Genomic DNA, 113,286 nt, shown 5'->3' on the forward strand with positions numbered 1-113,286 from the left:
CTGGGCCACGCCGCCCTCCGCCAACGGGGAGGAGGTCGTGGCGAGCAGGAGCGCGGTCGGCTGGGCGGACGCTCGCTCCAGCACGTCCAGGACCGCCATCGCACCGAGCGTGACGACGTCCTCGTCGTACGCGGCGGCTGCGGTCCGGCCACCACGCCCGGACGGACGACACGTCGGAAGCGCCAGACCCGCGTCGACCAGCGCCATGCCGTCCGCGCCTGTCATACCCGACTCCTCGTGTCGCTCGGCACCAATCCTGCCAATTCAAACAAACGGTTGGCAAGCACGGCGGTCAGCGGTGGTAGTGGTACCCCTGCTGCGTTCGCCGAACTCGTGTGACCAGACCGGCGGCGTGGCAGCAGTAGGCCAGGCGCTGAGCATCGGCTCGGCTCATCCGACCCACCCGGGCCACGTCGAGGGTGGTGAACTCGGCCGGCAGCTCAGCCGGGAGCAGGTCGAGCAGATCGCGGGTCCCGGCGAAGTGGTGCGTCCCGATCACCCGGTCCAATCGGGTGTCGATCGTGCGGTACCCACCCCGCCCGCGTCGAGCCCGTGGATCGCGAGCGCGGACCTTCGTCACGTCCACCAGCACCGCATCAACCGTCAGATTCGGGTGGTCCAGCAGCGTCGGGATGCTGACCAGTTCCTCCAGCAGGCTCAGGATCGACCCCGAGCGCGGCGAGCGGCGCGTGCGGCCGTCGGGGAACTGCAGCCGGGTGGTGACCGCGATGGGGTGGACGATCAGCATCGGATGCTCACCCAGCAGGTGGTCGAGCTTGGTTCCCATTGCCGCGAAGGAGCCGGTCTGGACCTCGATGAGTTGCCGGACATCGCCGAGATCTCGCACCAGGTCGATGACGAAGGCGCCGAACGGAGCCTCCTCGACATCGCCCGGCTGGCGGTAGACCTCCTTCAGGGCCGCGTGCAGCGATCCCTCGTTGAGGGTTCCGATGTGCGGGCTGCCACCTGGGGCGGGGTCGACCGTCGAGCGTGCGATGTCACGACGCTACGTCGGGAACGGTTCGCGTCGACGCAGCCTTGGCAGGGCCAAGCCCGGTTGGTAAATTGTCCGTACATATCTTCGGACTGAGTCTGGTCGAGCGCGCCCGGGCTCTGCTCCCTCGAGGCGCACGCTCGCCACCGCGGCCTGTACCCAACGAGCTGAATCACCGGACAGGAGACCAGCCATGAAGATCGAGTCCTTCCGCACTCCCGGTCTGGGTGACCAGACCTACCTGATGATCCACGAGGGATCGGCCGTTCTCGTCGACCCGCAGCGTGACATCGACCGGTTCCTGGCCGTTGCCGAGGCCGCGGACGTCCAGGTCCGCTTCATCCTGGAGACCCACCTGCACAACGACTACATCTCCGGTGGCGTCGACGCCGCTCGCCGAACCGGGGCGGAGCTGGTCCTCCCGGCCGCTGCTGCGCCGGCCTACGACCACACCGCCGCCTACCACCTGGAGGATCTGGAGGGTCCCGGCTTCGGCATCCGGCCGATCCACACGCCGGGTCACACACCGGAGCACACCAGCTACGTCGTCCTCATCGATGATGCGCCGGTGGCGGTGTTCAGCGGCGGAAGCCTGCTGGTCGGGTCCGCCGGCCGACCCGACCTGCTCGGCATGGCCCGCGCTCGCTCGCTCGGCAAGCTCCAGCACCGCTCGGTCAACCGGCTGGCCGAACTGCCGGACGCGGTGGAGCTGCTACCCACGCACGGTGCCGGCTCGTTCTGCACCATCAGTGGCGCCGGCCAGTACACCTCGACGATCGGCGAGGAGAAGGTCAGCAACCCGGTGCTGCAGACGGAGAGCCCCGAGGCGTTGGCCGATCTGCTGCTCGCCCAGCCGATGCCCGTCCCGGCCTTCTACCGGTACATGGGTCCGTCCAACACCTTCGGCGTCCCCGAGCGGCGAACCGATGGCGTCCCCGCGATGACGGTCGCGGCCCTGCAGACCCTCCCCGCTGACACCGCCGTCGTGGACATCCGACCACGGGCTGAGCAGGCTGCCGGCTACCTCGAGGGATCCCTGACGGTGGAGCTGACCGACGACTTCGGCTCGTGGACCGCCTGGCTCACCGAACACCTCGCCGGTCACGACGCCCCCCTCGTCCTGGTCGCGCGGTCTGGGGACGAGGAGTCAGTCCGCGAGGCAGCCACGCAGCTGGCGCAGGTCGGCATGGACGACCTCCGCGGGGTCATCACCGACCTGACCGACGCCGCCCTGGCCACCTTCAGCCTGGTCGACGTCGACCAGGCCCGGGCACTGCTCGACGACGGCGCCCAGGTCCTCGACGTCCGCCAGCCCAATGAGCACGCCGACACGCCCCTCGGCGGAGCTGTGGAGCGCTTCCTGCCCGACTTGGCCGAGCACGGGACCCCAGCGGCCATCGACACCTCTGCCCCGGTCCTCATCGTGTGCGGCTCTGGCCGTCGAGCCTCCATCGCCGCGTCCCTGGTGGCGCGAGACGGCCACCGCCCCATCGTCCTCTCGGGTGCTGGTGCACCCGACCTCGAACCCGCCACCACGTCCTAGGAGCCCTGCCCGAGGAGCCCTGTCCGAGATGTCCCGGCAGCGCGGGCCTCAGTCGGAGGGTGTGACGACCTGACCGGCCAGTCCCGTCTGGTCCGGCCAAGCCGTGACCAAGGCCAGGCGTGAGGTCCGGAGCAGCGTCAGGCGCCACTCGATCGTCCGACCTGCGTGGCTGGTGAGGCGGTTGATGCGCATCACGGCCTCGTCAGCCTCCAGGCAGAGCACCTCGCGCGTGGCGGCGTCGGGCATGACGGCGCTCAGGCTCTCGAACCCGCCAGTCGGACGGACACCCGTGCGAGCCGCCAACTCGTCGTACAGCGACGTGTGCTCGAAGTCCGCGTCGAGCAGCGGACGGCCGATGTCAGGAGTGATCCAGGCGGTGTCCAGGGCCAACGGGTCGTCGTCCATCAGGCGGAGCCGTTCGAGGTGGACCAGAGGTGTCCCCGGCTCCAGGCCGAACCGTTCGGCGGCACGGGCGTCGGCTCGGAGGTCCAGCGCCAGAACGCGGCTGCGTTGCTCGTACCCGGCCTCCTCGACGGTCTGGAAGAGGTTGTAGAGGGCTCCCATGGGCTGGGCGATGCCTGACGGCGCGGTGACGACGCTGCCGCGGCCGCGCTCCCGCTCGATGACACCACGAGCCTTCAGGTGCCGGACGGCTTCGCGCACCGTGTGCCGGGAGGTGCCGTACCGCTCGACCAGCTCACGATCGGTCGGGAACCGCGTGGTGAACTCGCCGGCGTCGAGCCGTGCTTCGAGATCGGTGAGGACCTGTTGCCACAGGGGGATGTCGGCGCTGGCGTCCAGCGACACCCGGTCGTCCGTGGTCACGCGGTCGCTCATCCTCTCCACTCGTGGTCCCGCCAAGTATGTCGCACGGGCGCGCGCGGTCGGCTGCGATCCCCCGTACCCGGCAGGGCTGCGCCAGCAGGTGGCGACGCTGGCTCAGACAGCGACCGGCTCGGCCACCACGACGCGGTTGCGACCCTGGGATTTCGCCTCGTAGAGGCCCTCGTCGGTCCGCTTGAGCCAGCCCTCAGGCGTGTCGCGGTCGACCACACCGGCGATGCCGACGCTGATCGTCACGGGGAACCGGGCATCGGCGGTCTCGGCCTCGATGCGGGACCGCAGGCGCTCACCGACCACCGTGCCGCCCTCGGGACCGGTGGCGGGCATCAGGATCACGAACTCCTCCCCGCCGATGCGGAAGGCGGAGTCGGTGTCACGCACGCCCTCTCGCAGGACGGCCGCGACGTCTTGGATGACGGCGTCGCCGACGTCGTGGCCGGCGCTGTCGTTGATCCGCTTGAAGTGGTCGATGTCCAAGGCCAGGAGCGTCATCTGATCGTCGCGGCGGTCACGTCGCTCGATGGCCTCCGTCAGTGTGCTGGTCAGCAGCGACCGGTTCAGCAGCCCGGTCATGGGGTCCGTGACCGCCTGGTTCCGCAGCTCCTCCTCCTGCGTCATCAGCAACTTGACGAACGTCCCGGTGAAGAGGACGACCAGCATCAGGGTCGCCGCGAACCGCAGGGCGATGCTGGGGTCCAGGGTGGCCGTCGCGGTCGGGACAACAACACCGATCAGGGCCAGGTTGGCCAGCGCCGCCTGACGACAGGGAAGCATGAAGAAGAACGAGACCGCGGCCGGGAAGCACCACAAGATCCCGATCACGCCCTGGATGATCACCGACTGGTGGAGGAAGAAGATCAGGGCTGGCACGAGAATGACCAGCGTTGCGCCATGGTGGTACCGGTCGTGGCGGGTGATGGTCCAGGCGTTGAACGCCAGATGCGCGACGATGAGACCTGACCCGAGGCCGAGCAGGAGTCGGCCCTCGAGGAAGTTGTTGACGGTGAACGGCGTCAGGACCAGCAGGGCAACGAACGCCAGACCCTTGGCACTTCGCAGCAGCACCTGTGATTGCGCCTGCGGAGCCAACACCCGTGTGGCCGTCCCCGACCGACGTCGATCAGTCGCGACGCCAGCGCGGCGGCGGTCGTTATCTCCCTGTCGGCGCTCTCGGCGCAGCCCGACCAGGTGATGGAGCGGCATCATCGCAGTGATGATCGGCACGCGAGGCTGCCGCCTGAAGGGTCGAGCCCGACCAACCGGCCAGGATCGGGCCACGTCGTCGAGCGGCCCCGGGGCAGCGCTACTGTTCGTCCGTGCCGTCACCCCACGCCGTCGAAGCGGATCTGCCATCCGAGCGCCGCGTCGCCACCCTGCTCGGCACCCTCGTCGCACTGACGGTCGTCGGATCCAGTGCGGTCGCGGTTGCGATCCCGGTTGTCCGGGAGGAACTGGATCTGACGGTCAGCGACTCGGCGTGGATCTTCGCCGTGTTCCAGTTGACGTTCGCGGTGGCGACGGCCACGTTCGGCAGGGTGGCCGACCTGGTCGGGCTGCGCCGTCCCCTCGTCATCGGCATCACGATGATGACGATCGGCTCGATCATGGTCGGTGCCGCGCCAGGGTTCGGGGTGCTGCTGGCCGGGCGGGTGATCCAGGGCATCGGCGCCGGGGCCGTCCCCGTGCTCGCCAACGGCATCGTCGGAACTCGGTTCACCGGTGAGGCGCGAACGGCGATCTACGCCTCGATCACAGCCGTCGTCTCGGCGGTCAGCGGCTCCGGGCCTGTCATCGGTGGCGGGATGGAGGCCCTGCTGGGCTGGCGCTGGGTCTTCGCCGTTCCCGCGCTCGGCATCCTCCTGATCCCCTCGATCCTCCCTCTGGCCCCCAGCGACCGCGGACAGGGGAGCTTCGACGGGATCGGGGCCGCCACGTCGGCGCTGGGGATCACCGGGTTCCTCCTGCTGCTCCAAGCCCCCTCGGCTGGTGGGGTGGTGGGTGCCGTCGGTGCCCTGCTGCTGCTGACGATGGGGCCGGCGGCCGCGTGGTGGATCCGTCGTGAGCCCGAGGGGTTCATCCCACAGTCCGTCGTCGGGAACGCGGTCATCGCACGGTGTGCCGGCGTCGCCGCCCTCTGCCTGGCGGGGTACTTCGGTGCCCTCTTCGCAACACCGGTCATGATCGCCGATGCCTTCGGGTGGCAACCCCTGCAGATCGGCTTGGCGCTCCTGCCCGCGGCGGCGTTGGGGGCCATCGGCTCGCGGGTGGCGGGAGCGCTGACCGGCCGGTTCGGCCACTTCCGGGTCGCGGGGACGGCGGCAGCGATCTCCACCTCCACCATCCTGATCGCCTCGGCCGGCAACCACGTCCTCCCGCTCATCGTGTTGGGCCTTGCCGGCGGGTCGATCGGGTTCAGCGGTGCGCAGGTGGCCATGACGGATCGGGTGACCACGGCCGCGCCGGAGGGGACCCTCGGCGTCACGCTCGGCGTCTACAACATGCTCCAGTTCGCCGGGGGTGCGGCAGGATCGGCCCTCATCGGGGGCTTGAGTGATCTGGTGTCCCTGGAGGTGGCGCTCGCCTGCAGTGCCGTGCTGCCTGCGACCGGTGCGTGGCTGGCCGTCTCGGGCCATCGGGCTGGCGTCGCCACCCAGCGCGCTCTGGCGGAGGCCGGTTCGTAAGGCGCCCTCCCACCGTCGTCGCCCAGTAAGGCGGTCATCCAGGTCACCTCCAGCAGCGTCGCAGGTCGCTGGTACCGTCGGCTGATGGCAACCAGGACGACACTGGCGCCACAGGTCTGGAACGTCGTACTGGCTCGATTGGTGTCGAGTGCGGGGGCGGAGGCAGCGTTCTTCATCGGCCTGTGGGGCAAGGCCGCGTTCGTCTTCGACGGAACGCCCACCGAGCTCGCCGTCATGAGTGCCGTGATCGGCACCGGTGCGATCGTCGGCAGCCTCGTCGGCGGGGCGTTGGTCGACCGGTTCGACGCGCGGCGGATGGTCATCGTCACCGAGTTCGTCGTGGTCCCCTCCTCGCTCGCCCTGATCCTGGCCGACGACATGACATCGCTCATCGCGATCGGATTCGTGTCGTGGATGGCCGGGTCCGCGCTCGAGACCGCCATCACCTCGTTGCCGCCGGTCATGGTGGGCCCGGACCAGCTCGAGCAAGCGAACGCTCGGCTTGAGGGCGCGAACTGGCTGGCGCTCGTGATCGGGCCCGGTGTCGGCGCGCTCCTGGCTGGCGCCTTCTCGATCAACAGCGTCTTCATCCTCGACGCGCTCACGTCCCTTGCGGCCATCGCGATGGTGCTCCGCGTCCACCTGGACCCCCGACTCGCCGCGAGCGAGTCGTCCAGCGGATCGGGTCTGTCCGAGATCACCGAGGGCCTCCGGTACGCGTGGCGCACGCCGCCGGTGCGGCTGACGCTGTACCTGCAGTCCTTGGTCGGCGTGGCGTTCGGCGTGTTCATCGCCCCGGAGCCGCTCTTCTTCCGGGACGTGCTCGGCACCGGCGTGGAGGCGATCGGGTACGTCAACGTCGTGTTCGGCGTCGGCCTGTTCGCGGGCTCCGTGATCCTGGAGCGGAGCCACGGACGCTGGACCAGCTTCCGCGGCAACATCCTGCTGTCCTCGGCCGCCGGAGTCGGCGCGATGGTCTACACCGGCACCGCGTCGCTGGTGTGGGTTGTGGTGGGCGCCGTGCTGTGGTCGGTGCCGCTGGGGATGTCACTGCCCATGAGCCGGACCCTGGCCCAGCGAGGGAGCGCCCCGGCCTACGTCGGCCGGGTGATGGGTGCCTTCGGCATGGTGGCGGCTGGCGCCGGCATCGTCCCGGTGATCTTCGCGCCGGCGCTGGCCGCCGCCCTTGGGGTCCAGTTGGTACTGGTGCTCTCCGGCGCGGCGGCGGCTGTCTTCAGTCCGTTGGCCTGGCGTGCTGCTCGCCGGCTGGACGAGGACGGGGTGGGCGCGCCGCTCTCCCCACTCCCGGTCCAGTAGGGCCGGTCGACGTCTGGGTCCGCCGGCATGGCGGCCCGGTCGACGTTGGGTCCGCCAGGGTTCGCGACGAGGTCGGACGACGTCGTCAGAAGAGCGTGCGCTGGGCCACGACCGCTGCCTCTTCGAGCTCCAGCAGACGGCGCTTCAGCGCCGTGCCACCGTCCGCGCTGAACCCCACCAGCCTCCCATCCGCTCCCACGACCCGGTGGCAGGGGACCAGCAGCGGAACGGGATTGCGGCCCATCGCCGTGCCGACGGACTGGGCGGCGCCCGGCTGCCCGATCATCTCGGCGATCTCGCCGTAGGTGCGGGTCTGGCCTGGAGGGATGGCACGGGTCGCGCCGTACACCGCCTGCGCCGAGTCGGCCAGGCCGGAGAGGTCGAGGGGCACCTCCTGGAAGTCGGTCAGCCGCCCGTTGAGGTGCTCGGTCGCCCGGTCGATGACCTGGTCCACCCAGGCGGGCGTCTGCTCCGGCGTGACCTCCTCCATCTGGTTCTCGTGATCGGCGTGGACCCCGCGCCGGCCCGTCGTCAGCCGGCGGCGAGCTCGTTCGGCGTCGATGCTGGGGACGACGAACCGGGTGATCCGCTCGCCCTGCCAGGCGATGCCGCACCAGCCGAGTGGTGTGTCGAAGAGCCGATAGGAGGAGGTGGCCACTGTGGAACAGGCTACTGCCGGCCAGTCGGAGGCTTAGCGGTCTTCGGTCACCGCACTCTCCCCAGCCGCACCTGACGTCGCCGCACCCCCGGTCACGGCGCGCCAACAGGAGACTGCGACGGTTTGGAGCTCGGCGTCGGTCAGTGACGTCTCGCTGGCAGCCAGCCGGACGGCGGGGGCCAACCCGAGGTCGTAGAGGACCGTGTCGGGCAGCTCGACGAAGACGTCACGCAGTCCGGAGGTGGCCAACTCCATCACGAGCGGGTCCCCCTGGTCGGCGTGGACCCGCTCATCCGACTGCTGCCGGTACGGGGAGCTGTCGACCTGCACCAGGAAGCGAGCGACCGGCGGATGCTCAGCCAGGTGCCGGTACGCCCCCAACCACAACGCGGTGAAGCGCTCGCGCAGCCCGTCGGTGCCGGCCGCGGCTGCCACGGCTGCCTCACCCAGGTCTCGCTTGGCTTCCGCGTACGCGGCGAGCAGCAGCTCGTCCTTGCCGGTGTAGTAGGTGTACGCCGTCCCCGTGGCAACGCCCGCCGTCTTCGCGATGGCGTTCATGGAGGCGCCGTGGAATCCCCGGTCGGCCACCAGTGAGCGGACGGCCGACCGGATGGCTGCCGCACGGTCCGATGGACCGACCGCCATCAGCGGTCCGCGTCGAGGGCCGCGGCGACGTCGAGTGCGACGCCGGTCTCGCGCTCTGACACCTCCCACAGCGTCCGGATGGCGGCCCCGGACCCAGGACGGACCAGGGGCTTCCGGACAGGCGGCCCCGTCGTGACCCAGAGCGGTCCGTAGAAGCCGCCGCCGGGGACGTCGGGATCCGTGGCCGCACGCAGTTGCGAGAGGGCTCCGGTCTCGGCGTCCATCCCCGTCGCCTGGACCATGCGGTGGAAGACGTGACCCAACCGGTTGCCCGGGTTCTCGGCGACCGTGGTCGACTGCAGGTCGGAGTTGGTCAGGCCCGGGTGAGCGGCCAAGCTCGAGGTTTGCGCGCCGTGCCGCTCGAACTCGACCTGCAACCCCTCTGCGAAGTGTCGGTTGGCCAGCTTCGCCTGACCGTAGGCCCTCCAAGGCCCGTATGCGCCATCCCGCAGGTGCGGATTGTCCGGGTCGATCGGCTTCCCGGTGTGCTGTGCGGTGGAGGACACCGTGACCACCCGGCTTCCCGGAGTCGCGACCAGCGCCGCCAGGAGGCCGGCCGTCAGCGTCCAGTGGCCCAGGTGGTTGACCCCGAACTGCATCTCGTAGCCATCGGAGGTCTGGCGTTCGGGCATCGCCATCAGCCCGGCGTTGTTGATCAGCAGATCGATCGTCGGGTGTGCCGCGAGGATGGTGGTGGCCGCCTGCTTGACCGAGGCTTGGGACCCGAGGTCCAACTCCACGATCTCGGTTGAGGCCTCTGGTGTCGTGGCGAGGATCTCGTCCTGTGCCGCCCGTGCCTTGTCCTGGTTTCGGGCAGCCATCACGATGTGGGCGCCCTTGGCGGCCAGGGCCTTCGCGGTGGCCAGTCCGAGACCGCCGTTGGCTCCGGTGATCACAGCGGTTCGTCCGGTCTGGTCGGGGATGTCCGAGGTGGTCCACATGTCGCGCTCGTCCTGGTCTCTCGGGTACTGAATGATCGTTCATTCATCATACGCAGCCGTGCGCCTGTGGACAACTCGGCCGGCTGCGGCGGGGTGTCCCGTACGGTCATCGGATGGCTGTACTGCGAGGTGAGACCGGGCGGGACGCTGGCCGCCCGGGAAATCGCGGGCGCTCGAGGGGGGCCCGCGCAGGTCGCTCCCTGGCCGCGGTCATGGTGGGTCTGATGGTGACGGGTGGTGCGACGTCAGGGGCGCTGCCGGAGCTGGCCAGGGCCCTACCCGGAATCGTGCCGGAGGCTGCCTTGATCGAGGTGTGGGGCGCTGCCTCAGCGGGCGATGCTGGGCAGACCATCGACGCGGTCGCGGCGGCGGCGGGGGAGTTGGCGGAGGGCGGGATGGACGTGATCCGTGGCCTCGCCGCCGGAGCCCCGGATGGTGCCTCCTCCGGTGATGGTGTGGCGGAGCCGAATCCCGAACCGGGGTGCACCGTTACCCCGGTGGAACCCATCGACCTGCCGGCGCACGAGGATGTCGGCGGCCACACCATCCAGCGGCACGTCAACCAGTCAGACGAGGCGTTGGCCGCCCGGGCTGCCGATGAGTCTCTGCCCGTGGCATCCACCTTCCCGGACCTGGAGGTGGCGGAGCGAGCCGTGGGTTCAGCCCTGCTGTGCCTCGACCGCGAGCTCCGAACGTGGTTCTTCGATGCCTCCGAGCGTCGGCTGGTGTGCACGGTTGCGTTCGCGCTGCCAGTCGGGCGTGTGCTCTACCGAGGTGCTTCGCTGGCCGGCCCCTCGGACACCATCCGACTGGTGCTCGATCCGCCGTCGCGGGTACAGGTGCCGCTGCCCGCAGAGCTGCCCTTCCGCATCACGACTGCCTTCCCGATCGACGGCGACCACACGACTGGTTGTCACACGTAGGTCCCGGGTCGAGCGTGCGCATGTCCCCGCTCGGCGGACCGTCGGAGTCCACACGGTTGGTCTCGTGTTCTCATGCGCACCTGGCCAGGCTCTACGGTCGCGGGTGTGGAGACGTTGGTGGCGGTCGATCTGGGTCTGCGGACGGGGATCTGCGTGTGGCGGCGCGGCGGGCCTGGCTCGGCGTTCGTCGTGTCCTACCGGTCGACCCACGTCGGGTCGCGCAGGGCGCTGAAGTCGTTGGCTCGCGGCGTCATCGCGCAACACCCGATGGTGGTCGCCGTGGTGGTCGAGGGTGACCGGCAGATGGGGGAGATGTGGCATCGCACAGCCAACCGACAGGGGGCCCGGGCCCTTGACGTGAGTCCCGAGCGCTGGCGATCCGTCCTGTTCCAGCCTCGCGAGCGGCAGCCTGCCGCCACCGCCAAGGCGATTGCGGTGCAGCGCGCCGACGAGGTCATCCGCTGGTCCCGAACGATTGCGGGACGGGACGCCGCAGCCAACCCCACCGGACCACTCCGTCATGACACCGCGGACGCGGTGATGATCGGCTTGTGGGCATGTCTCGAGCTCGGGTGGCTGGAGCCTCGCGAGGTGCCCTTCCCCCTGCCCCGGACTGGCGGCTGACAACAGCCGTTGCCCCCTACGACACGCGGTGGAGCTCCGCCTCGAGGTGCAGCTGCAGCGGATGGCCGCCGGTCGCCATGAAGAACCGGTAGCTGAGCACGTCGCCCGCAAGGGTGAACTCACGTCGGACCGCCGCCACCTCCACCGCCGTCGGCGTCCCGGAGACGGAGAGCATCGTCAGCTCAAGAGACCCGTCTGCCCACCGGCCGGCGTGCACCTCGCTGATCCCGGTCGGCTGCGTCACGACCAACTCGACCTGACTGTCGGGCCCCACGGCCCGGAGGTACCCCATCTCGGCATGCAGCGGGCGACCGAGCTCGCCCCCGACGCTGAGGCGCGTCTTCTGGGTGTAGGCCAGGAACGGCTTGCCGACGTGTCCGAACTCCACCCGCTCCCAGTAGTCGAACGCATCGATCGTCGGGTAGTCGCCGTGCCCGTGGCCCTCCCACGCCCCCAGCAGCGGGGCCGAGGTGGCCAGGTCGGGATGCAGGTCGGGCGCCATGGCCCCACACCCTAGATCATCGACTCATCAACCAGGCGGTTGACAAACGTCTGACCGCCGGAGTAGGTTGTTGTCAACCGAACAGTTGACGATGAAGGGAGCCATCACGTGGCCGAAGCTGCGCTGGACCTGGCATTCGCCGCCCTGGCCGACCCCACTCGGCGCAAGATCGTGGAAATACTCGCCGACGGCGATGAAACGATCGGTGAGCTGGCCGAGCCCTTCGACATGTCGGTCCAGGCGATCTCCAAGCACGTGAAGGTCCTCGAGCGCTCGGGACTGGTCACGCGCGGCGCAACGCGGACCAGCCCGGCCCACCTCGACGCGGAGGTGTTCACCCTGATGACCAAGTGGATCGATCGGTATCAGCGCAGAGTCGAGGCCAGGTATCAGCGACTGGATGCCGTCCTCGCCGACCTCGATGACCGCTCCATCGCAGATGAGAGGGACCAATCGTGAGCACGACCAACTCCACTGCCATAGGCGACCCGGGTGAGCCCGTCGGGGTCTCGTCGTGAACTGGACGTTGGAGGTCATCCAGATCCCGGTCAGCGACGTCGACTCGGCGATCGCGTTCTACCGGGACCAGGTCGGCTTCATCCTGGACTTCGCAATGGGGGAGGGGGAGGGTCGCCTCGCACAGCTGACGCCGCCCGGTTCCGGCTGCTCGATCCAGGTCAGCCGACAGCAGTCCGGCTCTGCCCCCGGGACCGTCCACGGCATGCAACTCGTCGTGAGCGACCTCCGCGCGGCCCGCCGAGAGCTCATAGGCAGAGGGGTCGACGCCTCGCCGATCATGTTCTTCGGCATGGATGGTGTCCAGCGGACGGCCACGGACGATGACGACCTCAACAACAGCGGGTTCGTCAGCTTCACCGACCCTGACGGAGCCCGGTGGGCTGTTCAGCAGATCACGGATCGACCGTGACTCCTCGACCGCGTCGGCTGCGGCATCCCATGTCCTGATCGCAAGCTGACCACGCTTTCGATCGGCACCCATTCGACAGCAATCGAAGGCCTTCGCTACGGTGCGGGGCATGAGCAGCAGCCCACCGCCGACCACACCACTCCCTGCACGGCTGCGTCGCGAGCGGGTCCTCGCCTACGTGGACCAGCGCGAGTTCGCTCGGGTCACCGAGATGGCGGAGCAGTTCGAGGTCTCGACGGTCACCCTCCGCACGGACCTCGAGCACCTCTCTCGACGCGGCCTGCTGCGGCGGGTCCGTGGAGGAGCGGTGTCCCGCTCGGCCGGCCGGCCGGAGCCGGCCTTCGAGGAGGCACAGACAGCCAACGTCGCCCAGAAGAAGGCCATCGGTCGTCACACCGCAGGCATGATCGGGTCGGGCGAGACCGTCATCCTCGACGTCGGAACCACCACGACGGCGGTGGCTCACGCGATGGCCGATCGTGACGATCTGCGCGACGTGATGGTCTTCACCAACAGCCTGACGATCGCGATGGCACTCGAGTCGAGCGCCCCCCGAATCACCGTCGTCGTGACTGGTGGCACCCTCCGACCTCGCCAGCACTCCCTCGTGGACCCCTTGGCCGCCCTGGTGCTGGACCAGATCACGGCGAAGTGGGCGATCATCGGCTGCAATGGGATCGACATCGACGGCGGCGTCACGAACGCCAACCTCCCGGAGACCGACGTGAAGCGCCGGATGATCGGAGCGGCCACCCGTCGTGTCGTGTGTGCCGACTCGAGCAAGCTGGGTGGGGTTGCACTGGCGCGGATCTGCGGCGTGGGGGACATCGACGTGCTGGTCACCGATGGCCGGGCCGACCAGGCCGTCGTCACCGAACTCGAGGGCTCAGGCGTCGATGTCCACGTGGCCAACTAGCGCGACCGTAGGGAAAGAGCGCGTGCCGTTTGACAAGCGTTGGAAAGTGCCTTAGACATTCGCCTTCTACCGGACGCGGCACCGGGCTGCGCCCGCCCACGGAGGAACGACATGAGCCGATTGAAACTGCTGGCGATCATCGCCCTGCTCGCCCTTATCGCGGCGGCCTGCAGCACCGACGAAGCCGACGACTCCGGAGACGACGGGTCCGGTGACGACGCCACCGAAGAAGCTGCGGCCGAGGACGACACGGCGGACGAGGACGCCGACGCAGCTGACGATGACGGCGGCGAGGAGGTCGAGGAGGGGGACGACTCCGGTGACGAGGCATCAGGTGATGGTGTGGCGCTGCGCTGGCGGACCCGGCCCGACAACCAGGCTGAGATCGACGTCTACTCGGGCGTCAGCGAGGACATCGACTCGGCCTGGGACGCGGCCACGCTCGAGTACGAACCAGGGGGCAGCGAGGGGTCGAACTACCAGGACGTGCTGCGGACGGAGCTGGCCTCCGGCACCGCGCCCGATGTGTTCTGGATCCCCGGCACGGACGTCGCTGACTTCGCCCAGCGAGGACTGATCCTCAACCTCCGGGACCTGGCCAGCGGCAGTGACGCCTACGCCGGCGACGACGCCTACTACGAAGGCCCGATGGAGTTCCTGACGTATGACCCGGAGACCGCCGAGTCCAGCGAAGCGCTCTGGGGCCTGCCGCGAGACGTCTCCACCTTCGCCCTGTACCTCAACCTCGATCTCATCGACGAGGCCGGCGTGGACGACCCCCGTGAGCTGGCCGAGGCCGGCGAGTGGAACTGGGACACCTTCCGCGCGACCGCGGAGGCCATCAACGACCTGGGACCCGAGATCCAGGGCTTCGGGATGAACAACTGGTGGGCCAACCCCGGCTACTTCATCAACGCCGCTGGAGGGTCGTTCTTCACCGATGACCGGACCGCATGTGCCGTCGACTCCGAGGAGTCCATCCAGGGCCTCGAGTTCATGCAGCGCCTGTACGGTGACGAGCTCACGGTCCCCTACGGCGAGGACGCCGAGCCCCCGTACCTGGCCGGCAACGTCGGCATGTTCATGAACGGTCGATGGGCGACCCCCGGCACCCGTGCCAGCGCCTCCTTCGACTGGGACGTCGTCAAGCTGCCCGACGGTCCCGGCGGCCCGAGCAACTGGTTGTTCTGGGGCGCCTACGTCGTCAACGCCGAGACCGAGCACCCCGAGGAGGCCTTCGAGCTGGTGACCCGACTCACCAGCCCCGAGGTGCAGACGCAGGTTGCCGAGTTGGGTGCCAACATCCCCTCGCGGACCGACGACGAGGAGACCATCGACCAGTTCCTGACCTACACACCCCCGGAGAACAACCAGGCGTTCATCAACGGGTTGAGCGAAGACCCGACCGCCGAGGGCCCGTTGTGGGAGGGCAACTGGCCGGCCTTCGACACGGCACTCGCGCCTGAGATCGAGGCCGTGATCGCCGGCGACCGCTCGCTGGACGACTTCAGCGCCAACATCTGCGACACCCTGGACGCGACCTTCGAGTCGTGATCTCTCCGGCCGTCACCCCGCCCACATGCATGTGGCGGGGTGACGGCCGCCTCTCGTTCACCCGGCGACTCGGTAGATCGGGGCACGGCGCATGAGTAGCACACTCCACACTCCTGGGTCAGACCTGGACACCAACTCGGGAGCCTCGCAGCAGGGTCCCACCGGAACCAGCAGTTGGGTGGCCGTGCTGCTGGGGTGGCGCGTGCTGCACGCGGTCGCCGCCAGCGCTGGCGCGGTCTGGCTGTTCGGCTCGGACACACCGGAGGGCCGTCTGGCCGACGCCCTGGCCGTCGTCGCCATCGTCATCGCGGTGGCCGACGTGGCCGCCGCCGTCGCGATCCGTGCGCGTCGCCACCTGGGACGCTCGATCTCGCTGGTTCTGGACTACCTCACCTTCCTTGGTGCGGCCCTCGTCCTGCTGCAGATCACCGACACGTTCGTCGGCCTGGACGCCCTGGCCAGCAACTTCCCGGTCGGCGCCCCGATCGTGGTGGCGTCGATCGTCGTGCTCATCCTGACCGGCTCGGCCAGCCCCCGGACGCGCCGAGTCGGCCGGTGGGTGTCAATCGTCCTGGCCGGAGTCGCACTGGTCGTCGTGGGCCTGCTGCCCGGGCTGGCGACCTTCGCCTCGCGGGTCGCCCAACCCGTGCCCGGCCTGCTGCTCGTCCTCGCCATCGTGGTCGGGTTCATCACCTGGCGGACCTACCAACCAGACGTCGGCCGACTGCTCGGCGCCAACCGACAGAACGTCCGCACACTCGAGGGCCTGCTGTTCGCCTCCCCGAACGTGCTCGGCTTCCTGGCCTTCTTCGCGGGGCCGTTGCTGTTCTCCCTCTACGTCAGCTTGAACGAGTGGGACGCCTTCTCCGCTCCGGCCTTCATCGGTCTGGACAACTACGTCCGCATCCTCTCGCTCGACTTCGCGCTGGCCGACGGGGGGTCCATCCAGTACGCCGACGGATATCGCGAGGCCTTCCGGTTCGGCAGCGTCGGCATCGGCGCGCGTGACCCGCTGTTCTGGACCTCGATCCGCAACATCGTCGTCTTCGCGGTCCTGGCCATCCCGGCAGCCGTGATCCCGGCCCTCGCCCTGGCCCAGCTCCTCAACGTGCGGGCGCCCGGGATGAAGATCTTCAGAGCCGTCTTCTTCGTCCCCTCGATCGCCGGTGTCGTCGCGGTCGCGTTGATCTGGAAGCAGTTGTTCAACGCCACCGTCGGGTGGCTCAACTACCTCCTCGGGGAAGCCGCAAACCTCGTCAGCGTCCTCCCCGGCATCGAACTCGTGGCGCCGGAGCCACGGTGGTTGTCCGACGCCAGCGTGTCTCTGTTGTCGCTGGTCATCGTCTTCGCCTGGCAGTACATCGGCTTCAACACCGTGCTGTTCCTGGCCGGTCTGCAGGGATTGGACGGCACCGTCTACGAGGCAGCGACCCTCGACGGCGCCAACGCCTGGCAGAAGTTCCGCTACCTCACCTTGCCGGCACTCAGGCCCACCACGTTCTTCGTCGTCGCCTCCACCGGCATCCTGGCCCTGCAGCTCTTCGGTGAGGCCATCGTGTTGTTCCCGCCGATCGGCGCTGGTCCGCAGAACTCGACGCTGACGCCGGTCGTCTACCTCTACGACCAGGGCTTCCGGCAGTTCTCCCAGGGCTACGCCTCGGCGGTCGCGTGGGTGCTGTTCGCGCTGATCTTCGCGTTCACGTTCGTGCAGTTCCGACGCCAGCGCGACGAGGCCACGGAGGGGGGCGTCTGATGGCGGTTCAGAGTGGCAGCACCCGGCGCCGCATCCTGGGCCGCTTCGGGCTCTACGGCCTCCTGATCGTCATCGCGCTGATCATGCTGTTCCCGTTCCTGGTCGTGCTGGGGTCCTCCCTCAAGGCACGCGATGACATCTTCCGCTTCCCCCCGCGGCTGCTGCCCTACGAGCAGACGACGGTCGAGATCGAGGAGGAGCCAGCGCCGCTCTACGTCATCGACGGCGAGGAGCGAGCCCTGGTCGGAGAGATCGATGTCGGCATCTACGCCCCACCCGCCGACTTGGACGACACCGTTCGACGGAACAGCCGTGACGTCGACCCGACCGGTGGCTTCACCAACCCCGAGAGCGTCGTGGTCGACGGTGAGGAACTCGATCTCTTCGACGTCGAGGTGGACGGCCAGATCGTGGAGATGGTCGAGGTGGGCAGCACCGTCGAGGGGGTCTTCGCCCTGACCGACGACCCGGACGACACGGTGACGGCGGTCACGCGAACCGCTGAGGCGGTGGAGACGGTCGGGTTCCAGCCGCAGAACTTCAGTGAGGTCCTGAATCGTCAGAACCTGGGGCGCTCGCTGTCCAACACCGTGTTGGTCACGCTGCTCGTCGTCGGCGGCACGATCCTGACCTCGATCCTCGGCGGGTACGCCTTCGCGCGGATCAGCTTCCCCGGCCGGGACGCGCTGTTCCTGATCTACATCGGCTCGATCATGGTGCCGTTCGTGATCCTCATCGTGCCGCTGTACCAGGTCATGGTCACGCTGGGCTGGGTCGACTCGTTGGCATCGCTGGTGTTCCCCTTCCTCTTCAACGCCTACGGGACGTTCCTCATCCGGCAGTTCTTCGTCTCGATCCCGGTGGAGCTCGAGGAGGCGGCGATCGTCGACGGTGCCTCCCGCTGGACGGTGTTGTGGCGCATCTTCGTCCCGCTGTCGACCCCGGCCATCGCGACGCTCGCCACGTTCATGTTCCTGTACGCCTGGAACAGCTTCGTGTGGCCCTTCATCGTGATCAACGCCGGCAACACCGAGAACCACGTGCTGACGGTGTCGCTGCAGCAGCTCGGCGGGCGTGCCGCCGACGCGCCGAACCTCATCTTCGCCGCCGTCATGATCGCGATCGCCGTGCCCGTCACGGTGTTCGTGCTCGCCCAGCGCTACTTCACCGAGAACCTGGCGACCAGCGGCATCAAGTAGGTCGGGTGGCCGGTCAGCCGGATGACGGACCGACGCTTGACTTGCCAGATGAGTCTCGCGAGTGTTTGCAACATGACCACAGTCAGTCACCGCGGTCCTCGGTCGCTCGTCCTCGGATGTGCCGGGGTCCTGCTCCTCACCGGCCTGTTCCTCGTCATGATCGCGGGATCCGCGGAGGCGCAGGAGGAGGTCGAGGTGCGCATGCTGGACAACTCCTACGATCCGCTCTCGATCAGCGTCGCGCCGGGCGGGGACGTGGTCTTCGTCAATGAGGGGCGGGTCGACCACAACGTCCTGGCCGTGGACGGCTCCTTCGACTCGACGGCCGAGGACGGCCAGAACACCGCGCCGGGCGAGGCGTTCACGGTCACCGTCCCCGACGAGGACGGCGCCGTCGACTACTACTGCTCCCTGCACGCCACGCTGGACGAGTCGGGGGAGTGGCAGGGCATGGTCGGCACCCTGCTGGTCGGCAACGTCCAGCCGGAGGAGACCGGGGAGACCACGGGTGCCGGCGGTCGAGCGTCGACCTCACCGAGCGAGTGGACCGGCGACACCGTCCGGGTGCCCGAGGAGTTCCCGACCATCCAGTCAGGCGTGGACGCCGCGCTTCCCGGTGACCTGGTCCTGGTGGGACCTGGGATCTACCGCGAGGCCGTGTCCGTCACCACGCCGGGACTCACCATCCGAGGCACGGACCGCAACACGGTCATCCTCGACGGCGAGTTGACCCGCGAGAACGGATTCGTCGTCACCGCGGACGGCGTGGCCATCGAGAACATGACCGCTCGCGGGTACACCGTGAACGGCTTCTTCTGGAACGGCGTGGTGGGGTACCGCGGGTCCTACCTGACCGCGATCGACAACTGGGTGTACGGGATCTACGCCTTCGACTCGGTGGACGGTCTGTTCGAGCACTCCTATGGCTCGGGGTCCTATGACGCCGGGTTCTACATCGGCCAGTGCAACCCCTGCGATGCCGTCATCACCGACGTGGTCGCGGAGTACAACGGGCTCGGCTACAGCGGGACGAACGCCTCCGGCAACATCTGGATCGTGGACTCGGTCTGGCGGCACAACGTGGCGGGCATCGTGCCGAACACCCTGGACTCCGAGCTGCTCCCGCCCACCCGCGACGTGGTCGTGGCCGGCAACTACATCCACGACAGCGGCGAGGTGGGGCAGGCCCCCTCGAAGGTGGCGGAGTGGTCGGCCTACGGCAACGGCGTCGTCCTGGCCGGTGTCCGGAACACGCTCGTGCGCAACAACCTGATCGTGAACAGCCCGACGTCCGGCGTGCAGGTGGTGTCGAACATCGACGCGAGCTTCTGGCCATCGGGAGGCAACGAGGTTCGCGACAACGTCATCCGCGGATCCGGCCGGGCCGACATCACCTTCGGCGGGCCCGGAGAGGCTGGCTCGTGTGCGGCGGACAACGATGCCGACACGACCATCCCCTGGTCCGCTGGTCTCCTGCACAACTGCGACGGGATCAACCTGCCGTTGCCGTGGGGGCTGGCGACCTCCTCCGATGCGCTGGGCCGGATCGCCCAGGCGGTGCACGAGCAGAACCCGCAGCTGGAGCACGGCGAGGCCCCCGACCCGGACCTCGACTTCGAGCAACTTCCCGGCGGGGAGGAGGCCGAGGTGACGCCGGCGGTGAACGTCTTCGACTCGCTGGACTTCGACCCGGATGAGATCACGACCCCGGTGCTGGACGAGGGGCTCGAGTTGGACGAGCGACGGCCTGTTGTGTTCGGGGTGGCGGTCGACGGTGGGTTCTGGCCGGTGTGGATGGGCGCGCTGCTGTGGTGGGTGCCGCTGGCCGTCTGGGTGCTCGGTGGCGCGTGGATCATCTGGCGGGTCTGGCGCTCGGACCGCGGCGTCGTCGGGAAGATCGGCTGGTCGGTGGGTGCGGTGACCCTGCCGATGCTGGGTGTCGTGGGCTACGCGGTCGCCGGAAACCGCGCGGCGCCGCTGGGCCGCCGGCTCGCAGTCGGGCTGGGCGGGCTGGTTCTCTGGCTCGTCGTCGTCGTGGTCACGCTGCTGGTCGGAGGGGTCCTGTGAGCACGGATGAGCCCGGCTCACCGCATGGTGGGGAACCTGACCTTCGTGGTGGGGAACCTGACCTTCCTGGTGGGGAACCTCACGGTCCAGACCTGCAGCAGGGTCCCCCAGACCTGCAGCAGGGTTCCCCGCCGACGGGGGCCAGGCTGGATCGCAGAGCCGCCCTCCGCCGGGTCGGAGGTGGAGGCCTCTCCCTCTTGGGAGCTGGCATCGTCGCCGGGTCCGTCGGGACCCATGCGGCCGCCCACGCCACCGCTGGCTCCGACCAGGGCCCAGCCGATCTCTACGGCGGCACACACCCCGCCGGCCATCTGGGTGCCCAAGACCTGACCGTTCAGGGAGGCGACCGCGGCGGGGTCCTCTCCAGCGGCCTGCCGGTCGGCGATGCTGCTGGCCCGTACGCCGGCCCGTACGCCATGCCCGAGCGAATGCCGCCGGACGCCTTGGATGCGCTCACCGTCCCGCCACCTCCGACGACCGGCCCGGTCGACATCGAGATGGAGGTCGTCGAACGGCCCCACCAGATCTCCCGTTCCTTCACCCTCCCACAGGCCTGGACCTACAACGGAACCCTTCCCGGCCCCACCATCCGGGCCACCGAGGGCCAGACCGTCCGAGTGCACTTCACCAACCGGACCGCCCACGACCACAACCTGCACTTCCACGGCCGGCACGCACCCGTCATGGACGGCTGGGAACCGATTCCACCCGGCGGGGAGACCGTCTACGAGATCGAGGCCGGTCCCGCCGGCGTCCACCCCTACCACTGCCACACGATGCCCATCGACGCGCACATCGCGCGTGGCCTGTACGGGATGTTCATCGTCGACCCACGAGGGGGCCGGCCCGACGCGCACGAGGTCGCGCTGACGCTCGGCGGCTTTGACATCGATGGCAGCGGCCGGAACGATGTGTACGCCTACAACGGGATCGCCGGATTCTACGAGGCGCACCCGATCCGGATCCCCACCGGCGAGCCGGTCCGCGCCTATGTGATGAACTGCATCGAGTACGACCCGTTGGCCTCGTTCCACCTGCACGCCCAGACCTTCGACGTGTACCCGGCGGGGATGGGTGACGCGCCGGCGTGGCACACCGATGTGCTGAGCCTGGGCCAGATGGAGCGGGCGATGCTCGAGTTCTCCCTTCCTGAGGTCGGCCGGTACATGTTCCACCCGCACCAGCACTCGATCGCCCATCGCGGGGCCATGGGTTGGTTCGCAGCAGTCTGAAGGAACGAGTTGCGGCAACCCCAAGCCGGGTAGGCAGAGACCATGACGACACGATCCCGCAACCCCACCGGCGCCACTGATCCGATCGTTCCCGACCCGGGGGAGGAGCCCGCGCCGCCACCCGACCCGGGTGAGCCGACACCCGTGCCTGATCCGGGGAAGCCGACTCCCCTTCCTGATCCCGGCACGCCGACCCCCGTGCCCGATCCTGGGCGTCCGACCCCGCATCCCGGCAGACCCCAACCCACGCCGCCCGCGCCGGACCCGATCCCGGTTCCTGATCCGACACCCACGCCGGGCCAGCCGATCAGCTGATCTGTACCGCTCGCCGTCCCGTCAGAACGGCAGGCCGTAGGAGGCGGCCAGGAAGCCCATGAAGGGGACGGTGTCCTTGGCTCGGTCCAGCAGCAGGTCTATGAACCCCTCGGACGTGACCTCATCCTCGGTCAGCGGTCGCATGACGACGAAGGAGGTTCGACGGAGGTCCTCGATGCGCTCATGGTCGCTGTCGAAGCCCTGCGGCGAGGTCTTGAGCTTGTCGCCGCCGAGCTCCAACCCGGCCTCATCGAGGGTCTCGACGACCCGATCCCACTCCTCCGTCCGGTCCACGATCCGCTCTCTGATCGGCGTCAGCGCCTTGACCGGCGGAGAGTGGACGCCCCCGCCGAAGAAGCAGTTGCCGGGCTCCAGGTGCAGGTACAGACCGGGAGCGTGGACGGCGCCCTCCCCACCCGCGTGCCGGAAGTAGGCAGCCATCGACGTGCGGTACGGCGTCTTGTCGTCGGAGAACCGCACGTCCCGGTTGATCTGCATGACCGAGCCGCGTTGGATCCGGCCGACGGATACGAGGTGTGGTGAGACGTTCTGCTTCAGCGGCTCGGCCCAGTCGTCACAGAACGCATACAGCGGGTCGCGGACGAAGGTCTCGTACCGGTCCCGGTTCTCGTCCATCCACGCCTTGTGGTTGTTGATCTCGAGATCCATCAGGAAGTCGAAGGTCTCGGTGCTGAAGTACGCCATGGGGCCGGTGTTCCCCGCCTGTTGGCGCGGCACACGCCCGTAGCATCGATGAGCATGAGCAACGTGCTGGTGTCGAGCGGACGGACCGCCTCACTTCCCGGAGTCCGTGTGGTCCGGGTCCTTCCGGTGAAGGGGCGTCGGACCATCGGCCCGTGGTGCTTCGTGGACCAGATGCTGCCGCCCGAGGTCGAGGAACCGGATCCGATGGAGATCGGCCCGCACCCGCACATCGGGCTGCAGACCGTCACCTGGCTGTTCGAGGGGGAGGCCGTGCACGGCGACTCGCTGGGAACCGAGCAGACCATCCGTCCTGGCCAGCTGAACCTGATGACGGCCGGGCGGGGGATCGCCCACGCGGAGCTGGGCCTTGGCGCCGGGCTGCGTGGGGTGCAGATGTGGGTGGCCCAGCCGGAGGAGACCCGGCACGGCGCCCCAGCATTCGAGCACCACGCCGACCTGCCGGTCCTCGACCTGGCCGCCGGGCCGGCGACGGTCTTCGTCGGGACGCTCCGTGACGCCGATGATGCCAGCCAGACCTCGCCGGCCCGCCACGACACGCCGTCAGTTGGTGCCGAGCTGCGGCTCGGCACCGGGTCGGTGACGCTCCCCGCGGAAGACGGCTTCGAGTACGCCGTGGTACCGACCGATCACCCCGTCGAGGTGAACAGTGAGCTGGTCGCCGTCGGCGAACTCGGCTACATCGCCCCAGGCGATGACCACCTCCACCTGCAAAGCACTGGCGAGAACAACCGGATCATGCTCCTCGGCGGTGAGCCCATCGAGACGATCAGCATGTGGTGGAACTTCGTGGCCCGGAATCACGACGAGATCACTGAGGCGTTCGAGGCCTGGCAGGCCCACGACACCGACCGGTTCGGAACGGTCCCCAGCGACCTCGAGCGGATGGACGCGCCAACCCCGCCCTGGCTCCGCGGCTGATCAGGAGCGCTCGAGGAGCAGGACCGGGATCTGGCGGTCGGTCTTCTCGGCGTACTCCTTGTACGGGGCGAAGGCCCTGACGCAGCGGTCCCACCACTCGGCACGCTCCTCGCCGTCGATCTCGCGTGCCGTTGCGGTCCACTCCTCGGTCCCGTCCTGCACCTTCACCTCCGGGTTGGCCTTGAGGTTGCCGTACCAGGCCGGATCGTCGGGTGCGCCGCCCTTGCTGGCCACCGCCGCGTAGACCCCGTCGTGTTCGACCCGCATGACCGGGACCTTGCGCACCTTGCCGGTGCTGGCCCCGATCATCGTCATCAGGATGACCGGCAGGCCGCGGATGTTGACCGACTCCGTCGTGCCGGTCTCCATGATGGTTGCGACCTGGTCGCGTACCCACTCGGTGGGGCTGGGCTCGTACTCGCCGTCAAAGCTCATGGGCGGATCACAGCACCTCGTCGAGGCTCCCGCAAGGCGTTCACGCAACCGTGGCACTGGTGCTGTCGTTGGGATTGGCTCAAGATGGCGACGGATGACGATGGACTTCCGACGACTCACCGACGACGACCTGCCGCTCATGCACGAGTGGCTGAACGAGCCAGGTGTGGTGGCCTGGTGGGAGGGCGAGGACGTCAGTTGGGACGCCGTCGTCGCGGAGTACGGGGCCCCCACCAGCGCACCGGTCGAGCACTGGATTGCCGTTGCTGACGGGCAGGATGTCGGCTGGATCCAGTGCTACGCCATCGCCGAGCTGTTCGAGCACGAGGGGTACGACGCAGACGACCTGGCCGAGGCCCGCCACTGGCTGGAGCTGGGGATCCCGAACAGCGCCGCCGGCATCGACTATCTGATCGGCGCACCTGAGGCGCGGGGGAGGGGGCTCGGCAGTCAAATGATCGAGAGCTTCGTCGAGCAGATCGTGTTCGGCCAGCACCCGACCTGGGATCCGTGCTGCGCCTCTCCCTACGAGGCCAACGAACCGTCCTGGAAGGCGCTCGCGGCAGCCGGCTTCGAGCACCACGGCACGTTCGACGATGACGAGGGTCAGTGTCGACTGATGGCGAGGTGGCGCTGAGCAACCTCAGCGACTTTCTGGTCAAGATTCGACCGAATCCGCCGAAGAGGAGATTCCGAAGCGTAGTCGAATCAAGGAGCCGAACATGTCACGTGCCAAGACGATGGGCCTGGTGCTCATCCTGCTGATGGGGTTGCTCGGCGTCGGGCAGATCGCCGTTGCCGACGAGAACGTCGACGACCCTGAAGCACCCGAGTTGCCAGACGATGACGACGATGACGATGACGACGACGACGATGACAAGAACGACACCAACACCGACACCGGTGGTCCTCGTGTCGTGACCGACCGCGTGGCTGGCGAGACCCGGTTCGAGACCTCGGTCGCCATCAGCCAGTACGAGTTCCCCGGCGGTGCCTCCGAGGTGTACCTGGCCAACGCCGAGAGCTTCGCCGACGCCGTTGCTGCTGGCTCGCTGAAGAAGGGCCCCGTCCTGCTCGTGCCCAGCGAGGGCGAGATCCCGCAGGTTGTCCTCGATGAGATCGCTCGCCTGCACCCGCGCAAGGTCGTCGCGCTCGGCGGTGTCTTCGCCGTCAGCGACGACGTGCTGGAGCAGGCCGCCGAAGCGGCCGGCCAGCGCGGCAACGGTCGACCCGATCATGACGACGACGAGTCCGATCACGACGACGACTCCGATCACGACGACGAGTCCGATCACGACGACGAATCAGAGCACGACGGTGACGAGGGCGCTGGTGACGACGGTGATGACGGCCACCCGGGCGATGAGGGCGACGACGGTGATGAGGACGACGGTGACGAGGACGACGAGAGTGGCAGCGACGAAGAGACCGACGACGGTGGCGCGGCCGAGCAGCCCGGCGATGGCGAGGGCGAGGGGTAGGTAGCGAGGAGGAATGCACCTCACTCCTCATCCGATGCCCACCGGGGGCGGAGCGCGAACTGCGCTCGCCTCCGGCCCACCGACGCTCGCGCCGACCCCCTCAGATGATGCGGCGGGCGTCTTCCTCCGTTGGATCACCGACGACCGAGGGATGCAGGACACCGGCCAGCGCGCTCGCCGCTGCGGTGACCGCGGTCGGCGTACACCGGCTGAGCAGTCGAGTGGCGTCCAGCGCCCACAGCTCGGCACCGATGGATGTGCAGCGACGCTCCCATCGTCCCTGAGCATCGCTTGCGGCCTGCCCCAGCGAGTAGCCACAGGGCAGGAAGAGCACGACGTCCGGCGCTGCGCGCTCGATCTCCTGCCAGGTGATCCGGCGGGACATCGGGTCTGATGTGGCCAGGAGGTCTGTACCTCCGGCGACGTCGATCAGATCGGGTACCCAGTGGCCGGCGGCGTAGGGCGGGTCGCCCCAGTCCAGGGCCACCACACGACGACGTGGCACGTCGGCAAGCGCCACCCGAGTGGCGTCGAGGGCGGCGCGGGCCGTCGCGATCACCTCCTCCGCGGCGCCCGTGGCCCCGGTTGCTCGGCCAACCCGACGAAGATCGTCCCACAGGTCGTGCAGACGAACGGCGGTCAGCATCACCAGGTCCGTCCCGTCCGGCACGTCGCCACGGGCCACCTCACCGTTCACCGCACACACGTCGCAGACGTCCTGGCTGAGCACGACGTCCGGCCGCAGCCGGTGCAGCGCCGCCCGGTCGGTCCGGTACAGCGAGTCACCCGAGGCCACCGAGGCCGACACCGCCGCATCGATCTCCGCAGCGCTCGACGACCTCGAGAGGCTCGAGCTGGTCAGCACCGGACGGCCCGATGCGATGGCGTGGTCGCACTCGTGAGACACGCCGACCAGTCGGTCGGCCAGCCCGAGCGCGGCCACGATGTCCGTGCCCGATGGGATCAGGCTCGCGATCGTGCCACTGCTCGCCATACCCGGGCACCGTAGTCGATGGCTCGCTGGACGGCTGGCGCAACGCCGTCGAGCCCAGCATCGACACCACGCCGACCACGGGTCTGGCGATGCGCTCCCCACAGGTGGTCTAGCCTGCAATGGTCGACGTGCGACCCAACCGAAGGCGACACCATGGCCAAGAGCATCGGGATACTCACTGCTGGCGGCGACGCCCCCGGCCTCAACGCTGCCATTCGGGCCATCGGCAAAGCGGCGCTGCGGACCCACGGCATGCAGGTGGTCGGGTTCCTGGACGGCTTCCGGGGCCTGATGGACAAGCGTCACATCAGGCTGGACTCCGACGCACTGTCGGGCATCCTCACGCAGGGCGGGACCATTCTCGGAACCAGCCGCAGCAAACCGCACAAGATGCAGATCGGTGACCAGATCATCGACATGCGGGAAGCCATGGTCGAGAACACCCACCAGATGGGCGTCGAGGCCCTGATCTGCCTGGGCGGCGGTGGAACGCAGAAGAACGCCCTACGACTGGCCAAGCGAGGCATGAAGGTCATCACCCTGCCGAAGACCATCGACAACGACGTCTGGGGCACCGAGCGGACCTTCGGATTCGACACTGCGCTCAACATCGCAACCGAGGCGATCGACCGACTGCACTCAACAGCACACAGCCATCACCGCATCATCATCGTCGAGATCATGGGTCACAACACCGGATGGCTGGCCCTCGGCTCGGGCATCGCCGGCGGAGCAGACGTGGTCCTGCTCCCTGAGATCCCCTACGAGATCGACAAGATCGCCGAGAGCCTGACCCGCCGGAAGGCCAAGGGCAGCCGGTTCAGCATCGTCGCGGTCTCCGAGGGCGCCATCTCGGCGGACAAGGCCGAGGTGCTGAACACGCTGCGTGACGCGAAGGACAACTCGAAGGGGGAGGAGAAGGAGGCCGCTCGAGCCAAACTGGCCGACTTCGAGCACACCCGAGAGGGCCACACCGCCCGACTGGCCGCCGAGCTCGAGCAGCTGACCGGCATCGAGACCAGGACCACGATCCTCGGTCACGTCCAGCGTGGTGGGACACCGTCGCCGAAGGACCGACTCCTCGCGACCCGTCTCGGCGTCGAAGCGGCATTGGCGGCCGCCGAAGACGACTTCGGCATCATGATCGCCGACCGCGACCGCACCACGACTCGGGTGCCTCTCGAGGAGGTGGCCGGGAACCGTCGCTCGGTCCCGCTCGACCATCCCTGGATCCTGACGGGTCGCCAGTTGGGCATGGGCTTCGGCGACTGAGCCCTCCCGGCGGAGGTTGGCACGATCGGGACGGCATCTGGCACGCCAGCGTGTGGCTCCGGCCATGGGGTCCCCGAAGACTGCGGGTCAGCCCACTCCGACCCGACGATGGAGGTTCCGTCAATGTCCCAGCCCACCCCTGCGGCGTTCTTCGCCGCCCGACTGGCGAACGAGACCGACTGCGCGGACGTGCACCTCTGGATGAGACGGGATCCGGACTCTGTGGTGGTGCTCGACGTCCGCAGTCGCGAGGCCTTCGACGACGGACACGTCCCGGGTGCGGTCAGCCTGCCGCACCAGCAGATCACCGCCGAGGCGTTGGCTGCTCTTGGACGTGATGTGACCTTCGTCACGTACTGCTGGGGTCCGCACTGCAACGGTGCGACCAAGGGTGCTGCGGCCATCGCCGCCCTGGGGCGGCCGGTCAAGGAGATGCTGGGCGGGGTGTGGGGTTGGGGGCAGGAGGGCTACGACCTGGCCGTGTCGGAGGTTTCCCGTCGGTGAGCGCCGCCTCCGTCACCATCGGGATCCTGCTCTTCGACGGGTGTGACGTGATGGACGTCACCGGCCCGTATGAGGTGTTCCTGACCGCCGAGCGATTGGCTGGTCGCGAGGGCCGGGGCGGCCTGTTCGAGGTGAGGACGCTCTCAGCGGACGGCCAGGCTGTGGTGGGCTACGGCGGGCTCGGCCTGGTGCCCAGCCACGGGGACGTCCCCTCCGCCGACGATCTGGATGTCCTGGTGGTTCCTGGTCTGATCGATCTCGATGCGGCTCTGGCCGATCAGCCGTTCGTCGACGCGATCCGTGCGGCCTCGGCGGCGGCGGGTGTCACCGCGTCGGTGTGCACCGGCACGTTCCTGCTGTCAGCCGCGGGTGTGCTGGGTGACCTACCGGTCACGACCCACTGGGAGGACGCGGCCGATCTGGCAGCCCGGCGTGATGGCGGTGCGGTCAGGGACGACGTGCGCTGGGTCGACAGTGGCGCTGTCGTGACGTCCGGCGGGCTGTCCAGCGGGATCGCGATGGCCCTGCACCTGGTGAACCGCTTTGCGGATCGTGAGCTGGCGGAGGCAACCGCACGACAGCTCGACTACGTGTGGACGGAGTCGCGACCCTAGGAGTCCTCGACGGACCCCGAGGCGTCGGTCGCGCTCGCCTCAGGCCGCCCCGGCGTTCGAGCCCACACCCCCCAGACCGGATCCTTCCCTCGCGTCGGGCGCTGCGAGACCGTGATCTCACCGAATCCCCCGGCCCGCTGGATGTAGGCTGCCGCGATGCGCGGACGCTCGGACTCCGCGGCGTAGAGCCACCCGGCGATCGCCTTGGTGGGGAAGAGCCGGTTGGAGAAGGTGCAGCACCACAGCCCGCCGGGTACCAACACCCGACCGACATCACGGACCACCTCGACCGGTCGCGTGAGGTAGTCCACCGAGACCGTGCAGACCACCGCGTCGAAGCTGTGGTCATCGAACGGCAACACCGGATCGGCGTTCAGGTCGTGGACGACCACCTCGTCGGCCATGGGGTTGGCGGCCAGCTCCTCGTCGTTCATGCCGAGCACGGTCAGGTGATCGGGTGCCTGCCGGAGGTGACTCACCCATGAGCTGCACAGGTCCAGCACCCGGCCGTCCGCACCGAGTTGCTCGTACAACTCCCCGACCGCCTCGACCGCGCCGTCGTCGATGTGCTGCACCATGCGCGTCATCGCGTAGAAGTGCGAATCGGGCCGCTCGTCCTGCCGGGCGAAGAAGCCGGCCGGGAAGGGGTCGGGGTCGGGCGTCGCTGCCATGTCACGACGGTGCCCACTCCGGACGGCGGTGACCCGAGCTGACCCGTCAGCGCACGTCGCTGGTGGACGCGGCACAGTGGTTCGATGCCGGAGGAGACGTCTGCACCCACGCGGCCGACCGACCGCCAGCTGGTGCTGGCCAGCAAGCTCCGTGAGGAACGGACCAACCTCCGTCGGCTGGCCGAGACCCGCGGGTGGGTGGGCGGGTTCCGAGCCCCCCATCGCGACCTCGCCCTCGCCACCGACGACGGTGAGACACTCGCGGCATCGTGGCTGCCGGGACCGGCCGCCGACACCGCAGTCCTGCTGCTCCACGGCTTCGGTGCCCATCGAGCCAAACCGTCCTACGCGCTCCTGGCTGATCACCTGGCCAGCTCCGTCAACGTGCTGGCCATCGATCTTCGAGGCCACGGTGGCTCCACCGGTCGATCGACCCTTGGCGCCGAGGAGTGGCGGGACGTCGCAGCCGGCGCGAGGGCGCTGCGACGACGAGGTCAGCGGACGATCGTCGCGGTCGGGCTGTCGCTGGGCGCAACAGCGATCTGCCACGCCCTGGGGCGGCGCGTGGATCTCGATGGCGTGGTGCTGATCTCCGGCAGCGCGCGCCACTGGGATCTGACCCAGCCGGGCATGCGAGCCCTCCACGGCCTGTGGTCCTCGACCGTCAAACGGTGGGCCTGGGAACGGGTCGGCCGGTTCCGCATGGTGGCCCCGGATCAGATCACGCCATACCCCGATCCGGTCGAGTTGCTGGCCGGTGTGACCGCACCGACGATGGTCATCCACGGCGAGGACGACGAGTACTTCTCGATGGAGCACGCGGAGTTGCTCGTGAACGGGGTGGCTGGTCCTGCCGAGCTGTGGCGGGAGCCGGTCGGGTTCGGCCACGCGGAGGACGGCATCACCCCGGCGTTCGCGGCCCGGCTGACGCAGGCCATCACCAGGATGGCGACGACGGGGACCACGTGAGCGATCGTGTCCCTCGAGTCGGGTGAGCAGGATCCGACGGGACCACGCCGGATGGGTCAGCTGACGAGATCTGCGATGGCCTGCTCGATCGGGATTGGCCCACCGACGAGTTCGGCGATGTGGCCGGCCGTCCGGGGCTCGGTCAGCATCGCGGCGAGGACCAACGCGACGTCCTCGCGAGTCACCGCGCCCCGGTCGACGTGGCGGGCCAGCGACACGGTCCCCGTTGCGGGGTCGTCGGTCAGGCGGCCAGGCCGGACGATCGTCCACGCCAGATCACTGTCCATGACGGCTTCGTCCGCCCGGGCCTTGGCGCGGAGGTACACCTCGAAGACGTCGTCACCCTCCGGTGGGTCATCAGTGCCCATGGCACTGACCATCACGTACCGGTCGACACCGGCGCGCAGCGCGGCATCCCGCAGCTTGACCGCTGCCTCGTAGTCCACCGTCTCCTTGCGGGCGGCACCGCTGCCCGGGCCGGCCCCTGCGGCGAACACCACGGCATCGGCGCCTGCGATGGCCGTTGCGTACTCGTCGGCGTCGGCTGCCTCGAGGTCGAGGAGGACGCTCTCCGCCCCGACCTCCGACAGATCGGCCCGCTGGTCCTCCGATCTGATCAGACCACTGACCTGATGGCCTCGTCCACTCATGATGCGGCTCAGGTGCAGGGCGATCTGTCCGTGCCCTCCGGCGATGACGATGTGCATGCCCCCTACCTACCCTGACCTACGATGGGATCAACCCGCCGAGCGAGGAGCCACCACATGGATCTGCAGACCGCCATCGCCTGGGCCGAGGATCGGAAGCACGCCGTACTGATCACGCTCCGTCAGGACGGGCGGGCCCAGTCCAGCGACATCTACTACGTCGCTCAGGACGGTTCGATGCTGATCTCGGTCACCGACAGCCGCGCGAAGACGACGAACATGCGACGCGACGACCGTGTGGTGCTGCACCTCACCGAGCCGGAGACCTGGTCCTACGTGTCCTTCGACGGAACGGTCGAGCTGTCACCGGTGACCACCGATGTCGGCGACGACACCAACGACCGTCTGGTCGCCTACTACCGGGCCAGCGCCGCCAAGGAGCATCCGAACTGGGATGAGTACCGGCAGGCCATGGTCGATGAGGGACGCCTCCTGGTCACCTTCACGCCGACCTCTGCTGTCGGGCAGATCAACGGGTAGGGGAGGGGGCCAGCCGTCGCGGGGTCAGACCCGCGGTTTGCTCAGGGTGCCTCGGTCACGAAGGTGAGGAACCGCTCATTGAAGTCGTCCGCGTGATCGATGTGGGGACCGTGGCCGCCTCCGTCGTAGACGACCTCCTCGATCCAGCCCCCTGCCGCCGCGTACGCCTCCAGGACGTCTCGGGTCTGGCTGACCATCTCCTGCACCGGGAAGGCCTCTTCCCCGGGATAGCCGGGAACCACGCCGGCCAGGCCGAGCGCCGCGATGTCCCACCCCGACCCGTCGGCCACGACCAGATCGGCCGAACCGCGGTGCCACATGATCGGCGGCTTCGGATCGACGTCGACGATGCCGGAGGTGTCCAGATAGAGCGGGGAGAGAGCATTGAGGATTCCGGTCGTCCCCGGTGCGAACCCCGGCCAGTTGTCACTGGCGGTCGCATCCCCCGGGTATCCCTCGTCGCCCAGCAGCGATGCGAGCACCTCGTCCGCCAGTTCGAGCTCGCGCTCCTCGTCCATGCTGAACTCAGCCGACCAGTAGAACGCCCGCATGACGTTGCGGATCCCCAGCGGATGGTCGAGGCCGGTGTCTCCGGCTCTCAGCTGCGCCACCATGTCGGGGTTCCCGCCCCCACCACCGGTCCCGGCGGCGTCCGCCGTGATCAGGGTGCCATCACGGCGTGTTCCGGCGAAGCCGTAGGGCGAGACCGTTCCGATCAGGCTGAGCGACGCCACACGTTCCGGATGGTCGATGAGGGCCTGCATGATCGCGCCGCCACCCGTGGACCAGCCAGCCAGGTGGGCCGGCTCCGTCACCCCGAGTGCGTCGAGCAGCGCCATCGTGTCGTCGGACCAGTCGCGCAGGCCCCGGGTGGCGTCCAGTGCAACCTTCTCCGAACCGCCGAACCCACGCATGTCCGGCGCGATGAAGCGATGGCTGTCGGGGCAGGCGGCCATCTGGTCGTCCATGAACCGGCAGGTGGAGAGGTTCCCGTGCAGCAGGACGACAGGGACACCGTCCTCCGGTCCGGCGGCTGTGTACCGCATCTCGATGCGGTCGGTCTGGATGGTGTGTTCGGTCACGCCGGGGGGCAGGGGCATCGTCGTCTCCTCAGGTCGGACGCGCTGACCCTACTGTGCCGATCAGCTGACCGTCAGGGCCAACTTCCCGCGGACGTGGCCACCCTTGCTGGCCTCGAGGGCCGCGGCGGCCTCTGCCAGCGGATAGGTGTCCTGCACCTCGATGCGCACCGCACCCTCGTCCACCAGTCGGGACAGCGCCAGCAGATCATCGGCTTGCGGTCGGACGAAGCTGTACCGGCCGCCCGCCTCGGTGATCGCCTGCCCGTCCACGTTGGACACGCTGCGGGACGGGTCGGTGATCAGCTCGCGGGCGGTCTGAATGGCTTCGGTGGTCCCGACGTAGTCCACCGACGCGGTGATCCGACCCTCCGGTGCGGCCGAACGGACCCGATCGGCCAGGCCGTCGCCGTACGTCACCGGGATCGCACCCAGATCCCGCAGATACGCGTGGTTGGACTCCGAGGCTGTGCCGATCACCGTCGCGCCTCGGTGGACGGCGATCTGGACGGCGAAGGAGCCGACCCCGCCGGCGGCGGCGTGCACCAGGACGACGTCATCCGGTCCGACACCAGCCAGGCGCAGTGACTGCAGTGCGGTCAGACCGGCCAGCGGTAGTGCCGAGGCCGTGACGGCGTCGACCGACTCGGGCTTGCGGGCGAGGTGGCGCGGGTGGGCCGCGACCAGCTCGGCGTAGCTGCCATTGTCGGCCACGTGATCGTGGCGGACGTAGCCGATCACCTCATCGCCCTCGGCCCACTCCTGCACCGCAGGGCCGACCGCGATGATCTCGCCCGAGACGTCCCAGCCGGGAACCAGTGGCAGGTAGTGGGGGAACGCTCCCTGCAGGAACCCGGCCACGATCTTCCAGTCGACCGGGTTCACCCCGGCGGCCGTGGTCTTGATGATGACGGTGTCGGGGGCGGGGGTGGGATCGTCCAGTTCGGTCAGGGAGAGCACGGCGGGTTCGCCGTACTCGGTCAGAGCCATGGCGTGCATGGGCTGGTCCTCCAGTGGTGGCGGCGGGCAGGGGGATCCTTGTCCGCCGCCTCGGTGCGCAAACGTCTGGAGTGAGGCTCAGGAGGAGCGAGCCTCCACGTCGGGGAAGAACAGTTCCTCGATGGTTCGTCCGAAGTGACGGGCGAGGCGGAACGCAAGATCGAGCGAGGGGTCGTAGCGGCCGTTCTCGAGCGAGTTGATGGTCTGTCGGGAGACCCCGACCGCGTCACCGAGTGCCGCCTGTGACAGACCCCGTTCGGTCCGCAACAGCCGTACGCCGTTGTGCATCAGAAGCGGCGGATCGCCAGATGCTGGGCGGCGCCCCAGACCAGCATCGTGGCCAGGAGCACGCCGGTCGCCAACTCCGTCGCGTCGGACTCGAGCACCGCAGCGGCCAGGAATCCGACGCTGGTCAGCATGATCGCGAACTGACCGACGATGGCGAAGGAGTACTCGAGGGCTTGTTGCTCACGCTCATCAGCCGGTTGGACAGCCGCGACGCGTCCATGATCGGTGTTCTGCGTGGCCTTCCACAGGCCCAGCGTGAGGAGCGGGATGACCAGCGCGACGAGACCGAGCGGGATCTGACCAGTGGCCAGCGCCGCGATGCCACCGCCGATCCACACGAGTGCGTACAGACGATTGAACCAGGACAGCTGCCGAACGAACGTGACCATGTCGCCCACTATGTCAAGTCTACTTGTCAATGTCAAGCACGCTTGTCATCTGGCGAGGGGGGCTGACGACCGAGTAGACCTACCGCATGACCTCCACACTTCGTGTCGACACCGCCGGTCCGATCGGGACCATCACGTTGGACCGCGCCGATCAGCTCAACGCCATGAATGCCGACATGCTGGGTGAACTGGCCGCTGCTGCGACGACCTTCAACGATCACCCCGAGGTTCGGGTGGTGATCGTCCGCGGCGCCGGCCGGGCGTTCTCCGCGGGGGCGGACCTCTCGTTGATCGCTGGTATGGACCAGGGGGCCGACCCGCGTGCGCAGGCCGACCTCGGCCGCAAGATGGCCGACGCGGTGGAGGCCATGGACGCCGTGACCATCGCCGCCATCCACGGGTGGTGTGTGGGTGGGGCGCTGGTGCTGGCGGCCGCCTGCGACCTGCGCGTCGCCGAGGCGGGTGCCCGGTTCTCCATCCCCGAGATCGACCTGGGCATCCCGCTTGCCTGGGGTGGGATCCCTCGGCTGGTCCGGGAGATCGGGCCGGCGCTGACCAAGGAGTTGGTGCTGACGGCCCGGCCGTTCGATGCCGCGGAGGCTGCGTCTGCCGGGTTCCTCAATCGCGTGGCAGCAGACGGTCGGTTGGAGGAGGAGGTCACCGAACTGGCCCGGAGGGTCGCATCGAAGGCTCCCCTGCCGATCCTCGCCACGAAGCGGCACACGAATGCCGTCACGGCGCAGATGGTCGGCGTGGACCGCAGTTGGTCGGACGCCGACGGGCTGCTGGCTGCGCTGACCGACCCCGCCTGCGTTGCGGCACGCGAGCGCTACCTGGCCTCGAAGGGCCGATAGACCTCCCGCCTAGCTCGCGGCCGGCTCGAACCGGTATCCCGCCCCCCGCACCGTCTTGATGAAGTCCTCGCCCAGCTTCTGTCGCAGGTACCGGACGTAGACCTGCACCACGTTCGAGCCGGGGTCGAAGTCGTACCCCCAGACGTGACTGAGCAGCTGCTCCTGGCTGAGGACCTGACCGGGATGGCGCAGGAAGGTCTCGGCCAAGGCAAACTCGCGAGCCGTCAGGTCCACCGTGCGGCCTGCGACGATGGCTCGACGGGTCCGGAGATCCAGCTCGACCGGTCCGTGCGTGATCACCGTGGTCTCACGGTGCCCGGTGTCACGCAGCTGCACTCGGACGCGGGCCAGCAGCTCCTCGAAGGCGAACGGCTTGGTGAGGTAGTCGTCTGCTCCGGCGTTCAGCCCGTCGACGCGGTCGTTGATCTCGTCCCGGGCCGTGAGGATGATCACCGGGATGGTCAGCTGTCGTTGCCGCAACGCCGAGAGGACCTGCATCCCGTCGACACCGGGCAGGCCCAGGTCCAGCAGCAGAAGGTCGTAGTCATCGTCGTTGACCAGGGCGAGCACGTCTGCACCGTTGCTCAGGACCACCGTGCTGAACCCGTTGGACGTCAGGCCTCGTTGCAAGAACGAGGCGATTCGGTCTTCGTCCTCGGCGATCAGTATGCGGGGCATGGGGCCAACTCCTCGGCTGAGGTCGGAAGGGTCAGGATGAACGTCGCGCCCTGGCCGGGGCTGCTCTCGACCGACACCGTGCCGCCGTGGGCGGTGGCCACTGCCGAGACGATGGCCAGGCCCAGACCAGCGGAGCCATCATGCGCGGTACCCCGCTGCGCGAGCCGATTGAAGATCCGGGCCTGCTCCTCCTGCGGGATCCCCGGGCCCTGATCGCGGACGAATAGCACGAACTGGTCCTGCTCGAATCGGGCGCCCAACTCGATGGTGTCACCGGGCTCGGAGTGTCGTACTGCGTTCTCGATCAGGTTCATCACGGCCTGGGTGAGGCGCTGGGGGTCGGCTTCGATCACGCCGAACGCGGCCTCGGCCACGGCGAAGGTGTGATCGGGAAAGCCCTTGGTCTTCTCCATGAGCTCCGCGATCAGCAGATCCACGTCAACAGCCTCCAACCGCAGGAAGTCGGGTGCCTCGGCCTTGGCCATGAGCACCAGGTCGCCCACCAGTCGGTTCATCCGGTCCAACTCGTCGAAGATGATCGCGGTGGTGGCCTCGCGCTCTGCTGGGTCGTCGCTGAGCAGCTCGAGGTGGCCCCGGATGATGGTGATGGGTGTCCGGAGCTCGTGGCCCACGTCGTTGAGGAACTCGCGTTGGCCAGTGAACGCCGACTCAAGACGTGCCAGCATCTCGTTGAACGTGCGGGCGAGGTAGGCCACCTCGTCGTCGGTCGAGGGGACGGTGATGCGACGGCTGAGATCGGTGTCGTTGATCGCACGAGCCGTGTCGGTCATGGTCCGGATGGGGTCGAGCACACGTCCGGCGATGACCCAGGCGAGGCCGATCGCGAGCAGCATGACGGTGCTGAACACCAGCGCGCCGACCTGGGTCGCCTGTTGGATCTCTGCGCGCTCGCCGTCCAGCAGGAACGCCACGACGAACGTCCCGCGGGGGGTCGCGCCATCGAAGAGGGGGACGGCCAAGTAGCGGACGTCGCCGGCCGGGGTCGTGGCAGAACCTCGTTGCGGTTCGAGCAGTGTCGTCCACCGACTGACCAGCTCCTGCTGCTCCAGTAGCCGCCCCGGGCCTCGGGCGGCCCGGAACGGCTCGCCGTCCACGAACGTCAGCAGGCTCTCCCCGTCGTCCGGCACGTTGCGCTGCAGGAACGTCTCGAAGATGGCCTCGACGTCACCATCGAACGGCTCACCGGTTGTCGGGTTCGTGCCGCCGACCAGGCTGCGCAGCTCTTCGGTCTCCTGCACCAGCGCACTCTCGACCTCCTCCTCCAGCTGGGCGAGGAGCAGTTGGCGCTGCAGGAACAGGCTGGCGGCACCGGCCAGCAGGATGAGGAGCACGAACCAGCCGAGGATCTTGAGCCGTGCCGAGCGAGTCGCCGCGACCCGCTTGAGGGGTGATGCGCTAGTCATCGTCATCGGGGCCGTCGTCATCGGGGCCGTCGTCGTCGGGGCCGTCGTCATCGCCACCGTCATCGTCGTCGACAGGTGGTGGTGGAGGTGGAGGTGGTGGAGGTGGAGGTGGCGCGGGTGCAGCTGGCGGCGGGGGCGGTGGTGGAGCGACGTTCTGAACCTCCTCCGGCCCGTCGTCATCGTCGTCGGGGCCGTCGTCATCGTCTTCGGGCTCAAGCCCGTCGTCGTCGTCTGCTGGCAGCGGTGGCGGCGGTGGCGGCGGTGCCGGCCGTGGCGGTGGAGCCGGGGCTGGCGCCGGTTGGGCGGGAACAGGACTCTGCGGTCCGGCGTCGTCACCGGGCGTGCCAGGCGTTGCGGTCTGCGTCGGGCGAGGCTCAGCCGGCTGTGTCGGGGTGGGGGCTGCAGTCGGAGTCGATCGTGGCGTCGTCGAGGAGTCGGGCTCCGCAGATGTCGGTTCTGGCTGCCGGAGTTGGATGGGGTCGATCTCCACCGAACTGGCGGACGTGAGGGTGCCGGACACCCACGCCAGGGCAGCCCACACCACGCCGCCCACGAGGGCAGCAAGCAGAACACGAAGGGCAGCGGTCACAACGCCAGTGAGATTGCCACCACTCGCGGCGGCGTGGATGAGTCCCAGATGAGAGTTCTCTCATCTTCGCCTGCCAGCCCTGGCCTGCAGCGTCATCTCAATCGTCCAGCGTCACGACACCCGATTCCCCATCCAGGGTGATGTGGTCGCCGGTGGAGAGGCGACGTTGGACGTCGACGATCCCGGTGAGCGTCGGCACGCCCATCTCCCGCAGGATCAGCGCGCCATGCGACAGGTCACCACCCAGGTGCAGCAGCACCCCATCGACCTGACTGAAGGCGGTGGCCCAGCCCCCGTCGATCGCACGGGCGACCAGGATGACCGGCCCCTCCACCGGAGGGACGTCAGTCGGAGGTTCATGGCACACCCACGCCGTCCCCGACACCGAGCCGGCCACCAGCACCCGACCGGCCAACGGACCCTCGGCATCCTCCGGTCCGATGAGCGGAGCCGTCCGACCGACCGGGTCGGGCACGTAGACCGCTGCACGTCGTTCGCGCCGTGACCGCCGCTCCGCCAGGAAGTCAGCGTCCGGCCGCCATCCGTCATCCAGCGAGCGGGCCTCGTCGGTGGTCAACAGCCAGACGTCCTCCGGGTTCTCCAGGACGTTCGCGGCCGCCTGCAGGACCATGCGCCGGACCGTGCCGAACGCCTGCATGCCCTCGTCACGAAGTTGCTCGCGTGCAGTCAGGGACCGGCGCGCCGTCCACCACAAGGGCAGTGCCAGTGTTCCGGCAATCGTCGATCCGACGTCCGAGGAGCGTCCAGTTCGGTGCATCGCCGCTGCTCGTGCCCGCTCGAGCAGTTCGGGCTGCTCGGCGAACCGCGGCCGGGCCAGGTCAGACTCGTAGACCCCCCGGTGGCCATGCCGTGCCACCAGTGCGGTCGGTGAGACCCCTGCGGCCAGGTCACGGGCCAGTTGACCCGCTGGCGTCGGCGCTCGTCGCTGGACCTCGTCCAGCAATCCGAGCCGGCTGAGCAGGGAGACCTGCACCGCGTGCGCATTGGCCAGGGCGAACATGCCGGTCACCAAGCCGGCATAGGCTGCGGCCGCCGCATCGACGGCAGCCGACATCGCCGGCCCGTCCACCGACGTGGCAGACCTCGCGGCCAGTCGCGCGTCACGCTGCAGGGCGTGGCCTCGTGCCGCGGCGTCTCCCACGGCCGTGATCTGGCGTCGGGCGACACCGAGCAGGGCGGGGAGACTGCGCGCCAGGCGCGCCGGTGACAGCGGCTCGCCATCGGCCTCTCCCCCCATCGAATCGGCCAGCAGCGAGGTGGGCAGCCCCCAGGTGCGCAGGATGTCCTGCAGCAGCGAGTTGTTGAGCAGTGGTCGCCCGGCCCGCTCGACCATCAGGTCCCGCTGCACCGGCAGGCGCGGATCCAACGAGCCATACCACTCCAGCAACCGCGGACCGCATTCCACGATCAGCGACGTCATGAAGTCGCTCGGCAGATCAGGGAGGATCTCCGCGTGGTTGGCCAGCGTCAGGGTCTCGTTGCGGATGGTGGGCTGGAGCAGCGGCCGGACCTGGAGGAGCCAGCACGTCTCGCCGTCGTCTGCCCACTCCACATCCCAACCCGCTGAAGGCTCCACATCCCAACCCACCGCCGGATCGGGATTGCCCAGGACATGCCCGGGTCGCCGGCCGAACACCTGCCTCACCCCCGCCAGCAGATCGGCCAGACGACGCTGCCACGCCTCGTCGGCGTCGAGGTGCCTGTCCCGCCGTGGGAGCAGCACCTGATCGCCTTCCACGGAACCGCCGACCAGTCCGTCGGCCAGGCCCTCGGTGACCTCGATCAGATCGTCCAGGTACGGCTCCTCCAGCACCGCAACCCCGGCGTGCTGTGCCGCCACCTGGGTCATCACCAGCACCTCGGTCTGGGTCACCGACTCGTCTGCGGACGCCCGCACGCGCTGGACGGCCCCGGACAGACCCGCGTGACTCACCCCGAGCTCGGAGTGGAACCGGCCCGCGGCGCTGGTATCGAGCCCGTCCTCGGCATCGAAGGACGACCGGACGGCCAGTGGCTCACCCAGTGCACTGAGGACGGGGACGAGTTCGGCGGCGTCGACACCTGGTTGCAGGACGGCGAAGAGCGGTACGCGTAGGCCCGCGTCGGCGGCGAGCTGCAGCATCCGCGACTTGGGTGTCGTCGCGTGACCGGCGGCCCTCACCGATCCTCCCCGACCAGATCCCTGATCGCCTCCGCCACGACGCGGGCGTACTCGGGCGGGTCGTCGATCATCGGGAAGTGATCCCACGCCGGAATGGTGCGGACCTCGGCTTCGGGAAGGACGGCTCTGACGTCGTCTGCCATGTCCGCCGCAAGGACCTGCTCCTCCGCTCCCCACAGCACCACCGCGGGGGTCCGGCGCTGGGGTAGTGAGTCCCACCAGGCCGCGTTGATGATCTGGAACTGCTGGGCAAACGATTGGCACTCCGCATAGGCCGCCAGCACCGGGTCGACCCGTTCGGCTGGCGTTGAGTCCGCGAAGAAGCGACGCCTGATCAGCGGTCGCAGCAGCGGCGTGGCGATGCCCCGACGGACGATCTCGGCCACGGGCCGCTTGTTCATCACCCGGGGGATCACACGCGTGTCCAGTCGTGGGCCCACCGGCGCGTGCAGGATCACAGCGTCGACCAGGTCGTCGTGGTCGCGCAGGACCTCGAGGACGTGCGAGCCACCGATGCCGGTCCCGAGCGCGACCACGGGAGAGGGCAGTCCTTCCAGCCGACCTGCCAAGAAGTCGGCGTAGCCGGCCATGTCGGTGATCGTCGGGTCTGCGGCGGTCCCGCCGAAGCCGGGAAGGGTGGGCGCCATCACGTGCACGTCCTCGGGCAGGTGTGGGGTCATCCAGTCGAAGCGCTCACCACCGCCGCCGTTGCCGTGTACGGCGAGCAAGGAGATCGTCATGCGCCAACTCTCCCCGTCTGTCGCTGGAATGATCCAGGGTCAGGATCGAGGGACGACGTAGGTCCCCTGGGCGGTCGAGACGGGGCGATCGCGGTCCTCGTCACACCACACCCGCACGGTCCCGACGATCGTGCGCCTGCCGGGCTTGTCCAGCGTTGCCCTGGCCCACAGCACCGTGCCCTGGGCGGGGCGGAGGAAGCGGATGGACAGTTCCGAGGTGACGGCCATCAACTCGATCCGGCCGAGCACGACGAAGCTCAGGTACCACAGCGCACCGTCACACATGGCGAACTGCGTGGGTCCGCTGACCAACTCGCCGGGCCGCAGGACCTCGGGGCCGATCTCCTGCCGACAGACCACGTAGTCCTCGCCGATCTCGTGGCAGACGTACTGCTTCCCGGGCAACTCGTTGGCCAGGGAGGTGTTGATGAGGTCGGGGGTCAGCATCAACCCAAACTACCCAACAGGACGAGGGCCTCGGTCCGCGAGCGCACATCGAGCGTGGCGTAGGCGTGCTGGAGGTGCTTGCGGACGGTGGCCGGCGAGATCCCCAGGCTGGCGCCGATCTCGGCGTTCGACCCGCCGGTTCGCAGCGCCAGCAGCACCTCTGCCTCACGCGGCCGGAGACCGAACTGGGAGGTCAGCAGTGTGCTCAGATCCGCCGTGCTGAGCGGCTCGCTGCCGGGCCCGTTGCTGCTGCCTGGATCCACGGGGCTCGAGGCAACCTGGGGGACCACGCCACCAGCCGCCCGCACGAGCGGGACCAGTTCACGGCACGCCTCCCGCTCCGCGACGGGTGCCGCCTCCAGCAGCCCGATGGCGGCGTAGGCAGCGAATGCCCGGCCGGCCTCATCGGTTGCATCCTCGCCGCCCCGGTGCCGGGCCAGTGCTCGCAGCAGCATGATCCGCGGGACCTCGAACGGCTCCTGCTCGTCAAGGTCGATCGAGTGGGCCAACTCGAGCGCCGTGACGGGGTCGCCCAGCCGAGCCTCCAGCCCGAGCTCCGCGACGGCCACGGCCCGGGGGTCCTCGGCCCGGCGGTCCTGCGCGCGTGCCAGTCGCGCTCGGGCATCGGCCTCCAGCCCCGCGCGTGCCAGCGCGTCCGCGACCTGTGCGTAGAACAGCACACCGGTGACGGTCTCGAGCCAGTCCCCGGCGACGGCCTCAGCTCGTTGCACGGCGGCGAGCGTGGCCAGGCCCCGCCCGCGCATCGACTCACACGTCGCGCGGGCCCAGGCGGCGTACGCCACGTGTTGGTCGTCGTGCTGCAGCTCGGCCAACCGGGAGGCGATGTCGAGGTCTTGCTCGGCAGCCTCCAGGTCACCCAGCCACAGGTGCGTCTCCGCCCGATTGATCCGCCAGGCCGTCGCCTGTGTGTCGGGGCCGAGCATCGCCTCGATGCGATCGAAGGTCTCGACGACCTGCCGCAGCCGCCCCAGCTCGAGGAGCACCACCCACGCGAGGTCCCGCAACACCAGCGCCGCCTGCTCCAGGTCCCCGGCCCGCTCCGCGGCCTCAGCTGCGCGGCGCAGGCCCGCCTCAGCGGCCGCCACGCCGTCGCGACGTGCCAGCAGCAGCGCCAGCCCCTGCTCGAGGCGGCTGCGCGTTGCCAGGTCGCGGACGCTGCCAAGGAGCTCCTCGGCGGCATCGATGTCCGCCGGGTCGGGGGTCGGGGAGAAGTACGCCAGGTCGCGGAAGCGCTCTGCCTGCAGGGCAGCCGCGACCTCTGGAGCGTCGTCACGCAGCTTCGGCGCCCACGTCCGGACGTAGCTGTTGCGCTCCTCGTATCTCGCACTGGCCGTGAGCAGTCGGGCGATCTGGGTGTGGATGCCTGGCTGCGCGGCCCGGACCTGATCGTCGAAGGATCGCAGGACGGCCAGAACGGACGGCGTGAACGCGGCGGTGAGCTCATGCGACGGAGCGGCGGCCAGGCTGGCCGCAGCCAACTCCGCCTGATCGTTGGCCACCGCGTACCTCGCGGCCTCCAGATGCAACCCGCTGGCTGCGTAGACCTGTACGACCAGATCCACGACATCGTCGGTTGCGCGTGGGGGCGCGAGCAGGTCAGCGACCGGATCAGGCAACGTCCACAGACCGATCTCCGGGGTCTCCCACGGCAGTCCGGCGCGGACGACGGCTCTGACCGCATCATCGACCGCCAGCCGACGTGCCAGTCGCGCGTCCAGGACGGGGAGTCCAGCGGCCACGCCGGCGGCCTCCCTGGTCGCGGCCGGTACATCCGTCAGCATCCCGGAGACGACGGTTTCCAGCGCCACGTTGCTGTGGGCCAACTGGCGGGCCAGCTGGTCCGGGGAGGGGCTGGTGGCCAGAGCCCCGAGAATCGACCGGAGCACGGTCAGCCAACCACCGGTTCGCCGCACGAGCAGCTCGGACAGACCACGCGTCAGACCTGACGGCACCACGTCGGTCAGTAGCAGGTCGAACTCCTCGACCGTGAGCGCGAGATCGGCACCCCCCAGCACCACTCCCCGACGGCGTGCTGCGGCCACGTCGAGCTCTCTGCCCAGTGCGATCAACCGGTGCCGGCTGCCCTCGGCCTCGTGCAGCAGGGTGATCGAGTGGGCGATCGCCGCAACGGCCGGCCAGGTGAGTGGTGTGACCTCGTCGATCACGATCAAGTGCGGCCGGCGACGACGGCGCAGCGCCTCGGCCACACGGTCGGCAAGCCGGCTCCACGCCGCGTCCGCGGTGCCGGAGCCATCCAACTCCGTGTCACCCGGGGCGAGATCGGACAGACCGAGCGGATCGAGGATGCGGCCGGCTGCGTCAGCGACCCCCGTCATCTGGGCACCCGAGGTCCAGGCGACGTTGCCGCGGAAGCTGGCCGCGACCTCGCTGGCGAGGGTCGACTTGCCCCAGCCGCCACCAGCCACCACAACCGTTACCGCGTGGTCGGTGACACGACGGACCAACGCCGGCCGCGCCACGTGAGCATCGGGCAGGGGCGGCGGGGTCGACAGGACTGCCCGCGTCATCGCCCCGAATCCTAGTGACCTCTGACTCAGGTCACGAGTGCCGGTTCCGGCGCGCTGACCGGTTGGAGTGCCCTGAGCGTTATCGCATCAGGCGGCCAGCGGGGTGGACCGCGGTGCCGCGCGGACCGCCGGCGCATCGGTCGATCGCAGTGCGGTCAGCAGGAGCGCCTCCTCGCGCAGACCTGGAGGCAGCCGGTCGAGGACCAACCGGCGCAGGAGCGGGTGGGTGAACACCAGGTGCCCGTGCGCGTCGTGCCGCAGCGGCCCATCTGCTGCGACGGCCTCGTCCAGGGTGTGCTGGTCGACTGCAGTTGGCTCTCGGACCACACCGAGCGCAACCTGCTCGACCAACGCGATGACGCCGCGGCTGTGGCGCCCGAGGCCCTTGCCGATGGCGGTGACGATCGGTGAGGGCACTCGCTCGGTGGTGCTCAGATGAGCCAGAGCGCCAGGAGTGACCCGTGTTGTCCGACAGATGTCGGCCAGGCCGATCACGGGGTCGGGCGAGTGGCCGACCAGTGTCATCAGGATCCGCACGTCAGATGCTGGGACCTTGGCCAACCGCGCCAACTCCTGGACGGCCAGCGGGCTCAGCTCGGAGAGGGCAACCTCCGACCGTCCGGGAACCCCGCAGCTGGCGGTCCGGCTGGTGGCCAGCACGCGACAGTCCACCTGGCGAAGGGCATCCACGAGCACCTCGCGGCTGAGCGGTGCCAGCCGGTCGACATCATCCAGCACCAGCAGCGAGGTGTCCCGCAGCCTGAGCGTGAGCCGCTGGACCAGGTCCTCCAGCCGGCTCGGGCCCGACGTTCGGTCCATCTCCTCCGGCGAGCTGTCCGTTGAGCCCGCCTGCGCCACAGCATCACGGATGCTGGCCAGCGCGGTCATCCGGCTCTGGCCGCACGCCATCGTCATCGTCGGTCCGGGCCAGTCCCGCGCGAGGGCCTGGACGATCCTGCTCTTGCCCGACCCAGAGGTACCGACGAGGAGCACAGTGGCGCCACTCGTGAGCCGGCGTCGGATCAGGTTGATGTCCTCCGTCCGGCCGACCAGCGGCTGCGTTGCCGTCTCGGCCTGGCTCCGAGTGGTCTCCCAGATCCACGCCTCCAGGCCACGCAGCGCCGGCCCGGGCGACTCGCCACGCAGGTCGGCGATGCTGCGGCACGCCTTGCGGTAGAGCGCCGCGGCATCCAGTCGGCGGCCCAGTGCGAGCAGCAGCTCGACCTCCTGGACCCACGGGTCGTCCAGCTGCGGGGCGGAGATGCGGCGCCTGGTGGCCAGCACGAGGGCATCGGTGATCTTGCCGGCTTGCTGGAGGATGCGAACCTGCTGGCCCAGCGCCTCGTCGAACGCACGATGCAACCGGCTGCGCTCGCCGAGGACCTCCGGAAGGTCCGGCAGATCGGCGAACCACGATGGTCGTCCGACCTGGGTGCCCCCCAGCTCGCTGGATCCAGCCAGGCCGTCGCCCACCCGGATCGTCATCTCGTCAAGCCAATCGATGTCGGTGGTTGCCGTCGATGGGAGCCGATATCGACCGTGATCCAGTGTCAGGTTGAGCCCAGTCTTCCGACGGATCCGGGAGATCGAGTTGTGCAGGGACTGCCGGGCGGCCTTGGGTGCCTGACCGTCCGGCCAGCGCATCTCGGACAGACCATCGAGGGTGAGGCCCCGGTCGCGATGCAGGACCAGTGCGGCCACGACGACTCGTTCGCCGGGCGAGAGGGGGACGGCGGTCCCGTCGACGGTCACCGTCGTGGGGCCGTCGACCGTGATCAGGGTGGTCCGGGATCGTGAGGATGTGGGGGCGTTCTCGGCTGGTGGGCTGACTGCGAAGGTGCTCATGGCCGCAGCGTCGGGCCCGACGCTGTGACCGCGCTTCGCGGAAGCGCGTAGTACCGCCGAACCTCGCCGATGATCGCGGGCGGGATCAGAGCCCTTCGATGGTCTCGAGCATGACGTTCACACCCTGCCGGCGGTACTGCTCCCCACCCAATTGGTCTGGGACAAGTTGAGGGTCGGTGTTCGCCAGCATCGTGCCGCTGAAGTTGACCCGTTGTCCGGCCACCGGGACGTAGTTGCCGGGGACCGACTCGCCGTAGCAGACGAACACCCGGTTGGCGTCGTTCGTGCCGATCCAGAAACCAGCACCATCGACGACCTGCTGGATGAGTGCCTGGGTCCCGATGATGGTCTGGTCGGTGAAGCTGACCAGTGCGGCATCGTCGACCGGGAAGAGGCTCCTGCCGTCGGCGGCCGTCACCATCCCGGGGTTGTCGGCCGGGACCGGTGGCGGATCGACCGGGGCGTTCGGATCAGGCGGTGCCGCCGGGTCGGCGGGCGCGTTCGGGTCGGCCGGCGCGTTCGGATCAGGCGGTGGCGCCGGGTCGGCCGGGGCGTTCGGGTCCACCGGCTCGGGGGTTGGTGCGGGTGTCGGCGTCGGGGTTGGTGTGGGGGTTGGCGTTGGCGTCGGTGTGGGCGTAGGGGTTGGTGTGGGGGTTGGCGTTGGCGTGGGCGTCGGGGTCGGCGTGGGGGTCGGTGTGGGCGTTGGCGTTGGCGTCGGGGTCGGCGCCTCGACAACGCTGGGCGTCGGCGTCGGACCCGCATCCTCGTCCGCGTCGTCGTTCACGAGCAGGGCCGCGAGCAGGCCCAGGATGATGAGGCTCTGGATGGCGATGATCGCGTACAGCACCGACCGCTTGACCCGCACCTTCTGCGCTGGTTGGGCGTCAGGGTCGGCCGCGGGGTCGCCGGGCAGTCCCTCCTCGCCGCCGGGCGTGTCCGATGGCAGTGACGAGATCGTGTCCGCTGCGGTCGGCCCGGCGACGGCCGGCCCGGCGGGGCCGCCTGGCTGTTCTGGCCCAGGCCCACCCGGACCGGGTGGGGCAGTGGGCGGCACGGTCGGGGGTTCATCGGGCGGTGCGGCGGGGCGGGGAGCCCCGGGCGGTGGCGTCGGCGGGGCTGGTGGAGGCGTGGCCGACCAGCCATCGGACCGACCGCGAACAGGCGTGCGGGCAATCGTCTCGTCGATCGGCCGGCCGCCCGGCGCTCCAGGAGGCGGCGGTGGAGGTGGTGACGACGGCGGTGGTCCCGGGGTGCTGCTCATCGCCCTTACTGTGCCAAGAGTCGCCCCCGATTTCGCATGTCCGGTGCGAGGAGCTGTGGTGAGGAAGGCCCCTCGCTACTGTTCCGACGTGTCTGCATCGACCGGGATCGAGAAGGCCCGGTCGGTCGGCGGGGCAGGCATCAGTGACCGGGAACGCACCGTGCTGTTGGCCATGTCGATGGCACTCGTCGCTCTTGGCATCGACCTGTTGCTGCCGGCCTTCCCCGAGATCCGTGCCGATCTCGGGCTGGCGGCTGACTCCAACGCCGTGGCTGGCCTGGTCACCACCTACTTCGTCGGGCTGGCCGTCGGGCAGCCGCTGTTCGGGCCGCTGTCCGATCAGTTCGGCCGCAAGCCGCTGTTGCACGCCTCGTTCGTGCTGTACGGCCTGGGCGCGGTCATCACAGCGGTTGCGCCGTCGCTCCCCCTCCTGTTGGCGGCGCGCTTCCTCTGGGGTCTGGGAGCCGCTGGGCCTCGGGTCCTCACCATCGCCATCGTCCGAGACCGGTACGAGGGCGAGGCGATGTCGCGCGCCATGTCGCTCATCATGTCGATCTTCATCCTGGTCCCCGCCGTGGCGCCGAGCCTCGGCGCGCTCGGCGTTGCCCTCGTCTCCTGGCGCTGGATGGCGGTGGCCTGCCTGCTCGCCGGCTTGGCGATGCTGGGCTGGGCGACCCGGCTGCGAGAGTCGCTGGCGCCGGAGCATCGTCGACCGATGAGCCTCGGCTCCCTCGTGGAGGCGGCGAAGATCGTGCTGTCGGACCGCCAGACCGTGCTGTTCAGCCTCGCGATGACGATGCTCTACGGCAGCTTCACGTCCTACATCGGCTCCTCAGAGCTCATCTACGCCGACGTCTTCGACGCCGAGGCTCTATTCCCGATCCTGTTCGGTGGAGTGGCGCTGCTGATGGGCGGGGCCATGTTGGTCAACGCGCGGTTCGTCCACCGGTTCGGATCACGACGGCTCTCCGTGTCGGCAATGGGCGTCTATCTGTCCGCAGCGGCGCTCATGGTCGCCTCGGCGGTGCTGACGAACGGTCGTCCGCCCCTCGTCGTCTATCTGATCGCCGTGTCCCTCGCGATGGGCTGCCACGCGATCCTCATCCCCAACCTCAACGCCATGGCAATGATCCCGATGGCTGCCGTGGCGGGGATGGCCTCCTCGATCATCGGAGCCGTCCAGATCGCGGCTGGTGCGCTGATCGGGTCGCTGATCGATCGGGCCTTCGACGGAACGGTGACGCCGTTGTCGGCCGGGTTCGCACTGCTCGGTGCTGTTGCGGCGGTGCTGATGGGGGCCGGGTTGCGGGAGAAGGCGCCGGCGCCAGCTGAACTCGTGGGGTGAGCGCCTCGCTCAGCCTCTGCGGTTGGTCGGGCTATAGCCCTCGACGACTGTGGTCGACCGGGCTTGTGCTGAGTCGGGGTCCTCGCCGAACTCCCGCTTCGCACGCCGCTGACGGAGCAGATCCCAGCACTGGTCAAGCCCCTCTTCGAGCTCCGTCATGCGGGCGCGCTCATCCTCGTCGAGGGCGTGATCGGGCTGTGCGCGCAGCTCGTCCTCCTCGTCGACGAGTTGGTGGATGCGGCGGAGGATGGCAGCGTCGTCCATTGCGCGATGCTACGCCGTAGCGGGCAATCCCGGCGTGGATGACGCTGCGAACGGTCCTAGCCGGCTCGATCAGACGCCGTCTGCAGCTCATCGATGAGGCTGGACGCCTCGGCCTTGGTGAGGTCGGCCGGAACCGTCTGTCCGGTCTCCTCGGCGAGGGTGGCCAGGTAGGACTGCTGGGCGCCCGTCATGGGTTCGTCGCCGGTCACCCACGTGTCAGGGTCCTTCTCGGTGTTGGAGTGGTCGGGGTCGGGCCGGGTGATGTTGGTGGTCATGGCGGAGTAGTACCCGCTGGTGCGGCTCAACGAACGTGTGTTCGTTTCTTGGATCTCGATCAGCAGGGGATTGGTCGTGAGAGAATCGCTCACATGGCATCTGACTCGCACCGCTCGATCACGCTCACCCGACTGGACACTGGGGTGTATCGCGCCACGAATCCGACTGGTGCCAGCATCGAGTTCGGCAGTCTCATGGAGGACGGGTTGAGCCCGGTCGAGCTGCTCCTCGCAGCGATCGCCGGGTGTTCCGCCGTCGATGTGGACGTCGTCACCAGCCGCCGGACCGAGCCGGAGGACTTCACCGTCCGAATCGGGGCGGAGTACGTCCGGGACGACAGCGGCAACATCCTGACCGACATCCGCATGACCTTCGACCTCACGTTCCCCGAGGGGGAGGATGGCGACAAGGCCCGGCGGGTGATCCCGGGTGCGGTGAAGACCTCCCACGACCGCACCTGCACGGTCAGTCGGACGGTCGAGGCAGCTACGCCGGTGGTCGTGGACATCCTCTGATCGGATGCCAGTGGGATTCTCAGTCGGCTGCGCGTGCTGTGTTCGTGGTCGCACGCGCCGAGACGCTGGCCTCCGAGCCGGTGGGGTTCTCAGCCAGCTGCGCGTGCTCGGATCGCGGCCGTGCCCCAGCGCGCGAACCGCTTCCAGAACCACCGCTGGACCAGCCGTGACGCACCCCGCCAACCCTTGCGCATCTGGGCGTCGACGCCGATCCGAACCCGAGTTGCAGCACCGCCCGACGTCTCCTCCAGCCAGAACTGCAACCTGACCGGTCGACAGATCCGCGGGGAGATCATGTAGGCACCGTAGGTGTAGGCCAGATCGCGGTACCGCGGCGCGTCGACCTCGCCGATCACGCCCGAGAAGTTCATCAGCGGACCGTGGTGGGTGGTGAGCACCCCCTCGGTGAACCCTGCGGCGGCGCCAGTCCGGGGATCGAGGAACTCCACCCGCCAGGGCCAGATCTGACCCTCGATGAACGTTGCCGGATCGCAGATCCACGCCCAGACGTCATCTCGTGGATGCGGGATGGTGACGGTGGTCTCCAGGTGTTGCAGACGATGCGTCGGAGGGCAGGCGGCCACGGGCAGTTGGTGATCCATGCGTCAATACTCCCCACCAACAGATGGTCCATGCGGCACGCGGTCCTGCGGCAGGCGACAGATGGCCCACCGCCATGGACGGGCCATCTGGTGGCAAGCCAGGTGACTGCGCTCATCCTGCTCGCCTCGAAGCCCCGCCCCCTACCAGCTTCGCAGGGTCCATCCTGACTCAGTCGACGCCGGTGGGACAATCATCACTTCGGACCAGACTCGCGTGGTCCCCGTGCACTACTCCTGCGACGGGCAACGCGTGGGCGGGTGTCGCAGGTTGCCCTGGCCACGTGGAAGGGGCGGGCCCGATCCGGGTACACTGCCCGCCCGACCGGCCGACCTACATCCCACAAGGTTCCACCAGATGCTCAAGCGTTCGATCGCTGTACTCATGCTCTCCGGGCTCCTGCTCGTGGGGGCCGTGGCCACGACCGCGGGTGCTGCAGAGGGCGGCGGAGAGTTCACGGAGTACGAGGAGATCGTCGAGGGTGCCGGTGAAGCGGGGGGCGAGTTCCTGCCGGACGAGTACGAGATCCCCGGGTTCTTCGACTACATCCGGTTCCCCCTGATCGCCCTCGGCGTGGTGGTCACCGGCGGCGTCCTGAGCTACTACCTGATCGCCCAGCCACGGTTCCAACGAGAGGCTGAAGAGAAATCTCGTCGGTAACGCCCGTCCCGGAGGGCTCCGCCGAGGTGGGCAAGGCCACCCTTGCTGACTGGGCGTTGGCGGGCAGGGTCGGGCGCCAGGTCGCGGCGTTGTCCGCCGTCAAGGCCACGGGCGAGGACGTTGCTCGCATCCGCGCGTCGGTCGATCGGTCGGTGCGTCTGGCCGATGAGCCGAGTCGCGCCGCAACCGGGCTGGGGGACGGCCTCGGTGCGGCGACGGCGCGTGTGGTCAGCCGGGGCCAGTGGATCGACGCCAACCTCTCCTCGATGCAGTACCTGACCGACCCGCACGCCGAACGGCTGCTCCGTCGGTCGAGTTTCCCCGCCGGTCTGTCGCGCCGCGCCGTGGCGGTTCAGGTCGGCTCGGTCTTCGGCTACCTGTCCACCCGCGTCCTGGGGCAGTACGAGGTCTTCCTGCCAGGCGGTGAGACGCCCGGCCGGCTCACCCTGGTGGGCCCGAACCTCTTGCAGGTCGAGCGCGACCTGGCGGGCGAGTCCGACATCGACGCCGACGAGTTGATCCTCGGCATCGTCCTGCACGAGCTGGGACATCGGCTGCAGTTCGAGGCCGTCCCGTGGCTGCGGCCGCACCTCCGCGGGATCATGGACGAGTACCTCTCCGGCACCCAGATCGATCCCGAGCGGGTCCGGGCGGGCCTTGCCAGCATCGTCAGCCGGGCCACCAGCGGTGACCTCGGCCTGCGGGATGTGATGGAGGCATTCCTGACGCCGGAGCAAGCCGACAAACTCGAGGACGCCCAGGCGGTCATGAGCCTGCTGGAGGGGCACGGCAACGTCGTCATGGACTGGGGCGCCGAGATCATGGGCCCCAAGGGGGTCGACCCCGCCCGGGTCCGGACAGCGCTCAACCGCCGGCGGGCCGCGACCGGTGGGGCGGGCAAGCTGGTCGGCAAGGCCCTCGGAATGGGCCTGAAGGCCGCGCAGTACTCGATGGGCGAGACGTTCATCGCCGAGGTCGCCGAACGTCACGGCCGCGAGGCGTTCAACCGGGTCTGGGAGTCCCCGGACCACATCCCGACCCTCGAGGAGTTGGCCGACCCCGACGGCTGGGCCGAGCGGATCGCGCCGGCGGCCTGAGTGACTCGGGTCGGACGACGTGGCCTCTGCGCCTGACGGCGCCCTAGCGGATCTGGTCGACCGGGTTCGGAACGCCTCGTTCGGTGAGGCGGCCGTTGCCGAGGGGGCCTCCGTCGTGGTCGGGGTGTCCGGAGGCCCCGACAGCGTGGCGCTGCTGCACCTGCTGCGGCTGGCCCGCCCGGACCTCCACCTCCTGGCCGCCCACGTCCGGCATGGACTGCGGGATGACTCGGAGGACGCGGCGGCGGCTGCGGCGTCGGCGGCAACTCTCGGGGTTCCCTTCGTCGAGCGGTCCGTGACCGTCGAGGAGGGGTCGGGGCCGGAGGACTCGGCTCGGCGAGCGCGGTGGGGAGCACTGGCGCGGGAGGCCCAGCGCGTCGGGGCGACCGCCGTCGCCGTGGGTCACACGATGGACGACCAGGCTGAGACCGTGCTGCTCCGCATTGCCCGGGGGACGGGGATCGGCGGACTCGGTGGGATGGCGCCCACGTCCCCGCTCCCGGTTGCGCCTGGTGCCGATGCTGCTGATCACGCCGGACAGGTCGTGGTGATCCGACCCTTGCTGGGCGAGCGACGCGAGGTGGTCCGCCAGGCCGCCGCCGGGTACCGGACCGTGGCGGATCCGACGAATGCCGATGCCGACCAACGTCGTGCTCGCGCGCGGGCCGAGGCCCTCCCAGCGCTTCGCCGGTTGCACCCGAGCGAGGCCGACGTGGTGCCGCTGCTGGCGCGGCTGGCCGGGTTCGCTCGAGCTGGCTCGGGTGCGGGCCGCGAGTGGTCGCCGGAACGGCCGGAGGAGCAGGCCGCCGTGTCGCGCTTCGGATGTGCCGTCGACCTGACCACGACCCGGGATCGTCCGTTGCACGAGGACGACGACGCTCTCCGGATCGCGTGGCGGCTGTTGCCGGATGGGCCGGTGTGGCCGGGACCGGGTGTGTTGACCCGGCTGGGCCGGCTGGGCCCCGGTGAGCGGTGCGATCTGCCCTCCGGTGTGCGCGCCACCCGCGTGGGGAGGGTCACTGCGCCGGTGACCGACCGCGTGGTGCTGTGCCCGGTGGATCGTCTCTGGCTGCCTCGGCTCTCGGTGCCGCGAGACCAGGACGTACTCGTTCCCGGCTTCGGACTGCTGCGCTGGACCGTCGTCGGGGCGTGGGGGGCATCTGACCAGCTGCCGGCTGGTCCGGACCCGGTGGCCTGGTCGGCCTGGAACTGGCAGATCGAGCTGCCGGTGGCAGGGACGGTCCTCGCGGTTCGCGGCCGGCGTGCCGAGGGGGAGCGGTCCCTCCGGCGGGTCCTGCAGCGCTACCCCGAACCCCTCCGTGGGCAGGTTCCGCTGCTGGTCGATGACGCAGACCGGGTGGTGATGGCCGGCCCGGTGCCGCTCCGACCACCCGGCCGGCCCGCGGATCACCGCATTCGGGTGGTGGCGAGTCCGGGGTGACCCGTAGGGGAAGTCCGGAGTGCGCACGGTCCTGATGCTGCGCCGGTCCGCGGCCAGGCTGGTCGCATGCGTCTCGTTCCCGTGGTCCTCCTGGTGCTCGTCCTCGCAGCCTGCTCCAGCACGCCGCCACCCACCGCCAACGTTGCAACCGGGCCAGCGGCTGACGCCGATGTCCAGATCATCATGATCGACGATGCCTTCTCGCCCGAGCAGACTGAGGTGGAGGGGAATGGGCCGGTGACCGTCGACGTCCGGAATGATGGCGAAGACGCACACAACCTCGTGTCGGCAGACGGAACCGTCGTGACGCCGCTCCTGGAGCCTGGTGACGTGGTGTCTTTCTCGGTTCCCATCGATGGTGAGTGGCGCTTCCGCTGCACCCTGCACGGCGGGATGGAGGGAACGATCTCGCGGTAGGACTCAGTCCCCGTGATCGATGTCGGGCACCAACTGCGGCCAGACCGGGTCCCCCGTCGCCAGACGCTCGGCATCACTTCGCAGGACGCAGAACAGGTTGCCGATCGGGTCGGCGAGCACCACCCAGCCCAGACCGTCCCCGGATCGATGATCGGCGACCACTGGTGCGCCGTGCGCCACGAGGCGGTCGACCTCCTCGTCGCGGGTGCGGTCGCGGGGTACCAGGTCGAGATGCACTCGGTTGCTCGCCGGGGGCAGCTCGTCGACCTCGAGGAAGAGCAGCACGTGGCCGCTCTCGCGGTCGACGATCGCGCACTCCGGGTCTCCCGGCTCGTTGGGGTCGCCCGGGATGTCGGCGTAGCCGACCGCGGTCTTCCACCACTCCGAGAGCGTGAAGGCGTCCAGGCACGAGAAGGTGGTGTGGCTGACGCGAGAGCTCATCAGCTGGAATTCTACGGTCAGGTCGGCAGCGGGTAGGACCGGGACGGGTCCTGCGGACTCTTCAAGCCGATCCGGTTGCCATCCTGATCGCACACGATGGCGTAGCGGGCGCCGAAGAACGTGTCCCACGGGGCGACGCTGCTCTCGAACCCGGCTTCCACCACCCGTTCGTGGACCTGGTCGACGGCGTCTCGGGAAGAAAGGTTGACATCGACGACCGTCGAACCGGCCGAGGGCCCGTCGAAGACCGGATCCCACAGCCTCGCGAACTCCGGTTGGTGCAACACGAGGTTGAACCCGCTGTCGAACGACACCACCGCGGCGTGGGTGTGACGGGGCTCGCTCTGCCACCCCAGCAACGCCCAGAAGGTCTTCGCGCGCTCCAAGTCGGTGACGATCAGGTTCACCTGAGCCAGGCCGTCCATGCCCCTATTCTGCGTGTCGGCCTGCCCCCACGACAAGCGCCAGGTCGTGCTGACGGATCGCCGGACCGTGTGGCTCACACGCTGAGGGGGCTTCTGCCGGACGATGGGCGAGCGACCTGCCTGCTGAGGTGCGGCGGGCTGGCTGGATGCCGCACTGGGCTCTTCATGCGCCGCATCCACCCAACGAGGCGAGGGGCGACGTGGCTGGTGTTCCAGGCCGGTGTCGGTTCGTCCGAAGTGGCTCTGAGCAGGGGTTTTGCCTCGATCTGTCCGTCCCTGTCGCGTAGAATGAGCGGTATGGGAACGGGTGTGTTGGAGGCGGCAGAGGTGACCCACCTCGTTGGTGTGATGCAGCGTCTCGCGGCTCGCCTGGATCCCGATTCGATCCCCGATGTTGAGGTGGGTGGGCTCCTGACCGATCTGGGTCAGCTGGCCCGGCTGGCGGAGGGGATGACGACGCTGCTTGCCCGTCGGGCGTTCGACACCGCGACGGCCACAGGTCCTGCCGCATCCCGTGAGGTGCGCGAGCAGGTGGCAGCAGCCACAGGAACCACGGTGCGCCAGGCCGCGACCCGGTTGGAGACCTCCATCCGACTTGGCGAGAACCAACAGGTGGCTGCCGCGGTGCGGGCCGGAAGCTTGTCGACCGCTCAGGCGGACGCGGTCACGGACGCGGCAGCGGCAGCGCCGGACATGACCGGCATGTTGTTGGCGGCCGCGCAGACCCAGTCGGTGCAGGATCTCAAGCGAACCTGTCGTGATGCACGTGTGGCGGCCGATCCTGACCTGGCGGCGACCCGGCGTCGCCATCACCGTGATCGGTGCTTTCGGGCCTGGTCGGAGTCTGACGGGGAGTGGAAGGCATACCTGTCCGGCCCCGCTGATGCCGGTGCCAGGATCGAGGCCGCCATCCGTGGCGTCCACGACCAGGTGTTCAAGGCCGCCCACGCCGAGGGTCGGCGGGAGCAGGATGCGGCCTACCGATTTGATGCGCTGCTCGCCACCCTGGCGGGTGCGGCGACGGATGCTGATGGCACACACTCCGATGACGTCCAGTCCAGGCAGCAACCGTCAGGGTCATCCCGGCGACTCAGCGGCCGACAGACCAAGGTGATCGTGACCATCGACGCTGCGGCGCTCAAGCGTGGGGAGGCCCAGCCGGGAGAGCGGTGTGAGATCGCCGGCGTTGGCCAGGTACCGGTCGACGCCGTTCGCGAGCTGATCCCGGACGCACATCTGGCCTACGTCATCCGCAACGCGGTCGATGCCTCGGTCGCCCATGTGGGTCGCCAGGTGACTGCCCATCAGCGCACCGCCTTGGAGGCCCGAGGGTACGAGTGCGAGGTGCCTGGGTGCCGGGCAACGCATCTGCTGGAGATCGATCACGTCACCGAGTGGGCCATCTCCAAGCAGACTCGGCTGGACCAACTGGCGTGGCTGTGTCGGCATCACCATCGCGATAAGACCCGCGGTGACCACCGGCTCACGGGGCCGCCCGGCGGACGTCGGTGGGTGACAACCGATTCCGGAGTGGCTGATCGGCCGGGCCGAACAGACGGTCTGGGCGCCGGTCTGGGCTCACTCCTGCGCACACGCGATCGGCTGCTGAAGATCGCGCGGAGCTACGCCGAGCAACCATGGATCGGGCAGTGGCGCGGCCACCCGGTCCGTTGTGACCCACACGGTGGGTACACGCCAAGCTCGGCGGAGCGTCCCAGCGCCCGACTCGCCCATGCGGGCGCCCACGGGTGGACGTCCGTGTCAGATCTCGCCTGAGACGGTCCGGAGCACCTGTCGGACTCACTCGATGAGGCCGGCGTCTCGCTGCCACCCTCTGACGTAGGCGACGATGTCGGCCACGTCCTGATCAGAGAGGCCGGGCTGAGGGGGCATGGGGCCGGACGAAGGGACCGCGTCGTCCGTCGCTGGCCCGGATCCTCATCGGGTGGGCCCCCGAGATGGGCGATCTGGGTCCGACGCAACAGTTGCGCGTTCAGCGCCACGATGACCGTGGACGCGCTCATCAGGGTGGCACCGACGGCGATCGGCAGGACGAAGCCGATGGGAGCCAGGATCCCGGCAGCCAGCGGGATGGCCGCCAGGTTGTACCCGGCCGCCCACCACAGGTTCTGGATCATCTTCCGGTACGTCTCCGTCGAGAGATCACGGATTGCGACGACCCCACGCGGATCGTCCGAGGCCAGGACCAGCCCGGCGGACTCGATGGCAACGTCGGTGCCCGCACCGATGGCGATGCCGACATCGGCCCGCGCGAGCGCCGGGGCGTCGTTCACGCCGTCCCCGACCATCGCAACCCGCTTGCCGTCGTCCTGGAGCTGCTTGACCTTCTCGTCCTTGTCCTCCGGGAGCACCTCGGCGAACACCCGGTCGAGGCCAAGCTCCTGACCAACTGCCTCAGCGACCGGGCGGGCGTCACCGGTGATCATCACCACTTCGACGCCGTCGTTGTGCAGGGCGTCGACCGCTTCCGCGGACTCCGGCCGGATCTCGTCGGCCAGCGTGATGGCGCCGATGACGGCATCACCACGCATGACGTGGAGCACCGCTGCGCCGCGATCGGAGGCCGCCTGCGTCTCCTCCGACAGGCTCTCGGGCGACTCGACCTCCCGTTCCCGGAGCAGGCTCGGCCCGCCCACGAACACGTCCTCGCCATCCACCGTGCCCCTGACCCCTCGTCCGGTCATCGAGGTGAAGTCACCGGCCTCCGGGATGGACAGCTCGCGGTCCTGTGCCCGGGTGACGATGGCGCGGGCGAGCGGGTGCTCCGAAGACCGTTCGACCGCAGCCGCGGCCCGCAGGACATCGTCGGGATCAGCCCCCTCCACGGCGAAGACGTCCGCGACGGCATGTTCACCCTTGGTGAGGGTGCCCGTCTTGTCGAAGAACACGACGTCGACCAGTCGCATCGTCTCCAGGGCCTTCCGGTCGCGGACGAGCACGCCGGCCTTCGCGGAGCGGGAGGTCGAGATGGCGGTGACCAGCGGGATGGCCAAGCCCAGCGCGTGGGGGCAGGCGATCACGAGGACGGCGACGGTCCGGTCCACGGCCTGGTCGGTCTGACCGACGACGATCCAGACCACGGCGGTGATGGCCGCGGCCGCCAGCGCCACGTAGAACAGCAGCGCGGCGGCGCGGTCGGCCAGGATCTGCGTCCGCGACTGCGACTGCTGTGCCTCGCTCACCATGCGCTGGATGCCGGCCAGGGTGGTGTCATCTCCGGTGGCGTCGACCCGCACCTCGATGGCTGACTCCGCGACGACGGTTCCGGCCACGACGGTGTCCCCCTCACTGCGGGCGACCGGGCTGGACTCGCCGGTGATCATCGACTCGTCGACGTCGGCCGATCCATCGACGATCTCGCCGTCTGCCGGCACACGGCCCCCGGGGCGCACGAGGACCACGTCACCACTGGACAACTCGGCGGCGCTCACGGTCCGGGTCTCGCCGTCCTCATCGACCACCTCGGCCTCGTCCGGCAGCAGCTCAGCCAGCGCCTCCAGCGCACCACGGGCCCGGCCGACCGCACGCATCTCCACGAAGTGTCCCAGGAGCATCACGTCGATGAGGAGAGCCAGTTCCCACCAGATGGCCCGGTCGAAGACACCAGCAGCCTCTGCCATCGACGCGACGTAGGCGACGGTGATGGCCAGCGTGATCAGCAGCATCATGCCCGGCTGGCGCTGCCGCAGTTCGCTGAGGCCACCCGTCAGGAACGGCCACCCGCCGTAGAAGAACAGCACGGTCCCGAGCACCGGGAGCAACAGCGCCGAGCCGGGGAACACCGGCGCGGTGTAGCCCAGCCAGGACTGCACCACGTCGGAGTAGACCAGGATGGGAATCGTCAGCAGCGCTGAGAGGAGCAGCCGGTCCAGGAACATCTTCGCGTGATCGCTGTGGCCGCCAGAGTCCCCCGCATGCTGGTCGTGGCTGCTCTCTGCTGTCGTGGACATACATTGCCCTTCGAAGTCGGCAATACCCCTGGGGGGTATCTACCCAATGTAGGTCCCTAGACAACACGTCGACCGTCTGGCCCAGACGGCAGCACGAAACTTCGTTACGCTCCCGGGCCATGACGTCGCACACTGCGCCCGATCATCCCGACATCGAGAAGGTCCTGATCTCGCAAGCGCAGATCCAGGACCGGTTGGCCGAGTTGGGCGCGGAGGTCTCGTCCCACTACGGCGACGACGAGGTCGTCGTGGCCGCGGTCCTCAAGGGCGCCTTCATCGTCCTGGCCGACTTCTCGCGCCACCTGTCGACCAACACGGTGTTCGACTTCATGGCGGTCTCGAGCTACGGCGCCTCGACCAAGAGCAGCGGCGTCGTCCGCATCCTGAAGGATCTCGACGCCGAGATCGAGGGCCGCCACCTCCTCATCGTCGAGGACATCATCGACTCCGGTCTGACCCTCTCCTACCTCCTCAAGAACCTCAAGACCCGCAAGCCAGCCTCGATCGAGATCATGTCGCTGCTGATGAAGCCGGAGCAGCTCAAGGTCGATCTGCCCGTCCGCTGGGTCGGCTTCGAGGTCCCCAACGAGTTCGTCGTCGGGTACGGGCTGGACTACGCCGAGCGATACCGCACCCTCCGATACATAGGGACCCTGAAGCCCGAGGTCTACAGCTGAGCCGTCCGGCCCGTGCCCAGCCGGAGCTAAAGAGGCGGCAAAGCCCCGGGGCGCTCGGGGATCACTGGTGGCTCGCTGATATCATCAGACCGTAGTCGCCGGCCGGTCCGGCTCCTACGTCCCAGGGACCCTCGTCCATGAATCTCCAGCGCTTCCTCCGCGGCCCATTCCTCTGGGTCACGATCCTCCTCCTGCTCGCCTTGGTGCTCCTCTCGAGCCTCGGCGCGGGCGACGAGCCTGAGGAGTTCACCTACGGCGAGTTCCTGGTCGAGCTCGAGTCCGGCAACATCGAGACCGTCACCATCAAGTCCCGGGCAAACAGCATCGAGGGTGAGCTGGTGGGGGACGACGAGCAGCCCTACGAGGCGACCTACGACCCGGTGATCCACGACGAGCAGCTGGACGCGGCGCTGCAGGCCGCCGGGATCGAGCCCGAGAACTACGACGCTGACGCGCAGGACTCCAACCTCTTCGTCACCGTCCTGCTCAACTTCCTGCCGTTCATCATCATCTTCGGCCTGTTCTTCTTCCTGATGTCCCAGATGCAGGGCGGTGGCCGAGGCCTGATGAGCTTCGGCAAGTCGAAGGCCAAGCAGGTCTCCAAGGACCAGCCGAAGGTCACCTTCGACGACGTCGCCGGGGCCGACGAGGCCGTCGAGGAGCTCCGCGAGATCAAGGACTTCCTGGCTGACCCGACCAAGTTCCAGGCCATCGGCGCCAAGATCCCCAAGGGGGTGCTGCTCTTCGGACCTCCGGGGACCGGCAAGACCCTGCTGGCTCGAGCCGTCGCCGGGGAGGCCGGCGTGCCCTTCTTCTCGATCTCCGGCTCGGACTTCGTCGAGATGTTCGTCGGCGTCGGCGCGAGCCGGGTCCGGGACCTGTTCGAGCAGGCCAAGAACAACGCACCAGCGATCATCTTCGTCGATGAGATCGACGCCGTCGGCCGTCACCGAGGCGCCGGCATGGGTGGTGGGCACGACGAGCGTGAGCAGACCCTCAATCAGATGCTGGTCGAGATGGACGGCTTCGACGTCCAGACCGGTGTCATCCTGATCGCCGCCACCAACCGGCCCGACATCCTCGACCCGGCACTGCTGCGGCCCGGCCGCTTCGACCGGCAGATCGTCGTCGACCGCCCCGACATCGAGGGCCGCAAGCGGATCCTCGAGGTGCACGGTCGCGGCAAGCCGCTGGCGCCTGATGCCGACATGGAGGTGCTGGCCCGCCGCACCCCCGGCTTCACCGGTGCCGACCTCGCCAACCTGGTCAACGAAGCGGCCCTGCTGGCAGCCCGCCGGGGAATGGCCGAGATCTCGATGGCAAGCCTGGAGGACGCCATCGACCGGGTAATCGCCGGCCCCGAACGTCGGACTCGGATGATGGATGACGAGGAGAAGCGCCTGATCGCCTACCACGAGGGCGGGCACACCATCGTCGGGCACGCGCTGCCGCACGCCGACCCGATCCACAAGGTCTCGATCATCGCCCGCGGCCAGGCACTGGGCTGGACGCTCGCCCTCCCCACGCGTGACAAGTACCTCGTCAGCCGGGGTGAGCTGATCGACCGGTTGGCGATGATGCTGGGCGGACGCGTCGCCGAGGAGCTGACCATCGGCGACTACACCACGGGCGCCAGCGACGACATCTCCAAGGCCACCGCAACCGCCCGCGAGATGGTCACGCAGTACGGCATGAGCGAGAAGCTGGGCCCGGTCATGTACGGTCAGAAGGACTCCCAGCCCTTCCTCGGCAAGGAGGGCGGTTCGTCGGCGAACTACTCCGGCGAGATCGCGACCACGATCGACAGCGAGATCCGTTCGCTGATCGACGAGGCCCATGACGAGGCACTGGAGATCCTGGTGGACAACCGGGCCGTGCTGGAGGAGCTGGCCAACAGCCTGATCGAGCACGAGACCGTCGAGAAGGAGCGGCTGGAGGCGATCCTGGCGAAGGTCGTGATCCGACCGTCCCGCAAGATCGCCCCGCTGATGCATGGCGAGGCCGGTCACATGACCACCGAGGGAGTCATGGATGCGCTGCGCCGACTGCCGGACGCACCACCCGCCGCAGCGGCAGAGGCATCCGACAGCGTGCACGCCTCCCGGGCACTCGACGAGCCAGGGCAGTGACCGCCCTCGAGCAGGGCTCGGAGGCATCCACCGACCGCGTCCGGGTCCTGACCAACGCCGAGCCGCGTGGCGCGTTCGACCACGACAAGATCCGACAGGGGGTCCGCCTGCTGTTCTCCGGGCTCGGGCTGGATCCCGATGACCCCCGCATTGCCGGCACGCCCGACCGCGTTGCGCGGATGTACGACGAGATCTTCGGCGGCCTCCTGGTGGACCCGGCTGACGTCGTGGACACGATGTTCGACGAAGGTCATGACGAGATCGTCATCGTCCGGGACATCCCCTTCGCCTCCGTGTGCGAACACCACCTCGTGCCGTTCGTGGGACGCGCCCACGTCGGCTACCTGCCGTCGAAGGACGGCCAGGTGACCGGCCTGTCGAAGCTGGCGCGGCTGGTCGACGTCATCGCGAAGCGTCCCAACCTGCAGGAGCGGATCACCGCACAGGTGGCCGACACCCTCGAGCGGGTCCTCGAGCCACGAGGCGTGATCGTCCAGATCGAGGCGGAGCACTTCTGCATGACCATGCGCGGGGTGCGCAAGCCCGGTGCGATGACCGTGACGAGCGCCGTGCGCGGCCTCATCCGCAAGGATCCCCGCACCCGCACCGAAGCCATGATGCTCATCGGTGGGCCGCGGCCGAGCACCTACGGCTAACGGGCACGCACCGACGGATCACGGCCGGCCGTACGCGCCCGTACCGGATTCGGTAGCCTGCGGGAATGCCGGCCCCGCCCCTCATACGCATCGTTGATGCCAGCCTCGGCAGCGACGCTCAGGTCCGCGTGGTGGTCAGCCGGGTGTCCGATCCCGACAAGCTCCAGCGGGCATGGTCCTCGTCCGGCGCGACCATCGACCAGGTCGGTGACCGCATCCATGCGATCACGACCGTGGAGGCGCTGGCACGGGCGGCCGGACGGTCGTTGGACCGGGACGAGGCCATGCTCATCGACCGTGGGCTGCGGGATGCCGTCAGCGCGTGGACCGGACCCACACCGGGCCTCAAGGCCCGCGGCCGACCACTGCCCACCGATCACCGTCCACTGGTGATGGGCATCATCAACATCACCCCTGACTCCTTCGCGGATGGCGGGTCGATTTACCCCGACGGACACCCGGGCAAGGCGATCGACGCGGCCAGGGCGTTGGTGGCCGAGGGCGCCGACGTGATCGATGTCGGAGGTGAGAGCACCCGGCCAGGTGCGGAGCCGGTGGCGGCTGATGTCGAACTCAGTCGGGTCATACCGATCGTCCGGGCGCTGGTCAGCGATGGTGTCTGCGTCTCGATCGATACGCGCAAGGCCGCCGTGGCCGAGCAGGCGTTGGCCGAGGGAGCGAGCATCGTCAACGACGTCGGCGGCGCGTCCGAGCCGGACCTGCTGGCCGTGACCGCCAAGGCCGGTGCCGTGTACGTGCTGATGCACACCCGCGGGACGCCGCAGGACATGGCCGGCCAGGTCGAGTACGAGGACGTGGTCGCAGAGGTCTACGAGTTCCTGGTCGACGGTCTGGCCCGCTGCGACGAGGCCGGGGTCGACCCCGAGCAGATCGTGGTCGATCCGGGCATCGGCTTCGCCAAGACCGCTGAGCAGAGCCTGACTCTGCTCCGAGCAACCGCGCAGTTCCGCGGCCTGGGCCGCCCGGTGCTGGTCGGCGCCTCACGCAAGAGCTTCATGCGCTCGGTCGGAGCTGAGACCCCAACCGATCGGTTGCCGGGCAGCCTGGCGACCGCCGCGGTGACCACGGCAGCGGGCGCCGCGTTCCTTAGGGTCCACGACGTCGCCTCGACCGTGGCCGCGGCCAGGACCGCTCACGCGATCGCCACCGGCGAGACCGCCTGGAACCCCATCAACCGCTGATCGCGCCGATCGGGTGAGCGTGCGGTGCCGCGGGACGCGATGTCCGCTGGTCGCCGAAGTGGACTGCTCTCCGGTGGCACCATCGACGTCATGAGCAATCGAGAGTTAGACCCTTTCACGCTCTCCGACTGGGGTCTGTTGGGAGGGCTGGCGCTCATCTGGGGATCGTCCTTCGTCCTGATCGAGATCGGGCTGGACAACTTCACCCCGGCCCAGATCGCGTTCCTGCGGATCGCGCTCGGAACGATCGCACTCGTGTTGGTTCCGGTCGCGCGGCACGGCGTGGGCGGGGCGGGTGTGGATCGGTCGGCGTGGCCGAGGCTCGCGTGGCTCGGGCTGCTCTGGATGGGCATCCCCTTCCTGCTGTTCCCGCTGGCCCAGCAGTGGATCGACTCGTCGTTGGCCGGGATGCTGAACGGTGGTGTCCCGCTGTGGGCCGCTCTTGTTGCCACGCTCCTCGCCCGGCGGCTGCCGCCACGTGGCGTCATCGTCGGGTTGGTCGCCGGCTTCGTCGGCATCATCCTGATCTCTCTGCCGACCCTGGACACCGAGGGCAACATCGCACTCGGGGCGGGTCTGATCGTGTTGGCCACCGTCTTCTACGGCATCTCGCTGAACATCGCCGTGCCGCTGCAGCGGCAGTACGGGTCGCTTGCGGTGATGCTCCGGGCCCAAGCCGTCGCGGCGGTGTTCACCCTTCCCTTCGCCGCGGGAGGCCTCGGTGAGGCGACGTTCGGCTGGTCATCCCTGATGGCGGTGGCCGTCCTGGGTGTGTTCGGGACCGGGATCGCGTTGGCCATGATGGCCACGCTGGCCGGCCGCGTCGGCGCAGCCCGGGGGTCGATCGCGATCTACCTGGTTCCCGTTGTCGCGATCGTCCTCGGGGTCGTCTTCCGGGACGAGCGGGTTGCAGGCGTGGCATTGGCCGGCACGGCCCTGGTGATCCTGGGGGCCTACATCACCTCTCGGGCGCAGGCCGAGCGGACGACCGCCGCCGTCGTGCCCCGCGTCGGGCACGCAACCAAGGATCACGTGCGGACCTAGGCTTCTGCTCGCCATGGCTCAACACGAGATCGATCCGGACAACCCGCCGTACGCTCCCGCGACCCTCGACGCCAAGGCCGACATCGACCCGGCTGACTTCTTCGCCGTCGACATGCGAACCGGCGTAGTCACTGAGGTCGAGGCGTTCCCGGAGGCGCGCAAGCCGGCGTGGAAGATCACCGTGGACTTCGGCCCGGTGATCGGGACACTGCGCACCAGCGCCCAGATCACCAACTACACCCGTGAGGAGCTCCTCGGCCGGACGGTCGTGGGAGCCCTCAACCTCGGGACCAAGCGGATCGCCGGCTTCACCAGCGAGTTCCTGATCCTGGGGGCGCTCGACCCCGACGGGACGGTGCGGCTGCTCGAGCTGCCCGACGGCGTGCAGCCGGGCGCGCCCGTCGCGTGAACGCATGCGTGACTTCGCCCGCTGACAGCCGGGCAGCTCACGCATGCGTCGACGCAGTCGAGCAGGCCGTACCATCACCCGGACATGGACAGCATCGAGATCCGCGGCCTGCGGGTGTTCGCTCACCACGGCGTCTTCCGCGAGGAGAAGCGGGACGGACAGACCTTCGTGATCGACGTGACGCTCACGGCGGACCTGGCCGCCGCCTCGACCAGCGATGACCTCGCCGACACGATCAACTACGGCGAGCTCTCCCATCGCGTCGCAGACGCCGTCCGCGACACCCAGTTCGACCTGATCGAGCGGCTCGCGGGGCACCTCCTCGACCTGGTCATGGCCGATGAGCGGGTCCAGACCGCCGAGGTCCGCATCGCAAAGCCTTCCGCGCCCGTCGGGGTCGATCTTGACGAGGTGGCCGTCCGGCTGACGCGCCACCGCCCATGACCGGGGGCCTGGCCCGGCGGGTGCGGTCCTACGTTGATATGCGCCAACCTCCGGCCGGGCGTGAGGTCGCATTCCTGGGCCTCGGCGGCAACATGAGCGACCGCATCTACTACCTGAACCGGGCCGTGCGCTTCCTGGACGCGGATCCCGAGGTGGAGATCGACGACATCTCGAGCGTCTACCAGACCGAGCCCGTCGGCCCCTCAGAGGATCCCTTCTACAACGTGGCGGTCCGTGTCCTGACCCGCCTGTCTCCCCTCCGGCTGTTGCGGGCCTGCCAGCAGGTCGAGGACCGGCTGGGTCGCGTCCGAACCGTCCGCTGGGGACCACGGACGATCGACGTGGATGTGCTGCTGTACGGGGACCGGGTGATCACCACCTCGACGCTGACCGTGCCGCATCCGGAGTTGACGGGCCGCGCGTTCGCCATGGTGCCGCTGCTGGAGGTGGCGACGGGCTGGCAACTCCCCGACGGCCGGTCCCTGGCCTCGGTGATCGCCGACCTGGCCCCGATCGAAGGGGTCCAGGCCATCGGGCGACAGGTGTCACTGGAGGACCTTCCGGACGGGCCACCCGAGGGCTCGCAGGCATGAGCCGCGTCGCGATCATCGGACCCGGCCGGGTGGGGACGGCCGTTGCGCTCGGCCTGCAGCACGCCGGCCACACCATCGTGGCCGTCGCTGGCTCCTCCGACCCGCCGCTGGATTCGACACGATCGGGGCCTAACCCGCACATGCGCGGCTCAGGCCCCGATCGTGCGACCATCTCAGCCTCACTCGCGCGGTTCCGCCGATTGCTGCCCGACGTCCCCGTCACGGCCGCAACGGCAGCCCCAGCCGACGCCGACCTCGTCGTCGTGGCGACACCCGATGACGCGCTCGCCCAGGTCGCCGGTCAGATCGCGCTGGCGGAGGCGGTCCAGCCCGGCCAGCGCTGGGTCCACCTGGCCGGCGCGCACGGCCCCGAGGTCCTGGGGCCGATCACTGCCGCAGGCGGCCGGGTTGCCGCCTGTCATCCCGCCATGACCTTCCCCGACCCCCAGACCGGCTTCGAACGCCTGCCGGGCACGTCCTGGGCCGTCACCGCCGATCCGGACGACCTGGACTGGGCACGACTGCTCGTCGTGGACCTCCGCGGCTCGCCGGTCACGGTGGCCGGGTCGAATCGGACCCTGTACCACGCGGGATTGGCGGTCGGCAGCAACGGGACGACGGCTGTGGTGACCATGGCGCGAGACCTGTTGCTGGGGGCTGGCATCGACGACCCGTCCGCGTTCCTGACTCCGCTGGTCGCGGCCTCGGCCGAGGGAGGAGCGACCTCCGGGGTCGCCGCCCTCACCGGCCCGATCCGCCGCGGCGACGAGGCAACCGTGGCCGGCCATCTCCAAGAGCTGCGGACTTCCTTCCCGGAGGCCGTCCAGTCCTACGTCGCCCTCGGTCGCCTGATCCTCGGCCACGCCGCTCGGGCGGGGCTGGCAGACGATCGGATCGCCGCCGTCAGGACCGTGCTCGACCGGGCCACCCACCCGAGGTGACCACATGGCGCGGTCACCAAAACCTCGACTGACTATTGCATTCCTCTAGAAGAATATGTACTGTTCAGCGGCATGAGCCCCGACACGGTCCTGGACGCCCTCGGCGAGCCGGGCCGCCGCCAGCTGATGGTCCTGTTGCACGAGCGCGGTGAGTCAACCGTCACCGCGCTGGTGGACGCGTCGGGGATCCGGCAACCCCAGGTCTCCAAGCACCTGAAGGTCCTGTCACACGCCGAACTCGTCTCGGTCAGACCGGACGGTCGCCGCCGCTACTACCGACTTCGGCCCAACGGCCTGAAGGCAGCCCACGACTGGTTCGGCCAGTTCGAGGACGTCTGGCAGGACCGCTTCGATGCCCTCGACGCACTTGTCTCGGGCCCCGACCCCACACCCGATGTGACCGGTCTCGATCAGTCCGATCCACAGCCAGAACCCCAATCAGAAACCCCGCCCGACCCCGACACCACGAAGGACACCTGAGCACCATGACCGACACCACCACCCGCCCGACCCTGACCTCACACCCGACCGTCGACTCCCGAGTGGGGACGGCCACCATCGAGATCGCCGAGGACGGCGGGTCCTACACCGCCGTCCGGCTCTTCGGCGCCCCGCCAGACCGGATCTTCCGGGCCTTCACCGATCCCGACGACCTGCGACAGTGGTTCCCCGCCGGAGCCCCCGAGGGCAGCGTGCTGATCACCTGCGAGTCCGACCCGACGGAGGGCGGCACCTACTTCTACGTGATGGAGATCCCCGAGTACGGCCGGATGGCATGGCACGGTAACTACACCGGCGTCAGCAGGCCCGACCGGATCGATGCCGAGGAGTGGTTCGTCATGGGTGAGCAGGAACCCGATGGCCCACCGTCGGTCCAGACCCTGGTCTTCGACCCCGTCGACGGGGGCGGCACGCTGATGACCATGACCGTCACGTTGGGCGAGCCCGAGGATCCCGAGGTCCTGATCGAGCAGACCGCCGGTGGTCTGGGCAGCTCCTTGGATGCCATGGACGCCCTGACCAGCTGAGCTGAATTCACGGAGGCGGGAACGCTCGGCCGGAGGGCGACGTCCAACGTTGCACGACAGCTCGGCAGGACAGGTCCGGCTGTCGGAATGTGAGGATCCGTCAAGCCTGAAGGGCCACCGATGAGCGAGGGTGCCAGTTCGAACCGACCCATGCGCCGGGTCCTGCTCGCGGTGGCGACCGTCCTGGCCGTCGTCGCGACCTTCTGTGCCGTGACCGATGACTCGGACGAGACCACCTCGTCGTCCGCGGGACCGGAGGCCGAAGACGACGACGAGGCGGACGGCACCGACCAGGACCCCCGCCCGTTCCGAATCCAACTCCGGGAGGGAACGGCCGACCCGACAGCTACGGACGGCGATGACGTGGCCCAGGTCACGGGAACCGGCCTGGACCCGACCCGGATCGCCGAGATCACCGGACGCTTGGACCCCCTGGAGTCCGAGGCGGACGACCAGCAGGACTTCAGCCGTCCGCCCGAATCATTGCCGCCACCAACCACGGGAGAGGCGCTGGAGGTGGCGTTCCCTCTGGCCGACACGCCGACGTCGACGGCCACTCCCGACTCCGACGGACCGCTGGAGGTCCTGCGTGTCCAGCCTGACGGCGCAGTGGACATCGCCCCCTTCCTGGCCGTCACGTTCAACCAGCCGATGATCCCGCTGGCCACCCTCGACCAGCTGGACCAAGAGGACGTCCCGGTGACCGTCAGCCCCGAACTGGACGGTCGGTGGCGCTGGCTCGGGACCCGGACTGTCCGCTTCGAGCACAGCCAGCTCGACGGCGCCCCCGTGGACGGCCTCGACCGGCTGCCGATGGCCACCGAGTACACGGTCACCATTCCGGCCGGCACCACCTCCGAGACCGGCGGAGTCCTGGCCGAGGACGTGACGTTCTCCTTCTCCACCCCACCACCAACGGTCACCCAGTTCGGCCCGCAGAGCGACAGCCTGCCGCTCGAGCCCGTCTTCGTCGCCACCTTCGACCAGCAGGTCGAGCCGGAGGCCGTCATCGACCGCATCATCCTCGACGCCGACGGCGAGCGGCCGGTCCGGATCGCCACGGCTGATGAGATCGAGGCCGACGAGACGGCCAGCGACCTGGTGGCCCGGGCCCAGGACCGACGCTGGGTTGCCTTCCGACCGGTCGACCCGCTGCCCCCGGACACTCGAGTGCGGGTTGACGTGGGGGAGGGGACACCATCGGCCGAGGGGCCGCTGACCACCACCTCGGCGCGAAGCTTCACCGGCCAGACCTACCCGGCTCTGCGAATCCTCCGAGGCGACTGCGGCCGCGGCAGCAGCGACTGCGGTCCGGGATCGGCACTGGTGCTCCAGCTGTCCAACCCGCTGGACCCCGCCTCAATCGACCCCGACCAGGTGACCGTCGAGCCCGACGTGCCGGGCGTCCAGGTCGTCCTCGAGTTCGACAACGTGATCGTCCGCGGCGCCACCCAACCCAACACGACCTACGAGGTGACCCTGCCAGCCGAGCTGACCGATCAGTTCGGACAGACTCTCGGCGAGCCGGCGAGCTGGACCTTCGGTACCGGCGACCCGCGGCCGTTCGTGCGCCAGCCCGGACGGGAGTTGGTGACGCTCGATCCGCTGGCCGAGCAGCCATCGCTCTCCCTCGTCAGCGCGGGCCACGAGGAGTTCCGCGTGGTCGCCTACGACGTCAGCCCTGACGACTGGCCCGCGTACTGGCGGGAGCTTCGCCGGTCCGAGGAGCTTCGCGAGCCCGACTTCCCGGTCCACAGCGACCGCATGATCAGTACCGGCGCGGAGGACGCCGGCACCGTCGAGACCGTCATCGACCTCAGCGACGTCCTGCCGGATGGCACCGGCCACGTGGTCCTGCTCATCGAGCCGGAGCGGACCTTCCCACGGAACAGCGAGCAGTTCTGGGAGAACCGCCCGTTCCTGATCTGGGTGCAGGCCACGACGGTCGGGATCGACGTCATCTCGGACGCGGACATGCTGCTGGCGTGGGCCACCGACCTGCGTGACGGGCAGCCAATGGCGGATGCGGAGGTCGCCTACGCCGGCTCGACGGGCCTCACCGACGGTCAGGGTCGGGCCTCCCTCCAACTGGACGGAACGGGGGCCGAGTACCTCACCGTCACGACGGAGGGACAGGCCGCCATCCTCCCATCAGGGTGGCCCGAGCGATGGGTGGAGCGGAGCCAGATTGACGAGACCCGCTGGCACGTCTTCGACGACCGCGGCCTGTACCGGCCGGGAGAGACCGTGCACCTGAAGGGCTGGGTGCGGGAACTCCAACTCTCCGGCGACGCCGACCTCGCGCTGCTCCCCGAGAACACGACCATGAGCTACCAGGTGTACGACGGCCAGTTCGTCGAGCTCGAAGCAGGTGAGGTGACGCTGAACCGGCTGGGCGGCTTCGACCTCGAGATCGAGCTGCCGGCCGGTGCCAACCTCGGCTTCGGCGCCGTGCAGTTCCAGCTGATCGAGAACGCCGACGGCCTGGCCAATCCCTTCTGGGAGCACCCACTCCGCATCGAGGAGTTCCGTCGACCCGAGTTCGAGGTCACCACGCAGGTCGTCTCGCCCGAGCCGAACGTCCTGACCCGCCCGGTGACCGTCCAGGCGGAGGCGAGCTTCTTCTCCGGCGGCGCACTACCCGCCGCCCCGGTCACTTGGACCGTCACCAACCAGCCGACGTCCTACAACCCGCCCGGCTGGCGGGAGTTCACGTTCGGCCGGTTCATCCCGTGGTGGCGGTCCGGTGGCTTCGGCCAGACCACGACGACCGGAGCAGGGTTCGAGGACGGGTTCGGCCCTGGGTTCGGACCGGGCCCCGACGATCGTGCGTCGACCGAGGTGCTGACCGGGATCACGGACGCCAGCGGCCGTCACCAGCTGGACCTGACCTTCGAGGGCGACACGCCCGACGAGCCACTCCTGGTGAGCGCCAACGCGACAGTCGAGGACGTGAACCGTCAGGCCTTCAGCTCGACCAGCGATCTGCTGGTCCACGCCGGCGAGCGGTACATCGGCCTCCGCAGCGACCGTGCCTTCGTCCGGCAGGGCGATCCGCTGCGGATCCAGACGATCCTGACCGACATCGACGGCGAGGTGATCCCCGACCAGGACGTCGAGTTGGTCGCGGAGCGACTCGTCATCAGCGTCGAGAACGGCGAGCAGGTCGAGACCGGCGTCGACGCCCAGACCTGCACGGTCACCACCAGCCTCGGGCCGGTCGAGTGCGAGTTCGACACCGAGGTGGGCGGGCAGTACCGCGTCTGGACGACCGCGACCGACGATGGCGGCGGCACGAATCGAACGGAGCTCGAGATCTGGGTCAGTGGCGCCGAGGCGGTACCCAGCCGCGATGTCACGCAGGACCAGTTGACCCTCATCCCGTCTCAGCAGGAGTACCACGCGGGAGACGTGGCCGAGATCCTGGTCCCCGCCCCGTTCAGCCCGGCCACGGGTCTGGTCACACTCAGCCGGAACGGCATCACCTCCACCCAGGTCGTCGACGTGGTCGACGGCAGCGCGATCGTCGAGATACCCGTGACCGACGAGATGGTGCCGGGCATCACGGTGCAGGTCGACCTGGTCGGATCGGCACCACGTGTCCTGGACGACGGCTCTCCCGCGCCTGACCTGCCTGACCGTCCGGCGTTTGCCGCCGGGCAGATCGAGCTTGCGGTCCCACCGACCACTCGCGCTCTGACGGTCCAGGCCGAGCCGGAGGCCGACCGGGTGCTGCCCGGCACCCAGACCGCGGTGGAGGTCACCGTGACCGGCCCGGATGGAGCGGCGGTCGAGGGCGCCGACGTGGCCCTGGCCGTGGTCGACGACGCGGTGCTCTCGCTGGTCGACTACCAGCTGGCCGACCCACTCGACAGCTTCTACCGCCCCCTCGGATCGTTCCTGGACAGCGAGTACCTCCGCCACACCATCCAGCTCGCCCGAGCTGATGCTGTGGGTTCGGAGGGTCGGTCGAGCGGAGAGGACGCAGCCATGGAGGACGAAGCCGCCGCCGGAGCCGCCACCGCGGAGGCGATGACCGACGACGCGATGGACGAGGAGGAGTCGGCCGGCGACGCGGCGGCCGGCACCAGCGCGCTGGCCGCCCCCGCCGTGGTCCAGGCCACCGGCGGCCAGGGGGCCCCGCCGATCGAGGTCCGGTCCAACTTCGACGCGCTTGCTGTCTTCGCCCCTGAGGCGACGACCGACGCGCAGGGTCGGGCCACGGTCCAGGTGGACCTGCCCGACAGCCTGACCCGTTATCGGGTCATCGCCGTCGCTGCAGCCGGTGAGGACCAGTTCGGCAGCGACGAGAGCACGCTCGAGGCCGCGCTGCCCGTCCAGGTCCGTCCCTCACCGCCACGGTTCGCGAACTTCGGTGACACCTTCGAGTTCCCCGTCGTGGTGCAGAACACCACCGAGGAGGAGGTGACGGCCGAGGTGGTCTTGGAGGTGACGAACCTGGAGGCGACCGACACCGGTCTAGAGGTCAGTGTCCCGGCGGGGGATCGGGTCGAGGTCCGCTTCCCCATCAGCGTCGCCGATGCCGGCACCGCCCGGTTCCGCACGACCGTGGTGGCGGGCGACGCAACCGACTCGGCCAGCGGCGACTTCCCCGTCTACACCCCGGCTACCTCGGAGTCCTTCGCGACCTACGGGGTCCTCGACGGCGGGGTCGTCAGCCAACCCGTCCTGAGCCCGACCGACGTCGTGCCGCAGTTCGGCGGTCTCGAGGTGACCACCTCCTCGACGGCATTGCAGTCGCTGACCGATGCCCTGCTGTACCTGACCACCTATGAGTACGACTCCTCAGACGCGTTGGCCTCTCGAGTCCTGGCGATCGCCGCGCTGCGCGACGTCCTGGCCGCGTTCGACGCAAGCCTCCTGCCGTCGGCGGGGGAGATCGAGGCGACCGTCGCCAGCGACCTCGAGGGCCTGGCCGGTCTGCAGAACCCCGATGGCGGCTGGCCCGTGTGGCAGCGGGGCCGGTCCAGTGAGCCGTTCCACTCCATCCAGGCCACCCACGCGCTGCTCGCCGCTCGAGCAGCCGGCTACGCCGTCCCGGAGGAGACGCTGCGCCGCGGGCTCGAGCTGCTTCAGGGCATCGAGAACATCATCCACCCGCGTGTCAGCGAGACCACCCGGCAGAGCCTGCGCGCGTACGCCGTCCACGTCCGGAACCTGGCTGGTGATCCCGACCCCGCCCGGGCAGTGGCGATCTACCGGGCCCTGCAGGACGCCAGCGGTGGCGAACCCGGGGCGCTACCGCTGGACGCGGTCGCCTGGCTCTGGCCTGTCCTCGACACCACCTCTCCCGATGGGTCGGCCGTCGACGCCGAGATCGAGGTCGTGCTGGGCAATCGGGTGACCGAGACGCCGTCGGCGGCCACGTTCACGACCGGATACGGCGAGGACGGCTATCTGGTCCTCGGCTCGGACCGTCGGACAGACGGCATCATCCTCGACGCCCTCTTGGATCGGCGGCCGGACAGCGACCTCATCGTCAAGGTCGTGAATGGTCTGCTCGCGAATCAACGCCAGGGCCGGTGGACCAACGTCCAAGAGAACGCCTTCATCCTGCTGGCCGTCAAGCGCTACTTCGACACCTTCGAGGCGACGCCCCCGGACTTCGTGGCCCGGGTGTGGTTGGGTGACCTGTACGCGGCAGAGCACACCTTCGAAGGCCGTTCAACGGACTCATCGCTGACCGTGATACCGACCTCGGAACTGCTCGCCGCCGCAGATGATCCCGGCCTGGTCATCCAACAGGACGGCGAGGGCCGGCTGTACTACCGGCTCGGGCTGCAGACCGCGCCGGCCAGCCTGCAGGTCGACGCCCGCGACGAGGGGTTCGTCGTCCAGCGGGTCTACGAACCGGTCGGTGATCCCGAGGACGTCATCCGGGACGACGACGGCATCTGGCGGATCCGGGCGGGTGCCCAGGTACGGGTCCGGGTGAGCCTGGTGGCCGACAGCCGGCGCGTGAACATGGCACTGGTCGATCCGCTCCCCGCCGGGCTGGAGCCGGTCAACCCCGCCCTGGCGGCCTCCCCCGCCCCTCCGCCCGAGCCCGATGAGCCAGAAGCAGCGACCGAGGGCCCCGTGGCGAGCACGATCGACGTGACGTTCATCGGCCCGTGGTTCGAGCATCAGAACCTGCGGGACGACCGCGCCGAGGCCTTCAGCGGCCTGCTCCAGGGCGGCACCTACGAGTACACCTACATCGCCCGGGCGACGACACCCGGCACCTTCGTCGTGCCGCCTACAGTGGCCGAGGAGATCTACACCCCCGAGGTCTTCGGCCGCACCGCCACCGACACCGTCGTGATCGACTGACTCGCCAACCGCGGGGGACCCGCCTCGGTCACTCCCCGGTCCGTCGAGCCATGGCGCCGACGGTGCGGGCCATGATCGCCAGGTCGTGCCAGGGCCGCCAGTCGTCGATGTAGGCCAGGTCCTTCTCGACCCAGGACTCGAACGTGGACTCGGCCCGGCCTTCGACCTGCCACAGACCCGTGATGCCCGGCTTGACCGACAGCCGACGACGCTGCGCCGGGTTGTACAGGTCCACCTCTCGCCGAAGCGCTGGTCGCGGTCCGACGATCGACATGTCACCACGCAGGACGTTCAGGAACTGCGGGACCTCATCCAGGCTGGTCCGCCGCAGTACCCGACCGAAGCGGGTGATCCTCGGGTCATTGGTCGCCTTGAACGTGATGCCGTCCCGGGTGTTCAGGTGCTGCACCTCGGCCAGGCGCTCCTCGGCATCGACGGTCATCGTCCGCAGCTTGAGCATCCGGAAGACCCGGCCGTTCAGGCCGATCCGGTCCTGGCTGAAGAAGACCGGGCCCCGGTCGGTGAACCTGGCGACGGCCGCGGCGACGAGGATCACCGGGCTGAAGACGAGCAGACCGGCAAGCGCCCCGACGACGTCGAAGGTGCGCTTGAACCCGTTCTGGATGACGTCGTCGGGGGTGCTGACGAACGCCAGTTGCGGCACCCCGCCCAGCTTGTCGACCCGGCTCCGCGAGCGAAGCTGCTCGGCCATCCAGAGCGGGATGCGGACCTTCTTGCCCTGCTCCTCGGCGGTCTGCGCCACATGGCGGATCAGCGGCCACTGCTCGAACGGCAGACAGATCACCACCTCGTCGATGACCCGCTGCGTCAGAACGGCATCGATGTCGCCGATGCCACCCAGGCGCGGCTGCTCGGGCAGCGACGCATCACCACCCAGGAAACCGATCGGTTGCAGGCCGAGTTCAGGCTGCCCGGTGACCGTCGCGAGGAACCGCTGCGCGCCGATGCCATCGCCGACGACCAGCAGCCGACTGACGGCGCCACGCCGCGGCTCACGCGAACGACCAGCCAGGATCGTGGCCACCCTCCGACTGCAGACCAGCCACAGCAGCACCACCCCGGCAACTGCCAGCAGGTGGAGGCGACGGATGGCGGTCGCCTCGAAGGCAGCGATCAGCGTGAGGATGGCCCCGAGCACCACGACGGTACCGAGCACGGACCGGGCGACCAGCTGCCGGAGCCGCCGCGATGTCACGATGCGGTACAGACCGAACTGCGACCAGACCGGGGGAACGGCTGCGAGCAGGAGGAGCAGTGAGGCCGAGGGCGCCACACGTCCGTCGCCGACCATGAACATCGGACCCGCCACGCGGGCCAGGACGAGGAACACCGAGACGAGCACGGTCAGGTCCAGGCAGACCATGACCAGCTTGGCCCAGATCAGTTGATCCCGGCCCAGTCCATCACGTGTGCTGTCCGGCTGGCCGGCGTGCACCATGGGAGCATCCGCGGCCTCGGGTTCGGCGTGGCTGAGGTCGATGACCCGATCAGAGTGAACGGTTGGCTGGCTCACGATGCCCCCTCGGAACGGCGGGTACAGGGCTACGAGCGTGCGCTGCACGGTAGCGGCCGTTCGTTACCGCAGTGTGATCGATCAGCCACTGTCCGATGACGTGGTCATCTGGATTGCTATGGCGGACGTCGCGGGGGCCTCAGTTCCTGACGAAGTGCGTGTGCCGCCGGGTGCCACCGTCGTCCGCGCTGTCGGGTGGCGTCTGCTCGCCGGGTGTCTCGATGTCGACCGCGCCCGTCTGCGGCAGCTCGTCCTGCCGTCCGGACGTCCCGTCGACACCCCCGGGTGCGGGCACGGTCGAGTCGGTGACCGGATCACCTTCCGGCAGCGCCGGCGGGACCGGTCCGTCAGGGCTTTCCCCGCCACTTGACCGGTCGGAGAACCCCAGAACCCGGTCCAGTTCGGCCTGCCACGCCGCCGGGACGTGTGAGTCGATGGTCACCGTGGCCGTGGGATCGATGCGGTCAGGGTCGGCCGGACCGACGAACTCGCAGCCGTAGAGGTCAACGACCGCGTCGGCGCCAGCGTTCAGGTGGACGGACTCACCGATCCCGCCCCGCTTCACCGGATCGACGCTGTCGCAGCCGACGATGGTGGCGCTGGCCCAGATCCGGTAGTTGCGCTTGTTGTCCGCGGCGTACGGCGCGATCAGCAGCGTCTCCTCGGACTTCAGGTCGTACCCACCATCGGTGCTGCCCGTGGCGGACGTCGCCTCGAAGGTGATCCGGTAGGTCCCCCGTTCGGTGGCGAACCCGTCGCCGTTCCAGTACTCGTTCTGGGTGTCGTGGCTGTTGTGCATCCCGACCCGTCGCAGGACGACCTCATGGACCGAGTCGATCAGGTGCACCCCCATGGCGAAGTTGTCTCCGTCCTGCCGCTGCGAGTCACCAACCACGTCCTCGACGAGCACGTCGTGGCTGTTGTAGGCCAGACGGATCACGTTCTTGCTGAACCCGGCCACCCGGACCTCGGTGATGCTCGAGTTGGTCAACGAGGCGGAGGGTTCCGAGCCCGAGAGGTGCGTCGTCAGGAAACGCCGGATGTTGGTGGCGGACATGTCGCGCAGGTGCAGGTTGTCGACGTCTCCCATGATCCGGAAGGCCGTTCCGACATCGGCGAACGAGAGGTTCTCGACGTGCAGGTTGTCGGCCCCGGAGCTGAGCCGGAAGATCTCACCACCATGCTTGCCGTCGGGCGTCCAGGGGTTGGAGCGGGTGGACTGGATGAGCGGCGTCGCCGGGGAGCCGTCCGCGGCGCCTCCCCGGATCGTGATCGGTGCCTCCGGCGTACCACCACGCCAGATCGTTGCGGAGGACTGGTCCAGGTACGGCCCGCGATCCGCCAGGATCACGATCTCATCGCCCGGGCTGGCCGCCTTGATGACCCGGTTGATGCGGGTGAGGGACTGCGCGTCATCCGGGCTCGAGCCGCTGGCGTCCCCACTGGCGGAGGGTGCGATGTACCAGGTCGTGGGGGAGGGTTGAGCCGCCGCGGGCATGGCGAGGAGCGCCAGCAGCAGCGTGGGGGCGAGGAGTCCCCCCATGAGGCGACGGAGCACAACGACTGAAGACACGGATCTCGACAATCTGTAGCGAAGGGTTGCACAGAGTGACTCGACTGGTCGTCGTCGAAGCTTGAGCCGTTATTGGCCGATCTCGTGGGACCCGGGCCGACGGCGCTCAGGCTGGCCGGGTTACTCGCTGGACGTGTGGCTCTGCTGTGACCGGAAGGCGGCCAGCCAGTCGACGAAGTGGCTCATGCCCTCCTCCAACTCCGTATCTGGTCGGAAGCCGGTCACCTGGATGAGTTCGTCGGTCCGGGCCCGCGTGATCGGCACGTCGCCATCGGCGGCGGGCTGGTAGTTGATGACGGCCTTGGTGCCGATCAGGTGTTCGAGCAACTCGATGAGCTCGCGGATGGTGGCCTGGCCACCGTGGCCGATGTTGAACAGGCGAAAGGGTCCCGGCGCCGTGGCGGGATCGGGGTCCTCGGCTGTCCACGCCTGGTTGGGGCCGGTCGGGTTGCCGGCCACCCGGACCACACCCTCGACGATGTCATCGACGTAGGTGAAGTCGCGGACCACCGACCCGTCGCCGTACAGCGTCAGAGGCCGGCCTGACATGATCGCGCTGGCGAAGGCGTAGTAGGCCATGTCGGGGCGCCCCCAGGGGCCGTAGACGGTGAAGAACCGCAGGCCCGTGGTGGGCAACTGGAACAGGTGGCTGTAGCTGTGAGCCATCAGCTCGTTGGAGCGCTTGGTCGCCGCGTACAGGCTGACCGGGTGGTCGGCCGGGTCGTGGACATCGAAGGGCAGCCGCCCGGTCGTGCCGTAGACGCTCGAGGAGGAGGCGTAGACCAGGTGCTCGACATCGCCTCGCCGCGCGACCTCCAGCACCGTGGCGAAGCCGGTGAGGTTGGAGTGCACGTAGGCAGCGGGGTTGTGCAGGGAGTACCGCACGCCGGCCTGGGCCGCCATGTGGATGATCACCCGGGGACGACGCTGGGCCGCCAGCAGCCCCATCGCCTCGGCGTTGGCGCAGTCCATCCGGTGGAAGGAGAAGTTGGGATCCTGCTGCAGCTTCGCCAGGCGGCCCTGTTTCAGCGCCGGGTCGTAGTAGGTGTTCAGCGCGTCGACCCCGATGACCTCGATGCCCTCGGCCAGCAGGCGCTGGGCCAGGTGGAAGCCGATGAAGCCGGCAGCTCCGGTCACCAACCATGGTCCAGGTGAGATCCGGTTGCGCCACCCCTGGGGGTCAACCGACGATGTGTGTTCCATGATCAGCCCTGTTCGACGTCATCACTGTGCGGTTGCCGTACGGTAGGCCCTCAGTGCTGCTGCGCCGCACGATCACCCGTGTCCGCCGGTCCACCATCCTCGACCGTCCGGACGTCCGACGGACGGGCCTGTTGGCCGGGAGTGCGCGCAGCGGGACCACGTGGGTGGCTGGCCTGCTCAATGCGGAGAACGCTTATCGGGACATGTTCGAGCCCTTCCACCCGGGGAAGGTCGACCGGATCTCACACTTCGCGTTTCGTCAGTACCTTCGTGCTGACGAGATGAGGCCGCGCTTCACCGAGCCGATCATGTCCATCCTCGCGGGCGACATCCGGCATCCCTGGGTCGACAAGCACAACGAGCGTCTGTGGGTCAGGTATCGACTGATCAAGGAGATCCGCGCCAACCTGTTCCTCGGGTTCATCCGGGCGGCAGTCGCGAACCTGCCGATCGTCCTGTTGCTGCGCCACCCGGTTGCCGTGGCGGCGTCACGGGCGGAGCTGGGCTGGAGCGTGGACCTCCGCTCCTTCCTCGCCCAGTCGGACCTGGTCGAGGATCACCTGGCCCCGTTCGTCGACGTGATCAGCTCCACCAGCGACCCATTCCTGCAGCACGTGGTCCTGTGGTGCATCGAGAACCGGGTGGCGCTGCGCGACCTCGGTGCCGCGTCGCCGGCACGCACCCACGTCTGCTACTACGAGCACTTCTGCGCCGACCCCGTCGCCGAGACGACGGCGGTGCTCGAGCTGTTCGCCCGCGCCGGGCTGGTCCCACCGAGCGCGGAGCACACGGCGTCGGTCAGGCAGGTTGCGGATCGCCCCTCACCCCTCGCCAAGGCACACAGCGCGGTCAACACGGGGGACGACCGCATCCGCGGCTGGCGAAGCCGGGTGTCTGTCGAGCAGGTGCGGCTCGCCCTGGACCTGGTCACGGCGTTCGGGCTGGACGGGATCTACTCGGACGACGTGCTGCCGCACCAGTCGTCAGGCGGGTGTCCGACCATCCACTGAGACGTCCCCAGGTGCGCGGTGCAGCACGAACGCGCCCTTCTCCAGTTCGAGGTAGGTCGAGCTGAGCTCGGGGTGGACCTGCGTCCACCGGGTCACCATCTCAGCCTCGTCCGGCCGTGCGCCGTCATCGGCCACGATCGTCACCGAGGACGACAGGTGGTCCCACAGCAGCGGGACGGCGGGGAAGCGAGCCAGCGGCTGGATCGTTCCGGGCGGCCCGTCGATCACGAGCAGGTCGATCGGGTGGTCCAGCTCCACCTGCTCGAGGTCGTACCAGCGCCATGTCTCGCCGTCGATCTCGTACGCCCGCAGGGGCGCGTCGATCACGCTGGCAACGTCCTCCAGCCCGTGGGCTCGGACCTGGCGGCGTGTCTCCTCAGCCCACTCCGGGCTGCTCTCCAGGGAGACGACACGGCCGTGCCCGCGCTGCTGCAACGCGTAGCCGATCGCCACCGTCGAGGTGCCACTGCTGGCTTCCACGACCAGCGTCGGTTCGCGCCGCTTGACCTGATCGACCAGGACGGTGAGCAGGTCGGCTGATGCCGCCCAGCCACCGAGCGGCAGGAGTGGCGCCCGCGGTGAGAGCAGCGCGTACAGCGCGCCGAGTGCCTCGGTCTGCTTGCTGGCGTTCAGCTGGGCTGCCATGGCCTCGACCGCGTGACTGCGCAGACGTCGGTAGACCTCCAGCGCCACCATGATGATCGCGGTCGTCGCAGCGCCGAGGCCGGTGGCGATGCCGACCGGAACCGAGATCGCCGTCCCGATGCCGGTCAGGGCCGCGACGATGACACCGACCACCAGCGCCGATCGCAGGTCATCGTTGCGGGTGTTCGTGCTCATGTCCGCAGTCCCGCTGGTGGTCCGGCGTTGTGCAAGCTCATCAGTTCCTCGGCAGCGCGGTCGAAGTCCCCTTCCGCACCGACGAAGTCCCAGAGCCTGCGCAGGGCGACGGGCCCATCGTTGATGTCGATCTCCAGCGCGTGCCGCACGCCGTGCAGGAAGTGAGTGACGTTCCCCTCGATGGTCTCGACCAGGTCTCGGGCCACAGCGGGTCGCTGGTCATCCGGCCAGAACTCGTTGCGCTGCAGCACCCCGTAGGCGTAACTGTCGATCAGGGAGTTCCATCGGAATCTTCCCGTCAGCGCACGACGAATGCGCCAGCGCAGCGGCGGGACATCCGGCCGCCAGCGGTCCACGAAGCTGCGCGCGACGAGCGCGGGGTCGCGGCGCAGGTGGACGTAGGCGGCTTGGTCGCCGTAGGTGCGGTAGAGCCGACCCAGGTACCAGCTCAGCCGGTTGTCCACCTCGATGTGGTTGTCCGGGTAGTCCAGGCGGGACGGGCCCAACGTGTCCCGATGGCTCTCATGCCCAGCGGTGTAGTTGGTCATGTGCTGGCACGCTCGCGCCAGTGATGTCGAGCCGGTGCGGCCGGCTCCGAGCACGAACACTCTCATGCTGTCCTCCTTCTTCGTGAGATGCGCCAGTACGTCTGGCGTGGCAGACGGCCCACACGCAGGGCCGGCCCGGTCAGGGACGGAGCGACGTCGTCCAACGCCGTCAGACCTCGCCATCGCCGCTGCTGGGTGACAGCGGTGAGGGCATCCAGGACCGTCCGTCGGGTTGCGGGGTGCTCTGCCTCGGCCGCTGCCGCCAGCAGTTTGCGCGTCATGACGCCGCACGCTGCCGGATCCTGGCGGACGCGTGATGCGTACTTGGTCGCCACTGCGGCCAGGCCCAGGCCTCGCCGGTCGCCGGCGAAGACTCGCCTGCCGTCGGTCGTCTGGTGGATCACCGTCGTCGTGTGGTCAGTGGTGGCGACATCGGTCAGGTCGAGCAGTTGGAGCAGGTAGTCCCAGTCCTGCATTGCGGGCAGCGCCTCGTCCCAGCGAGGGGACACACCTCGGCGAACGGTCAGGGACGAGGTCACCGCAAGCCGCCAGTTGTCGAAGCGCAGGACCCGGCGGGCGTCAGCGCAGTGGTCACGCGTGACCGGTGCTTCGCGGACCCCGTCCCGCACCCGCACGGCTCCCGACACGATGGCGCCGGCATCGCCGATGGCGGCGAGATCCTGCTCGAGCTTGTCGGCGGTCCACGCATCGTCGGAGTCCAGGTACGCCACGAAGTCCTGCGTCGCGGCCGCCAAGCCGGAGTTCCGGGCGGCCGGTGCGCCGCGGCTGATCGGATGGTCGAGCCGCCGCAGGGCCGAGGTGGGCGGTAGCGGATCGTCGGCCAGGTCGTGCCCGACGGGGCCATCGCGGACGACGATGACCTCGGCCGGTGCACGGGTCTGGGCAGCGACCGAGCGGATGCAGCGATCGATGCCCTCAATCCGAGGGCCGAGGGGGATGATCACTGAGACCGGGGCGGGCGGCGGTTCCATGCGGGTCCTGGAAGATCACGTAGGCGGCAGAAGACCATACTGCCCGTGATCCGCGTGTTCGCCCAGCGGGGAGGCGACCCGATGGCCGATGTCCGGATCACTGATCCTCGTCCGTGTCGATTCCCACGGCGGTCGGGACCTCGCTCGAGTCCGTGGACCGCGAGCGCCGGAGGAGGGAGAACAGCACGCGCAGGGTGTCCCGGTCGAAGACGAACGCGACGAGGCCGTACACCACTGCGCCGGCGGCGACCAGGGTGACCAGGGCGAGGAGTCCGGGGATCTGGCCCTCCAGGGCGGTCTGCAGCGGCAGGACGGCTGCGGCCATCGCGATCATGCCGATGACCGGGACGACCACCTGGCGGAGGTAGTGGAGGGGCGAGAGCCCGGCCACGCGTCGGAGGATCAGGAACTGGACCGGCCAGAACAGCACCGAGGTGATGGCCACGGATGCGGCCACACCGACGATGCCGTACTGCACGCCGATCAGGAACCCGAGCGTGTTCACGATCAGGCGGGCGATGTTCATCGTCAGCGTCAGCCCGCCTCGTCCCTTGGCCAGCAGCAGGGCTTGGCTGAAGTAGGTGACGCTCATGACGACGCCGTTGACGACGAGGAACTGGCTGGGGACGATCGCCTCGTCCCACTGGGGCCCGAACACGGCGGGGAAGAGCGTCGGCGCGACCAGCCCGAGCCCAGCGAACAGTGGGATGCCGACCAGCGCGCTGATCCGGGTGGCTCGATACAGCGCATCACGCATGGCCGCAGCATCGTGCTGCAGTCGGGCGAAGCTCGGAAGGGACACGCCCGAGACCGACGTCAGCACGCTGTCGACCACGACCCGGTAGAAGCGGTAGGCGATCGTGTAGATGCCGAGGGCGGAGGAGCCCAGGTTCAATGAGATGATCAGGTTGTCGACGTTCTTGTTGGCCGTGCTCATCAGCCTGATGCCGGTCACCGACGCGCTGAAGCCGAGGAGGTCACGGAACTCGGACCGGCCGACCGACAGACTCGGCCGCCACTCGCTCACCCGCCACAGCATCGCGCAGCCGAGCGCCGTTCCCACGAGGAGTTGCACGGCCAACGCGTAGGGGCCGGCTCCCGCCCACGCCAGTCCGATGGCGACGATGGCCGCACCGATGGTGGAGACGATGTTGCGCACCGCCAACTCGGAGAACCGGAAGGACCGCTTGAGCAGCCCCATCTGCACGCTGGACAGCGCTGCCAAGGTCGAGTTCAGGGCCATCAGTCGGAGGATCGGCGTGGCCTGGCTGTCGCCCAGCGCCGTGGCGACGGGGCCGGCCGCGCTCGCGACCACTGCGGTCAGCAGTGCCCCCGTTGCGACCGACGCCCAGAACGCGGTGTTGAGGTGCCGGTCGGTCAGGTCAGGATGGCGGACGATCGCCGTCCCGAAGCCGAGGTCAGCGATGGCGGTGAGGACGCCGACGGCCACCGTGGCGACGGCAACGATCCCGAAGTCCTCGGGGACGAGGAGTCGGGCGAGGACGATGACGACGATGGTGGTCGCGGCCTTGCTGAGCCACTGCGCTGCGAACAGAACCAGCGCAGATCGCCCTGCCGAACGGCCGAGGGTGGCCTCGGGGAGTTCGTCGACGGGCAGTGGACTGCTGGCGCTCATCGTCCCCACACCCTGCCCCGAACCGAGGTGCCCGCACGTCGCCGACGCAGCGCCATCCGTTTGCGCGTGCGGTCGAGGTATCCCGCCAATCGTGCGCTGGCGGGCACCGGTGCCGCCGGTTCCTCGAAGCGTTGGTGGCCGATCATCGACTCCTGGACCGTCTCGAGGACGGGGAAGGGGAAGACGCTGTAGTTCGGAACGCCGTGCTCCCAGTACCGGTCCAGCTGGTCGTCGATCGGTCTGCTCACCGTGGAGAAGCGGGCCAGGAAGTGCCGCGCAGCCGGCCGTGCGATGTAGTAGGCCTGCGTGCCGAAGGCGGGGTCCAGCAACTCGATCAGCGCGGTCGACCGTGTGAGGAAGGGTCGCTGGCGTTCGACGTACCGCGGTGTGCGCTTGTAGTACAGCCGCAGGTAGGAGATGCCGTGGTCGACGGGACGGTGGTCGGCCAGTGCCCGGAGGAAGAGCCAGTCCGCGATGACGTCGTCCTCCAGGACGATGTAGGCCTGGTCCTCTCCGGCCAGCAGTTGGCGCCAGATGCCCAGGTGGCTGGAGTAGCAGCCGATCTCACCCGCGGTCAGAGACCGCCCCTTGGCTCGCCTGGCCGCACGGTCGTCGTAGGTCAGGGCCGGGTCGAGGCCGGTGTGGGCGTCGAAGAAGGACCACGGCAGCGAGCAGGTGGGGACGCTGGCTTCGAAGCGCCGCCGCCGCTCGGTGGCCGTCGGCAGACTGAGCACGACGACCTTGGTTCCCCGGTCACCGGCCGGCCGCGCGGTTTGGTCCTGCGCCACGCCGCAACGCTACTCGGAGACGGGTGAACAACAGCGGTCCGCACGCACACCACTGCACAAGGCCTGGACGAACACCAGGTCGACTCAGCCAGACCGCTCCGGTTGGATGTCGGCCCCCGGGTCGGCCAGGTGGTACTTCGCGAGGTACGCCAGGTGGGTGGCTTGCACCGCGGCCCCGACACCCGCGGTCGTCACACGCTGCCACGGCGACATCTCGACCTCGCGGGCGATCGAGCGGGTTCCTCTGACGAGCTTGCGTGCGCGGGTGCGGACGAACTCGCGCCGCCACCCGTCGCTGCCAGCTTCGAAGCGCCCCAGGGTCAGCCGGTGGGCACGGCCGCGGAAGGCCGCCCAGTCCGAGCGGGCGCGATGGAACACCACCACCTGGTCGCTGTACGTCCCTCGCACGCCGTGCCGGTGGGCGCGACCGCCCCACTCGTGGTCACCACCCGAGCGCAGGCCGGCATCGAATGGCCCGACCCGCTCGAACACGGCTGTGGTCATCCACGCGTTCGCCGTCGCGGCGTAGTGGTTGACGTCCATGTCCCGCGCCTGGTCGAACAGCAGGACCTTCTCGTAGCGCTCGAACGCGTTGCCGACGTCAGGCGCGGCGAGCGCCTCGAGGGCGCGGTCGCGGTCGCGGCCCGACAGGTCCCACCGATACCCAGCGTTCGGTCCTGCGGCGTAGATCACCACGCGGCCCGCCAGGTACTCGACCCCCCTGTCGACGTGGCGGCGGCCGGCCTCGATGAAGTCGGACCGGGGGATGCAATCCGCGTCCACGAAGGCCAGGATCTGTCCCTGGGCGTGTCGCGCACCGAGATTGCGAGCGGCATATGGCCCTGGCGCCTCCTCCCGCAGGAGCGTCGCGCGCGCCGCGGGCGGCAGGGCCAGCGGTGGGTCGGAGCGGTTGTCGACGACGATGACCTCGAAGGTCTCGTCGGGGGCGGTCTGCTCGCCCAACGCCTGCAGGCATCGTCGGATGCCATCGGCGTCGTTGTACACCGGAATGACGACGGACACGGTCGGCGACATGACAGCCGCGACGCTACCCGCGGTTGGTGTCCACCCACACGTACGCTTGCCCAGGGATGGCAGCGGGTCGGAGGTCGGAGGGCGTGACGCGGGCGACCCGACGCCAGCTCTACGACGTCCTGTCCTGGGCGCTTGCGGTGTCGTTCGATCCGTTGGTGGCCGCGCGTCGGCGCCCACGAGCGGCGTGGATCGCGGGCGCCTGGGAGGAGGTGGTGGCGGCCGCTCGCTTCCACGGCGTCTTCGGCTATCTCACCCGTGCGCTGCGGCAGTCCGGCGTCGAGCTGCCGGACCAGGTGGTGACTCAGCTTCGTGAGGGCAACGCCATCAGCGGGGCGCAGTACCTCGCCGCCGTTGCGGACCTCGCCGTCGTGGCGCGCACCCTCGACGAGCGCGGCATCGTCTGGGCGGGGTTCAAGGGCCCCTTCCTGACGGAGTTGGCGCACGAGGCGGTGCACCTGCGGACCTTCGGCGACCTGGACGTGCTGGTCGCGCCGTCAGACATCCGTGCGGCCGTGACCGCGCTGGTCGCCGTGGGGGCCCACCCGATGGTGGAGGACCATCGTCGCGTCCTTGCGGAGCAGCGCGCCGAGATGCACCTGGTGCTGCCCGGCGGCACCCAGCTGGATCTTCACTGGGACCTGGTCGCCGACGGCCAGCGTCGCGCCGACGTGTCCGTCCCGCCCGCTGCGGCGCTGCTCGGTCGTCGTCGGCAGGTGCTCGTTGATGGCCACCCCCGGTGGACACTCGGCCTGGCCGACAGCGCCCTGCACGTGGCCATGCACGCGACGTGGAGCGGTGGGCACCGGCTGATCTGGGTGCGGGACGTCTCCGGGCTCTGGACGGCGCTTGCGGCTCAGGACGCGTCGACCGACGCCATTGGTTCACGGCTTGACGGCCACGCGATGGTCGAGCAGGCACGGTCCTGGGGGGTGGTCCAGCCCGTCTCGATGGCGCTCGGCCGCATACCGCGGTTCGGCGGTGAGCTGCCGTCGGTTGCTGGTCCGCTCGTGGCCGCGGGGTCGAGCTTCACGGCAGCCCTGCTGCGTTGCTTGCAGTCCGTCCACCGGCCGCCGGTCCGCGAGGGGCGTCAGAGCATCGCGATGTGGCATGCGCGATCGGCTCGGGACTCGACCGGCGCGGTCCTTCGGGAGATGGCGCGCTACGCGCTGGCCTTCCCGCGGCGCGCCACGTACCGACGGGTCGGTCCCCCACGGGCAGACGAGGCGGGTACCGGCCTGGACGAGCTGCTGAGCGCGCTCAGCGGCCAGGACGCCAAGGCGGTCGAGGGGTAGGGGCCCAAGTGGTCAGCGGACGCCGGCCAGGTCGAGCACGAACCGCGTTGCTGCCGCCAGATCCTGTCGGCCCATCACCGCCGTCGTGCTGGCCCGCTCGACCAGGGCTCCGATGGCGCCCAGCCCCCGATCCGTTCCGGCGCCGGTCGGGATGACCAGCTGGCCGAGCAGCAGGGCCGCATCCCGGCCGGAGATGGTACGAGGCAGCGGATCAGGCGCTCGAGAGAGACCGATCACCGCCGCCACCGGGGCGGGGTCGCGCGAGGTGCGGCCGGCCGCCGACATCCGCAGGGGACCGTCTTCCCTGAACAGGGCTCCGTCAGTGCCGAGATGGCCCAGGACGGCGTTGGCTCCCGCCTTGAGGTTCAGCGGCGCCGGCGATCCGGTGACCAGACCGGTGTCGGCCACTGCGACCAGCTCATCGGTCAGGCCGAGTGCGCCACCGCGCAGGCATGCCGCGACGAGGGTCGACTTGCCGACGCCGGAGCGGCCGGCCAAGAGGACGGCGCCTCTGCCTCCGGCCACGGCTCCGGCGTGCAGCAGCACCGAGGTCCGTCCGTCGCGGGCGGCGTGGTGCAGGGCACGAAGGACCGCACGGCCCAGGTCCGCTCGTGTGGTTGGACGGAGCACCTCTGCCGGGCTGGTGACCGACCACGCGTGCACGTCCAGCCGCCGGATGCCGACGTGGACCGGTTGCGGATCAGGACCGCCGCCCCGCGGCGCGATCGCCAGGTCGCCGAACAGATCGCGCAGGTAGGTGCGGTCCTCGGCGTCGTCGGCGTCGACCTGCAGCCAGACGCCGTGATGGAGGACCCGGGTGGCCGGGGCGGACATGGACCGGGTGGGTGGGTCCTACTCGATGTCGTCGTCCGCGGCGCTCTCGTCGGGGTCAGCCACAGTCGCGTCCTGGCCGCTCTTGCTGGCCTTGAGCATGGCGGCACCACCGGCAACCGCGCCGGCTGACAGCCCGACGTAGGACAGGACGCCCAGTCCCGTCGTGGCCAGCGAGTCGGGCTGGTCGGGGTCGGCGGGGACCTCCTGACGCACCGCGGTCGTGACGGGGGCCGGCGGGGTGCCAGCGGACACGACCGGAGTCGTCACCTCGCCCGGCTCACCCGGCTCGCCTGGCTGACCCGGTGCGCCCGGCTCACCTGGTGCTCCGGGTTCCCCCGGTTGGCCCGGTTGGCCCGGCTGTCCGGGCTCGCCTGGCTGACCGGGCGGCGGCGGCTCGGGGTTCTCCGTGTCGACGCCGATCACCACCGGGTCCTCCGTCGGGGGGGGTCCGGACTGCGCGAACGCAGCAACGGGGCGAAGGACCAGGATCGTCGGTGCCGCGTAGGCGGTGCCGACCAACGCCCGGCGGCTGACCCTGGAGCGGTCGTCTTTGATGGCTGCTTCTGGACTGCTGCTCTCACTCACGTGTAGCTCGACTTTCGGCGGCGTCGGTCAGTAGTCGTCTCTCGCGCAGTGTAGTCACGAACTCGGTCACATCGCGAGATGCAGTACGAGCATCAACCGCGAAGGCCTGGACCAGACGGTCCACCAGGTCCGTGATCGTGGCACCGGCGACCAGTTCTCGCCACAGCAACGAACCGGTGTGGTTGAGCGAGAGGTACTCATCACGGGTCAGGTCGACGGCGATCACCTCACCGTCGATCTCACGCCAGCTCACGCGCTGATCATCCAGTTGCAACTGCATCGGTGGTGCAGCGTATCGGGTCGCGGTGAGGACTACGATCACTGACGATGGATCTCCGCGCAGTCGCACGACGGGGCATCGCCGTGTACGAGCGCAGGCGAACCCGGGCCATCCCGCCCATCGTGTTCTTCCACCTCCCCAAGTGTGGCGGCACCAGCGTCCGCATCGCCCTGCGCAACCGTCTGTCCGCCCTCGGCACGGGCACCAGCATTGCCGAGCTGGATTCCGCCGCGACTCGAATCGTCTCCGAACGCAGCGGCCAGTCGCTCCTCGCCGTCCGTCAGGCGTGGCTGGACTATCAGCTCGCTCGATCCGACGTCCAGCTCGTGGCGGGCCACGTGCCCTGGTCGCCGACGGTGATGCACGGTGACCGCAGCCGGGTGCTCGTCACGCTCCTGCGTGACCCCACGGAGCACCTGCTGAGCGGTTACTACTTCAACCGGGACAAGGCCGACAGCGATCACTTCGGGATTCCGGACTCGACCACACTCGGCGAGTACCTGGACTCACCACAAGCTGCGAGCTCGGGCGCCATGTTCGTCAGCTACTTCACCGATCCGGCGTTCCGTGGCGACCCGAGCAGCGAAGCGGCCATCGAGGCCGCCATCCGGAACCTGGATTCGGTTGATGTGGTCGGTGTCCTGGAGGACCTCGATGCCTGGCTCGAGCAGCTGCAGCGCCGCACGGGCGTGACCCTCCGGGTCGAACGCCGCAACACGAGCCCGACGTCAGCCGCGGAACGTCACCAGATGCTCGAGCCCGTGCTGCGCGCGCGCATCCACACCGTCACCCGGCCCAACCGCATCCTCTACGAGCACGTCACTCAGGACCTCGACGAGGTTCTCACCGAGGGCGGCGAGCCCATCACCGGGCGGACGCCGTAGCGTCGACACGGGCCGGTGTGCGTTCGCCGTGGCTGCGAGCCCAGGCGACCGATGACGCGGTAGCCATGAAGGCCATCAGGTACCACAGCGAGACCAGCTGTTGGATGATGTTGCTGGCCAGGCTGGCGACCAGGAATGCGGCCAGGACCCCCGAGCTGCCGATGGTGAGCGCCCGCGGCCAGCCTCGGGTGTGCCGCTGCCCGATCAGGCGGATGACCGTTGTGATCAGAACTCCCACGAACGTCAGGTAGGCGAGCAGCCCGATGACGCCGGTCTCCACGTACGCCTTGACGATGTCGTTGTGCGCGGGCTTCCCATTGGAGCTGACGTCGGTGATCACCGTGCTGCCGATGCCCGTTGCCGGCACATCCGAGGCCAGATCTCCAAGCTCCTGCCAGTAGTCCAGCCGCCACACCAGGCTGTTGCCAGCGGTGCCTCGCAGGCTGCGGTCGGCGTTCAGGTCGGAGAGGCGCTCCTGCACGCTCGGGACGAACAGCATGCCGACCACGGCCAGGATGATCACCGGCAGAACCCAGTACCGTCGCGCGACCACGGCCATGGCGATCACCGCGACGACGACGGCCAGGTAGCTGGATCGGGAGTAGGTCAGTACCAGCTCGATCGCGGTGACGGCCACGAGACCGACCACCGCGACCCGGAGGGCCCCACGGGTCATGGGGACCGCCGCCACGCCGACGATCAGCATGACGGTGAGGAAGAACCCGAAGGTGTTGGGGTGGGAGAGCGACCCTTCGATCCTGCCGACACCACGGGCGATCTGGAGGAGGCCCACGATCAGCGGCACGACCGACCCGATCAGCACGCCCATGACGATCCGACCGATCTGCTGGGGGTCGTACTCGGTCAGCCGCCCGGTCACCGGACCGGGCCTGCGGGCGAGGTGTTCGAACGTCGTGAACATGATCGCGAGGATCCAGAAGCGGAGCGCACCCTCGGCGGCCGCGCCGGTGCGCTCGGAGAACACGATCGACACGGTCGCGGCGACAGCCAGTGCCAGCGCAGACCAGGTCACGGGCGAGAGGCGAAGCTCGCCGATCTTCGCTCGGCTCACCAGCCACAGGACGGCCACCACCGCAAAGCCCAACGTCACCACGACGGAGGGGCGCAGAACCGACGCACCGGGGACGTGGGTCAGGTCCAAGGCCGCCCGGCCGGCCAGCATGAGCAGCGCGAGCGCCTCGAACCGCTGGAGGGTCAACGTGGCCACGCCGACCAGGAGTGCCAGGCCCAGCAGCGCGGCACCAACCCAGACGGGCAGCAGCACCGTCGTCGCGCCGAGGGCCACTGCTGCGATGACCACCAGGCCCGCGACCAGCCCGGATGGTCGGTCTCGGTCCGGCCGAACGCGGACGAGCGGCTCGACGGTCGCCATCAGCGGACCCCCATGATCCGGCGACCGGTCCGCACGACCACCCGCTCGACGCGGCGGCGAACGGGCCAGGTCCGTGACGGCTCGTTGGTCATCGAGGCCGGGTCGTACCCGAACTCGCCGGCCAGCTCCACCACCGAGCGGTCAGGGGTGAACCCGAAGCGACCATCCGTCCGCCACGCCCCGATCGAGCCGGCGTGCAGACGGCCGGCGTCGAGCCGTGCGTCGTCCACGCCGCAGAAGCGGGTGACCGGAGCGAGGACGCCGGGGTCAGCCACCACGTCCTCGTATCGGATGACCTGGACGTGGTCGGGACGGGTCGAGCTCAGCCACTGCAGGTTGCGATACGCCTCGGCCCACTCGAACTGCAGCGCTTCGGGCGGCGTCCGCCACCGGCGGTAGGCCGAGTAGAGGGTGTCCATCGGATGTCGCACCAGACCGACCAGTTGCATCTCGATGGACGGCACCCGTTCCATGGCCTCGACCAGCAGTGCGAGACACGGCCGCTGCACCAAGTGGTGGGGGCTCTTCTCGAAGAACACCGGACGGTGCGCCTCGACCAGTCGTCGCCACCCCTCGAACACCAGGCCGTCGTCATCGCTCGGCATGTCGGACGGCAGATCGTCGGTGTTGTCGGCCAGCAGGCGGATGAGGTCCTGACGGGCGCGCTCCGGTGGGATCGGCACCTCGCTGTCCAGCATGTCCCGCTGCGGCCGGCCCAGGACCGAGGCGGCCTTGGTCCAGAACAGGGTCTCGTGCTGCTGGTGGCGGGTGTGCTCGACATGGCGGATCCGACCGGTGCTGGCCAGGACGTCCTGGACGACACTGGACCCGGACGACTTCGTCGAGAGGAGCACGACCGCCTTCGCCGGGGTCTGTTCGTTGGCGGTCATCCCTCCACCTGCCCGACTCGCGCAGCGTGGTCGAGTTGGGCGCCGAGGGCCTCACAGCGCTCCCGGATGGCGGGGTCGATGTCCAGCGGCGCCCGCGTGGCCGCCGGACGGCGTTCGATGTGGGCCACGAGTGCCGGCCGGTAGGTGATGCCGAGGAAGGCGCACAGATCGGACATGGCGGCCTCGGGGTCACGGGTGAAGTCGCCGTAGCGGGCGAGTCGCACGTCATCACGGCGGTCGAGGCCGAGGGTGAAGTAGAGGCGGTTGCGCAGGTACCAGAACAGCGCCGCGCCGCTCTCCGGGGTCATCCGATCGACGTCCAGGGATGCCACCCAGGCAGCGTCCGCCTCCGCGATCCCCTGCGTCTGCCAGTGGTTCCGTGCGCCACCTCGGGCAAGCGCCTGCATCACCCGCAGGTTGATGTCCCCGAACTTGGCGAGGTAGGAGCGGACCCGACCGTCGACATCGCGGTAGGCCCAGACGGCTCTGGTCGGTCCCTCGAGGGTCGGCAGCGACAGCAGGTCGAGGGTGCGATGGCTGTCCAGCAGCGGCTTGAACACGACGTGGGGGTAGCGGCTGCCCGCGACCAGCTCGGCAAGTCGTTCGTCGGACCGCAGCGCGAAGTTGCGATAGGCCCGTCGGTCGCCCTCGTTGTACATCACGACCTCGGGGGCGTTGCCGAGGCCGTAGACCATCATGTTCGTCCCGGATCGCTGCGCACCGACGACGAACGTGGTGGTGATGGTCGTCGGTCGTGGGTTGCCGGCGCGCCATCGCAGGGCAGCGGCCATCCGCCGTGCCCGAACTGTCGGCTGCAGATCGTGCTCCTCGAGGAGGTTCGCCCAGCCGTGCGTCCGACCCCAGTGGAGATTCCGCCGGATCTTGGTCGCCAGGCTGTTTCGAACGGTCACCTGTCCCCACGCTAGATGTGACCGCTGGCGATTCCCATCACTCGGTCCGGCCACACGGACGAGGACGCCGGGCAGCACCGCGTGGCCACGCCCTACACTGCGCGTCATGGCTCACACCGTGAGTTGTGTGATTCCCACCTACGCACGGGCGACACAGCTCGATGACGCCGTCGAAGCCGCTCGGGCGCAGACGCACATGCCGGCGGAGGTGATCGTGGTCGACGACGGCCCGCAAGACGCCTCGGCTCGTCAGCCGGTCCGCGACTGGGCCGGGTCGCCGCTGGTGGTGGTGGTCGACAATCCCGACGGACAGGGGGCGTCCAGCGCCAGGAACACCGGGGCGGAGCGGGCCAGCGGATCGCTGCTCGCCTTCCTGGACGACGACGACCGCTGGGACCCGACCTACCTGGCCCGGGCCCTCGACCGGCTCGAGTCAGCCGACGTCGACCTGGTCGTCACCTGGGCCTGGCTCTGCTTCGAGGACGGGACGCGCCTGCCGGGACCGGCCATGCCGGAGGGCCTCACGGTGGCGGACGTGGTCGCGATCAACCCGGGACTGACCGGATCCAACCTGGTGATCACACGCAGTGCGTTCGACCAGATCGGCGGGTTCGATCCGGCACTGACCGTGTCGAACGACAAGGACCTCCTGGTGCGGTTCCTCGATGCCGGGCTGCGCTACGCCGTCGTCGAGGACCGTCTCGTGCGCAAGACCGAACATGAACGGGACCGACTCACCCGACCATCCCTTGCGCGGGTTGCTGCCCTCGGCGCGTACGAGCGGAAGCACGCCGACCGCCTGAGCCGTCGCCAGCGCTGGCAGCTTCGGGCGAAGCGGGCGCGGGTGCGGCGTCGGGCTGCCGAGTCGCTGCTCGACCGGTCACGCGCGACCGGCGTGCTGCTGGTCTGCCTCATCCTCGGCGGGCCGGTCGAGGGGCTCCCCCGAGCCCTGCAGCGGCTGCTGGCCGGCCAGCGCTCGGCTCCCGGGCAGGAGGGCTGAGGGCGGTCAGCGCCGTCGGCCGCTCAGTCGCAGACGAACGTCGTCATCCTCCACGGGCCCATCGTCCAGCACCAGTGCGTCCCGCTGGAGGGACCTTGCCGGCTCGTCGGACCGGATCGCATCCTCGGCGGCCAGCCCGTCGGGGGACATCTGCGGATCGTCGGGCTGCGCGGGATCACCGTCGGGGGAGCGTGGACCGCGCCCGAGGCCCCATAGCGCCAGCACGGCCAGGAACGAGACACCGAACCCGGTGGCAGCCGCGAGGATGACCCGCTGGAGCCAGGGCAGCAGGTCCGGTCCGGTGGCTGCGTCGACCGGCTGCAGGATCAGCGCCTCGGGGGAGCGCTGCAGCTCGAACGTCGCCTGGACCTGCGCCAGCGCGTCCTCGGCGGCGAAGAGGTCGGACTGCGACTCACCGATCCGCGCTTCGATCTGGCTGAACTCGCGGGCCAGCTCGATCAGGCGTGGGAGCTCCGCCTCTGCGTTGGCCTTCGCCGTCTCCAGACCGGCGATGTAGATGCTGCCGAAGCTCAGCAGGGTCGCCTCGCGGATCTGCCGGTCCAGGGAACGGATGTCCGACAACGTGCCCTGGTAGGTGCCGCGCGGGTCGAACACACCGGTGGTTGCGATGAAGCGATCGATCTCGGCCTGGGCCGCCTCCAACTCTGCCCGCGCTCGCTCCACCCGGTCGGTCGGGCCTTCCAGCGGGGCCGTGCCGAGGTTGTCGATCGTCGCGCGGATTCCGGCGTCGAGCGCCTGGGCGGCGACGAGTTCGTCGTCGGTCTCGTACGTCACGTCGAAGAGGACCGATGACCCCTGACGCTCGACCGTGACACCGGTCTGGAACTCGAGCGGTGTCACGTCGGGGACGGCGCCCGCCACGATGTCGGCCGTCTCTGCGCTGCGGATGCTGAGCCCGAAGTTGGTGACGTACAGGCCGATGCCGCTCGAGCTCGAGATGTCCGTCGGGGTTCGGAGCACCGCAGTCGCGACGGAGACGTCCTCCGGGGGTGGCGCCAGGAAGGCCGCCGCCGCGCCGGAGAGGATCGTCGCCAGCGCGATGATGATGATCTCGCGGCCGAAGGCCTGCCCGAAGCTGGTCCGGTCCGGCGCGTCCTGGTCCATGCCGTTCCATGCTAGGCACGACGGCGGCCGAACGGCAGCAGCGTCACCCGGTCAGGTGATCACTGCCCGCCGGGTCAAGGCCTGGTCGACGCAGCACCGGCCGGGCACCTCAGCTGGCCAGCTGGTCGCCGAGATCGTCGGTCTCCAGGGCGTTGCCGGGCTCCACGGTGCTCAGCTGTGACTCGGCCGCGCGCCGGACGTCCGAGTCGATGACCTGCAGGGTTGCCGCGGGCCCATCGACGTCGAACACGATCGTCTCGGGGTCGGCATCGACGAACCGGCAGCCCGACATGACCACGACCGCCCCCTCGGCCACCTGCACCTGGGCCTGCGTGCCGGTGCCACCGCGCTTGTTCGGGTCCAACCCCTCGCAGTCCTGGACGTCGATCAGGCCCCAGAACCGGTAGTTCCGCTTGTTGTCGACCGCCCTGACCGAGCGCATCGTGATCTCGGTGCCCTTGATGTCGTACCCCCCGTCGCTGTGGCCGGCAGCCAGGGTGTCGATGAACTGAACCCGCGTGACGCCACGCTCCACAGAGAACCCGTCACCGTTCCAGTACTCACCAGTCGTGTCCAGCGTGCCGGTCATCTGCACGCGTCGGAGCACCACGTCGCTGACCTGGCCGGACAACGACACACCAACCGCGAAGTTGTCACCGTCCTGCTGCTCGGAGTCGCCGACCACGTCCTGGAGCAGGACGTCGCGCGTGCCGTATCGCAGCCGGAAGGCCGACTTGGAGAACCCGCGGACCGAGACGTCAGAGACGCGCAGGCCCGTGATGCTCGCCGTCGCCACGCCGTCGGCTGCGGTCGTGTCCAGGAACCGCCGGACGTTGGTGGCGCTGACCTGCCGGACGTCGAGATCGCGGATGTCGGCAGCCACGCGGAAGGCCACGCCCACGTTCTCGAACGCCAGGTCGACGAAGCGCAGGTGGTCGGCACCGCTGCCCAGCCGGAACACCGCGTCTCCTGGATCGCCCGCCACGTCGTAGGGGGCGGTGCGGGTGCCGGTCAGGACGACACGCCGACCTGAGGGCGGCCAACTCCGGATGGTCACTGGTGCCTGGCTGGTGCCGCCGCTGGTCAGCGTCACGGAGTCGGTGACGGGGATCGTCCCGGAATCGGCCACCACACGCACGTCGAGGGGCCCGTCTGCTTCGGCGATCAGTTGGTCCAGTGAGGAGAGGGGAGCGGCTTGCCCCTGGGCAGAGCCGTCGCCCCGGCCAGACGCTGCAGCGGCGACGTATCGAACGGCCGTCTGCGGGGCGGCCGCGTCGGCGGACTCGGGCTCCGGTGCCGGCCCGTCGGTGCTGGTGTCGGCGGCCGGCGGCTCGCTCGCCGCGCCCGCCTCGGACTGGACCACGTCAACGCTGCTCGCGTCATCGCCGAGCAGGCGCGACAGCACGAACAACGCGGCAGCGACGGCGACGGCGATCACGGCTGCGGCCGCGAGGGCACTGGTCAGGCTGGACGATTGGCGGGTTCCGGCCATCTCGGCTCGACGCTACCATGCGGCGCGTGGCATCCCACTCGAGCGATCCGGTGGTGTCGGATGCCACAGTCGCGGGGTCGACGGGGTCGCTCATGGCGGCCCTGGATGCGCTGCGGCAGGAGCTCGTCGGGTTGCCCCTGACCGGCACGACGCCGTCGGCTCGCCGGGCAGCGAGGGCACGTGACGCTGTGGCGAATCTGATCAGCAAGGCCGTGGAACCATCGGCGGCAGCATCGCCGCCGCTCCGTGTTGCCGTCGTGGGTGCCACCGGGGTGGGCAAGTCGACGCTGCTGAACGCGCTGTCAGGATCTCCCGTGGCCACCGTGTCAGCGGTCCGCCCGACGACGACGGCACCGGTGTGGGTCACCGCCTCGGGCCAGCGGTCCCGAGACTCGGCACCGCACCTTGCGGGCGTCGATGTGGTGCAGGCTCCGGGTCTGCCCCCGGGACTGATGCTGGTGGAGGTCCCCGATCCCGGACCTGGCCTGACGGCGCTGGTGCCGACGGGGCCGGAGGGGGACCCGGTGCTGCCGCTGGACGCCTGGGACGTCCACCTCGTGGTGACCTCGACGACCCGGTACGGGGATCAGACCCTGTGGGAGCGACTTGCCGAACTGCGTGATGCGGAGGCCGATGTGGTCATCGTCATGACCAAGGTGGCTGCCGGCCGGCCCGGGACCATCCATCAGGATCTTCGCCGGAAGGCCCGGGCACTGGGTCTTGGTGACGTGGAGATCCTGAGTGGGTCCGATCCCGCGACCGTCTTGTCGGCTCTGAGCGACCGACTTGATCGGAGACGCGGGGTCAGCCCCGCCGCAACGACCGGGCTCCACGCTGCGGGCACAGCTGGGCTGCCGTTGGCGTCGCTCCCGCGTCAGCTGGCACCGGTGCTCGACGAGCTCGCCGAAGCGGCCCTCACGTCGCTCACCGCGCAGGCGGTCACGCGCCTCCTGAGCCAGCTGGCACAGGCCAGCCGGTCATCAGCCGTGTTCGCCGACATCGGCGGGGAGGACGCCACGGACATCGACGCGGGCAGCACGGTGCACGGACGGGTGGAGCGTGCCCTGGTTGAGCTGCGTGGTCTGCTCCAGACGGCCTGTCGGGAGCTGCCGCCGTGGTACCGACGACGACTGGCCCAGGCGCGACCAGGGCTCGAGGTGCGTTCTTCCCTCGCCGCCGACGTGGCGTTCGAGCGGGATGTCCTGGCCTGGTTGGCGCGCTTCGATCCTCCTCGAACCAGTCTGGTCGCGCCGACCGATGTCGCTGCCGACCCGTCGACGCCGACGGTGCTGGTCGTGGTCGAGACGTTGCGCAGCCCGACGGCTCAGATCGAGCACCTGACGGGCGGTACCACGACGGAGGCTGCGACGGCTCTGGACAGTCCTGGCCTGGCGATGTGTCGCGAGCTCGCCAGGGTGATCAGCGTCGCCATCAGCACGCACCTCGCCCCGGCCAACGGCCGGCCTGCCGGGGTGCCGGCAGCCTCGACACCCGCGCAGGACGAGGTCCTTCGACGCCGGCTCGATGCGGTCATGGAAGCGCTGGGCCAGCCGTGACGGACCCGGGACAGTTGATCACACGCGCCAAGGCGCTGACAGCGGCCGCGGATCTGGTGGAGCGATACACCAGCGACCCTGCGGCGACGGTGGCGCATGCCACGGCTCGGCGGGTGATGCGGCGCATCGTCTACGGGCACGACCGGACCGTGGTCGGACTGGTCGGTCCGACCGGCGTTGGCAAGTCATCCCTGTTCAATGCCCTGGCCGGACAGCGGGCGTCACCCACGTCCGAGCTCCGGCCGACCACCGACCGACCGCACGGGCATGTCTTCGGCGGACCGGCGCACAAGCTCCTGGACTGGTATCGGGTCTCCGCCCGCACCTCGGGTCCCGGACCGCAGGGGTGGGAGTCGGTCGTCCTGCTCGACCTCCCGGACCTGGACTCGCTGGACCTCACCCACCGGGAGACGGTCGAGCGGGTGGTCGAGCACCTCGACTTCCTCATCTGGGTGGTCGACCCCGAGAAGTACGCTGACGTGCGGGTCCAGGAGGCCGTTCTTCGGCCGCTGGTCGAGTACGGCCTGGCCGTTCAGGTCGTCATCAACAAGGCCGACCTGATCCCGGCTGAAGAGCGTGATGTGGTACGGGACCACGCGGCTGCTGTGCTTGCCAAGTTGCTGCACGAGACGGGCCGCACGTCGCTCGACCCGCTGCTCGTCTCCGCGGGTACGGGCATCGGGCAGGATCAGCTCAGGCAGCGGGTGGCAGCGGTCACCGCGGACCGGGAACGGGTGTTGGCGCCGCTTGCCCGAGACCTGCAGACGGCCGCCGATCAGCTGGAGCCCTCGACCTGGATGCCGACGGTTGACGAGGCCACGGCCGACCAGGCGCTGGCGGACCTGATCGAGCTCTACGACCTGGACACGGTGATGGCAGCCCGTGCGGGGTCGCGCCAGGCGCGCCGCCGTCGGATGGCCGCCTGGCCACCGCTGCGGCCACTGCTCGGGGTGGCAGGGTCCGGCGGTGCGGTCGTCGCGCGTGACCCTGACCAGGTGACGGCGACACTCGATGAGCTGGCGGACGGGGTCGTCGGTGAGCACCACGGCCCCTGGGCCTCGGCGGCTCGACGCGGGATGCTGGCAGGTGCGGGCGATCTGACCACGGCGGTGAACGACCAGCTGGACCAGGACGATCCCACCGACCGGCAGGACGGATCGACCTCACCGGCCCGAGCCCGGGGAACCGGATGGCCCGGCCTCGTCGGCGAGGTCCAGAACTGGCTCATGGTCGCGACCGTGGCCATCGGGGGACTGGTTGCCTGGACCACCCTGGTCGGCGATACCGGCCCGCAGATCGGCACCCGACAACTGATCCTGCCGACCGGCACTCCGGTCGTAGCGGCACTGGTCGGAGCGGTGGCGCTCGGGCTGGTGCTGACCGCAGTCGGCTGGCTGCTGGCCGGACGGGCGCACGCCGCGGAGCTACCGCGCCACGAGGATCTCCTCGCCCTGGTCGAGCGAGCCGTCGACCGCGCCGTCATGCGACGCGCAGAGTCGGTGCTCCGGGCGCGGAATCGCGTCGTGGCCCTGACCGACCTCGCAGCCGGTCGACCGGACCGTCGCCCGTGAAAGTGACGCCGCTGAAGTCGTCTCAGCTGATCAGGCGGCCAGGGACCGGGGTCGGTCAGCGACCAGCTCGCGGTAGACCTGCTCGGTCCGGCTGGTGACCTCCTCCCAGTCGTAGCGCCGGAGGACCTCACTGCGAAGGCGCTCGGCGCCCACCCGGCCTCGCTCGGGATCATCGAGCTCGCTGTCGATCGCAGCGGCCAGATCTGATGGGTCGGTCTGTACCAGCCGTCGGCCCGGACCCGATACGGAGACGACCTCGCGGTGGGGCGCGATGTTGCTGGCGATCACCGAGATGCCGTGTGAGGCTGCCTCCAGCAGGGTCAGGGGCAGTCCCTCGAGCCGGGAGGGCAGCACGAACATGCGTGCACCCGCGTACAGGGCGCGCAACGTCTCGCCGTACACGAAGCCGGTCAGCGTCACGCGAGAGTCCCTGCTGGCCTGCTCGCGCAGGCTGGCGACGAAGCGATCGGTGAAGCTGGAGCCGCCGGCCAAGACCAGCTGGACATCACGGTTGCGAATGCGCCGGAAGGCCTCCAGGAGGACATCGGGGGCCTTCTCGGGCACCAGCCGACCGACGAACAAGACGTACGGCCGGCTGTCCAGACCCAGCTCACGACGGACGCCGTCGGTGTCGGACGGGGTGGGTGCGACGACACCGTTCGGGATGTGCTCCACGTCACGGCCGTGCTCGACCGCGTAGTGCTTGCGCAACGACTCGCTGACGACCAACGTCCGGTCGGGAACGCGGGCGCTGGCGTGCTCCCCGAGGGTGAGCAGCTTCTGTGCGGCCCCGCCCCACTTCGCGCGATGGTTGTCCAGGCCGTGAACCGTCTGGACCACGCGGGCGGACGACCCCCAGCGAGTGATGGGACTGACCAGCCCCGGTCCGAGTGCGTGGTAGTGGACGACGTCGAAGGGGACCCGACCGACGGTGAATGCAGCGGCCGCAGCGCTGTGGACGATCGCCTCGCAGTGCTTGGTCCGCACCGTCGGCAGCGTGATCAGTCGCATGCCGCGGAACCACTGCGGGCGATCGACCGGGCAAGCTGCCCCGTAGTTGTCGCGACAGAACACCGTGACGCGGTGCCCGCGCTCAGCCAGACGTGAGCCCAGCTCTTCGACGTGATGTTCGATTCCGCCATACGTGGCTGGGAGACCACGCTGGCCGATGAATGCGATGTGGAGTGGACGGGTCATCACGGGTTGCCTTCCAATTGCGGCTACGGCGGGCTCGCACAAAGACATCACGGTGGTCCTGCGCCACATCGGCGAACGTGCGCAGGTCGGGGTGCGAGGGGGCAATGGACACTTCGGCTTGCTCGAGGATGGCATCGGCAAGGCTGTGCGGATCCTCGGGGCGGCACAGCCGGACGCCCGGACCAGCGGCCGGGGGAAGTCCCGGCGCGTCGGTGGCTACCGCGGGGATGCGGCATGCCTGGGCTTCGAGTAGGGCATTTGGGAGGCCCTCATACCGCGAGGGCATGGCAAAGACGGTGAGGTCGTGCAGAAAGTCTGCGACCTGGTCGGGGGTGTCGAGCGCTCCGAGGAACTCCACGGGCAGGCCCTCGGCCTGGGACTCGAGCTCGCGGCGGAGGGGGCCGTCGCCCACGATCGAGAGCGTGGCTGGCCGCCGCTCCAGGACCAGTGGCAGAGCGTGGAGCAGGACGTCGAACCCCTTCTGGTGGACCAGGCGGCCCACCGCGCCAACCCGGATCGGGCCCGACGAGTCGGCCGTCGACGGCGGAGACGTCCGCGGTCGGAAGGTGGTGGTGTCGATGCCGTTCGGGATCACGACGACCCGGCGCGGCGACACGCCGTGGGACGTGGCGATGAACTGGGCGACGTCGCCGGAGTTCCCGATGTAGGCCTCGGTCAGCAGCCGCAGGGGGCGGTCCAGCGCGCGCTTCGCCGGGCTGCGGAAGTGCTCGACGCGGCGCTCGGACATCACGATCGCCGGACGTTCGCGGTCGAGGGCGGCAACGGCGCGACCGAACAGGCTGCCACCCCACAGCGAGGTGTGGAGGACATCTGGCTTGCTGGTTCGCAGGTGCCGCAGCAGCCCGGCTGCTCGGCCAGGATGCCAAGACGGCTCGGCCCCGAACTCCACCACCGGGATGCCGGCATCGCTCAGTTCGCGGGTCAGCGGGAAGCCCTCGTACAGCACGCCGACGGTGGGGTTCCACAGGCCCTGATCGACGGCAGCCTTGGCCATCCCCACCAGCTGCCGCTCGGTGCCAGACGGAGGCAGGCGCGCGATCAGGTGGAGCACCGACAGGGTGGTGTCGTGGCCGTCCACGTCACGAGTCGTAGCAGTCGGCGTCGGTGGCACCTCGCGTACGTATGGGCCGATCGGCCACGAAACGGCCGGTTCATGCGGCTGCCGCTGGTGCACGAAACCGAGCTGTCACCTGCATTTTCGTTCGATTTCACGTTTCTTTGACGGTGGCTGGGCGCTAGCCTCCCAGGCCATGGGCCGGCCACAGGTCATCACGGGCGTCGAGGAGATCCGCCGGATCGTCACCGACCACCGATCTGCCGGCCGCCGGGTCGGACTGGTGCCGACCATGGGAGCCCTCCACGACGGACACCTCTCCCTGGTCGACGCGGCCCGTCGGGACAACGATGTGGTCGTCACCTCCATCTTCGTCAACCCGCTGCAGTTCGCCCCCGGCGAGGACCTGGAGGCGTACCCGCGCAACCTCGAGTCCGACGTCGACCAACTGGCGGAGCGGGACGTGGAACTGGTCTTCCACCCCGACGTGGAGGCCTTCACCAGCCCTTCCGCCATGACGACGGTCCACGTGGACGGTCTCAGCCGGGGACTCGAGGCTGTCACTCGCCCCACCCACTTCGACGGCGTCACGACGATCGTCACGAAGCTGCTGAACACCGTGGCCCCGGACGCGGTCTACTTCGGGGCCAAGGACTTCCAGCAGCAGGCAATCATCCGCCAGATGGTGGGGGACCTGAACATTCCGGTGGAGGTCGTGACCTGCCCCATCGTCAGGGAGCCGGACGGCCTGGCCATGTCCAGTCGGAACGTCTACCTGTCGGCGGAGGAGCGCGTGGACGCGCTGGCCCTCTCCGCGGCGTTGATCCACGCCCACCAGGTGTGGGACGCCGGGGAACATGACGCGGATGAATTGCGTTCAGAACTTGTGGATATACTCACTGACGCCCCGGGCGTCCGCCTGGATTATGCGGAGGTCATCGACCCCGTGACCCTTGAGCCACTGAAGGGCATCCAGACCGGACCAGTCCAGGTCGTCCTGGCAGCGTTCGTCGGACCAACACGTCTGATCGACAACGCCAGAATTGCATAACCAGCCAACAGGCTGACCACATCGGTTGGAGCCCGCACCGACGGGCCTGGCACGAGAGAAAGGACGTGCGACATGTTCCGCACGCTGATGAAGTCGAAGCTGCACCGTGCAACGGTGACGGGCGCGAACCTCAACTACGTCGGATCGATCACGATCGATCCAGACCTGATCGAGTTGGCTGATCTGATGCCAAACGAGCGGGTCCAGATCGTGAACAACAACAACGGCGCGCGCTTGGAGACCTACGTGATCCCGGGTGTGCCCGGCTCGGGCGACATGTGCCTGAACGGCGCCGCGGCGCGGCTGGTACAGCCCGGCGACAAGATCATCGTCATCAGCTACGGCATGTACGACCGGGAGGAGGCGGCCGAGCACGAGCCGACCGTCATCATCCTCGACGAGTTCAACCAGCCGGAGAACATCATCGGCGAGGAGCCGGCCCACTCCATCCTGTCGGAGTTGTAGGTTGCCCGTGTGTCTCGTCAGCCAGCCCTGATCCGCCTCAGCGCCGTCGTCGCCACCGCTCTGGCCGAGGACCTGGGGACCGGGTGGTCGGTCGACGACGACCTCACCTCCGCGGCGACGGTGCCGCGCGACATCAGGGCAACGGCACACTTCGTCCCCCGTGAGGCCGGTGTCGTCGCCGGCCTCGACGCCATCACCGAGACCTACGCGCAGGTGGACCCCGAGGTGACGGTGACCCGCTACGCCGGCGATGGCGACGAGGTCGTCCCCGGTGAGACCATCGTCACGATCCACGGTCGGGCGCGCTCGGTCCTGGCCGGAGAGCGGACGGCCCTCAACCTGGTCACCCACCTCTCGGGCATCGCAACGACGACCCGGGAGTTGGTGGACGCCGTCGCGGGCACCGGGGCGATCGTCCGCGACACCCGGAAGACCCTGCCCGGCCTCCGATTGGTGCAGAAGCAGGCGGTCCTGGCCGGCTCCGGTGCCAACCATCGGATGTCACTGGTCGACGAGTTGTTGGTCAAGGACAACCATGTGGCCGCGGCGGGTGGCATGGCGACGGCAGCGCGGGGAGCCCTCTCGGCCGCGCGCGGTCTGCCGGTGCAGATCGAGGTGGACTCGCTGGAGCAGTTGGACGTGGTGCTCGAGGCGGGGGCGGACCGGGTGATGCTGGACAACTTCTCCATCGAAGACTCGGTCGAGGGCGTGCGGCGCTGCCGGGCGACAGGCCGGAAGGTGTTCGTGGAGGCCTCCGGCGGCATCACCCTCGAGACGATCGCGGAGATCGCCAGGACCGGCGTGGACTCGATTGCCGTTGGTGCACTGACTCACTCCTCCGGCGCGTTGGACATCGGCCTCGACATCCACCTCGACCTCCCACCGGGTGGGGAGGGCTAGCGTCGTGCTGTTGGCCGTCGACGTGGGCAACTCCACCACGGTGATCGGGGTGTTCGAGGGCGATGATCTGGTTGAGCACTGGCGGGTCTCGACGGAGGCGGCCCGGACAGCCGATGAGTGGGCGCTGATCTTCCAGGGCTTCATGGCCTTCCAGAACCTGTCCTTCTCCAAGAACGTCCATGGTGTGGTGCTCTCCTCGGTGGTCCCGATCGTGACCGAGCGGCTGGTCGAGATGACCCGCAAGTACTTCCACTTCCCACCCGTGGTCGTGCGGCCCGGGACCAAGACGGGGTTCAGCATCAACATCGACAACCCACGAGAGGTCGGAGCCGACCGGCTGGTCAACGCCATCGCGGCGCACCACAAGTTCGGTGGCCCTGGTGTGGTGGTCGACTTCGGGACCTCCACCAACTTCGACGTCTACACCGCCAAGGGGGCGTTCATCGGCGGGGCGATCGCCCCCGGCGTGATGATGTCGATGGAGGCTCTCAGCGCGCGGGGGGCGCAGCTGCCGAAGTTCGAGCTGCGGGCGCCACGGTCCGCGGTGGGGCGCAATACCATCGAGGCGATGCAGTCGGGTGCGGTCTTCGGGTTCGCCGGGCAGGTGGATCGGATCGTCGAGCGGATCGTCGAGTCCTTGGTGACCGAGGGGCACGGCAACCCCAACGTCGTCGCAACCGGGGGCCTGGCGGATGCCATCGTCGAGGAGTGCTCGACCATCGCCCACCACGAGCCGTGGCTGACGCTGGACGGCCTGCGGATCATCTGGGACCGCAACACCGGCTGAGAGCCTCTCAGCCCGGAGTGCCGATCAACGGAGGAGCTACCGATATGACCGCCGTCCCCGACATTGCTGGGATCGTCGACCGAGTCAGAGCCGGACAGCAGTCAGGGATGCTTCACGGCCTGGATGCGCGCCGCGACCAGCTGAAGGCACTGCGCCGCATGCTGGTAGAGCGCGACGACGAGTTGGCCGCAGCCCTGGGGGTCGACCTCGGCAAGCCCCCGATCGAGGCGTACACGGCCGAGATCGTGTTCACGATCAACGAGATCGATCATGCACTGGAGCACATCGAGGCGTGGTCACGCCCGGAGAAGGTCGCACTGCCGTTGGCTGTCCGCCCCGGCGCCGGGCGCATCCGCCCGGAACCGCTGGGGACCGCCTGCATCATCGCGCCGTGGAACTACCCGGTGCAGTTGCTCCTCGCCCCTGCCGTCCCCGCACTTGCGGCTGGGAATGCGGTCGTCCTCAAGCCCTCCGAGGTTGCGCCGGCCGTGGCCGAACTCCTCGAGCGGCTGATCGGGGAGTACCTCGATCCCCAGGTCGTCGGGGTGGTGACCGGTGCCGTGGACGAGACGACGGAGCTCCTCGCCCAGCGCTTCGACCACATCTTCTACACGGGGAACGGGACCGTCGGCCGCATCGTGATGAAGGCGGCCGCTGAGCACCTGACACCCGTCACCTTGGAGCTCGGCGGGAAGAGCCCGGCCATCGTCGCCGCCGACGCGAACATCGACGTCACGGCGCGCCGCATCGTCTGGAGCAAGTTCCTCAACGCCGGTCAGACCTGTGTGGCACCTGACTACGTCCTGGTGGAGCAGTCAGCGGAGCAGCCACTCGTGGCGGCCATGGCTCGGACGGTCACCGACTTCTACGGATCGGACCCCGCCGCGTCCTCGGACTACGCGCGGATCATCAACGAGCGACATCATGACCGGCTGACCGGGCTGCTCGATGGCGGTGGGTACGCCGAGACCGCCGTTGGAGGGGAGCAGGATCGCGACTCGCGGTATCTGGCCCCGACGATCCTCACGGGTGTGAAACCGGACGCGCCGGTCATGGCCGAGGAGATCTTCGGCCCGATCCTGCCAGTGCTGGCGGTGGCGTCAGTCGATGAGGCCATCGACTTCGTGAACGAGCGCGACAGGCCACTGGCCCTGTATGCCTTCGGCGATGACAAGGCCACGCTCGGGCGGATCGTTGAGCACACCTCCTCGGGCGGGGCGGTGTTGAACCACGCCATCATGCACCTCGCGGTCCACGAACTGCCCTTCGGAGGGGTGGGGGCCAGTGGCATGGGCGCCTATCACGGGAAGGCCGGCTTCGACGTCTTTCAGTCACCGCAAGCCGATTCTTGACAAGCCGACCTGGCCGGACCTGCCACTGGCCTATCCGCCGTACACCGACTTCAAGCAGTGGGCGATCCGCAAGGTCATGTGACGCCTGCGGACAGTTGGTAGGCGTGGCCGGAGCTACCCGGGAACGGAGATGACGTCGCTCAGGACGTCCGGTTCCTCTGGCCGCCGCAGGCGAAGGCGTACCAGACCGGTCACCGGCACGGTGAAGCCGCCGGCGGCATCGAGGTCGACCTGATGGGTGGTCCCACCGATCTCCTCCACGACGACATCGGCGTCGATGGGCGCCACGCGTCCGTCCAATCGTCCGGGCGAGGGGACAACCGAGATCTGGGTGGGACCGTCCGTCCAGTGCAGCGCCGCCTCATCGTCGATGGTGGCGGAGGAGCGTACGGCGGCGAACTCCTGCTGGCTCCACTCGGCGAGGATGGCCTCTGGGTCACGGAGTGCGAACAGGGCCTTCGCCCCCTCCACGGTCGCTTGGATGGGTTCGCGTGCGAAGTGTGCGCGCAGACGACTCACGGCCTGGGCTTCCTCGGCCGTGGTCTCGACGTGTGGGGCGTCATCGTGTGTGCTCACCGTTCCTCCTTCCCGCCGGAGAGTGATGACTGAAGGCGTTTGATACTAGGCCGCCTCCAGTTTTCTCAACTCGGCCGTCAGGGCTGCCAGACAGCGGCCGCGGGTCGGCCCGATCCAGCCGAGCGGGCGTCCCAGGGTGGCGGCGATCTCGGCGTAGGACAGCTCGGCGGCGAACAGCAGGGTGAGCAGTTCACGGCAGGCCTCACCCAGGCGTCTGAACGCCCGCCGGATGGCCGAGTCCTCCTCCTCCGCGAGGATGACGTTCTCGGGCTCCCGCTCGGGGAGATCCATCGACTGCAGCAGGTCGTCGATGACCGGCGTCGGCCGGCGTTTGGTGAGCTCGCTGCGAGCCGTGTTGCGGGCCACGATGGCCAGCCACCCCTTGATCTTCTCCGGGTCACGGATGGTGTCCAGGCGGGAGAGGAGGCGCATCCACACGATCTGCGAGACGTCGGTCGCCAGGTCCGGGTCGGCGCCGACGGCGCGGGCTGAGTGGTAGACCAGCCGGCCGTATCGGTCGACAAGCTGGTTCCAGGCGGCTTGGTCGCCCGCGGCGGCGCCCTTCAACAGGTCGGCGTCGGTGTCGTTCTGGAAGGGGCCGTCGGGCATGGCCGACATCGTAGGGGTCGAGCGGTCAGTGGTTGCGCTGGATCAGCGGTCCCACGACCGAGAGCGTCTGGGCGACCGCATCGTCGCCGTCGAGTTGGATTCGGTGCAGTGCCGTCTCCGGGGCCTCGCCCGCCAGCAGCCCAGCGTGGAGCGCGGTCATCGTGGCGACCGTGCGGTCATCGTCGGGCAGCACGCAACGGGGTGCCACCACGGCGGTGGAACCGGCCGTCAGCCACGTGGCGACCAGGCCGAGGGTCTGGCCCGTCGCCGGGCTGGTCTGGCGGCCGGCATCACAGGCGGCGGCGACGACGGTCCGTGGGGGCTGACTGAGCTGCTCGATCTCGTAGCCGACCAGGGTGCCGCCCGAGAGGGCGTAGGAGGAGAGGAGCGGGTTCTCGCGATCGAAGGTGCCGTGGGTGCACAGGTGCAGGACCTCCGCGCCGTGGCTTGCGGTGACCACATCGGCGGGGGTGGCCGCAGCACCCTCCAGAACCCGGCTGTCGCCCGGACGGTCCGCCGCCACCAGCGTGTGGAGGACCTCGGCCTCGTGTGGTGCAGACGTCAGTCCAGGCCCAGCCACGATCACCCAGCGCGCGTCGGCGTCGGCCAGGCTCGGCGGCGGACTGGGCTGGGGTCGTGGCCGGAGGTCCAGTGTGATTCTGGTCGACCCGGACAGCAGGTTGGTCCAGGGCACCTCCAGTAGTCGGCCGACGGGGAGGACGACGGTGGGCCGGTCGTCGAGTTGGCGGAGCATCGGCAGGTGGTCCCGCACAACCCGCAGGGCGGCGTCGACCGCGCTCGAGTCATGTGACTCGGCGAACATGGCCTGGCTGAGCTGGAGGTGCCAGCGACGAGTGGCGTCCATGACCGGTGCCGCGGGCGTCGGCTCCAGCAGGCTGATCTGGCCGTCGTCGAGACGGAGGCCGTGGAGCAGGCCGCGGTGCTCCCACAGGGCCAGCAGACGGCGGCTGCCTAGCGCCGCCTGGACCTCCTCCGTCGTGGTGATCTCGGGCGTGTCGTCGAGGCCGTTCGACGTGCCACGGGCACGATGTCGGCGGAGCACCCGGCGCCACTCGTCGGTGTCGGTGGCCCCCCGCTGCAAGGCTGTCCGCAGCTCGATGGACACCGGGTCCTCGGACTGCACCGGCGTCGAACGCAGGCCACCTCCCGTGGTCAGGATCAACAGATCGAGCATCCCGCGCGCGTCCTGCCGCTCGAGCAGGCTTTGTGCGCCGAGGGCCCAGAGTCGCTCGAACTGCTTGGCCATGCCGGTCCGGACCTCGAGGGAGGCTGATCGCGCCTGCCGGCTTCGCAGGGTGAGGAGTCCCTCCCGCACGTGCGCGATGGTCCGCTGGGGGTTGCCGCTTCTGCCGCTGGCCACGGCCTGTGCGATGGCGCGGCGAGGGTCACCGGAGGACAGCTGGAGGAGCCGGTCCAGGGCGCCGTCGGTCAGCGTCGAAGGGGCATTGATCGTGGCCAGCAGCAGATCGGCGTCGGCCGCGATGTCCCCGGCGTCGTCCTGATGGAGGCTGAGCGCCAACTCCGCAATCCGAGCGGCGTCTTCGGCGGTCAGCGCCGTCGCGTCGGCATCGGCCAACTCGAAGCCGCGAACCTCGGCTATGCGAGCCCAGAGGCTTCGGCCCTGATCGCGGAACTCGGCCGCGGCGACGTCGATGACCCGCCTGGCGGTATCCGTCTGTTCCGAGCGGCCGAGTGCGCGGCCGAGCGCCAGGAGGGCTTCCGCACGGTCGGCATCAGCGCCTCCAGCAACCAGACTGGGCAGGGCCGACGTCACCTCCTCCACGGCCTCTGCGCTGAGGCCGGCCGCGAGCAGCGCCTCCGCGCGGTCCAGAACGGCCTCGGTGAAGGGCTCGCCCAGCGTCTTGAGCTCTTGGGCGGCAAGTGCGAGGTTGTCGAGGGCGACCACGAGTTCGCCTGCTCGAGCCGCCGCACGGCCGAGGTTGCACCGAGACGAGGCAACCATGGTCGGAAGGTCCAGCTCGGCGTACAACGACAGCGCCAACCCGAACCGCAGCATCGCGGTCTGCGCCTCCCCCGACGCAATCTCCGCCAGTCCGAGTCCCGTCAGCGAATGCGCCTCGCCGAGTTGATCGCCCGAACGCCTGAACGACGCGAGAGCCGCGGTATACCGCAGTTTCGCCTCGGCGAGTCTTCCCTGGTGTTCGAGGACGGTCGCCATCTGGGCCTGGACGCGCGCCTCGAGTGCGGGCGACGGTGAGAGCCGCTCCAGCAACTCGGCGGCGGCAGCCAGCTTGCCCTGAAAGGCCAGCACGCCAGCGTGGGTCAGTTGTGCTCTGGTGTGATCGTCGGAGCCCGGTTCGAACGCGTCGACCGCCCGTGCGATCCAGTACTTGGCCTCACTCAGGTGCTTGAGATGCCGCTCCGCCAGTGCCAACGCCCACGCGGTGAGCGCCTGGTCGTGGTCTAGGCCCTCACCGTCGCTCCCGGCGAGCCGGTTGCGAGCGTGGGCCGCCACGGCGGCCGGATCGGCGTCGGCCTGCTTGACAAGCTCGCGCGGGCTCGCCGAGGCTAGCGGCGACGTGGTCAATGTGCGGTCTGCTCGGTGAGGCGACGCAGGTTCGGCGCGCAGACACGTATCACTGCCACGGTCGGCATCGTCTCACGCTCGAGCTCATCTATCAAAGGTGTCTGTTGTGCTCCGCAAACTCCCCCAGGTCCTCATGCTCGCAGTTGTCGCGGCGCTGCTCTCCGTCGTTCCCGCCGTCTCGCAGGTGGGCGATGGCGGCGCTGATGGCGACCCCGCCGCCGCCACGGACTACGAGTTGGTCCAGGACGAGTTCGACGAGATCTACGACCAGGCCAACCCACCGATCAGCGAGGACGACGGGTTGATCCAGTGTCTGTACGACCCGGCCAGACTGCTGGCTGACAGCGACACGCTGCAGGCCGCCGAGAACGACCCCAACTCCAACTTCTCGCTGGACCAGTTCGGGTTGCGCCGAAGTGTCGCCCCGGTCATCGACGAGGGACTGGTGGAGGAGGCCACGTTCGGCGACCTCGGGATCACGGAGCTCGAGGTGGCCGCGCCCACAGGGGACGATCCCGTCGACCTCGCCCTGCAGCTCAGCGAGTTCGGGATCTTCGCCGCCCCCGACTACCAGATGTTCCCCACACCGCGGCACTACTTCCCGGGATCCTTCCCGGTCCCGCGGACCCCCTCGCCGGCGCTGTCCTACGCCGCACCGGACGGGGAGCACACCGTCCACGTCCTCGACACCGGCATCGACCTCGACCAGGGGTACGCCGTCAACGACGTGCTGGTCGGCGGCCACACCGACGATGACCCCGAAGGCGCCAGCGAGGACGATCCCCTCGTCGCGACCGCACCGCTGGACTACGTCGGCGGGCACGGCGCCTTCGTCGCCGGTGTCCTGGCCCAGCAGGCTCCCGGTATCGGTCTTCAGGTGCGCGCCGTCAGCCCGGCGTCCAGCGCTCCCTCCTTCTTCGAGAGCGACTTCATCAACGCAGCCGCAGGTGCGCGGGTCCGGCACGACTCCGATAACGACACGGGGCCGATGTTGACCAACCTGTCGCTGGGGGTCAGCAACTGCCACACCTTCGGAGACCTTGACGAGGCCGGCCAGTCCCTGCCCATCGGGACCTTCCGTGCCGTCACCCGGATCCTGCTGCGCGAGCCGGGAGATATGTACCTGGCCGCCGCCGGCAACAGCGGCGACGACCAGCAGATCACCTACCCGGCGGCGTTCTTCAAGCGCCCGTCGACTGCGGGCCTGGAGGCTGACCTGCTGGACCAGTTCGACACGCGGACGATCGAGTCGTTGGAGGGGCAGACGCTGGCCGTCGGCGCCTCCGACCACGGTCGCATCGCTGAGTACTCCACGCGCGGTGGTTGGGTCGACGTCTACGCCGAGGGGTGTCACGTCGCGGACTACCCGCGTGGGACGTTCGACTACCCGTCCGCCTCGGGCAACCCGTCGGAGTCTCGGGAGTTCACCACCGGCGCAGCCCAGTGGTGTGGCTCCAGCTTCGCGACGCCGCTGGTGGCCGGGCTGATCGCGAGTGCGTGGATGGACGGCGTCGACTTCGCCACGGCCAAGGCCAATGTCCTCGCGCAGGCAACCGACGTCGATGGGTCCCTGATCCTCGGTGACCTGGCGTTTGCGCCCGGGGTGAATCAGGTGACGGATTCCTCCGCCGCGGATGCCATCGACACAGCGACCGACACCTGCCAGCTGCTCTTCCCCCGGCCGGACGAGGCTCGCTCCGTGCTTCTGGCACGGGTGGGCGTCTTCGCGGATGCGCTGGCGGGATCGCCGCTGGCGCGTGATGACTCGTGCATCCTGTTCACGCCCTCCGACACGCTGGACAGCCGGACCGAGACCGAGATCGACCGTGTGCTCCCCGAGGGCGGGTTGGTCCGGATCCTGGGCGGTGAGGTGGCTGTCTCGGCGGAGATCGAGGCGCAACTGCAGGAGACCTACTCCGTCGAGCGGTTCGGTGGCGTGACCCGGGTCCAGACGGCGACCGCCATCGCGGACGCGGTGCTGGCGGAGAACCCCGGTCAGACCGAGGCGATGATCGCCTACGCTCGAGACTTCCCCGACGCGGTGACCGGCGGTGCGTACGGGGCGCAGACCGGCACACCGGTGCTGCTCAGCGACACCGAGGTGCTGCATCCGGACACCCGCCTGTGGCTGGAGGCCAACGAGATCACGACCGGCTACCTGCTCGGCGGGACGGCCGTCCTCGGGAACCAGGTGGAGGCGCAGGCTGGCCTCACCATCCTGAACAACGACCCGGTGGCTGGGCAGGTCCAGCGGGTGGCTGGCCCGAACCGGATGGGGACGGCGGCGGCCGTGGCGAGCCAGCTGTGGGGTCCGGTCAACGGTGGCTCGCCCGAGAACCTGGTCGTGCTCGACCTCGAGCGGCCCGACGCCTGGAACGTCGCGCTGTCCTCGGCACCGCTGTCGGCCCTGTGCGACGCACCGCAACTGGGTGTGCGAGCGGCGGGTACGCCGATCGAGACAGGGCAGTACCTGCTGGACCAGAGCTTCGGGCAGACCCCGACGGTCCTCATGATGGGGCCGGCGCGGGACGACGGGCTCATCGCCTCGGCGGTCGACGTGCCCTAGCGCTGCTCACGTGGTCTCGCCTGTCTCCTCGTCCGCCAGGCTCTCCCTGGCCGCCCGGTAGCCATCCTCGATGAACCGGGCTGCCCTGCTCGGCTCGAAGTCGAGCAGTTGGCCGATGCCCGGGGTGAGACCTGATGGCGTCACCGTGACCAGCTCGACGATCCGGTGCACGGTCTCGGCCTGGCCACTGGCGACCAGTCGGTTGACGGTGCGGGCGTGGTCTAGGTCGACGACGAGTGATTGGGTGAACAGGTGCTCGACCGCCAGGCCGATCACGTCACCGAACGACCTCGGCGCGTACGGCCGGTTGTGCCGGGCAGCCGAGGCCACCACGACCGCGGCATCGGGCTCGTGTTCGAACGCGGCGGCCAGTGGGGTGTTGGAGGCCAGGCCGCCGTCCCAGTAGGAACGACCGTCGATCTCGACGGGCTCGAACAGACCCGGTATGGCTGCGGAGGCCAGGATGTGGTCGACGGTCATCTGCACGACGCGGAGCCCGTCCCCGCTGCGGCCATCGGCTGGCTCGGCGTTGCTGAACCGAACGAACTCACCGGTGTCCACCTCGACGGCAGACACGGTGAGGATTCGGCCGGGCTGCAGCGGCAACACCTCGCCGCCGATGGCATCGACGATCCGCCGGCGCAGGGGGCGCATGTGGAACAGCCAGGTCCACCCGAACAGGTCGAGCAGCGCCTCGGATGCGGTGTGCTCCCCGAAGCCGAGGAATCGTCGGGGGTCGCCCAGCAGTCGACCCAGCCGGAACAGACGATGGAGGTCCAGCCGAGGACGCATGACGTGCCGGGTCTCCTGGCCACACCAGAACGTCTCCAGCCGGTCGGTGTCCCAGCCCATCGCCAGCCCCGCTGCGGTGAGCGCACCAGCGGACGTCCCGGCCAGGATCTGGGGTGTGATGCCGGCTTCGAGCACGGCCTTGGCCACGCCCACGTCGAACGCACCCCGAGCACCGCCCCCGGACAGCACCAACGCCACACGTCCCTGCTCGAGCGCGTGCCGCCGGGCATCGGGGTCGCCGCCGCCCTCCCAGGTCGAACGGGGCCGGGCGGTGGTCATGGGTGCGGGAGTCTACGCCCTTGTCCGGGACAGCTTCGACAAGCCGGCGGCGACGTCCACGCCTGAGCGGCCCCGGTTCGTGTCGGCCAGTACGGTCGAGGGCAGGAGGTATGACGCTGATCAGACCCGCTGGACCGCCACCGATTCTCCGACCTTGCTGGCCCCAACCCGTCCGGGGACGACGGTGACGCGTCACGTCGGCGTCGTCGTCAACCCGGAGCGGGACGACCTGGCCGAGGAGTTCTTGGCCGAACTCGAGGGCCGCGCCACCGTCACCGTGGAGCGTCTGGATGATGCCAGCCAACTTCCCGACGCCGTCTCCCGCTTGGTGGCTGCTGGGGTGCACTGCGTGGCGGCGGTGGGGGGCGACGGCACCCAACGAGCGGCCGCCACCGTGCTGGCCGACACCCCCGTCGGTCTGGTCGTGGTCCCTGCGGGCACGGTCAACCTGCTGGGCC

General features: G+C 69.2%; 109 protein-coding genes and 1 pseudogene (2 of these 110 cut by a window edge). 55 read left to right on the top strand and 55 right to left on the bottom strand.

Features of this window, described 5'->3' with window-relative positions; all coding sequences use genetic code 11:
- Positions 1-225: the 5' portion of a Zn-ribbon domain-containing OB-fold protein gene (locus C1746_RS07920; RefSeq protein WP_116714088.1), read on the bottom strand. Its footprint begins 1,014 nt before the window's first position; the window shows 225 of its 1,239 coding nt (coding positions 1-225); it begins with the start codon at positions 223-225; its stop codon lies beyond the left edge, outside the window.
- Between the two features lie 67 nt (positions 226-292).
- Positions 293-997: a DUF8091 domain-containing protein gene (locus C1746_RS07925; RefSeq protein WP_476702726.1), complete on the bottom strand. Its 705-nt coding sequence runs from the start codon at positions 995-997 to the stop codon at positions 293-295.
- A 190-nt stretch (positions 998-1,187) separates the two neighbouring features.
- Here C1746_RS07925 and C1746_RS07930 point away from each other — a divergent pair, with 190 nt between their 5' ends.
- Positions 1,188-2,537, top strand: a complete 1,350-nt coding sequence (locus tag C1746_RS07930; protein WP_116714090.1) for an MBL fold metallo-hydrolase — start codon at positions 1,188-1,190, stop codon at positions 2,535-2,537.
- Between the two features lie 48 nt (positions 2,538-2,585).
- Here C1746_RS07930 and C1746_RS07935 read toward each other — a convergent pair whose 3' ends face one another.
- Together C1746_RS07935 and C1746_RS07940 are read right to left on the bottom strand one after the other, a co-directional pair.
- Entirely contained in the window at positions 2,586-3,374 is a 789-nt protein-coding gene (locus C1746_RS07935) for a GntR family transcriptional regulator (protein WP_116714091.1), read from the bottom strand.
- Between the two features lie 102 nt (positions 3,375-3,476).
- Complete coding sequence (locus C1746_RS07940; protein ID WP_162867517.1) at positions 3,477-4,604, bottom strand: GGDEF domain-containing protein; 1,128 nt, start codon at positions 4,602-4,604, stop codon at positions 3,477-3,479.
- 92 nt (positions 4,605-4,696) lie between these two features.
- Here C1746_RS07940 and C1746_RS07945 point away from each other — a divergent pair, with 92 nt between their 5' ends.
- Positions 4,697-6,061 (top strand): MFS transporter, encoded by a 1,365-nt coding sequence (locus C1746_RS07945; protein ID WP_162867518.1) that lies wholly within the window; start codon positions 4,697-4,699, stop codon positions 6,059-6,061.
- 84 nt (positions 6,062-6,145) lie between these two features.
- Entirely contained in the window at positions 6,146-7,378 is a 1,233-nt protein-coding gene (locus C1746_RS07950) for an MFS transporter (RefSeq protein ID WP_116714094.1), read from the top strand.
- A gap of 85 nt (positions 7,379-7,463) precedes the next feature.
- Here C1746_RS07950 and C1746_RS07955 read toward each other — a convergent pair whose 3' ends face one another.
- From C1746_RS07955 to C1746_RS07965, 3 genes are read right to left on the bottom strand one after another with little or no spacing between them, the layout of a single operon-like run.
- Positions 7,464-8,036, bottom strand: coding sequence for a methylated-DNA--[protein]-cysteine S-methyltransferase (locus C1746_RS07955; RefSeq protein WP_116714095.1), 573 nt, complete (start codon positions 8,034-8,036; stop codon positions 7,464-7,466).
- 33 nt (positions 8,037-8,069) lie between these two features.
- A complete protein-coding gene (locus C1746_RS07960) occupies positions 8,070-8,681 on the bottom strand; it encodes a TetR/AcrR family transcriptional regulator (RefSeq protein ID WP_116714096.1) in 612 nt (203 codons plus the stop codon).
- On the bottom strand, positions 8,681-9,622 hold the full coding sequence (locus tag C1746_RS07965) for an oxidoreductase (protein ID WP_116714097.1): 942 nt from the start codon (positions 9,620-9,622) through the stop codon (positions 8,681-8,683). The genes C1746_RS07960 and C1746_RS07965 overlap by 1 nt, the downstream gene beginning before the upstream one ends.
- Before the next feature lie 113 nt (positions 9,623-9,735).
- Between C1746_RS07965 and C1746_RS07970 the strand changes: the two genes are divergently transcribed.
- On the top strand, positions 9,736-10,545 hold the full coding sequence (locus tag C1746_RS07970) for an RNase A-like domain-containing protein (RefSeq protein ID WP_162867519.1): 810 nt from the start codon (positions 9,736-9,738) through the stop codon (positions 10,543-10,545).
- A gap of 105 nt (positions 10,546-10,650) precedes the next feature.
- On the top strand, positions 10,651-11,169 hold the full coding sequence (locus C1746_RS07975; RefSeq protein ID WP_116714099.1) for a hypothetical protein: 519 nt from the start codon (positions 10,651-10,653) through the stop codon (positions 11,167-11,169).
- A 16-nt stretch (positions 11,170-11,185) separates the two neighbouring features.
- On the opposite strand, the gene C1746_RS07980 is transcribed toward C1746_RS07975, so the two are convergent.
- Positions 11,186-11,671 carry a heme-binding beta-barrel domain-containing protein gene (locus tag C1746_RS07980; protein WP_116714100.1) on the bottom strand — a complete coding sequence of 162 codons (486 nt, stop codon included), beginning with the start codon at positions 11,669-11,671 and terminating at the stop codon, positions 11,186-11,188.
- Between the two features lie 108 nt (positions 11,672-11,779).
- Here C1746_RS07980 and C1746_RS07985 point away from each other — a divergent pair, with 108 nt between their 5' ends.
- The 9 genes from C1746_RS07985 to C1746_RS21975 all read left to right on the top strand — a co-directional run bounded on the left by C1746_RS07985 (position 11,780) and on the right by C1746_RS21975 (position 21,635).
- Positions 11,780-12,130, top strand: coding sequence for a metalloregulator ArsR/SmtB family transcription factor (locus C1746_RS07985; protein ID WP_116714101.1), 351 nt, complete (start codon positions 11,780-11,782; stop codon positions 12,128-12,130).
- Between the two features lie 55 nt (positions 12,131-12,185).
- Positions 12,186-12,599, top strand: a complete 414-nt coding sequence (locus C1746_RS07990) for a VOC family protein (RefSeq protein WP_116714102.1) — start codon at positions 12,186-12,188, stop codon at positions 12,597-12,599.
- Between the two features lie 109 nt (positions 12,600-12,708).
- Positions 12,709-13,515, top strand: coding sequence for a DeoR/GlpR family DNA-binding transcription regulator (locus C1746_RS07995; RefSeq protein ID WP_116714103.1), 807 nt, complete (start codon positions 12,709-12,711; stop codon positions 13,513-13,515).
- A gap of 111 nt (positions 13,516-13,626) precedes the next feature.
- Positions 13,627-15,069, top strand: coding sequence for an ABC transporter substrate-binding protein (locus C1746_RS08000; protein WP_116714104.1), 1,443 nt, complete (start codon positions 13,627-13,629; stop codon positions 15,067-15,069).
- 91 nt (positions 15,070-15,160) lie between these two features.
- Positions 15,161-16,822, top strand: coding sequence for a carbohydrate ABC transporter permease (locus C1746_RS08005; RefSeq protein WP_116714105.1), 1,662 nt, complete (start codon positions 15,161-15,163; stop codon positions 16,820-16,822).
- Entirely contained in the window at positions 16,822-18,021 is a 1,200-nt protein-coding gene (locus tag C1746_RS08010) for a carbohydrate ABC transporter permease (protein ID WP_116714106.1), read from the top strand. The genes C1746_RS08005 and C1746_RS08010 overlap by 1 nt, the downstream gene beginning before the upstream one ends.
- Positions 18,022-18,093: 72 nt before the next feature.
- The gene (locus C1746_RS08015) at positions 18,094-20,088 is read left to right on the top strand and encodes a right-handed parallel beta-helix repeat-containing protein (RefSeq protein WP_162867520.1); all 1,995 of its coding nucleotides are present in this window, start codon (positions 18,094-18,096) and stop codon (positions 20,086-20,088) included.
- A gap of 197 nt (positions 20,089-20,285) precedes the next feature.
- Entirely contained in the window at positions 20,286-21,320 is a 1,035-nt protein-coding gene (locus C1746_RS08025; RefSeq protein WP_162867521.1) for a multicopper oxidase domain-containing protein, read from the top strand.
- A gap of 42 nt (positions 21,321-21,362) precedes the next feature.
- Positions 21,363-21,635 (top strand): hypothetical protein, encoded by a 273-nt coding sequence (locus C1746_RS21975; RefSeq protein WP_162867522.1) that lies wholly within the window; start codon positions 21,363-21,365, stop codon positions 21,633-21,635.
- Between the two features lie 21 nt (positions 21,636-21,656).
- Here the strand turns inward: C1746_RS21975 and C1746_RS08030 are convergent, their stop codons facing one another.
- Entirely contained in the window at positions 21,657-22,373 is a 717-nt protein-coding gene (locus C1746_RS08030) for a DUF2461 domain-containing protein (RefSeq protein WP_162867523.1), read from the bottom strand.
- A gap of 21 nt (positions 22,374-22,394) precedes the next feature.
- On the opposite strand from C1746_RS08030, the gene C1746_RS08035 reads away from it, so the two are divergent.
- Positions 22,395-23,279: a pirin family protein gene (locus C1746_RS08035; RefSeq protein WP_162867524.1), complete on the top strand. Its 885-nt coding sequence runs from the start codon at positions 22,395-22,397 to the stop codon at positions 23,277-23,279.
- Here C1746_RS08035 and C1746_RS08040 read toward each other — a convergent pair whose 3' ends face one another.
- Positions 23,280-23,714 (bottom strand): nitroreductase family deazaflavin-dependent oxidoreductase, encoded by a 435-nt coding sequence (locus tag C1746_RS08040; RefSeq protein ID WP_116714112.1) that lies wholly within the window; start codon positions 23,712-23,714, stop codon positions 23,280-23,282.
- 100 nt (positions 23,715-23,814) lie between these two features.
- On the opposite strand from C1746_RS08040, the gene C1746_RS08045 reads away from it, so the two are divergent.
- Positions 23,815-24,351, top strand: coding sequence for a GNAT family N-acetyltransferase (locus tag C1746_RS08045; RefSeq protein ID WP_162867525.1), 537 nt, complete (start codon positions 23,815-23,817; stop codon positions 24,349-24,351).
- Positions 24,352-24,436: 85 nt separating this feature from the next.
- Entirely contained in the window at positions 24,437-25,195 is a 759-nt protein-coding gene (locus C1746_RS08050) for a cell wall-binding repeat-containing protein (RefSeq protein WP_116714113.1), read from the top strand.
- A gap of 100 nt (positions 25,196-25,295) precedes the next feature.
- Here the strand turns inward: C1746_RS08050 and C1746_RS08055 are convergent, their stop codons facing one another.
- Positions 25,296-26,189: an ABC transporter substrate-binding protein gene (locus C1746_RS08055; RefSeq protein WP_116714114.1), complete on the bottom strand. Its 894-nt coding sequence runs from the start codon at positions 26,187-26,189 to the stop codon at positions 25,296-25,298.
- A 153-nt stretch (positions 26,190-26,342) separates the two neighbouring features.
- On the opposite strand from C1746_RS08055, the gene C1746_RS08060 reads away from it, so the two are divergent.
- The 3 genes from C1746_RS08060 (at position 26,343) to C1746_RS08070 (ending at position 28,579) form a co-directional block, all read left to right on the top strand.
- On the top strand, positions 26,343-27,461 hold the full coding sequence (locus C1746_RS08060; protein ID WP_116714115.1) for a 6-phosphofructokinase: 1,119 nt from the start codon (positions 26,343-26,345) through the stop codon (positions 27,459-27,461).
- Positions 27,462-27,584: 123 nt separating this feature from the next.
- Positions 27,585-27,965: a rhodanese-like domain-containing protein gene (locus tag C1746_RS08065; protein WP_205711769.1), complete on the top strand. Its 381-nt coding sequence runs from the start codon at positions 27,585-27,587 to the stop codon at positions 27,963-27,965.
- Positions 27,962-28,579 carry a DJ-1/PfpI family protein gene (locus tag C1746_RS08070; protein WP_116714117.1) on the top strand — a complete coding sequence of 206 codons (618 nt, stop codon included), beginning with the start codon at positions 27,962-27,964 and terminating at the stop codon, positions 28,577-28,579. Before C1746_RS08065 ends, C1746_RS08070 begins: the two co-directional genes overlap by 4 nt.
- Here the strand turns inward: C1746_RS08070 and C1746_RS08075 are convergent.
- Complete coding sequence (locus C1746_RS08075; protein ID WP_116714118.1) at positions 28,576-29,250, bottom strand: class I SAM-dependent methyltransferase; 675 nt, start codon at positions 29,248-29,250, stop codon at positions 28,576-28,578. The genes C1746_RS08070 and C1746_RS08075 overlap by 4 nt on opposite strands.
- Positions 29,251-29,334: 84 nt before the next feature.
- On the opposite strand from C1746_RS08075, the gene C1746_RS08080 reads away from it, so the two are divergent.
- Complete coding sequence (locus C1746_RS08080) at positions 29,335-30,219, top strand: alpha/beta hydrolase (RefSeq protein ID WP_116714119.1); 885 nt, start codon at positions 29,335-29,337, stop codon at positions 30,217-30,219.
- A gap of 56 nt (positions 30,220-30,275) precedes the next feature.
- On the opposite strand, the gene C1746_RS08085 is transcribed toward C1746_RS08080, so the two are convergent.
- Positions 30,276-30,926: an SDR family oxidoreductase gene (locus C1746_RS08085; RefSeq protein ID WP_116714120.1), complete on the bottom strand. Its 651-nt coding sequence runs from the start codon at positions 30,924-30,926 to the stop codon at positions 30,276-30,278.
- Positions 30,927-30,983: 57 nt separating this feature from the next.
- Here C1746_RS08085 and C1746_RS08090 point away from each other — a divergent pair, with 57 nt between their 5' ends.
- Entirely contained in the window at positions 30,984-31,406 is a 423-nt protein-coding gene (locus C1746_RS08090) for a PPOX class F420-dependent oxidoreductase (protein ID WP_116714121.1), read from the top strand.
- A 41-nt stretch (positions 31,407-31,447) separates the two neighbouring features.
- On the opposite strand, the gene C1746_RS08095 is transcribed toward C1746_RS08090, so the two are convergent.
- The 4 genes from C1746_RS08095 to C1746_RS08110 form a co-directional block, all read right to left on the bottom strand.
- Entirely contained in the window at positions 31,448-32,506 is a 1,059-nt protein-coding gene (locus C1746_RS08095) for an alpha/beta fold hydrolase (protein WP_116714122.1), read from the bottom strand.
- A gap of 42 nt (positions 32,507-32,548) precedes the next feature.
- Positions 32,549-33,484 (bottom strand): NADP-dependent oxidoreductase, encoded by a 936-nt coding sequence (locus C1746_RS08100; protein ID WP_170124913.1) that lies wholly within the window; start codon positions 33,482-33,484, stop codon positions 32,549-32,551.
- Positions 33,485-33,562: 78 nt separating this feature from the next.
- Positions 33,563-33,772 carry a helix-turn-helix transcriptional regulator gene (locus C1746_RS08105; RefSeq protein WP_116714123.1) on the bottom strand — a complete coding sequence of 70 codons (210 nt, stop codon included), beginning with the start codon at positions 33,770-33,772 and terminating at the stop codon, positions 33,563-33,565.
- Positions 33,772-34,161 (bottom strand): hypothetical protein, encoded by a 390-nt coding sequence (locus C1746_RS08110; protein WP_162867526.1) that lies wholly within the window; start codon positions 34,159-34,161, stop codon positions 33,772-33,774. Before C1746_RS08110 ends, C1746_RS08105 begins: the two co-directional genes overlap by 1 nt.
- Before the next feature lie 86 nt (positions 34,162-34,247).
- Here C1746_RS08110 and C1746_RS08115 point away from each other — a divergent pair, with 86 nt between their 5' ends.
- The gene (locus C1746_RS08115; protein WP_116714125.1) at positions 34,248-35,015 is read left to right on the top strand and encodes an enoyl-CoA hydratase/isomerase family protein; all 768 of its coding nucleotides are present in this window, start codon (positions 34,248-34,250) and stop codon (positions 35,013-35,015) included.
- A 9-nt stretch (positions 35,016-35,024) separates the two neighbouring features.
- Here C1746_RS08115 and C1746_RS08120 read toward each other — a convergent pair whose 3' ends face one another.
- The 9 genes from C1746_RS08120 to C1746_RS22455 form a co-directional block, all read right to left on the bottom strand.
- Positions 35,025-35,693: a response regulator transcription factor gene (locus tag C1746_RS08120; RefSeq protein ID WP_116714126.1), complete on the bottom strand. Its 669-nt coding sequence runs from the start codon at positions 35,691-35,693 to the stop codon at positions 35,025-35,027.
- Positions 35,678-37,117, bottom strand: a complete 1,440-nt coding sequence (locus tag C1746_RS08125) for a sensor histidine kinase (protein WP_162867527.1) — start codon at positions 37,115-37,117, stop codon at positions 35,678-35,680. Before C1746_RS08125 ends, C1746_RS08120 begins: the two co-directional genes overlap by 16 nt.
- Positions 37,110-37,706 (bottom strand): hypothetical protein, encoded by a 597-nt coding sequence (locus C1746_RS21980; protein WP_162867528.1) that lies wholly within the window; start codon positions 37,704-37,706, stop codon positions 37,110-37,112. The genes C1746_RS08125 and C1746_RS21980 overlap by 8 nt, the downstream gene beginning before the upstream one ends.
- A gap of 97 nt (positions 37,707-37,803) precedes the next feature.
- Positions 37,804-39,888: a PEP-utilizing enzyme gene (locus C1746_RS08135; RefSeq protein ID WP_162867529.1), complete on the bottom strand. Its 2,085-nt coding sequence runs from the start codon at positions 39,886-39,888 to the stop codon at positions 37,804-37,806.
- The gene (locus C1746_RS08140; RefSeq protein WP_116714129.1) at positions 39,885-40,628 is read right to left on the bottom strand and encodes an alpha/beta fold hydrolase; all 744 of its coding nucleotides are present in this window, start codon (positions 40,626-40,628) and stop codon (positions 39,885-39,887) included. Before C1746_RS08140 ends, C1746_RS08135 begins: the two co-directional genes overlap by 4 nt.
- Positions 40,629-40,667: 39 nt before the next feature.
- On the bottom strand, positions 40,668-41,075 hold the full coding sequence (locus C1746_RS08145) for a PaaI family thioesterase (protein ID WP_116714130.1): 408 nt from the start codon (positions 41,073-41,075) through the stop codon (positions 40,668-40,670).
- Positions 41,075-43,624 carry a helix-turn-helix transcriptional regulator gene (locus C1746_RS08150; RefSeq protein ID WP_116714131.1) on the bottom strand — a complete coding sequence of 850 codons (2,550 nt, stop codon included), beginning with the start codon at positions 43,622-43,624 and terminating at the stop codon, positions 41,075-41,077. Before C1746_RS08150 ends, C1746_RS08145 begins: the two co-directional genes overlap by 1 nt.
- 87 nt (positions 43,625-43,711) lie before the next feature.
- Positions 43,712-45,469, bottom strand: a complete 1,758-nt coding sequence (locus tag C1746_RS08155) for an AfsR/SARP family transcriptional regulator (RefSeq protein WP_116714132.1) — start codon at positions 45,467-45,469, stop codon at positions 43,712-43,714.
- An 85-nt stretch (positions 45,470-45,554) separates the two neighbouring features.
- Complete coding sequence (locus C1746_RS22455; protein ID WP_205711770.1) at positions 45,555-46,730, bottom strand: hypothetical protein; 1,176 nt, start codon at positions 46,728-46,730, stop codon at positions 45,555-45,557.
- A gap of 88 nt (positions 46,731-46,818) precedes the next feature.
- Between C1746_RS22455 and C1746_RS08165 the strand changes: the two genes are divergently transcribed.
- On the top strand, positions 46,819-48,075 hold the full coding sequence (locus C1746_RS08165; protein ID WP_116714133.1) for a Bcr/CflA family efflux MFS transporter: 1,257 nt from the start codon (positions 46,819-46,821) through the stop codon (positions 48,073-48,075).
- A 9-nt stretch (positions 48,076-48,084) separates the two neighbouring features.
- On the opposite strand, the gene C1746_RS08170 is transcribed toward C1746_RS08165, so the two are convergent.
- Positions 48,085-48,339, bottom strand: coding sequence for a DUF2630 family protein (locus C1746_RS08170; RefSeq protein WP_116714134.1), 255 nt, complete (start codon positions 48,337-48,339; stop codon positions 48,085-48,087).
- Positions 48,340-48,395: 56 nt separating this feature from the next.
- Entirely contained in the window at positions 48,396-48,614 is a 219-nt protein-coding gene (locus C1746_RS08175; RefSeq protein ID WP_116715626.1) for a DUF3072 domain-containing protein, read from the bottom strand.
- Between the two features lie 93 nt (positions 48,615-48,707).
- Between C1746_RS08175 and C1746_RS08180 the strand changes: the two genes are divergently transcribed.
- Positions 48,708-49,130 (top strand): OsmC family protein, encoded by a 423-nt coding sequence (locus C1746_RS08180; RefSeq protein WP_116714135.1) that lies wholly within the window; start codon positions 48,708-48,710, stop codon positions 49,128-49,130.
- Between the two features lie 89 nt (positions 49,131-49,219).
- Here the strand turns inward: C1746_RS08180 and C1746_RS08185 are convergent, their stop codons facing one another.
- On the bottom strand, positions 49,220-49,732 hold the full coding sequence (locus C1746_RS08185; protein ID WP_116714136.1) for an SRPBCC family protein: 513 nt from the start codon (positions 49,730-49,732) through the stop codon (positions 49,220-49,222).
- 355 nt (positions 49,733-50,087) lie between these two features.
- Here C1746_RS08185 and C1746_RS08190 point away from each other — a divergent pair, with 355 nt between their 5' ends.
- The 4 genes from C1746_RS08190 (at position 50,088) to C1746_RS08205 (ending at position 53,345) form a co-directional block, all read left to right on the top strand.
- The gene (locus C1746_RS08190) at positions 50,088-50,390 is read left to right on the top strand and encodes a hypothetical protein (RefSeq protein WP_116714137.1); all 303 of its coding nucleotides are present in this window, start codon (positions 50,088-50,090) and stop codon (positions 50,388-50,390) included.
- Between the two features lie 26 nt (positions 50,391-50,416).
- Positions 50,417-51,487: a zinc-dependent metalloprotease gene (locus C1746_RS08195; protein ID WP_162867530.1), complete on the top strand. Its 1,071-nt coding sequence runs from the start codon at positions 50,417-50,419 to the stop codon at positions 51,485-51,487.
- A 19-nt stretch (positions 51,488-51,506) separates the two neighbouring features.
- Positions 51,507-52,928, top strand: coding sequence for a tRNA lysidine(34) synthetase TilS (gene tilS, locus C1746_RS08200; protein WP_116714139.1), 1,422 nt, complete (start codon positions 51,507-51,509; stop codon positions 52,926-52,928).
- A 66-nt stretch (positions 52,929-52,994) separates the two neighbouring features.
- On the top strand, positions 52,995-53,345 hold the full coding sequence (locus C1746_RS08205; protein ID WP_116714140.1) for a cupredoxin domain-containing protein: 351 nt from the start codon (positions 52,995-52,997) through the stop codon (positions 53,343-53,345).
- A gap of 3 nt (positions 53,346-53,348) precedes the next feature.
- Here C1746_RS08205 and C1746_RS08210 read toward each other — a convergent pair whose 3' ends face one another.
- A complete protein-coding gene (locus C1746_RS08210; protein WP_116714141.1) occupies positions 53,349-53,786 on the bottom strand; it encodes a VOC family protein in 438 nt (145 codons plus the stop codon).
- Between the two features lie 17 nt (positions 53,787-53,803).
- Entirely contained in the window at positions 53,804-54,211 is a 408-nt protein-coding gene (locus C1746_RS08215; protein ID WP_116714142.1) for a VOC family protein, read from the bottom strand.
- 297 nt (positions 54,212-54,508) lie between these two features.
- On the opposite strand from C1746_RS08215, the gene C1746_RS23180 reads away from it, so the two are divergent.
- Positions 54,509-55,987, top strand: coding sequence for an HNH endonuclease signature motif containing protein (locus tag C1746_RS23180; RefSeq protein ID WP_116714143.1), 1,479 nt, complete (start codon positions 54,509-54,511; stop codon positions 55,985-55,987).
- A gap of 140 nt (positions 55,988-56,127) precedes the next feature.
- Here the strand turns inward: C1746_RS23180 and C1746_RS08230 are convergent.
- Positions 56,128-58,182, bottom strand: a pseudogene (locus tag C1746_RS08230) (heavy metal translocating P-type ATPase); the annotation flags it as partial.
- Between the two features lie 119 nt (positions 58,183-58,301).
- Between C1746_RS08230 and hpt the strand changes: the two are divergent.
- The 12 genes from hpt to C1746_RS08290 all read left to right on the top strand — a co-directional run bounded on the left by hpt (position 58,302) and on the right by C1746_RS08290 (position 73,638).
- Complete coding sequence (gene hpt / locus C1746_RS08235; protein WP_116714144.1) at positions 58,302-58,859, top strand: hypoxanthine phosphoribosyltransferase; 558 nt, start codon at positions 58,302-58,304, stop codon at positions 58,857-58,859.
- Positions 58,860-58,996: 137 nt separating this feature from the next.
- Positions 58,997-60,988: an ATP-dependent zinc metalloprotease FtsH gene (gene ftsH / locus C1746_RS08240; RefSeq protein WP_116714145.1), complete on the top strand. Its 1,992-nt coding sequence runs from the start codon at positions 58,997-58,999 to the stop codon at positions 60,986-60,988.
- 47 nt (positions 60,989-61,035) lie between these two features.
- Positions 61,036-61,644 carry a GTP cyclohydrolase I FolE gene (gene folE, locus C1746_RS08245; protein WP_116715627.1) on the top strand — a complete coding sequence of 203 codons (609 nt, stop codon included), beginning with the start codon at positions 61,036-61,038 and terminating at the stop codon, positions 61,642-61,644.
- Positions 61,645-61,709: 65 nt separating this feature from the next.
- Positions 61,710-62,846 carry a dihydropteroate synthase gene (folP, locus tag C1746_RS08250; protein WP_240598861.1) on the top strand — a complete coding sequence of 379 codons (1,137 nt, stop codon included), beginning with the start codon at positions 61,710-61,712 and terminating at the stop codon, positions 62,844-62,846.
- Between the two features lie 90 nt (positions 62,847-62,936).
- Entirely contained in the window at positions 62,937-63,890 is a 954-nt protein-coding gene (locus tag C1746_RS08255; RefSeq protein WP_162867531.1) for a DMT family transporter, read from the top strand.
- A gap of 13 nt (positions 63,891-63,903) precedes the next feature.
- Positions 63,904-64,299, top strand: a complete 396-nt coding sequence (locus tag C1746_RS08260) for a tRNA-binding protein (protein WP_116714147.1) — start codon at positions 63,904-63,906, stop codon at positions 64,297-64,299.
- An 84-nt stretch (positions 64,300-64,383) separates the two neighbouring features.
- Positions 64,384-64,743: a dihydroneopterin aldolase gene (gene folB, locus C1746_RS08265; protein WP_116714148.1), complete on the top strand. Its 360-nt coding sequence runs from the start codon at positions 64,384-64,386 to the stop codon at positions 64,741-64,743.
- 38 nt (positions 64,744-64,781) lie between these two features.
- Positions 64,782-65,336, top strand: coding sequence for a 2-amino-4-hydroxy-6-hydroxymethyldihydropteridine diphosphokinase (gene folK, locus C1746_RS08270; RefSeq protein ID WP_162867532.1), 555 nt, complete (start codon positions 64,782-64,784; stop codon positions 65,334-65,336).
- Entirely contained in the window at positions 65,333-66,277 is a 945-nt protein-coding gene (locus tag C1746_RS08275) for a Rossmann-like and DUF2520 domain-containing protein (protein WP_116714150.1), read from the top strand. The genes folK and C1746_RS08275 overlap by 4 nt, the downstream gene beginning before the upstream one ends.
- A 72-nt stretch (positions 66,278-66,349) precedes the next feature.
- Complete coding sequence (locus tag C1746_RS08280) at positions 66,350-66,757, top strand: ArsR/SmtB family transcription factor (protein WP_116714151.1); 408 nt, start codon at positions 66,350-66,352, stop codon at positions 66,755-66,757.
- Positions 66,758-66,762: 5 nt separating this feature from the next.
- Complete coding sequence (locus tag C1746_RS08285; RefSeq protein WP_116714152.1) at positions 66,763-67,305, top strand: SRPBCC domain-containing protein; 543 nt, start codon at positions 66,763-66,765, stop codon at positions 67,303-67,305.
- 120 nt (positions 67,306-67,425) lie between these two features.
- Positions 67,426-73,638: an Ig-like domain-containing alpha-2-macroglobulin family protein gene (locus tag C1746_RS08290; RefSeq protein ID WP_116714153.1), complete on the top strand. Its 6,213-nt coding sequence runs from the start codon at positions 67,426-67,428 to the stop codon at positions 73,636-73,638.
- A gap of 28 nt (positions 73,639-73,666) precedes the next feature.
- On the opposite strand, the gene C1746_RS08295 is transcribed toward C1746_RS08290, so the two are convergent.
- The 3 genes from C1746_RS08295 to C1746_RS08305 all read right to left on the bottom strand — a co-directional run bounded on the left by C1746_RS08295 (position 73,667) and on the right by C1746_RS08305 (position 77,948).
- A complete protein-coding gene (locus C1746_RS08295) occupies positions 73,667-75,172 on the bottom strand; it encodes a sugar transferase (protein ID WP_162867533.1) in 1,506 nt (501 codons plus the stop codon).
- Between the two features lie 139 nt (positions 75,173-75,311).
- Positions 75,312-76,745: a hypothetical protein gene (locus C1746_RS08300; protein WP_162867534.1), complete on the bottom strand. Its 1,434-nt coding sequence runs from the start codon at positions 76,743-76,745 to the stop codon at positions 75,312-75,314.
- Between the two features lie 120 nt (positions 76,746-76,865).
- Positions 76,866-77,948 (bottom strand): NAD-dependent epimerase/dehydratase family protein, encoded by a 1,083-nt coding sequence (locus tag C1746_RS08305; protein WP_116714156.1) that lies wholly within the window; start codon positions 77,946-77,948, stop codon positions 76,866-76,868.
- Positions 77,949-78,001: 53 nt separating this feature from the next.
- Here C1746_RS08305 and C1746_RS08310 point away from each other — a divergent pair, with 53 nt between their 5' ends.
- A complete protein-coding gene (locus tag C1746_RS08310; RefSeq protein WP_116714157.1) occupies positions 78,002-78,958 on the top strand; it encodes a sulfotransferase in 957 nt (318 codons plus the stop codon).
- Here the strand turns inward: C1746_RS08310 and C1746_RS08315 are convergent.
- The 6 genes from C1746_RS08315 to C1746_RS08340 form a co-directional block, all read right to left on the bottom strand.
- Positions 78,932-79,798, bottom strand: coding sequence for a class I SAM-dependent methyltransferase (locus C1746_RS08315; RefSeq protein ID WP_116714158.1), 867 nt, complete (start codon positions 79,796-79,798; stop codon positions 78,932-78,934). The two genes, C1746_RS08310 and C1746_RS08315, sit on opposite strands and share 27 nt — an antisense overlap.
- Positions 79,795-80,412, bottom strand: coding sequence for a hypothetical protein (locus C1746_RS08320; protein WP_162867535.1), 618 nt, complete (start codon positions 80,410-80,412; stop codon positions 79,795-79,797). The genes C1746_RS08315 and C1746_RS08320 overlap by 4 nt, the downstream gene beginning before the upstream one ends.
- Positions 80,409-81,338: a glycosyltransferase family 2 protein gene (locus C1746_RS08325; RefSeq protein ID WP_116714160.1), complete on the bottom strand. Its 930-nt coding sequence runs from the start codon at positions 81,336-81,338 to the stop codon at positions 80,409-80,411. Before C1746_RS08325 ends, C1746_RS08320 begins: the two co-directional genes overlap by 4 nt.
- A 97-nt stretch (positions 81,339-81,435) precedes the next feature.
- Positions 81,436-82,974 carry a lipopolysaccharide biosynthesis protein gene (locus C1746_RS08330; RefSeq protein WP_162867536.1) on the bottom strand — a complete coding sequence of 513 codons (1,539 nt, stop codon included), beginning with the start codon at positions 82,972-82,974 and terminating at the stop codon, positions 81,436-81,438.
- The gene (locus C1746_RS08335; protein WP_116714162.1) at positions 82,971-83,762 is read right to left on the bottom strand and encodes a glycosyltransferase family 25 protein; all 792 of its coding nucleotides are present in this window, start codon (positions 83,760-83,762) and stop codon (positions 82,971-82,973) included. The genes C1746_RS08330 and C1746_RS08335 overlap by 4 nt, the downstream gene beginning before the upstream one ends.
- Positions 83,763-83,846: 84 nt before the next feature.
- Complete coding sequence (locus C1746_RS08340; RefSeq protein ID WP_116714163.1) at positions 83,847-84,797, bottom strand: glycosyltransferase family 2 protein; 951 nt, start codon at positions 84,795-84,797, stop codon at positions 83,847-83,849.
- 83 nt (positions 84,798-84,880) lie between these two features.
- On the opposite strand from C1746_RS08340, the gene C1746_RS08345 reads away from it, so the two are divergent.
- A complete protein-coding gene (locus C1746_RS08345) occupies positions 84,881-86,089 on the top strand; it encodes a nucleotidyltransferase family protein (RefSeq protein ID WP_162867537.1) in 1,209 nt (402 codons plus the stop codon).
- A gap of 12 nt (positions 86,090-86,101) precedes the next feature.
- Here C1746_RS08345 and C1746_RS08350 read toward each other — a convergent pair whose 3' ends face one another.
- From C1746_RS08350 to C1746_RS08360, 3 genes are read right to left on the bottom strand one after another with little or no spacing between them, the layout of a single operon-like run.
- Positions 86,102-86,923, bottom strand: coding sequence for a hypothetical protein (locus C1746_RS08350; RefSeq protein ID WP_116714165.1), 822 nt, complete (start codon positions 86,921-86,923; stop codon positions 86,102-86,104).
- 18 nt (positions 86,924-86,941) lie between these two features.
- Positions 86,942-87,508 carry a hypothetical protein gene (locus C1746_RS21985; protein ID WP_162867538.1) on the bottom strand — a complete coding sequence of 189 codons (567 nt, stop codon included), beginning with the start codon at positions 87,506-87,508 and terminating at the stop codon, positions 86,942-86,944.
- Positions 87,501-87,788 (bottom strand): PqqD family protein, encoded by a 288-nt coding sequence (locus C1746_RS08360; RefSeq protein WP_162867539.1) that lies wholly within the window; start codon positions 87,786-87,788, stop codon positions 87,501-87,503. The genes C1746_RS21985 and C1746_RS08360 overlap by 8 nt, the downstream gene beginning before the upstream one ends.
- Positions 87,789-87,835: 47 nt before the next feature.
- Between C1746_RS08360 and C1746_RS08365 the strand changes: the two genes are divergently transcribed.
- On the top strand, positions 87,836-88,672 hold the full coding sequence (locus tag C1746_RS08365) for a sulfotransferase family 2 domain-containing protein (protein ID WP_116714168.1): 837 nt from the start codon (positions 87,836-87,838) through the stop codon (positions 88,670-88,672).
- On the opposite strand, the gene C1746_RS08370 is transcribed toward C1746_RS08365, so the two are convergent.
- The 3 genes from C1746_RS08370 to C1746_RS08380 are packed head-to-tail and all read right to left on the bottom strand — an operon-like array spanning position 88,653 to position 91,866.
- Positions 88,653-90,065 carry an O-antigen ligase family protein gene (locus C1746_RS08370; protein ID WP_116714169.1) on the bottom strand — a complete coding sequence of 471 codons (1,413 nt, stop codon included), beginning with the start codon at positions 90,063-90,065 and terminating at the stop codon, positions 88,653-88,655. The genes C1746_RS08365 and C1746_RS08370 overlap by 20 nt on opposite strands.
- On the bottom strand, positions 90,065-90,955 hold the full coding sequence (locus C1746_RS08375) for a sulfotransferase (RefSeq protein ID WP_116714170.1): 891 nt from the start codon (positions 90,953-90,955) through the stop codon (positions 90,065-90,067). Before C1746_RS08375 ends, C1746_RS08370 begins: the two co-directional genes overlap by 1 nt.
- Positions 90,952-91,866, bottom strand: a complete 915-nt coding sequence (locus tag C1746_RS08380; protein WP_162867540.1) for a sulfotransferase family protein — start codon at positions 91,864-91,866, stop codon at positions 90,952-90,954. The genes C1746_RS08375 and C1746_RS08380 overlap by 4 nt, the downstream gene beginning before the upstream one ends.
- A 106-nt stretch (positions 91,867-91,972) precedes the next feature.
- On the opposite strand from C1746_RS08380, the gene C1746_RS08385 reads away from it, so the two are divergent.
- A complete protein-coding gene (locus C1746_RS08385; RefSeq protein ID WP_162867541.1) occupies positions 91,973-92,866 on the top strand; it encodes a glycosyltransferase family 2 protein in 894 nt (297 codons plus the stop codon).
- Between the two features lie 6 nt (positions 92,867-92,872).
- Here the strand turns inward: C1746_RS08385 and C1746_RS08390 are convergent, their stop codons facing one another.
- Both C1746_RS08390 and C1746_RS08395 read right to left on the bottom strand, forming a co-directional pair.
- Positions 92,873-93,991: a GumC domain-containing protein gene (locus C1746_RS08390; RefSeq protein WP_116714173.1), complete on the bottom strand. Its 1,119-nt coding sequence runs from the start codon at positions 93,989-93,991 to the stop codon at positions 92,873-92,875.
- A gap of 109 nt (positions 93,992-94,100) precedes the next feature.
- Positions 94,101-95,483, bottom strand: a complete 1,383-nt coding sequence (locus C1746_RS08395; RefSeq protein WP_116714174.1) for a hypothetical protein — start codon at positions 95,481-95,483, stop codon at positions 94,101-94,103.
- A 26-nt stretch (positions 95,484-95,509) separates the two neighbouring features.
- On the opposite strand from C1746_RS08395, the gene C1746_RS08400 reads away from it, so the two are divergent.
- Together C1746_RS08400 and C1746_RS08405 are read left to right on the top strand one after the other, a co-directional pair.
- Complete coding sequence (locus tag C1746_RS08400; protein ID WP_162867542.1) at positions 95,510-97,039, top strand: GTPase domain-containing protein; 1,530 nt, start codon at positions 95,510-95,512, stop codon at positions 97,037-97,039.
- Positions 97,036-98,610, top strand: a complete 1,575-nt coding sequence (locus C1746_RS08405) for a GTPase domain-containing protein (protein WP_116714176.1) — start codon at positions 97,036-97,038, stop codon at positions 98,608-98,610. The genes C1746_RS08400 and C1746_RS08405 overlap by 4 nt, the downstream gene beginning before the upstream one ends.
- Positions 98,611-98,640: 30 nt before the next feature.
- Here C1746_RS08405 and C1746_RS08410 read toward each other — a convergent pair whose 3' ends face one another.
- Both C1746_RS08410 and C1746_RS08415 read right to left on the bottom strand, forming a co-directional pair.
- Positions 98,641-99,807, bottom strand: coding sequence for a glycosyltransferase family 4 protein (locus C1746_RS08410; protein WP_162867543.1), 1,167 nt, complete (start codon positions 99,805-99,807; stop codon positions 98,641-98,643).
- A complete protein-coding gene (locus tag C1746_RS08415) occupies positions 99,704-100,906 on the bottom strand; it encodes a glycosyltransferase (protein ID WP_116714178.1) in 1,203 nt (400 codons plus the stop codon). The genes C1746_RS08410 and C1746_RS08415 overlap by 104 nt, the downstream gene beginning before the upstream one ends.
- A 172-nt stretch (positions 100,907-101,078) precedes the next feature.
- Here C1746_RS08415 and panC point away from each other — a divergent pair, with 172 nt between their 5' ends.
- The 5 genes from panC (at position 101,079) to C1746_RS08440 (ending at position 105,437) form a co-directional block, all read left to right on the top strand.
- Positions 101,079-101,933 carry a pantoate--beta-alanine ligase gene (gene panC / locus C1746_RS08420; RefSeq protein ID WP_116714179.1) on the top strand — a complete coding sequence of 285 codons (855 nt, stop codon included), beginning with the start codon at positions 101,079-101,081 and terminating at the stop codon, positions 101,931-101,933.
- Positions 101,934-102,005: 72 nt separating this feature from the next.
- Positions 102,006-102,398, top strand: coding sequence for an aspartate 1-decarboxylase (panD, locus tag C1746_RS08425; RefSeq protein ID WP_116714180.1), 393 nt, complete (start codon positions 102,006-102,008; stop codon positions 102,396-102,398).
- 9 nt (positions 102,399-102,407) lie between these two features.
- Positions 102,408-103,298: a carboxylating nicotinate-nucleotide diphosphorylase gene (gene nadC / locus C1746_RS08430; protein WP_205711772.1), complete on the top strand. Its 891-nt coding sequence runs from the start codon at positions 102,408-102,410 to the stop codon at positions 103,296-103,298.
- A 4-nt stretch (positions 103,299-103,302) separates the two neighbouring features.
- Positions 103,303-104,085 (top strand): type III pantothenate kinase, encoded by a 783-nt coding sequence (locus tag C1746_RS08435; protein ID WP_116714181.1) that lies wholly within the window; start codon positions 103,303-103,305, stop codon positions 104,083-104,085.
- A 44-nt stretch (positions 104,086-104,129) separates the two neighbouring features.
- Positions 104,130-105,437: an aldehyde dehydrogenase family protein gene (locus tag C1746_RS08440; RefSeq protein ID WP_205711773.1), complete on the top strand. Its 1,308-nt coding sequence runs from the start codon at positions 104,130-104,132 to the stop codon at positions 105,435-105,437.
- A gap of 114 nt (positions 105,438-105,551) precedes the next feature.
- Here C1746_RS08440 and C1746_RS08445 read toward each other — a convergent pair whose 3' ends face one another.
- The 3 genes from C1746_RS08445 to C1746_RS08455 are packed head-to-tail and all read right to left on the bottom strand — an operon-like array spanning position 105,552 to position 109,191.
- The gene (locus C1746_RS08445; protein WP_116714182.1) at positions 105,552-106,013 is read right to left on the bottom strand and encodes a hypothetical protein; all 462 of its coding nucleotides are present in this window, start codon (positions 106,011-106,013) and stop codon (positions 105,552-105,554) included.
- Positions 106,014-106,058: 45 nt separating this feature from the next.
- A complete protein-coding gene (locus C1746_RS08450; protein WP_162867544.1) occupies positions 106,059-106,622 on the bottom strand; it encodes an RNA polymerase sigma factor in 564 nt (187 codons plus the stop codon).
- A 25-nt stretch (positions 106,623-106,647) separates the two neighbouring features.
- Entirely contained in the window at positions 106,648-109,191 is a 2,544-nt protein-coding gene (locus C1746_RS08455) for a CHAT domain-containing protein (RefSeq protein WP_116714184.1), read from the bottom strand.
- 106 nt (positions 109,192-109,297) lie between these two features.
- Between C1746_RS08455 and C1746_RS08460 the strand changes: the two genes are divergently transcribed.
- Positions 109,298-111,757, top strand: a complete 2,460-nt coding sequence (locus C1746_RS08460) for a cell wall-binding repeat-containing protein (protein ID WP_116714185.1) — start codon at positions 109,298-109,300, stop codon at positions 111,755-111,757.
- Between the two features lie 6 nt (positions 111,758-111,763).
- Here C1746_RS08460 and C1746_RS08465 read toward each other — a convergent pair whose 3' ends face one another.
- The gene (locus tag C1746_RS08465; RefSeq protein WP_116714186.1) at positions 111,764-112,828 is read right to left on the bottom strand and encodes a patatin-like phospholipase family protein; all 1,065 of its coding nucleotides are present in this window, start codon (positions 112,826-112,828) and stop codon (positions 111,764-111,766) included.
- Between C1746_RS08465 and C1746_RS08470 the strand changes: the two genes are divergently transcribed.
- Positions 112,827-113,286, top strand: the 5' end (the start) of a protein-coding gene (locus C1746_RS08470) for a diacylglycerol/lipid kinase family protein (protein ID WP_162867545.1). Its footprint extends 620 nt past the window's final position; 460 of the gene's 1,080 nt are visible here — the first part of the coding sequence; it begins with the start codon at positions 112,827-112,829; the stop codon falls past the right edge of the window. The two genes, C1746_RS08465 and C1746_RS08470, sit on opposite strands and share 2 nt — an antisense overlap.

Origin of the sequence: Euzebya tangerina (assembly GCF_003074135.1) — a bacterium.
Taxonomy (GTDB): Bacteria; Actinomycetota; Nitriliruptoria; order Euzebyales; family Euzebyaceae; genus Euzebya; species Euzebya tangerina.

What these genes read in the sequence shown, in the direction of transcription:
- C1746_RS07930 (WP_116714090.1), top strand. Translation starts at nt 1,188, where the DNA reads ATGAAGATCGAGTCCTTCCGCACTCCCGGTCTGGGTGACCAGACCTAC.
- C1746_RS07935 (WP_116714091.1), bottom strand. Translation starts at nt 3,374, where the DNA reads ATGAGCGACCGCGTGACCACGGACGACCGGGTGTCGCTGGACGCCAGC.
- C1746_RS07950 (WP_116714094.1), top strand. Translation starts at nt 6,146, where the DNA reads ATGGCAACCAGGACGACACTGGCGCCACAGGTCTGGAACGTCGTACTG.
- C1746_RS07960 (WP_116714096.1), bottom strand. Translation starts at nt 8,681, where the DNA reads ATGGCGGTCGGTCCATCGGACCGTGCGGCAGCCATCCGGTCGGCCGTC.
- C1746_RS07965 (WP_116714097.1), bottom strand. Translation starts at nt 9,622, where the DNA reads ATGTGGACCACCTCGGACATCCCCGACCAGACCGGACGAACCGCTGTG.
- C1746_RS07970 (WP_162867519.1), top strand. Translation starts at nt 9,736, where the DNA reads ATGGCTGTACTGCGAGGTGAGACCGGGCGGGACGCTGGCCGCCCGGGA.
- C1746_RS07980 (WP_116714100.1), bottom strand. Translation starts at nt 11,671, where the DNA reads ATGGCGCCCGACCTGCATCCCGACCTGGCCACCTCGGCCCCGCTGCTG.
- C1746_RS07995 (WP_116714103.1), top strand. Translation starts at nt 12,709, where the DNA reads ATGAGCAGCAGCCCACCGCCGACCACACCACTCCCTGCACGGCTGCGT.
- C1746_RS08000 (WP_116714104.1), top strand. Translation starts at nt 13,627, where the DNA reads ATGAGCCGATTGAAACTGCTGGCGATCATCGCCCTGCTCGCCCTTATC.
- C1746_RS08005 (WP_116714105.1), top strand. Translation starts at nt 15,161, where the DNA reads ATGAGTAGCACACTCCACACTCCTGGGTCAGACCTGGACACCAACTCG.
- C1746_RS08010 (WP_116714106.1), top strand. Translation starts at nt 16,822, where the DNA reads ATGGCGGTTCAGAGTGGCAGCACCCGGCGCCGCATCCTGGGCCGCTTC.
- C1746_RS08015 (WP_162867520.1), top strand. Translation starts at nt 18,094, where the DNA reads ATGACCACAGTCAGTCACCGCGGTCCTCGGTCGCTCGTCCTCGGATGT.
- C1746_RS21975 (WP_162867522.1), top strand. Translation starts at nt 21,363, where the DNA reads ATGACGACACGATCCCGCAACCCCACCGGCGCCACTGATCCGATCGTT.
- C1746_RS08035 (WP_162867524.1), top strand. Translation starts at nt 22,395, where the DNA reads ATGAGCAACGTGCTGGTGTCGAGCGGACGGACCGCCTCACTTCCCGGA.
- C1746_RS08040 (WP_116714112.1), bottom strand. Translation starts at nt 23,714, where the DNA reads ATGAGCTTTGACGGCGAGTACGAGCCCAGCCCCACCGAGTGGGTACGC.
- C1746_RS08045 (WP_162867525.1), top strand. Translation starts at nt 23,815, where the DNA reads ATGGACTTCCGACGACTCACCGACGACGACCTGCCGCTCATGCACGAG.
- C1746_RS08050 (WP_116714113.1), top strand. Translation starts at nt 24,437, where the DNA reads ATGTCACGTGCCAAGACGATGGGCCTGGTGCTCATCCTGCTGATGGGG.
- C1746_RS08055 (WP_116714114.1), bottom strand. Translation starts at nt 26,189, where the DNA reads ATGGCGAGCAGTGGCACGATCGCGAGCCTGATCCCATCGGGCACGGAC.
- C1746_RS08060 (WP_116714115.1), top strand. Translation starts at nt 26,343, where the DNA reads ATGGCCAAGAGCATCGGGATACTCACTGCTGGCGGCGACGCCCCCGGC.
- C1746_RS08065 (WP_205711769.1), top strand. Translation starts at nt 27,585, where the DNA reads ATGTCCCAGCCCACCCCTGCGGCGTTCTTCGCCGCCCGACTGGCGAAC.
- C1746_RS08075 (WP_116714118.1), bottom strand. Translation starts at nt 29,250, where the DNA reads ATGGCAGCGACGCCCGACCCCGACCCCTTCCCGGCCGGCTTCTTCGCC.
- C1746_RS08080 (WP_116714119.1), top strand. Translation starts at nt 29,335, where the DNA reads ATGCCGGAGGAGACGTCTGCACCCACGCGGCCGACCGACCGCCAGCTG.
- C1746_RS08085 (WP_116714120.1), bottom strand. Translation starts at nt 30,926, where the DNA reads ATGCACATCGTCATCGCCGGAGGGCACGGACAGATCGCCCTGCACCTG.
- C1746_RS08090 (WP_116714121.1), top strand. Translation starts at nt 30,984, where the DNA reads ATGGATCTGCAGACCGCCATCGCCTGGGCCGAGGATCGGAAGCACGCC.
- C1746_RS08095 (WP_116714122.1), bottom strand. Translation starts at nt 32,506, where the DNA reads ATGCCCCTGCCCCCCGGCGTGACCGAACACACCATCCAGACCGACCGC.
- C1746_RS08100 (WP_170124913.1), bottom strand. Translation starts at nt 33,484, where the DNA reads ATGCACGCCATGGCTCTGACCGAGTACGGCGAACCCGCCGTGCTCTCC.
- C1746_RS08105 (WP_116714123.1), bottom strand. Translation starts at nt 33,772, where the DNA reads ATGCACAACGGCGTACGGCTGTTGCGGACCGAACGGGGTCTGTCACAG.
- C1746_RS08110 (WP_162867526.1), bottom strand. Translation starts at nt 34,161, where the DNA reads ATGGTCACGTTCGTTCGGCAGCTGTCCTGGTTCAATCGTCTGTACGCA.
- C1746_RS08115 (WP_116714125.1), top strand. Translation starts at nt 34,248, where the DNA reads ATGACCTCCACACTTCGTGTCGACACCGCCGGTCCGATCGGGACCATC.
- C1746_RS08120 (WP_116714126.1), bottom strand. Translation starts at nt 35,693, where the DNA reads ATGCCCCGCATACTGATCGCCGAGGACGAAGACCGAATCGCCTCGTTC.
- C1746_RS08125 (WP_162867527.1), bottom strand. Translation starts at nt 37,117, where the DNA reads ATGACTAGCGCATCACCCCTCAAGCGGGTCGCGGCGACTCGCTCGGCA.
- C1746_RS08140 (WP_116714129.1), bottom strand. Translation starts at nt 40,628, where the DNA reads ATGACGATCTCCTTGCTCGCCGTACACGGCAACGGCGGCGGTGGTGAG.
- C1746_RS08145 (WP_116714130.1), bottom strand. Translation starts at nt 41,075, where the DNA reads ATGCTGACCCCCGACCTCATCAACACCTCCCTGGCCAACGAGTTGCCC.
- C1746_RS08150 (WP_116714131.1), bottom strand. Translation starts at nt 43,624, where the DNA reads ATGACGCGGGCAGTCCTGTCGACCCCGCCGCCCCTGCCCGATGCTCAC.
- C1746_RS08155 (WP_116714132.1), bottom strand. Translation starts at nt 45,469, where the DNA reads ATGAGCACCTTCGCAGTCAGCCCACCAGCCGAGAACGCCCCCACATCC.
- C1746_RS22455 (WP_205711770.1), bottom strand. Translation starts at nt 46,730, where the DNA reads ATGAGCAGCACCCCGGGACCACCGCCGTCGTCACCACCTCCACCGCCG.
- C1746_RS08170 (WP_116714134.1), bottom strand. Translation starts at nt 48,339, where the DNA reads ATGGACGACGCTGCCATCCTCCGCCGCATCCACCAACTCGTCGACGAG.
- C1746_RS08175 (WP_116715626.1), bottom strand. Translation starts at nt 48,614, where the DNA reads ATGACCACCAACATCACCCGGCCCGACCCCGACCACTCCAACACCGAG.
- C1746_RS08180 (WP_116714135.1), top strand. Translation starts at nt 48,708, where the DNA reads ATGGCATCTGACTCGCACCGCTCGATCACGCTCACCCGACTGGACACT.
- C1746_RS08185 (WP_116714136.1), bottom strand. Translation starts at nt 49,732, where the DNA reads ATGGATCACCAACTGCCCGTGGCCGCCTGCCCTCCGACGCATCGTCTG.
- C1746_RS08190 (WP_116714137.1), top strand. Translation starts at nt 50,088, where the DNA reads ATGCTCAAGCGTTCGATCGCTGTACTCATGCTCTCCGGGCTCCTGCTC.
- C1746_RS08205 (WP_116714140.1), top strand. Translation starts at nt 52,995, where the DNA reads ATGCGTCTCGTTCCCGTGGTCCTCCTGGTGCTCGTCCTCGCAGCCTGC.
- C1746_RS08210 (WP_116714141.1), bottom strand. Translation starts at nt 53,786, where the DNA reads ATGAGCTCTCGCGTCAGCCACACCACCTTCTCGTGCCTGGACGCCTTC.
- C1746_RS08215 (WP_116714142.1), bottom strand. Translation starts at nt 54,211, where the DNA reads ATGGACGGCCTGGCTCAGGTGAACCTGATCGTCACCGACTTGGAGCGC.
- C1746_RS23180 (WP_116714143.1), top strand. Translation starts at nt 54,509, where the DNA reads ATGGGAACGGGTGTGTTGGAGGCGGCAGAGGTGACCCACCTCGTTGGT.
- hpt (WP_116714144.1), top strand. Translation starts at nt 58,302, where the DNA reads ATGACGTCGCACACTGCGCCCGATCATCCCGACATCGAGAAGGTCCTG.
- ftsH (WP_116714145.1), top strand. Translation starts at nt 58,997, where the DNA reads ATGAATCTCCAGCGCTTCCTCCGCGGCCCATTCCTCTGGGTCACGATC.
- folP (WP_240598861.1), top strand. Translation starts at nt 61,710, where the DNA reads ATGCCGGCCCCGCCCCTCATACGCATCGTTGATGCCAGCCTCGGCAGC.
- C1746_RS08255 (WP_162867531.1), top strand. Translation starts at nt 62,937, where the DNA reads ATGAGCAATCGAGAGTTAGACCCTTTCACGCTCTCCGACTGGGGTCTG.
- C1746_RS08260 (WP_116714147.1), top strand. Translation starts at nt 63,904, where the DNA reads ATGGCTCAACACGAGATCGATCCGGACAACCCGCCGTACGCTCCCGCG.
- folB (WP_116714148.1), top strand. Translation starts at nt 64,384, where the DNA reads ATGGACAGCATCGAGATCCGCGGCCTGCGGGTGTTCGCTCACCACGGC.
- folK (WP_162867532.1), top strand. Translation starts at nt 64,782, where the DNA reads ATGCGCCAACCTCCGGCCGGGCGTGAGGTCGCATTCCTGGGCCTCGGC.
- C1746_RS08275 (WP_116714150.1), top strand. Translation starts at nt 65,333, where the DNA reads ATGAGCCGCGTCGCGATCATCGGACCCGGCCGGGTGGGGACGGCCGTT.
- C1746_RS08280 (WP_116714151.1), top strand. Translation starts at nt 66,350, where the DNA reads ATGAGCCCCGACACGGTCCTGGACGCCCTCGGCGAGCCGGGCCGCCGC.
- C1746_RS08285 (WP_116714152.1), top strand. Translation starts at nt 66,763, where the DNA reads ATGACCGACACCACCACCCGCCCGACCCTGACCTCACACCCGACCGTC.
- C1746_RS08290 (WP_116714153.1), top strand. Translation starts at nt 67,426, where the DNA reads ATGAGCGAGGGTGCCAGTTCGAACCGACCCATGCGCCGGGTCCTGCTC.
- C1746_RS08305 (WP_116714156.1), bottom strand. Translation starts at nt 77,948, where the DNA reads ATGGAACACACATCGTCGGTTGACCCCCAGGGGTGGCGCAACCGGATC.
- C1746_RS08315 (WP_116714158.1), bottom strand. Translation starts at nt 79,798, where the DNA reads ATGAGCACGAACACCCGCAACGATGACCTGCGATCGGCGCTGGTGGTC.
- C1746_RS08320 (WP_162867535.1), bottom strand. Translation starts at nt 80,412, where the DNA reads ATGAGAGTGTTCGTGCTCGGAGCCGGCCGCACCGGCTCGACATCACTG.
- C1746_RS08325 (WP_116714160.1), bottom strand. Translation starts at nt 81,338, where the DNA reads ATGGAACCGCCGCCCGCCCCGGTCTCAGTGATCATCCCCCTCGGCCCT.
- C1746_RS08330 (WP_162867536.1), bottom strand. Translation starts at nt 82,974, where the DNA reads ATGAGCGCCAGCAGTCCACTGCCCGTCGACGAACTCCCCGAGGCCACC.
- C1746_RS08340 (WP_116714163.1), bottom strand. Translation starts at nt 84,797, where the DNA reads ATGTCGCCGACCGTGTCCGTCGTCATTCCGGTGTACAACGACGCCGAT.
- C1746_RS08350 (WP_116714165.1), bottom strand. Translation starts at nt 86,923, where the DNA reads ATGTCCGCCCCGGCCACCCGGGTCCTCCATCACGGCGTCTGGCTGCAG.
- C1746_RS08360 (WP_162867539.1), bottom strand. Translation starts at nt 87,788, where the DNA reads ATGCAGTTGCAACTGGATGATCAGCGCGTGAGCTGGCGTGAGATCGAC.
- C1746_RS08365 (WP_116714168.1), top strand. Translation starts at nt 87,836, where the DNA reads ATGGATCTCCGCGCAGTCGCACGACGGGGCATCGCCGTGTACGAGCGC.
- C1746_RS08370 (WP_116714169.1), bottom strand. Translation starts at nt 90,065, where the DNA reads ATGGCGACCGTCGAGCCGCTCGTCCGCGTTCGGCCGGACCGAGACCGA.
- C1746_RS08375 (WP_116714170.1), bottom strand. Translation starts at nt 90,955, where the DNA reads ATGACCGCCAACGAACAGACCCCGGCGAAGGCGGTCGTGCTCCTCTCG.
- C1746_RS08385 (WP_162867541.1), top strand. Translation starts at nt 91,973, where the DNA reads ATGGCTCACACCGTGAGTTGTGTGATTCCCACCTACGCACGGGCGACA.
- C1746_RS08390 (WP_116714173.1), bottom strand. Translation starts at nt 93,991, where the DNA reads ATGGACCAGGACGCGCCGGACCGGACCAGCTTCGGGCAGGCCTTCGGC.
- C1746_RS08395 (WP_116714174.1), bottom strand. Translation starts at nt 95,483, where the DNA reads ATGGCCGGAACCCGCCAATCGTCCAGCCTGACCAGTGCCCTCGCGGCC.
- C1746_RS08410 (WP_162867543.1), bottom strand. Translation starts at nt 99,807, where the DNA reads ATGACCCGTCCACTCCACATCGCATTCATCGGCCAGCGTGGTCTCCCA.
- panC (WP_116714179.1), top strand. Translation starts at nt 101,079, where the DNA reads ATGGGCCGGCCACAGGTCATCACGGGCGTCGAGGAGATCCGCCGGATC.
- panD (WP_116714180.1), top strand. Translation starts at nt 102,006, where the DNA reads ATGTTCCGCACGCTGATGAAGTCGAAGCTGCACCGTGCAACGGTGACG.
- C1746_RS08440 (WP_205711773.1), top strand. Translation starts at nt 104,130, where the DNA reads ATGACCGCCGTCCCCGACATTGCTGGGATCGTCGACCGAGTCAGAGCC.
- C1746_RS08450 (WP_162867544.1), bottom strand. Translation starts at nt 106,622, where the DNA reads ATGCCCGACGGCCCCTTCCAGAACGACACCGACGCCGACCTGTTGAAG.
- C1746_RS08465 (WP_116714186.1), bottom strand. Translation starts at nt 112,828, where the DNA reads ATGACCACCGCCCGGCCCCGTTCGACCTGGGAGGGCGGCGGCGACCCC.